The following is an 83,779-nucleotide window of genomic DNA, read 5'->3' as shown; positions in this document are numbered from 1 at the left end:
CTTCCCATCCCGAACAGGACCGTGAAACGACTTTGCGCCGATGATAGTGCTGCAACCAGTGTGAAAGTAGGTTATCGTCAGGCTAGTTATAAAGAGAAAGCCCCGGCTGCGTTTGCAGTCGGGGCTTTTTTCGTTGCTATCTCTTTACTGGTTCATGCGCTGGGTGTGCGTCCACTTGTGGTCAGAGGCTTGTACCGCCGAGGCGTAGGTGCGCGAAGTCTGGCCTTCGCCGGGCCAGGGATTCATGATGTAGACGTAATTCACGCCATTGATGGTTTCATAGCCGCGCCCCACCATGATGTGGCCGCCGCCGCTGGTCCAGCCATAGCGGATCACGAAGGGCCGGTTGGCATTGATGTCCGACACCACCGAGTTCCAGGACGAAGCGACGCTATAGGCTGTGTTTTGCACGCCCCAGTTTTTGAGAATGTTTTGCACGCTGCCGTTCGAGCCGTACATGCTGTTGGGCTGATTGGCCGGGCTGTTCCAGTTGAAGTTGCTGTTGCCGCAAGCATAGTTCAGGCCGAAAGCCCAGTTAACGATCTGGCACTGGCTCGGTGTTTTTCCATAGAAATTCAGTATCGCCTTGCTGGTGCCCGACCAGCACCATTGGCTGTGCTCCTGCGTCACCAGCGGCACATTCAGGGTTTTCCATTGGGCGAAGGCGGCGGGCAAGGCCAGGGCCAAGCTGGCGCCGACGATCAGGCGGCTTAAAGAGTTTTTCATCGCAGTCCCTTTCCCTTAGTTATTGGCATCCATGTTTTTCTTCACGGCGGCTTGCAGCGGGCCGAGCAGCTCACTGCCATCGAGCAGGCCGTCGTCTTTGCCGCTACGCTGAAGCAGCAGGGATTGGCGTGCGGAATAGAGTGGGGCGAAACGGCTGCCACCTTCCTTGTTATTCACTTCCAATAAGTCGGATTGGGCCTGGTAAATTCGGATAAAGCGGATATTCGAGCGGTCGGCATTGCCATAAATACCGGCCGAGGTTTCCAGATCTTGGGCCAGCACGGCGCCGCCATAAGCCACGGTTTCCCATTTGCCGTTGATTTGTTCCAGCGTCGCCAGACCCACGACTCTTTCATTGATATTGATCAGGAAGCGCCAGATGCCGGTCGGCCTGGCCATGCTGTGAATATCGCCGCGTCCTGCGAGAAGCTCTTTGGGATCCACGGTATAGATCTGAAAACCATGTCCGATGCGGGCGTCTTTTAAATCCTGCACATCACTGATCGCCAGAGGGAAACCGTCGGGCAGGGTGCCGGATTTATGCTGGATATTATGCTGCACGTAAGCGGCAAGATCGCGCTCGGCGGCGCTGATACTTGCTTTGGATTGAGCCAGAAGCGGGGTGCTGGAAAAGGCAAGGGCAAGCCCCACGACAATTCCAGTCAAACGTGTTTTATTTGGGACAGTATGGTCAAAATTTATTCGCATGGCAGACAACTCCTTATCAGATAGGACGTCAGCATTAAATTTCGCATATGCCTGTTATTAATTTCTTAAATCTGAAATCAATCGGCTGAACGATTCTACGCGCAAGCCGCAGCCTGGCAAGTAGCGCACTCAAGTATGGGATGCCGCGTTGCGGCCTTGCCACGTCTGGCTTGCCGCCCAGGTCACATGCTGAAAGTTGATATGAGCAAGCTAGTTTCTAGCGTGTTGAGGGGCCGATGAGGAAAGGGAGGACTAATTTACTTTAATTATGGAAGTAATAATATTTACTTTGAGCCGTGATGGTTGTCACAAAATTTTTTCTGCCCCGGTTTTACTCTTTCCCTGGATTTTGACCAATGGTTTCTTTTGAGAGGGGGAACTGATGAAAGCATATAGTTTATTAGGACTGGCTATTCTGTCCTTAATTTCGGCCTGTGGCGGCAGTAGTAGCGGTGGCTCCGGCGCACCGGCGGCGAGCCTGCCGACGGGACCGGTAACGCCACCGCCTGCCACTCCGGTCCTGGCCGATAGCGATTATTATGACCAGGTGCAGCAGGTTCACCTGGCATACTTGGGCGCGGCAGCCGATCCGGTGACGCTGAATTTCTGGGCCGGTAAAAATAAGGCAGCAAAACTGCCGATTAAAATTTCCGACCTGGCGATTGCATATAATACCAATGCGAATGCCAAGGCTTATATCGACGCCCTGGCAAATTCGAAAGAGTCGCAGGAGATTTATCGTGGCAGCAATGAAGTCTTCCTGAATATCCTGTTTAAGACGATATTCAGCCGCGCTCCCTCCGCTACGGAAAAAACACAATGGCTGAATCAGCTCGATAGCGGAAAATTGACGCGCCAGCAGGCGCCAGTTCTGATTCTGGGAAATGCGCCAGCCTCCGATGCGATCTTGTTGAAAAACAAACTCGTGACTTCGCGCGAATTCAGCGCCGCCATCAATACGACGGAATTGAAAGCCCTGTTCACTTCGGCGCCGGATGCGCAAGCCGTTTCCCGTACCTTGCTCGCCGCCATCCCGGCAGTGCCTGCCGATAACGAACTGTTGCCGTCGGTCGCGAAAGCCGCCGTTAAACGGTTTGCACAGGATGCCGACCCGACCACAGTCCCGCTGCCGGCTGGAACCATCCGCGGCTATAGCGGCTATCTCTTCCGCCGTTCGGCCGCCATCATGTGTTCGACCATCCAGGGCCAGTCCCGTGTCGCCGATTTCCAGCCCTTGCTCAATGGCCAGCGCAAAATGAAGGCCAGCGATCTGGCCTTGCAGGAATTCCAATACCACCATACCGATTGCAGCGATTCGGCAGGCATCTGGCGGATTTCCTTCGACGCCGCCGGCAATGCCACCGTGACCGGCAGCGGCGTGAAGCTGAACTATACGGCCGCCGAGATGACCGGCGCCCTGAACGGCACCCCGATCGAGGATGCCGTGAATAAGAAGAAAATCAGCTTTAGCGCGTATGGCTTGCCTGCAAGCTTCAACAGCACCAACACCGTGCTGGTACAAAAAGTGGTCGTGGCCGGTACGCCCGGCGAAAGCGTGACGGCCTTCTCGCAGCCTTGAACCGGGAAACACCAGCTCCGGCGCCGCGAATGCACCGGAGTTGGTAGCCGGGCGCGTAGCCACCGTATAATGTTTGCTCCATAACAAGGAGTAGCATGAACGAGCGACATGCACGGGACGTGGTATTGGTGCGCGCCATCGAAACGGCTGACCAGCAGCGCGAAATCCTCAGTGAGGACGACCGCAGCTATGCCAGCCGGGCGGCGCGCGAACTGGCGCAATGGCAGGCGGCCGAAAACAAGTCGGCCGCCACCCAGGAGCATTTTCTGCAGCAGCGCGCCGAACAGATCATCAAGAAACTGGGACAGCGCACGCCGGCCTTTGCCGCCTTCGTCCGCCGCCGCCCCGGCCTGCATACCCTGGCCTACACCTTGCCCTTGCTGGCCCTCCTGCTGGGCGCGGGGCTGGACCGCATCACCGATCCCCACCACGCCGACCTGCTGTCGGCGCCCTTATTGTTTATCATTTTCTGGAACCTGGCGGTGTATCTCGGCATGCTGGTCTGGCTCTGCTGGCCGAAGCGGGGCGTGAACCGCTGGCGCGCCGCCTGGATACAGCGCCTGGGCGTGGGCCGCAATGCGCTGTCGCGCAAGCTGCCGCATGCAATGTCTTCCGCGCTGTTCGCCTTCATGGGCGAATGGTCGCAGCTGAGCGCAAGGCTGAACGGCGCGCGCCTGGCCTGCGTCATCCATCTGAGCGCCGCCGCTTTCGCCCTGGGGGCGGCGCTTTCCCTGTATGCGCGCGGCCTGCTGGTGCAGTATGCGGCCGGCTGGGAAAGCACTTTCCTGAGCGCGGAGCAGGTGCATGGTCTGCTGAGCATCCTGTTCGCGCCGGCCATCCTCGTTTTCCATCTGCCCGGTTTCACCTTGGCCGATGTGCAAAGCCTGCACTTCCCACAGACCCAGACCGCGGCGGGCGCCGCGCTGTGGGTGCATCTGTATGCGGCCACCTTGCTGCTGTTGGCGGTGGCGCCGCGCCTGGTGCTGGCGATGCTGGCGGGCCTGCGGGCGCGCTGGCTGGCGCGCCGCTTCCCGCTCGATCTGGACCAGCCCTATTTCCGCAAACTGGGCGAGGCGACTGGCCAGCCGGCCGGCGTGCTGCGTGTGCTGCCTTTCAGCTTCACCGTGGACGAGGCGCGCAGCAAGGGTTTGCAGGCGGTGGCTGCCAGTCTGCTGGGCGAGAAGGCGCGGGTGCAATTGGCGCCGGCCATCGCGTATGGCGACGAGTTGCGCGATGCGTTCAAGAGCGTGGACTGGGGTAACAAGGAGGTCAGCCTGACGGCGGCCCTGTTCAATCTGGCCGCGACGCCGGAACGCGAAAGCCATGGCGCCTTCCTCTCCCAGATGATTGCGGCGGCGGCGCCACGTGGCGTGGCGGTACTGGTGGACGAATCGGGTTTCGTCGCGCGCAACGCCGATGCGGCGCGACTGTCGGAGCGGGTGGAGTTGTGGCGCCAGTTCTGCCTCTATCACGGCGTTGAGGCAACCATGGTCAATCTTCTGCAGCCGGAGCTGCGCGCGTTGGAGCAGGGCGCCGGCCTGCCGCTATCGGGGGGCTTATGAGCGAGAGCGGAATGCAGATCCAACTTGCCCTGATCTCGCATACGAATAACGGCAAGACCACGTTGGCGCGCACCCTGATCGGCAGCGATGTGGGCGAGGTGCGCGATGCGGCCCACGTGACGGTGCTGTCGGAAGCGCATACGCTGCTCAATAATGCCGAAGGCGACGCCCTGCTGTTGTGGGACACGCCCGGTTTCGGCGATTCGGCGCGGTTGCTGAAGCGGCTCGCCTCGTCCGGCAATCCGATCGGTTGGTTCCTGCGCGAGGTGCTGGACCGCTACCGCGACCGTCCTTTCTGGCTTAGCCAGCAAGCCTTGCGCGCCGCGCGCGATGCGGCCGACGTGGTGCTGTATTTGGTGAATTCGTCGGAAGCGCCGAAGGATGCCGGCTATCTGCCGCCGGAGATGAAGATATTGGAGTGGCTGGGCAAGCCGGTGCTGGTGCTGCTCAACCAGATGGGGCCACCGCGCCCGCAGCACGAGGAACAGGCCGAGCTGGCGCGTTGGAAGCAGTATCTGCAGCAGTTCGCCGTGGTGCGCGAAGTGCTGCCGCTGGACGCCTTCGCCCGCTGTTGGGTGCATGAGCGCGTGTTCTACGACGCGGTGCGCGCCTTGCTACCGGCCTCCAAGCAGCTGGCGTATCAGCGCCTGTTCGCCGCATGGGAAAAAAATAATGCCCAGCGCTTCGCGCAATCGCTCTCGCTCTTGGCGCAGCAATTGCTGGATGCCACGCGCGACCGCCAACTGGTCGAGGTGGAGCAGCGTTCGGTGCTGGGCGCCGCGCTCAAGCTGGTCGGCGTGGGCAAGGGCGAGGACCGCAAGCGCCAGGAGCGCGCGATGAACACCTTGGTGGCGCGCTTGAACCTGGGCATAGGCCAGACCACGGTCGGGTTGCTGACGCTGCACAAGCTCGATGCCAGCGAAGCGCCCAAGATCAATGCCCGCGTCAGCGAGAATTTCGTGGTGCGCGCGCCGGTCGAGAAGGCGCAGGCGGCACTGCTGGGCGCCATCGTCTCGGGCGCGGCGACGGGGCTGTCGGCCGATCTGGCGGCGGGTGGGCTGACGCTGGGAACGGGCGCCTTGCTGGGCGGCGTGATCGGCGCGCTGACCTTCGCTGGCGTGGCCTGGGGTTTCAATGCCAGCACCGACCGGCGCCAGTCTTCGATCGCGCTGTCGGACGAGTTCCTGCGCACCTTGCTGGTTTCGAATGTGCTGCGCTATCTGGCCGTGGCGCACTTCGGCCGCGGGCGCGGCAACTTCGTCGAGAGCGAAGCGCCCGCCTTCTGGCAGGATGAGGTGGAGCAGGCGGTGGCGCTGCGCGAGGACACGCTGCAAGGTCTGTGGAAGGCATTGCGCGAGCAGGAGGAGGCCGATATCGCGCCGGTGCGCGAACTGGTGGCGCAGGTGGTGGTGCAGACCTTACAGCGCCTGTATCCAGGCCACGCGCTGCCCGATGCGGGGCAGCACGGCGCCTGATTACGCCGTTCCGCCTCAGGCGCCGAAGCCGCCGTCGATGGTCAGGTTGGCGCCGGTGACAAAAGCCGCTTCCGGGCGGGCCAGATAAGCCACCATGCCCGCCACTTCATCGGGATGCCCATGGCGCGGCAGGGCCATGATGGCGTGCATGGCCTTGGCGAAATCGCCGTTGTCCGGATTCATCTCCGTATTCACGGGACCAGGCTGCACATTGTTGACGGTGATGCCGCGTGGCCCCAGGTCGCGCGCCAGGCCTTGCACCAGACCAGTCAGCGCCGCCTTGCTCATGGCGTACACGCTCATGCCGGGGAAGGGGACGCGGTCGGCGTTCACGCTGCCGATATTGATGACGCGGCCGCCGTCGCCCATATGCGCCGCTGCTGCCTTGATGGCGGCGAATACCGCGCGCACATTCACGTTCACGGTGCGGTCGAAATCCTCCAGCGAGAAATCAGCCAGCGCGCCCGGGATGAAGACGCCGGCATTGTTGACCAGGATGTCGAGGCGGCCGAACTGCCCGGCGAGATCGTCGATCGCGGCCTTGACCATCTGGACGTCGGCGGCGTCGGCCTGGATGGGCAGGACGCGGCCGCCCGCCGCTTCCACCTCGGCCGCCAGCGCGTCGGCCGCGCCGCGCGAATTGTGGTAGGTGAAGGCGACGGTGGCGCCGTCCGCGGCCAGGCGGCGCACGATGGCGGCGCCGATGCCGCGCGAACCGCCGGTAACGAAAGCGATTTTGCCGTTCAGGCTAACTGTGGTCTGGTTCATGATTGGCTTCCTTCAAAATGGTTGGGATGAGGCCAGTATCGGTCATACATTCCAATATGAGTAGCCGGTAATCTGGCTAATCTATTTCAACCAAAGGTATAAAATAGAGGGATGGAACCCCTTAACCATCTCGACTCCTTTGTGCAGAGTGCCGAAGGCGGCAGCTTCTCGGTGGCGGCGCGCCGCCTCGGCCTGACGCCGGCGGCGGTCAGCAAGAATGTGGCGCGGTTGGAGGCTGCACTGGGCCTGCGGCTGTTCCAGCGCAGCACGCGCAGCCTGACCCTGACCGAGGGCGGCGAGCGCCTGCTGCGCCAGATCAGCGCTCCGCTACAGCAGTTGCAGGACGCGATGGCCGACGTGGCGCAGGACGACGGCCAGCCATCGGGTACGCTGAAAGTCGGCGTGGCGCTGGCGTTCGGCCGCATGTATCTGCTGCCGCTGCTGGCCGAATTCGTGCAGCGCTATCCCGGCATCATGCCGGACTGGCACTTCGACAACCGCCCGGTCGACCTGATCGGCGGCGGCTTCGACGTGGCGATCGGCGGCGGCATCGATCTGACGCCCGGCGTGATCGCGCGCGAGCTGGCACCGGTGCATATCGTGGCAACGGCCGCGCCGCGCTATATGGCCGGGCGGCCCATGCCGCGCCATCCGGCGGACCTGGCGGCGCTGGACGGCATCGCGCGCCGCTCGGCCGGCAGCGGACGTTTGCGCAACTGGACGCTGCGCAATGCCAAGGGCGAAGAGGGCGTGGCCGAGCACCGCGCCAGCGCCATCTTCGACGATCCGGAAGCGATGGCGCACGCCGCCGCGCTGGGCATGGGCCTGGCCCTGCTGCCGTCGCCCCATGCCACGCCCTACCTGGAGCGCGGCGAATTGATACGCCTGCTGCCGGGATGGTCGGCGCGTACCGGGCCGCTCTCGATCTATTACTCCAGCAAGAAGCTGTTGCCGGCCAAGACGCGGCTCTTTGTTGATTTCATCGTCGAGCGCTTCCGCGAACCGGCATTCGCGCGCCGCATCAGCGGCATGTGAGCAGGGGCGAAAAAAAAGCGCAGACCTTTGCAGGCTGCGCCTTCTTATGCCGCAGTCCGATCAGGCCGCGACTTCTTCCTTCGGCGGCAGGGCGATCTGGTTGTCCACGCTGAACTGGTAATCCTTGAAGATATGTTCAGCCGTCGGCAGCTGGTACTCGCCGTTGGCCAGCTTGTGCGTGGTGTCCTTCAGGCGGTAGGTGTAGTGGCCGCAAGTCCAGCAGTTGAAGTTGCGCATATGGGTGCACAGGCAGGTCTTGTCCATCACCTTGATGCCCTTGTCGGTGCCGCCATTCGCCACCACTTCGCGGTTATACGAATTGATGTAGGCGCAGCTGCCGGTGGCGTCCAGCAGATAGCCGTAGGATTCGCAGCCGGGACGGATGCCGGCGCCGATGGCCGGGGTCTGGCGCAGCATGCGCATTGGATAGCCGGTCGGCGAAACGCCGTTGACGATGATGTCTTCCTCGGTGGCCTTGATGTATTCCTGCTTGACCTTGTCCGGCAGGCCGCATTCCTTGGCGATGGTGAAGCGGGTCGCCACCTGCACGCCGGCCGCGCCCATTTCCAGGAAGGACACGGCATCGCTGCCGGTGAACACGCCGCCCGCCGCGATGACGGGGACGCTCAGCTCTTCCTTCTTCAGGTAAGCGAGGATTTCGGCGACGATGGTGTGCAGGTCATAATCCTTCCAGTCCTCCAGGCCGAAGCCGAGGTGGCCGCCGGCCAGCGGACCTTCCACGATCACGAAGTCGGGCAGGCGATCGAGCTTGGCGTTCTTGCGCAGGAAGATCTGCAGCGCGCGCACCGAAGACACGATGATGCCCAGTTTCGCTTCGCGGAAGCGCGGATGGTCGGCCATCAGCGCGAAGGAGCCGAAGTGCAGGCCGGCCGACAGGGTGATGCCGTCGATGCCCGCGTCCAGCGCCGCGTTGAGACGGGTGCGCAGGGTTTCCTTCGGCCCGTTCATGGTCAGCTTTTCCATGCAGTTCACGAAGATCAGGCCCGGGCCTTTTTTCGCTTCCATGGTTTTGCCGATATGCAGACGCTGCGCCTCGGCCAGGCGGCCCAGGTCGAACTGCACTACCGCCTTGTCCATATTGTTGATGTTGAACTTGTACAGCTTGGTCTTTTCCTTGACGAAGCTGGTATCGAAGCGGCGGTCGGACACGTCCTCCACCATCGCATCGGAAATATGGCCGATGCCGCCCAGGCGGGCAGCTTCGAGCGCCAGTTCAGACGTGGAGATATCCACGCCCATCCCGCCGATCATGATTGGCACATATTCTTTATCGCCAAACTTGAGGCGGAAGTCGTCAACACGTTTCATTTCTATCCTTGGACTACGTGGTTAGTGCAGGCGCGTCTCCACGCGCCGGAGGGGAAGGGGATCAGTCGCGGAAGTTGTTGAACTCCAGCGGCGTATCCGCCACTTCCTTGCGCAGCAGGGCCATGGCCGCTTGCAGATCGTCGCGCTTGGCGCCGGTCACGCGTACCGATTCGCCCTGGATGCTGGCCTGGACTTTCATCTTGCTGTCCTTGATGATGCGGGTGATTTTCTTGGCGGTTTCGGTTTCGATGCCGTTTTTCACCTTGATTACCTGCTTGACCTTGTCGCCGCCGATCTTCTCGATCTTGCCCTCGTCGAGGAAGCGCACATCGACCTTGCGCTTGGCCAGCTTGTTGGTCAGCACGTCGCGTACCTGGCTGAGTTGGAAATCGGAATCGGCGAAGGCGGTCAGGTCGTGTTCTTTTTGCTCCACGCGCGCATCGCTGCCCTTGAAGTCGAAACGGGTGCTGATTTCTTTATTGGACTGATCGACCGCATTGCGGACTTCGATCATATCGGCTTCAGAGACTACGTCAAACGATGGCATGATGCATTTCCTTGTAATTATGGCGGCGGCGCGTAACAGTTGAAATAGAGGGCGCCACCCAAAAGATGCGACATTTTAACGGACAAAGAGGCGAACGCTCGGTCGTTTTTACCCCTTTCCTACTATAATCGATCAAAATAACCGGCTTGTTATGCAATCACATATTTCCCTTCAGCATCAATTTTCCCTCAAGCATCTAAACACCTTTGGCATCGACGCCAGGGCGCAGCACTATCTGCGCGTGACGGACGAGGGACAGTTGCGCGCCGTGCTGGCCGATCCGGCCCTGGCCGCCTTGCCGCGCCTGGTGCTGGGCGGCGGCAGCAATCTGCTGCTGACCGGCGACTTCCCCGGCCTGGTGCTGCATATCGCGCTCGAAGGCAAGGAGGTGCTGTCCAGCGATGGACAGCACCATTATGTGCGGGCCGCAGCCGGCGAGAACTGGCACGCCTTCGTGCAATGGACGCTGGCGCAAGGCCTGGGCGGGCTGGAAAACCTGTCGCTGATTCCCGGCACGGTAGGCGCGGCGCCTATCCAGAATATCGGGGCGTACGGCGCTGAAACCAAGGATGTTTTCCATAGTCTGCGCGCCTTTGATACAACCAGCGGCGAGATCGTGACCCTGGATAGCGCGGCCTGCCGCTTCGCCTACCGCGACAGCATCTTCAAGATGGCCGAGGGCAAACAGCTGATTATCCTTGAAGTAAGCTTTGCTTTGCCTAAAGCCTGGCAGCCCAATCTGCGCTACGCCGAGCTGGCGACGGCCGTGCAGCAGCAAGGTTGGACGGCGCCCACGCCGCAGCAGGTGGCCGATACTGTGATCGCCATCCGCCGCCGCAAGCTGCCCGACCCGGCCGAGATCGGCAATGCCGGCAGCTTCTTCAAAAATCCCCTGGTGCCGGGCGAGCAGTGCGCGCGCCTGCTGGCGCAATTCCCCGAGTTGGTGCACCACCGCCAGGCCGATGGCAGCGAAAAGCTGGCGGCCGGCTGGCTGATCGACCAGTGCGGCTGGAAGGGCAAGTCGCTGGGCCGCGCCGGGGTCTATCCCAAGCAGGCGCTGGTGCTGGTGAACAATGGCGGCGCCACCGGCGCCGAGGTGCAGGCGCTGGCGGCCGCCATCCAGGCCGACGTGCAGGCGCGCTATGGCGTGCGGCTGGAGCCGGAGCCGGTCTTCGTCTGAGCGGCGCGATTTCCCGCGCCGCCTGTACCGAGTTGCCCTATTTGCGGCGGAAGGCAAGTTTCCCAATAATGAAGGCGACTGGAAGCCCTATAAATAACCAATCAGCCGAACCGCCTGTTGGCGAGCGCAGATTTAGCCACCAAAACCAGCCCAGTAAGAAAAAGGCAATGTAGAGGCATGCTTGTAGGGGGCGTCGGCCGGAGTTGTCCTTGAGGATAAGGATGAGTCCGGCAATTTGTAGGATGCCGCCAAGGGCGAAGAAATATAATATCGCCGGATTTCCGCTCGCATACGCAAGTGATGGGTACACTAAAGCGAGCGAGGGAAGAACGTATCTGTATCTCATAGGGTTCCTGTGGCGTTGCCAGGCGTGCATCCATCGCATCCAAAGCTGAATAGATCACCGCTCGGCAGCTTACCATCATTGAACCACCTCCATGCTTCTTGTGTTGCCCGGAATAGGGCGCTGCCTTGCCCAGGATTCATTAACTCCTTACTCACGTGATCGGCCAACTCCGACTTGGTTTCTCGTCCAGTCCACAATTGGAAGCCGCTATGGCTTGGTGAAGTCGAGTCTTGAATAGCATGTAAGGCGAGCCCGAATTCATATAAAGCATCTGTTCTGCTGGGAGCATTCCATGCACGCTCAAACTGAGCTCGTACAAATACCGTTGCTTCAATCTTGGCTTCCGCAGTAGATTGCCCTTCGCGTCGCATGGCATGACGATGAGTTGAGGCAGGTGTTTGATATTGAGGTGAGTCAGCGGCAACATGTGCTCTGGCTAGGGTATCAATGTCTGCTTGGGATAAATATTTACCTATCATTAAATAAGTTGCTCGTTGATGTACGTAAAAGCCCGATTGGGATGCCCATGCGACATTTGGTATTGGTGGAAGTTCGGGGAGCGGAATCGGATCCGGTGAAGGCACCTTGCCGGGGACAATGACGACATCGATTGGTCCGGGATTGTCGGGCTCACGCTCCGGGTCCGGATAGGGGTAGGGGAGGTCAGGGGTTTGTGCATCGCAGTTGCCCTGCAGCCAATCTGATTTACTGCAGTTGATGTGCGTGCTGCTCATTCTTGCAGTCAAATTGGCGCGCCCTACACTGCTGACATCATTTTTCCGAGCATCTTCTTCCAAGACTTGGGCCGCAGCATTTAAGGCCAGTATGAATTGTTTTCCAAAGCTCAGTTCTGCCTCTATCGCCTCAGCCCCCGACTTTTTCTTATGGCCAAAAAACAGCATGCCATCAATAGACTCTATTTCATACTCAGAGACATTTTTAGGGACGGCAATTCGTCTGCAAGCGGTGGTCAGCGAGTTGTTGCCAAAGAGGCATAACGCAAAACCTTTGCTGCTAACCGCTATCCAAGTTGTGTTGGACATTCGCGTAAATTTTCCAACGATTACTTGCTTAATCGAGCCTAATTCCGCCGGCATTTCGGTTTCTTCACAAGCGCGACTCGGTGTTTTCTCTTGGCAAATTTTCACATTTAGCCCCGACTGCCAAAAGACATGGCGTTGAATCCCCTTCTGAGCAAAGGTGGGCATACTCATGCTGAATAAGATTATGGCGCATAGCCAGATTGTTAATTTTTTATGCAAGAAAGCTCTCCTGAAAAACCAATGATCATTTGTGAAAGGTGATATTTTGAAAATTCACATTTCAAGCTATTAATGCTTTCAAATATCTGGCGGCCGGGAGAAAATGGTTGCTTGCAATTAAAGAAAACATAAGATTGCATTTATATAAAAATATTTTTGGATTGTCAATATTTTTGGCGTAAATAATTGCCCCTTGGGTAATATCTTGATTTGCTTTTGAAAGTCCATGTGCTAGCATCGTTTTGACAAAAAATAAGGATGGGCGATGAAAAAGACGATGGCACCTCCGAGCGTCCGGCAAGGTGCGCTTGTATGGTTGGCAGGTGTTCTGGCTGGCTTGTTTTTCTTCACCAGCCTGATCGGCTTTGCGGCGCTGCGGACCGATGGCTATGCCCATGGTCGCAAGGCGGTCAGCGAGCTGGGGGCGCTGGGCGCGCCGTCCGCCTGGGCCTTTAATCTGCTGGGCTTTATCGTGCCCGGGCTGCTGCTGACCTGGTTTGCCTTGGCCTTGATGCGCCTGGCGCGCCGGCGCACCGGCCCCATGCTGTTGATGGGATCGGGCTTGATGCTGGCGGCCGCCGGCATCTTTCCGCTCGACCCGGAGGATTATGCTTCGGCCCTGACCATCGCCCATGCCGTCGGCGCCATGGGCTCTGGCCTGCTGTGGGCGCTGGCCTTATGCTGGCTGGGACCGCTGTTCTCGCGCCAGCTGGGCTGGACGTTCTGGGGCCGGCTCACGCCCTGTTTCCTTGCTTTTGTGCTGCTGAATATCGGCTGGCAAGCGGCCTTCCGCGCCGGCGCCGATCTGCTGCCCGGCTGGGGCCAGCGCATCGGCTTTGCCGGCTACTTCCTGTGGTTTGCCGTGACCGCCATCCTGCTGTGGCGCCAGCGCTTTAAGCTGGCGTAAGGCTGGCGGCGTCGAGCGCGCAGTTGCGGCCGCTGCGTTTGGCGGCGTACAGGGCGCGGTCGGCCTGGGCGATCAGCTCGGCCGGGCCGTGTTCGGGCGTCGGCACCATGGTGGCAACGCCGACCGACATGGTGACCACGCCCAGCGGCTGGGCGCCCGGATTGGCCATGCCCAGGCCTTGCAGGTGGGCGATGCAGGCTTGCGCCACGGTCAGCGCGCCGGCGGCGTCGGTATCGGGCAGGATGATGGCGAATTCTTCGCCGCCATAGCGCGCCGCCAGATCGGCCGCGCGTTTCAGGTGGGCGGTCAACACGGCCGCCGTCTTCTTCAGGCACAGGTCGCCGGCCGGGTGGCCGAAGCTGTCGTTATAGCATTTGAAAAAATCCACATCGCACAGCAGCAGCGCCAGCGGCTGGCGCTCACGCTGGGCGCGCTGCCACTCTATTTGCAGCACTTCGTCGAAGCGGCGCCGGTTGGCGATGCCGGTCAGGGAATCGAGGGCGGCCAGCTTTTGCAGCGCGATATTGGCGTCGGCCAGGCGCTGCTGGCTTTCGCGCAGGAAGCGGAAGGCTTCGTCGCGCTGCAGGCGGTTGATGTGGGCCGCCGAGTGGTAGCGCACGCGCGCCAGCACTTCCAGGCGGTCGGGCAGCTTGACCATATAGTCATTGGCGCCCATGGCGAAGCTGTGCGCCTTGAGCTTGGGGTCTTCATGCGAGGACAGCACGATGACGGGGATGTGGCGCAGGATGTCGTGGGCGCGGTAGCGGCGGATCAGGTCGAAGCCGTCGACCTCGGGCAGCACCAGATCCTGCAGGATGACGGTCGGCTGCAGCAGCAGCGCCGTGTCGAAGGCTTGCTGCGGATCGGTCACATGGTGGAACTCGATATCGGGGTGGTCGCTGAGCATGCGGCGCACGGCTTCAACGATGATGAGCTGGTCGTCCACCAGCAGGACGCGGACCTTGAAGGCGGTGACTGCCGGCTCTTGCTCTTGCTCCGCCGCGGCGGTGAAAACATCGGACATCGTATTCTCTTCGATTCAACGTGGATGTTGCCGCGCCGGCTTGTTTTACGCTCCATGGTTGCCATTGCCGACTGTGCTGCGCAGGAAAGGGCCGATCTTTCCTAGAGGCAAAATCAACTGGGCCGCGCCCAGTTCGGCCGCCGCGCGCGGCATGCCGTACACGGCGCTGCTGGCCTGGTCCTGGGCAACCGTGTGCATGCCGGCCCGGCGCATAGCCAGCAAGCCTTCGGCGCCATCGCGCCCCATGCCTGTGAGCAATACTCCGAAGGCGGTGCCGCGCCAGTGGCGGGCGATGCACTGGAAAAACACGTCGACCGAGGGGCGGTAAGCGTAGTCCTTTGGATTAGCATCGTAAACCAATCGTAGCTTTTCATCCAGTAGTAAGTGGTCGTTGCTTTTTGCGATAAGAACCGTGCCGGAGAGTAATTCGTCGCGCTGTTCGATGGAGCGCACCGGCATCGCCAGCTGCTCGCCCAGCCACTTGGAAAAATTGTCGGCGAAGTTCTCGTCGATGTGCTGCACCACCACGACGGCGCAGCCGCGCGGCGCGCGCCAACCGGCCAGGATTTGCGCGATGGCCGCCGGGCCGCCGGTGGAGGCGCCGATCGCCACCAAGGTGTGGATGGCTTCCTCGGGGCGCTCGGCCGGCGCCGTGGCGCCGCGCGGCTGCATGGCCTGGCTGCCGCCGCTGTGGCGCACCAGCTTTTCGATGGTGTGGATCTTGGCCAGCAGGGCGGCCGCGCCATCCTGCTGGCCCTGCAGCATGGGGGTGGCGGTGACGTCGAGCGCGCCGGCGCCGAGCGCGCGGAAGACCTGGTTCACATTGTCCTGCGGCCGGCCGGTGACGATCAGGATGGCGCAGGGGCATTCGTCCATGATGCGGCGCGTCGCCTCCACCCCGTCCAGCTCGGGCATATTCAGGTCCATCAGGATCAGGTCGGGGCGCTTGTCGTGGCACATGCGCAGCGCTTCGCCGCCGGTGCGCGCGATCCACAGCACCTGGTGCTCGGCGGTGGCGGCGATCACGCGCCGCAGCGCTTCGGCGGCCATGGGCACATCGTTGGCGATGGCGATTTTCATGAACTGGCTTCTCCGATCAGGTCGGCAACGGCATCGAGCAGGGTCTCGTCGTGGAAACTGCCCTTGGTCAGATAATAGTCGGCACCGGCGGCCAGGCCGCGCGCCCGGTCTTCCGGCCTGTCCTTGTAGGATACAACCATCACCGGCAGCTTGTGCAGGTGCAGGTCGCGCTTGATCAGGGCCACCAGTTCGATGCCATCCATGCGCGGCATATCGATGTCGGTCACCACCAGATCGTATTCACCGCTGCGCACCATATTCCAGCCGTCGATGCCGTCGATGGCGACGTCCACCTGGTAGCCGCGGCCCAGCAGCAGCTTGCGCTCCATCTCGCGCACGGTGAGCGAATCGTCCACCACCAGCACGCGCTTGAGCTTGCGGCGCGCGCCCTGGCTGCCGCGCAGCATCTGGTGCAGCGCGCCTTCATGCAGCAGCTTGTCGATGGACACCAGCAGGTCGGCCACGTCCAGGATCAGCACCGGTTCGCCGTTGTCGAGCAGGGCGGCGGCGTAGATGTCGCGCATCTTGCCGAACACCGCTTCCAGGCTTTGCACCGCCAAGCTTTGTTCGCCGCGGATAGTATCCATCACCAGGGCGTAGCGGCGCGCACCGTTGCCGATCACCACCACCGGCAGCTCGGCCTGGGCGTCGTTATGCTCGCCCAGTTCCAGCACCTGGGCCGCCGGCACCAGGCCCAGATGCTCGCCCTCGTGCTCGAAGAACTGCTTGTTCTCCAGCACATGGATGGCGTTCTGCGGCACGCGCAGCACGCGCTCGACCTTGACGATGGGGATGGCGTAGGCCTCGCCTGCGATCTCCACCACCAGGGCGCGCACCATGGACTGGGTCAGCGGCAGCGTGATCGAGGTGCGGAAACCCTTGCCCGGTTCGGACTCGATTTTCACCGTGCCGTTTTGCTGGCGGATGGTGTCGTGCACGATGTCCAGGCCGACGCCGCGGCCGGAAATCTCGGTGGTGCTTTCCTTCAGGCTGAAGGCGGGCAGGAAGAGAAATTCCATCAGCTCGGCCGCCGACATGGCCTGCGCCATCTGCTCCGGCGCCATCTTGCGCTGGATGACGGTGCGGCGGATTTTCTCGACATCGACGCCACGCCCATCGTCGCTGATTTCAATGTTCAGCATGCCGGCGCGGTGGCGCGCTTCCAGCACCACGCTGCCGACGGCGGGCTTGCCGGCGGCGCTGCGCTGCTCGGGCGTTTCCATGCCGTGGTCGACGGCGTTGCGCAGCATGTGGTTGAGCGGGCTTTCCATATGCGCCAGGATGTCGCGGTCGACCAGGGTGTCTTCGCCACGGATGTCGAGCCGCACATCCTTGCCCAGATTGCGCGCCAGGTCGCGCACCATGCGCGGGAAGTGCTGCACGCCGTCGCGGAAGGGGCGCATGCGCAGCATCAGCACCTCGTCCACCATATTCTTCGAGGTGGCCAGCAGGCGGCGCTCGTAGGCTTCGATCTCGGCGATATGCTCGAGCATGAATTGGCGCAGCGGCTGGCTGCGCTGCTGGGCCAGCACGGATTTTTCCTTGAGCGAGGCATCCTCGCCCTGGGCGATGGCGTCATGCAGCGCATCGAGCGCGCCGAACAGGCTGGCCTGGTGGCGCTTGAAGCGCTGCATATTCTGAATGAAGGGGTGCATCTGGTGGGCGCCGATGCGCGACTCGCTGGCCAGCGACAGCAGGCGGTCGTAGTTCTGCGCCGTCTTCAGCGGCGCCAATTGGCGCGGCGGCGCGCCTGGTGCCGGGGCCGGGTTGTCGCTGTCGCCGTCGCCGCTGGGGGCCGCCACCGGCGCTTGCGCGCTTGGCGTTGCGGCGGGCGGCGCTGCGCTGACCGGCGCCGGCGTCGGTACTGGCACGGGCGCTGGCGCCGGTGCGGGGGCTGGGCGTACCGGCTCGGGCAGGAAGGCGATGCCGCGGATGCGGGTCTGGGTCTGGTCCAGCTGGGCGCCGTTGGCGGCCAGCCAGGCCGGCACGCCTTCGCCGTCGAGCTGCGAGCATTGCAGAATCAGATCGACGCCGGCCAGCAGCACGTCGACGCGGTTCGGCGTGAGCTGCAGCTTGCCATGCTGAGCGGCGACGAAGGCGTCTTCCATGCCGTGCGCCAGCTGCACCACCATATCCAGCCCGACGATGGCGGCCGCGCCCTTGATCGAATGGGCGGCGCGCATCATCGCTTCCAGCGCGCCGGCATCGGCCGGGCGGCGCTCCAGCGCCAGCAGGCCGTCAGTCAGGATCTGGGTCTGGCTTTGCGCCTCCATGCGGAACAGATCCTGCATGGAGAACTGGCTGAGGTCTTCCGGCTGGCTCATCGCAGGGTTCTCGCAAGCTGGTGGGCCAGCAGGCCGGCGTCCAGACAGCCGATCTGCATCTCGCGCAGCGGCAGCACGCCCGCCAGATAGCGCGTCAAGCCCTTGTTGATGGTGGCAGCCGGCGCCAGCATGTCTTCGCTGCGATAGCGTTCGATGCCGTGCAGCTCGGCCACGGGCAGGGCATAGGTTTCGTTCTCCATGCGTACCAGCAGCAGGCGCGGGAAGATATGGTGGCCGCTGCGTTCCAGGGTATCGCGCTCGTCGATGCCCATCAGGGCCGCCAGCGAGACGCAGGGATAGAGCTTGCCGCCGACATTGACGATGCCCGCCAGGCCATGCGCCGCGCGGTGCGGCAGGCGGTGCGGCTGGGCCTGCGGCGCCACCTGGAGGAACAGCGGCGTGGGCAGGGACAGCCACTCGACGCCGATGCGGAAGACCACGCAGGAGGCGTCATGGCGCATGCCCTCCTGCGCCGGCCGGCGGAAGTATTCGGCCCATTCGCGCCGGTAGTCCGGCGGCAGTGGACGCTGCAGATTATGCTGGGCCGCGCCGGCATACACCGGGCAGTTGCGGCAGTGGATGGCCTGCTGCAACCGGGCGCAGCTATGGTCGCCCGCCACGCCTATGCGGTTCCAGCAATCGTCCAGCTCTTGGGCTTGCGCAGTTGTCATGCTCTTCTCTTATCGGGGCAGCTGGCGCTGGTAGACGCGCGCCGCGCGCGCCTTCAGCGTGGCGGCGGCGCTGGGGTCGCCACCTTGTTCGGTCAATAGGGCCAGATGGCACAAGGCTTCGTAATGGTCGGGCTGCAGATAGAGGCAGCGTTTCAGCAGCGCCTCGGCCTGTTCCGGCTGCCGGCCGATCTCGCTCAACAGCCCAAGGATGAAATAGGCTTCGGCCGAATCGGGCGCGTACTCGAGCCAGCGGCGGCACGCGGCGGCGGCGTCGTCGACGCGGCCCTGGTCGGCCAGGCGGCGCGCCTCGGCCAGCGCGTCGGCGGCGGCCGGCGTGGGTGGTGGCGCCGCGGTCGCCACTGCGGTCGCCGCCGCCACCGGCTGCGCGCGCGTGGCGCGCGGCATCGGCGCAGGCGGTCGCAAGGCTGGCGCGGCGGGCAAGGGCGCGACGGGCGCCAGGCTTTGCCGCATCAGGCGCGCCACGTCCGAGCTGCGGCGTGTGGGCGTGCCGCGCGCCGGGATGGCGGCGCCGTCGCAGGGCGGCGCCTGGCGCCGCTCCGGGAACCAGGCCGGCTTGCCGCCGGCGGCGGCCGGGCTGCTGTCATCCTTGCGCAGGGCGAAGGCTTGGCGGTGCGGCAGCGGCGTGAAGCCGTTGTGCACGAAGTTGGGCAGCTCGGCATAGCCGGACAGCAGGATGCCATTGTCGGCCAGCATGGTGGCGATGCGCCCAATCGCCGCGCGCGTCGTGGGCTTGTCGAAATAGATCAGCAGATTACGGCAAAAGATCACGTCATAGCAGCCCTGCCAGCGCGTGGCGTCGAGCGTCAGCAGATTGGCCTGGCGGAAGCGCACCTGGTGCTGGATCTCCGCCTTGATCTGGTAACGCTCGCCGCCGAGCGGCGTGAAATAGCGCTCGCGGAAGGACAGGTCGCTGTTGCGGAAGGCGTTGCGGCCATACACGCCGCGCTGGGCGCGCGCGATGCAGGCCGGACTCAGGTCGCAGGCGTCGATGCTGTAGGCCGACGGTGCCAGCTTGGCGTCGGCCAGCGCCATCGCCATCGAATACGGTTCTTCGCCGCCGGCGCAGGGCAGGGACAGGATGCGCACCGGCCGGCCCATGCGCGCGCTATCGGCGGCGCGCAGCTGCACATGCTGGACCGCCGCGACAAAGGCTTGCGGATCGCGGAACAGCCAGGACTCCGGCACCACCACCAGCTCCACCAGCGCCGTCAGCTCTTCCGGCGCGATATCGCGCAGATAGGCTTTGCGGTCGCGGCAGCCGGTCAGCGCCATGCGCTGCTGCACCGCCTCGTCCACCACGGCGCGCGACAGATTCATGCCGGTGGCCTGGCGCAGCAGCTCGGTGGCTTTCATGATGGCTGGTCCTCGGGCCGGAACAGCAGCGCGCGCAAGGAGGGCGGCAGCAGCTCCTCCAGCCGCACCAGTTGTACGATGCCGGCCGCGTCGCCGGCCACCGCGCCGAGAAAGGGCGCGGCCGCCACGCCGCTGGGATTGAGCGCCGCCGTATCCACTTCCTGCACGCCTTGCACTTTCTCGGCCAGCAGGCCCAGCGCATGCAGCGCGCCTTCCGGCGTGTGGTAATCGACCAGCAGGATGCGGGTGTCGACCTGCTGCGCCGCCGGCGCGCCGCCGCTGATGCGGCACAGGTCGATCACGGGCACGCTGGCGCCGTGCAGGTTCATCAGGCCGGCCACGGCGTCCGGCGCCAGCGGCAGCGCCTTCAATTCCATCAGCGGCAGCACGCGCCGCACGAGCGCCAGCGGTAGACCGTAGCGGTCGGCGCCGATATGGAAGACCAGCACTTTCATCGGCGGTTCCGCTCAGCCGGCGGTGGCGAAAGTGGTGACGCTGGCTTGCAGGTCGGTAGCGGCGTACTGCAACTGGTGTACCGCTTCGCTGGTGGACTTCAGCGATTCCACCGTCTGCTGGGTGGCGTCGTTCAGCTGCATCATGGTTTCGGTGATCTGCTGCGCCCCCACGGCCTGCGACTGCATGCCTTGCAGGACGGCGTCGAATTGCGGCGCCAGTTTCTGCACCTGGTCCATCACGCCGGACAGTTGTTCGACCACCTGGCGCACCTCGCCCACGCTGCGGCGGATCTCTTCGGAGAATTTGTCCATCCCCATCACGCTGGCCGAAACGGCCGACTGCATCTCCTTGAGCATCTGTTCGATATCCCAGGTGGAAACCGAGGTCTGGTCGGCCAGGCGGCGGATTTCGGTGGCCACCACCGAGAAGCCGCGGCCCGCCTCGCCCGCCTTTTCCGCTTCGATGGCGGCATTCAGCGAGAGGATATTGGTCTGGTCGGCCACTTTCGTGATGGTGGTCAGCACGCTGTTGATATTGCTGGCCTTTTCCGACAGGGCGGCCAGCTTGGCGTTGATCGAGTCGGTGGCCGCCACCATGGTGTGCATGGTCTGGTCCATGCGGCGCAGATTGCCCTGCGCTTCGGCGGTGGCGCTGGTGGTGTAGTCGGCGACGGCGGTGGCGTCTTCCATGGTCTTCAGCAGCTGGCTGGTGTTGCTGGAAATTTCCTTGGTGGTGGCCAGGATCTCCACGCTGGTCTGGGCCTGCTCCACGCCCATCGCTTCCTGCTCCTTGGCCGAGGCGGCGATCTCGGTGGCCGAGGTGGTGACCTGGATGCCGGCCTTCTGCACATTATTGATCAGCAGGCGCAGATTATCGAACATGCGGCCCATGCCGCCGCCCAACTGGCCGATAGCGTCTTCGCCGCCGATGGCGACATTGCCGGTCAGGTCGCCGACGGCCGCCTTGTTGATGGCCACCAGCAGGGTATCGACCTTGGACTTGAGCAGGTCGGTTGCGGCTCTTTCCTTTTCCTGGCTGGTCTGGATGAATTGCGCCATCTGGTTGAAGGCATTCCCCACCTGGCCCAGTTCATCGCCGGTGTTGACGGTGGCGCGCGCGTTCTGGTCGCCGGCCGTAATGCGACCCACGGCCCAGGTCAGATTCGCCAGCGGCGCCAGGATAGCCTTGGACAGCAGGATCACCACCAGCAGCGACAGCGTGACGCAGACGGCGCCGCCGACGGTCAGCACCATCAGCATGTTTTCCTGCTGGCGCTGGCTGACCTGGGTGCGCTGAGCCAGCAGGCGGTCTTCCTCGGCCGCCGCTTCGTCGAGCAGGCGGCGCCCCTCCAGCACCGCGTTGGCGGCGTCGCGCAATTCCCTGGATTGGCCCATCTGGTCGGCGGCGCCGGCGGTGTTGCCGAGCGAGCGGCGTTTGTCGATCTGGGCGCGCATCAGGGTGTCGGCCCAGGTGGTGAGCACGGCTTCGGCCTTCTTGAAGCGCTCGTTCTGTTCATGATTGTCGGCGGTGAGCTTGACCAATTGGCGCAGATCGCGCTTCATTTCGGCGATCTTGTCCTTGTCGCCGCCGCTCAGCGCGGCTTCGTTGCCGGTCAAGAGATAACCGCGCACCTCGACCTGGATGCTCAGGATGGCGTTGTTGACGGTGTCGATATCATGCAGCACTTCCATCGTGTGCTTGTCCCAGTTATTTGCCTCGGCCAGGCTCTGGAAGCGGTTGTAGGCCAGCAGCAGCAGGATGATCAGGACCGCGAGAATGGTGCCGAAGCCGAAATAGAGTTTGTGCTTGATGCTCAGATTTTTAATCATTTTTTCTCCTGGGCGGGGACCGGGCATATGGCTGGAAATGTACCATTTTGAAGCTGGCAGCGCGAGCGGTGCGTATGACGGACGCAAAAAAGCCGCCCGTAGGCGGCTTGGCGTGGAGCGCTGACCTGCTTACTGGCCGCGCTTCTGGCGCGCGTTGGCGGCGATGCGCATGCGCAGCGCGTTCAGCTTGATGAAGCCACCGGCGTCGGCCTGGTTGTAGGCGCCGCCGTCCTCGTCGAAGGTGGCGATGGTCTGGTCGAACAGCGAGTCGGTTTTCGAATCGCGCGAGACGACGATCACATTGCCCTTGTACAGCTTGACGCGCACCCAGCCGTTCACGGTCTGCTGCGTGTGGTCGATCAGGGTTTGCAGCGCGACGCGTTCCGGCGCCCACCAGTAGCCGTTGTAAATCAGCGAAGCGTAGCGCGGCATCAGGTCATCCTTCAGGTGGGCCACTTCGCGGTCCAGGGTGATCGATTCGATGGCGCGGTGCGCTTTCAGCATGATAGTGCCGCCCGGCGTTTCATAGCAGCCGCGCGACTTCATGCCGACGTAGCGGTTTTCCACCAGGTCCAGACGGCCGATGCCGTGCTTGCCGCCCAGGCGGTTCAATTCCGTCAGTACTTCGGCGGCGCTCATGCGCTTGCCGTTCAGGGCGACGATATCGCCTTGTTCGTATTCGATATCGAGGTACTCGGCCTGGTCGGGCGCCGCCTCCGGGCTCACGGTCCAGCGCCACATCGATTCCTCGGCTTCCGCGCTCGGGTTTTCCAGGTGGCGGCCTTCAAACGAGATATGCAGCAGGTTGGCGTCCATCGAGTACGGCGCGCCGCCGTTCTTGTGTTTCATGTCGATGGCGATGCCGGCGTCTTCCGCGTACTTCAGCAGCTTTTCGCGCGACAGCAGATCCCACTCGCGCCATGGCGCGATCACTTTCACGCCCGGCTTCAGTGCGTAGGCGCCCAGTTCGAAACGCACCTGGTCGTTGCCCTTGCCGGTGGCGCCGTGCGAGATGGCGTCGGCGCCGGTGGCGTTGGCGATCTCAATCAGGCGCTTGGCGATCAGCGGACGGGCGATCGAGGTGCCCAGCAGGTATTCGCCTTCGTACACGGTATTGGCGCGGAACATGGGGAAGACGAAGTCGCGCACGAACTCTTCGCGCACGTCGTCGATGAAGATGTTCTCAGGCTTGATGCCGAACTTCAGCGCCTTGGCGCGCGCCGGTTCCAGTTCTTCGCCCTGGCCCAGGTCGGCCGTGAAGGTAACGATTTCACATTGGTAGTTATCCTGCAGCCATTTCAGGATAACGGAGGTGTCCAGGCCGCCGGAATAGGCGAGGACTACTTTTTTAATGTCGCTCATGCTCGTTCTCGTTTCAGGTTGGGTATAGGGGAGTGCGCTTACTGATTAGCGATGCGGCCCAGCAGCAGGTACTCGATCAGCGCCTTCTGGATGTGCAGGCGGTTTTCCGCCTCGTCCCACACCACCGATTGCGGGCCGTCGATCACTTCGGCCGCCACTTCCTCGCCGCGGTGGGCGGGCAGGCAGTGCATGAACAGGGCGTCGGGCGCGGCGCGCTGCATCTTGGCCGCATCGACCATGAAGCCGTCGAAGGCTTTCAGGCGGGCCGCGTTTTCGGCCTCGTAACCCATGCTGGTCCAGACGTCGGTGTTGACCAGGTGAGCGCCGGCGCAGGCGTCGGAAGGATTGTCGAAGAAGGTGTAGCGCTTGGTCCGCACCTGCGACAGGTCCATATCGTAGCCTTTTGGCGTCGACACGTTCAGGTGGAAGCCGAACACTTCGGCCGCCTGCAGCCAGGAGTACAGCATATTATTGGCGTCGCCCACCCAGGCCACGGTCTTGCCCGTGATCGGGCCGCGGTGCTCGTAGTAGGTGAAGATGTCGGCGAACACCTGGCAGGGGTGGTGCTCGTTGGTCAGGCCATTGATCACCGGCACGCGCGAATTGGCGGCGAAACGCTCGATGATCTCCTGGCCGAAGGTGCGCACCATGATGATGTCGCACATGCGGGACATCACCTGGCCGGCGTCTTCCACCGGTTCGCCGCGACCGAGCTGGCTGTCGCGCGTGTTCAGGTAGATGGCGGCGCCGCCCAACTGGTGCATGCCGGCCTCGAAGGACAGGCGGGTACGGGTCGAATTCTTTTCAAACACCATCACCAGGGTACGGTCGATCAGCGGGTGGTAGATCTCGTAGTTCTTGAACTTACGCTTGATCACATGGGCGCGCTCGATCACGTATTCATATTCTTCCAACGTGAAATCGGAAAACTGGAGGTAGTGTTTGATCGGTTTTTTCGTAGACATGGTGGCAATTTTTGATGCGTGGCCGAGGACCGCAGGGCGCCGTCCGGCCAGCCTTGAAAAAATCATTATACGGGTTTTCTTTGGCGCACGGCCAGACGCGGCGTGGATAATATGGCGGGTGTGAGAATTGCTGGATCAGTAGATGGACGCCGCGCGCTCCGGGTCGTGCTCGGGCGCCGTCAGCGGCAGGTCCAGCGTGAAGATGGTGCCGGCGCTGCTGCTGTTTACCGAGATCTGCCCGCCCAGCAGCGAGCTGACGATGTTATAGCTGATCGACAGTCCCAGGCCGCTGCCGCCCTGACCGAGCTTGGTGGTGAAGAAGGGATCGAAAATGCGGCCCAGGTGTTCGGGCGCGATGCCGTCGCCGTCGTCGCTGAAGCAGATCTGCACCCGCCCCTCCACCGGCGTGCTCGCTTCCAGGCGCATGCGGCCGTTCTCGCGGCCCTCGAAGGCGTGCAGCAGGGCGTTGTTGATCAAGTTGGTGATGACCTGGCCGAAGGGGCCGGGATAGCTGTCCAGCGCCAGCAGCTGCGGCACCTCGAAGGCGATGCTGTGGTTGGAGGCGCGGATGCGGTTCATCATGGTCGCCACGATTTCATGCGTGACCTGGTGCAGGTTGAAGTGGCGGCGCTGCTCGGTGGTGCGGTCCACCGCCACCTGCTTGAAGCTGTTCACCAGATCGGCCGCGCTGTGCAGGCCGCGCATCACCAGCTCGGACGCCTTGCGCGCGTCGGCGATATAGGCTGCCAGCTCGGAGCGGCGCAGGCCGGGGCCGTTCAGCGCCACTTCCAGGTCGGCCGTCTTGTGCTCCAGGGTGCTGGCGATCAGCAGGCTGTTGCCGATCGGCGTATTCAGCTCGTGCGCCACGCCCGCCATCAGGGAACCCAGGGCCGCCAGCTTTTCCTGCGACACCAGCTGGCTTTGCGCATCCTTCAACTGGCGGTAGGCGTGGGCGTTGTCCAGCGCGATGGCGCCATAGGCGCACAGGGTGCGGAAGATCAGCCGTTCGCGCTCGCCGTAGGCGTTGGCGTGCATGGCCTGCACCGTCATCACGCCGAGCACGCGTTCGCCCGCCAGCAGCGGCACGAACAGGGCGCTGACGCTGACTTGCGTGCCGGGCGTGACGGCCGCCACCGGATGCTGCAGGTGGGCCGTGTTCTCCAGGTAGATTTCGCGCCGCTCCAGCAGGCAGCGCACCGAATAGGCGGTCGGATGGTCGAGCGGCAGCGAGTTCTCGGGCAGGGGCAGGCCATCCTCCACGCCGAAGGCGCGGCTCAGGCGCGCGCCGTCCGGATCGCACAGATAGATGACGAAGGTATTGGCCGCGAGCAGGGCGTGCACATGGCGGTTCAGCACGCGGAACACGGCGCCCGCGTCCAGGTGGGTGGTCACTTCCTGGCCGATGGCCGACAGGCGCTCCAGCGTGGCGCTGGTCTGCTGCAGCACTTCGGCGCGGCGCGCCTCGGAGGCGGCCAGCTCGCGGTGGTGGTGGCCCTCGGCGCGCGCGTGCTCGGTCTGGTGGTGCACCTGCATGGCGATGGCGCGGTTGGTGGCTTCCTGGCTGTGGGTGCGCTCGCGCGCGGCGCTGGCGGCCAGCGCCATCTCGTAAGCCTGCTCGTAATGGGCGGCGCGCGCGTATTCGTGGGCCAGGGCTTCGTACAGGTCGCCCGGCACGATATAGCCGTCCACCGTGGCGGCCACGTGCAAGGCCTGGTGCAGATAGTGCAGCGGCGGATTGAGCGCCGTCATGCCTTGCGGCGGCGGCAGCGCATGCTGGCTGTGGATCAGCGCCAGTACGCGCAGCGCGGCGATGTGGTGGTGGGCATTGCCTTTGTCGGCCGCCAGGTGCACCGCGTCCAACGCCGTCTCCAGCGCTTCCTGGGCGCGGCCCAGGCAGGACAGGGCGTGCGCCTGGCCGCGCCGCGCCACGCTGAGGAAGTCGGGCTGGTTCAGCGCTTCGGCCCGGCCCTGCAGGCGCAGGAAGGCGTCCAGCGCCGAGGAGTGCTGGCTGCGGTCGAGCGAGAGGTCGCCCAGGTACTGCAAGGCGATGGCATAGCTGCGCGCGCCGGACACCGGGGCCAGGATCACCAGCGCCTCGCGCAGCAGCTCGTCGGCGGCGTCCATGCGGCCCAGGCGGCGCATGGTGTCGGCCGTGTGCATCAGGCAGGCGCCGATGCTGCGCGGCCAGCCGGTGGGGCGCGCCAGGTCGAGCGCGCACTGCATCCATTCCAGCGCCGAGTGGTGGTCGTTGAGGATGCAGAAGTCTTCGCCGATATTGGTGGCGGCGATGATGGCGGCGCGCAGCTGGCCGGTTTCCAGCGCCGATTCGTAGCAGTGGATGTAGTGGCTGGCGGCGGCGCCGAAATCATTGGCCTGGCTGGCGCTCAGGCCCATATAGTCGCTGATCCAGGTGGCGGCGGCCAGCGACAGGCGCTCGGTCTTGCGCGCGAAGTGGACGCCCCAGCGCGCCGCCGCGGCGCGCGGATCGTGCAGCACGGCCCAGCGCGCGCTGGCGCCTTCGGCCACGGCCAGCCTTTCCTGGTCGCCGGCGCCGCGCGCGACTTCCGCGCACAGCGCCAATTCCTCGTCACAGCGCCGGTGCTCGCCGCGGTCGACGGCAATCCAGGCTTGCAGCCAATGGGCATCGCCGCGGCCGGCAGGATCGTCGAGGGCTTGCGCCGCCGCCAGCGCCTGGGCCGCCAGCGTGGCGGCTTCGTCCAAGCGGCCTTGCAGCCAGCGTGCCTCGCCCTGCACCAGGTGCAGGCGGGCGCTGATCAAGCTACAGGCATCGGCATCGAGACGGGTTTGCGGCAGCAGGGCCAGGGCTTCGGCGGCGAAGGATTCGGCGCGCGCGCTGTCGCGCTGTCGCAGATGCCAGGCCAGCGGCAGCAGCACCGGCAGACGGGCGACGCCGCGCAAGGGCAAGAGGGCCAGCTCCCATTGCGCCACATCGTCATCGACAGCAAACATCTCCATCGTCATTCCCGTTAGTGCCGGCTTTGCAAGCCAATGCAAAGCATTGTAAGGCAGTAGGCAGCGGCTGTGCGGGGGAATGACATCAATAAAGCGTTTGTGCGGATTCGTGTAGCAGCTGGCCGTACAAGGTATGGCGCATGCGCGCGATTTTGCCTTCTTCGACGGCGGCCAGCACGCTGCATTGCGGTTCGCTCAGGTGGCGGCAGTTGTAGAACTTGCAATGTCCGAGGTGGGGCACGAAGTCGCGGAACGCCCGTTCCAGCATGCCTTCGCTCAGGTGGTACAGGCCGAATTCCTGGAAGCCGGGCGAGTCGATCACGCAGCCGCCATCGGCCAGGTGGTACAGGCGGGTGAAGGTGGTGGTGTGCTTGCCGGTGTCGAGCGCCTCGCTGATTTCGCGCGTGGCGATATCGGCGTCCGGCACCAATAGATTAATCAGCGAAGACTTGCCCATGCCGGACTGGCCGATCAGGATGGAGGACTGGCCGGCCAGCAGCGGCGCCAGCTTGGCCACCGTGGCTTCCGGCTCGGCGCGCGCCGACACCTCGTGCAGCGGATAGCCCATGGCCGTGTACACCTGCAGCCGTTCGCGCGCGCGCGGCAGCGACTCGGTGACGTCGGTCTTGTTCAGGATCAGGTGCGCGGTGATGCCGGCCGCTTCGGCCGCCACCAGGGAGCGCGACACCAGATCGTCGGAAAAACTCGGCTCGGTGGCGACCACGATGAACAGTTGCGTCAAGTTCGCCGCCAGCAGTTTGGACTTGTACTGGTCCGAGCGGTAGAGCAGGGTCTTGCGCTCTTCGATGGCATCGATCACCGCCTGGTTGGGCGAGGTCAGGGTCAGGCGCACGCTGTCGCCCACCGCCACATTGGTCTTCTTGCCGCGCGTGACGCATTGCAGGCGCGCGCCCTCCGACTCGGCCAGATAGTGGCGGCCGTGGGCGGCGATGATGGTGCCGAGGCGAATCGTCTTGCTCATGCCTGCACCGCCTTGTGCAGCAGGGCGTCGACGCGGGCGGCGCAAATGAAATCGTTGAGCGAGAGGCCGCCCACCGAATGCGTGTCATAGCGCACGGCGCAGCTCTTGTAGCCGACCGTCAGCTCGGGATGGTGGTCCTGGCCGTGGGCGATGAAGGCCAGCGCGTTCGCAAAAGCCATGGTTTCGTAATAGTTGGCGAAGTCGAAGGTCTTGGCGAGCTTGCCCTGTTCGATGTTCCAGCCGTCCAGCAAGGCCGCCAGGCGCGCCGCTTCGGGCGAGGCCAGGGCTTGCGTGGCGTGGGCGCAGTCCAGGGCGCGCAGCGCGCCCGCGTCGAGGATGGCCGCGCTCATGGCGCCACCGCCAGGTTCAGTTGGCGAATGCGCACGCTGGCTGGCGGATGCGAATCGTAGAAGGCCGAGTGCAGCGGGTCCGGGGTCAGGGTCGAGGCATTGTCCTCATACATCTTGACCAGGGCCGACACCAGATCGCGCGCATCGGTGTGATGGGCGGCGAAGGCGTCGGCCTCGAATTCATGCTTGCGCGAGCTGAGCGAAGTCAAAGGACCGAACAGGAAGGTGAACACGGGCAGGGTCAGCATGAACAGGATCAGGGCCATGCCGTCATTGCTCTGGCCCGGCACGATCAGCGGCGCCACACCCAGGCCGGTGAAGAACCATACCTGGTTTTTCAGGAAGCCGAGCAGGGCCAGGAAGGCCAGCGACACGGCGAACATCATGGCGATGCGCTTGATGATGTGTTTCAGCTTGAAGTGGCCCAGCTCATGGGCCAGCACCGCCTCGATCTCCTGCGGCGCCAGGCGCGAGAGCAGGGTGTCGAAGAAGACGATGCGCTTATTGGCGCCGAAGCCGGAGAAGTAAGCGTTGCCGTGGGCGCTGCGCTTGGAACCGTCCATCACGAACAAGCCTTTGGAGGCGAAGCCCACGCGCTGCATCAAGCCTTCGATGCGCGACTTCAGCGATTCGTCGGCCAGCGGCGTGAATTTATTGAACAGGGGCGCGATCACGGTCGGGAACAGCACCATCATCAGGAGCTGGAAGCCGCTCCACACGAACCAGGCATACAGCCACCACAATTCGCCGCTTTTCTCCATCAGCGTCAGCACCACCCACACCAGCGGCAGGCCGATCGCCGCGCCGACCACGGTATTGGTCAGCAGATCCTTGAGGAAGAGGGCTTTGCTCATCTTGTTGAAGCCGAAATCCTGTTCCAGATTGAACTGGCGGTAGTAGTCGAAAGGCAGTTCCAACAGGCCGGAGAGCAAGGCGAAGGCGACGATCAGGCCGAGCTGGTAGCCCATGCCGCCGCCGCTCAGTTTATACACCTCGACCGACAGCCACTGCAGGCCGCCCAGCAGCGTAAAGCCGATCAGGATGGCGGTATTCACCAGCATGGTCAGCATGCCGAACTTGGTCTTGGCCACCGTGTAATCGGCCGCTTTCTGGTGCGCCGCGAGCGGGATTTTTTCCGCGAATTCGGCCGGCACGGCGGCGCGGTGCGACAGTACATGGCGGATATGGCGCGAGGCGAGCCAGAAGCGCACCAGCAAGGTCAGCGCCAGGAAGGAAACAAACAAAATCGAAAACGCGTGTGAATACATTCTATGCCTGTGAGAAAATGGCGGATTGTTTAGGCCATGCCGAGAGAGAATTATGTCACAAGAGAACCAAGTCACCGCAACCGCCGCCGCGCCCCGTCCAAATGAAATGAACCTGGTCTGGGTCGATATGGAGATGACCGGCCTGGAGCCGGACACCGATCGCATTATCGAAGTGGCAATGGTTGTCACCGACATGCACCTGAACGTGCTGGCCGAAGGCCCGGTCCTGGCGATCCACCAGTCCGACGCCACGCTGGACGCCATGGATTCCTGGAACAAGGGCACGCACGGCCGCTCCGGCCTGATCGACCGCGTCAAAGCCTCCACCATCAGCGAAGCCCAGGCCGAAGCCGAGTTCATCGCCTTCATGAAGCAATGGGTACCGCAGGGTAAATCGCCGATGTGCGGCAACACCATCGGCCAGGACCGCCGCTTCATGGTGCGCTACATGCCCAAGCTCGAAGCCTTCTTCCACTATCGCAACGTCGACGTCTCCACGCTCAAAGAGCTGGGCCGCCGCTGGAAGCCCGAAGTCGTCTCCAGCTTCAAAAAAGCGCAAAAGCACACCGCGCTGGCCGACATCCTCGAATCCATCGAAGAGCTCAAGCACTACCGCGAGCACTTCATCAAGCTGTAAAACTCCCCAGCGCGTTTGCGCCAAATCAAAAAATGTCCACCCTGGTGTCAGGCACCAAGGTAGGACATTTACTGATTTAGATCAAAGAATGTCCACCTCTGGTGCCTGACACCAGGGTGGACATTTTTTGTGCTAGATCAAAGGGGTGGCGGGGTCAGGCTTCGGCGCCGTGGCACTTCTTGTATTTTTTGCCGCTGCCGCAAGGGCAGTCGTCGTTGCGGCCGACTTTAGGGTCTTCGCGCTTGACGGTGCTCACGCCAGCCTTGCGGCGCGGTACCCAGAATTTGTGGATGGTGGGCAGATTGGCTTCCAGATCCAGGGCCAGTTTGTGGGCCTTGTGCGGATCTTCGACCAGCGGCAGTTCTTCTTCCTTGATTTCGTCGGCGCCCAGCAGGTAGATCGGCTGCATCAGATCGGCGATGTCGGAGTCCCAGATCTCGTCCCAGGAGCCGGAACGCAACTCCATGCCTTCCCAGAAGCCCCAGCACCAGGCTTCGGCGTCGATCAGGGTCTGGCCTTCGTGCTCGTGCTCGACGAACAGCGGTTCGAATTCTTTCGGCGCGACTTCGAACGTGACCAGCACTTCGTTCATGAAGCGCATGATCAGGTTGACGATGCGCTCTTCTTCCTTGCCGTTCTTGAATTTAGGCGCTTGCTGGCCGTCTTCGCCCCACACGCGCGGCAGCCATTCGGCCGGCATGATGGTTTCCGGGCCGATGGCGATGGCCGTCAGGTAGCCGTGCAGATGGTCCATGGTCATGGAGTCTTCCGGGCTGCGGTCGCTCAGCAGGAACTGGTCGAGTTCGTCGAATTCTTTTTCGCTCAGGGGCTGGTCGAGTTGCATGGTTTTTGCTCAGTATTTTGATGGAAGGCGCTAGTATACGCTGTCGCCGCCCCCTTTCCCACCTTTACAATGGCGGCATGATGAATTCCCCTGCCTCCCACCTCTCAAGCGGCCCTTCTGTGGATATCAAGCAAGTAAATATCGAAACGCCTTATGCCGACCTGACCCCTGAATGCCTGTTCAGCGCGATAGAAAGCCTGGGGATCGCTTGCGATGGCCGCCTCCATCAATTGAACAGCTTCGAAAACCGCGTGTATCAGGTCTGGAGCGAGGACGGCAAGCAATACGTGGTCAAGTTTTATCGGCCCGGGCGCTGGAGCGATGCCGCCATCCTGGAAGAACACCTGTTTTCTCTTGATTTGGCCGGGGACGAGATCCCGGTTGTGCCGCCTTTGTGCTTCAATGACCGCACCTTGCACCATTTTGAAGGACACCGGTTTGCCGTCTTCATGAAACGTGGTGGCAGGGCGCCGGAGTTGGATCGGGAAGGCACGCTTGAGTGGATGGGGCGTTTCCTCGGACGCATTCACGCCGTAGGCGCGAGCGGCGTCTACCAGGCGCGCCCCGCTCTCGATATTCGGAGTTTCGGTTTCGAGTCGCGCCAATTCCTTGTGGATGGCAATTGGCTGCCGGAAGAATTGCGCACCGCCTGGATCAGCGTTGCGGACCAGGCGCTGGACGCCGCCGCTGAGGCGTATCAACGCGCCGGCGATGTGCAATTGCTGCGGCTTCATGGCGACTGCCATGCCGGGAACGTTTTGTGGACCGATGACGGCCCCCATTTTGTCGACTTTGACGATAGCCGCTCGGGTCCGGCCATACAGGATCTGTGGATGCTGTTGTCGGGCGACGAGGCCGATGCGCGCAAGCAGCTCGCGGCCATCCTGCGTGGCTATGAGACGTTTCGCGAATTCGATGACCGGGAACTGTATTTGATCGAAGCATTGCGCACCCTGCGTTTGCTTCACTACAGCGCCTGGATTGCGCGTCGTTGGCAGGACCCCGCATTTCCCGTCGCATTTCCTTGGTTTGGTACTGTGCGATACTGGCAAGACCGCATTCTTGAGCTCCGGGAGCAAACCGCCAAAATGCAGGAGTCGCCGCTTCGTCCGGCGTGGTCCTGAATGTAGTCTGGCGATGGCAAAGTGCGTATTTTGTATCTGAGTAAGAGTGATTCTGGGCGCTAGTTGGAAGGCGCGGTTCTGATCTGAATGTCTATCACGATAAATCTATGATAAAAAAATACATCTTCGTAGCCCTGTTTTCCATCTTGATTCCAGTGTTTGGATCTGCTGCGGAAAATGCAAAGAAGCCGGAAGCGGTCGCAACTGAAATTGATGAGCTGCTGACGCCCGAAATTGGCGGAATCAAGCAATTCGTGCAAATCAAAACCAACGATGCGCGCAAGCCGGTGCTGCTGTTCCTGTCTGGCGGTCCGGGAAGTTCCATGATGGGCGGGGCGGATGCTTTTACGACTATCCTGAAAGATAAATTCACGATTGTGCAGTGGGATCAGCGGGATGCCGGGAAAACGTTGAAGTTGAATCCGTCGCCAACCCAGCCCTCGGTTGAACAGATGGAAGGCGATACGGTTCAGGTCATCGAGTTCCTGATAAAACGACTCAATCAAAAGAAAATTTACCTGTTGGGAAGCTCGTGGGGGAATGTCCTGGGTTTCCACGTTGTTAGAAACCGTCCGGAATTGCTGCATGCCTATTTCGCGTCAAATCCCGTGGTCAGCCAATTGGCGAGCGAAAAGGAATTGCTTGGGATTTTGAAAGCCCATTTCCAGGAAAATCCGCTTGCCCGCAAGGAATTGGCTAGCGTGAACATTCCCTTTAAAACCGATGAGGATCTGTTCTATCTAAGAAAATGGCTTTTCTATAAAGACGGGAAGAAATCCGTGACGAGCGACGATTTCCGGAATGGTTTTCTGCGCTGGTCCAAGACCTGGTCGCCGGTATGGAATGAAGTGATGAACATCGATTTGCCAAGGACGTTGAAGACGGTGGACTGTCCTATCTATTTCTTTGTTGGCAAAAACGACATTCAAACATCCACCGACATCACGAAAGAATATTTCACGAAATTGAAGGCGCCCAAGAAGGATTTGTTCTTGTTTGGCAGTTCCGGGCATCAGATCCACCATGATGAACCGGAAAAATTTCAAAATACAATAGTCCAGATATTGGATAGCAATACGGCTGTGAATTAAGGCATTAAGGCTCGCTGGCGGCGGACCGGTGGCGTCTGCGAACTGCGCTTGCGGGCGAGCCGCCGCTCTGGTTCGAAAGGGGGAATAGGCGGGGAAATCCGCCTTTCCTTGGCGTCTGGCCGGGGTGTTTTCTCTCTGATAATGGCAAAACCGAATACCCATATCAAGCGAGAACCCCATGCAAGTACAACTGGCCCCAGCTTTCGACGCCGCTCCCCACGTGGACGAGCCGCATGATGTGGTAAGTTCCAGCGCTGCCAACGACGAGGCCCGCCCGGCCCGCGCCGAGGCGGAAATGAAGGCCATCCAGCAAGCCATTGCCCGCGTCGAAGCGGAAGCGAAAGCCGCCTGCGCCGCCGAAAGCCGCGCCCACGCCGAGAGCCGCGCCCGCGCCTTGGCCGAGGACCGCGCCGCCATCGACGCCGCCGCCGCCGCCGTGGCCTTGCAGAATGCCCAGGCGGCCGAAGAGGCGATCAGCGCCAACCGCGAGCGTCTGGAAAGCCTGCGCGCCGCCGCCCAGGCCAGCGTGGCCCGGCTGGAAGCGGTGAAACAGGAAACCGCCGAACTGCGCGCCCGCGTCGAAGCCGACACCCAGGTGCGCCTGGCCGCCGAGCAGCGCGCCAAGGCCGAGGAGGGCAGCCGCCGCGCCGCCGCCGACCAGGTCGCGGCCGAAGCCGAGCTGGCCGCGCAAGCCGCGCGCGCCGCCGAAGAATTGATGGTGCAGACCGAGCAGGCCCGCATGCAGGCCGCCGAACGCATGGCCGCCGTCCAGGCCGCCAAGGATGAGGTCGTGGGCATTGCCAGCGCCGACGCGCGCATGGCCACCTTGGCGCGCGAACGCGAACGCCAGGCCCACGCCGCGCGCCAGACCGCCCAGCAACTGGCCGAGGCCGAGGCCGAGGCGCTGGAAGCGATGCGCCAGCGCGAACGCGCCGACCAGATCGCCCAGGAATCGACCTTCAAGCGCGCCGCCGCCGAAGTGCGCGCCGCCGAAGAGGCGCGCGCCCTGGCCCACCTGGAGCAGGAGCGCGAAGCGATCGCCCTGGCCAAGGCTGAATCCGACCGCAGCGCCGCGATGTCCCTGCATCTGCGCCTGCAAACCGAAAAAGAAATCCGCGACGCCGCCCAGCACCGCGAGCGCATGGAAGCGATGGCCGTCGCCAGCGCCCAGGCCCGGCGCGACGCCGACGCCCGCATCATCGCCGCCACCGAGGCGCGCATCGAGGCCGACCGCCAGTTGACGGCCGTCTCCCTGGCCCGCGTCGAAGCCGAGCAGCAAGCCGAATTCGAAGTCCACGCCAAGGTCGAAGCCGAGGCCGAAGCCCTGGAGCAGGCCAAGCTGCGCCAACTGGCCGAGCAGGCCGCCGCTGAAGCGGCGCGCGCCGACGGCGAAGAGCAGCAGCGCGCCACCCAGCAAGCCAATGAACGCGCCGCCCTGGCGCGCGCCGCCGCCGAGCTGGCCGCGTCGTGCAATGCCGCCGAGGCCGCCGAACTGGCCTCCTTGACGGCAGAGGTGGACGCCGCGCAGCAAGCCGACGCCCTGGCGCGCGAACGCGCCGGCCAGGCCGCCGCGCTGGTGCAAGCCGAGCAGGAACGCGCCGCCGCCGAACAGCAAGCGATCGCCGCGCTCAAAGAGCGTCTGGCCGAGGAAGAACGCAGCACGGCCGCCGCCGCCGCGCGCGCCGCCGCCGAAGCCGAGCAGGCCGAAGCCCTGCGCCAGCAGCGCGCCGCCGAGCAGCGTCTGCAACTGGCCGCCGAAGCGGAAGCCGCCTCGCTGCGTCTGATGGCCGAACAGACCGACCTCGAAGCCGCGCAGAAGGAAGCCGCGGCCCAGGCTGTCGCCGCCCAAGCCCGCCTGGCCGTCGAACTGGGCGAAGTACACAAGGAGCGCAGCCGCGCCGAGCAGGACAAAGCCGCCGCCGCCCAAGCCTTGCTGCAAGCCGAACAGGAATTCATCGCCACCGAGCGCCACTCGCTGGCCCTGATCGAACAGAAACTGGCGCAGCAGCATAGCGTCAACGCCGCCGAAGTCCTGGCCGGCCAAGCCATCGAAGGCCGCCTCAAAGCCGAACGCGGCGCCGCCATCGCCGCCGAGGCGCGTGCCCAGGCCGAACAGGCCGCCGCCGACGCCGCCCGCGAGCGCGAGCACGCCGAACAAGCCGCCAACCAGGCGGCCCAGGAAAAAGCCGCCGAACAGCAAGCGCTGCTGGAAACCGCCCAAGCCCACGCCGCCATGCAGCGCAAGCTGGCCGACACCACCAAGGCCATGACGGCCGCCAAGCGCCAGCTGCTGGCACTGGAAAGCCGCCGCCAGCAAGCGGCCCACAGCGCCCTGCAAGCGCTGCAGGCGAAAGTCGAAGCCGAAGAAGGCGTGCTGAAAGTCACCGAGGCGAGCGTGGTCGACGCCAGCGAAGCCGCCGCCCGCGCCCAAGCCGAGCGCGAGCAAAGCGAAACCCTGGCGCGCGACGTCATCGGCCGCCTCAAAGAGACCGCCGGCTCCGTCTGGCGCGGCCGCTAAGCCTTTGCGAAATATCAAACAATGTCCCACCCTGGTGTCAGGCACCACGGTGGGACATTTGCTGATTTAGATCAAAGAATGTCCTACTCCAGTGCCTGACACCAGGGTGGGACATTTGCTGATTTAGATCAAACCGCGGCAGGCCGCGGTTTTTTTATTGGATTTGCAGGCGTTCGACGAAGTATTCGGTTTCGCCGAAGCAGGAGGTGGGGACGCCTTTGTGTTGCTCGTAGGAGAGCAAGACGCGCTTGCCGGTGGCGGCCATCAGCTGGCGCGCGACCTCGTCGTCGCGCACGCTGAATTCGAATTTCTCGGGGATGGCGCCGGGCATCGAGGTCAGCAGGATTTCGCCTTCCCAGGTCTTGCAGATCCAGCCCCGTTTCGAGAATTTTTGCAGATAACCCGCTCTTTCGCCTTCGGAATAGGCGTAGTTCAGCGTGATCAGCGCGTAGGCCCAGAAGACGAGGGCGGCAACAACGATCAGGCCCAGCAGGACCAGGATGAGGCGGGAGGGACGGGTCATAGTGTCTGCAAGTAGTGGCAATATTGGGATCTTATCATTGCGGCTCAGCCCTGGGCCGCCGCCAGCCGCCGGTATTTCACCGAGGACCAGAGCGAGACCGCGATGAAGGCGACGCCGGACAGGCCGGTGAACCATTCGGGAATGTGGAATTTGACGCTGGCAAGCATGATCAGGGCCAGAATGCCGATCGCATAGTGGGCGCCGTGCTCCAGGTAGACGAATTCGTCGAGCGTGCCCTTGTGCACCAGGTAGACGGTGAGCGAGCGCACATACATGGCGCCGATGGCCAGGCCGAGCATGATGATCACCACGTCGCTGGTGATGGCGAAAGCGCCGATCACGCCGTCGAAGCTGAAGGAGGCGTCCAGCACTTCCAGATACAGGAAGCCGCCGATGCTGCCGCGCTGCACGGCCTTGCCGACGTCGGCGCCGCCTTCCTCTTCGAGCAAGCCGCTGAGCCAGCCGACCCCGACATAGATGGCGATGCCGACCACGCCGGCGTACAGCACGCTGTAGCGCTGGGCTTCGGGCACCAGCTCGGTGCAGCCGAAGACGGCCAGCAGGGCCAGCAGCACGGCCAGGCTTTCCGTGCCGTGCGCGCCGGCTTTTTCCTCCAGCCAGACAATCCAATGGGTTTCTTTTTCCTCGTCGAACAGGAAGTTGAGGAAGACCAAGAGCAGGAAGGCGCCGCCAAAGGCCGACACTTCGGCGTGCACGCCCATCAGGTGGCGCGAGTATTCCTGCGGCGTGGTGGTGGCCATATTCCACACGTCGACCAGGCCGAGGCCGGTGGCGACGGCGACGATGGCCAGCGGGAACAGCAAGCGCATGCCGAACACGGCCACCAGGATGCCGACCGTCAGGAACAGTTTCTGCCAGAACGCGTTCCAGTCGCGCAGCACGGAAGCGTTGACCACCGCATTGTCAAATGAGAGCGAGACTTCCATCACGCCCAGCACGCCCGTGATCCACAGCGCTGTGACCATGCCGCCCAGGCCGCCATGGCTGTAGCCCCACCAGCCGGCCAGCGCCATCAGCACGATGGTGAAAAGAATTGAAATGCGGAAATGTTTCATCGTCCTGCTACCCCGTATGGTTTTTTATAGTGTGCGGATTTTATAACAGCCGCTTCCGCCCGGTCCGTGCGTTCTGCCATAATGTTGAATTGCCTAAAAGGATTTCTTGCAATGGATCTCGCCTATCTTCTGACCCCCGTAATGACCTGGACCGTGGTGGGTCCCATCAAATTCCTGATCAATAGCGCGCGCGCGCGGCGCTGGGCCTTCAATCTGGTCGGCAATGGCGGCTTCCCCAGCAACCATAGCGCCGTCGTCTCCAGCATGGCCACCCTGATCGCGCTGCGCGAGGGCATCGGCCATCCGGCTTTCGGCGTGGCCGTGACCCTGTGCTTCATCGTCATCATCGACGCCAACAGCCTGCGCCAGCACGTCGGCCGCCAAGCCGCCGCCATCAACCGCCTGGCCAAGGACGACACCGGCCACCAGGGCTTGCGCGAGCGCATGGGCCATACCGTGGCCGAAATCCTGGGCGGGCTGGCCACCGGCATCGCCATGGGCCACCTGATCCACGCGCTGTTCGCCCGCGGCTGAGCGCGGCAACGTTTGCACCAGACCGGGGCATTACCCCGGTCTTGATCTACGGGAAAAGTACATTTCTGTACTAATTTCTCTGCCGTTCAGGACTGCTTACCGTTTATCCACGTTTTTCGCAGTCCAGCCACAAAAACTGTCACTCCATACGCATCTTGATTGACGGTCCCAGAGGGGTCGGAGATACTTTGCGCCTCGTAGTTTGGGTCAAAATATTAATAAAACGTAATCGTCCAACTTCTCGGAGATATTCTATGTTGCGCACTTCCTTAATAGCTCTCGCCGTCGCCACAGCTCTTGCCGCTTGCGGCAAGGCGGACAAGGCGCCGGAAAAAGCCGGCGCCGGCGCGTCGGCCCAGGCCAATGCCGAGAAAGGGGGCGACAAGAAGGCGGCGGCGGGACCGTTGCTGATCTCCTCGGAAGACTTGGTGACGGTGGAATCGAACGCGCTGGCGTCCGGCCCCGTGATCACCGGCTCCATCCAGCCCGAGCGCAAGGCCGACCTGCGCGCCGAAGTGGGCGCCGTGGTGGTGCAGGTGCTGAAAGAAAATGGCGAGGCGGTCAGGAAGGGCGACTTGCTGGTGCGCCTGGACGATACCTCGCTGCGCGACAGCCTGAATTCGGCGAATGAGGCGGTGCGCGCCCAAACCCAGGCCATGGAGCAGGCTGAGCGCATGCTGAGCCGCCAGAAAACCCTGCGCGCTTCCGGCATGGCGTCGGCCCAGGCCCTGGAAGACGCCGAAGTGCGGCGCAATAACGCGCTGAGCGACCTGGCGGCGGCCAAGGCCAAGTCGGTCTCGGCCAACCAGCAGCTGTCGCGCACCCTGGTGCGCGCGCCGTTCGACGGCATCGTCAGCGAGCGCAAGGTGTCGAACGGCGACACGGCCCAGATCGGCAAGGAATTGGTCAAAGTGGTCGATCCGGCCTCGATGCGCTTCGAAGGCCTGGTGTCGGCCGACAAGATCGGCGTGGTCAAGGTGGGCCAGCCGGCGCTGTTCCGCATCAATGGGTATCCGGGCCAGCAGTTCAACGGCAAGGTCAAGCGCGTCGATCCGGCCGCCAACCCGGTCACGCGCCAGGTCGAGGTGCTGGTCGAGTTCGCCGGCAGCAATCTGCCGCGCGTGGCCGGCCTGTATGCCGAAGGCCGCATCGAAGCGGAAACTACGGCGGCCCTGATGGTGCCGGAAACGGCCCTGGTGCGCCAGGGCGACAGCTCCTATGCCTGGCGCGTCAAGGACAAGACCTTGAGCAAGGTCAGCCTGGCGATCGGCACGCGCGATGCGCGCAGCGGCCTGTGGCAGGTGCAGAGCGGCCTGGCCGCCGGCGACATGGTGCTGCGCGCGCCGGCCTCGAGCTTCAAGGAAGGGCAGAAGATCGAGCTGGCCGCGCCCAAGGCCGTCGCTTCCGCCGCCGTGACCCCGGCCGCCGTCAGCAAAGGAAACTAAACCATGTTCCTGTCCAATTTCAGTATCAAGCGGCCCGTCGCCATGATCGTGCTGATCCTGGCGATGATGTGCATGGGCTTGCTCGCGCTGAGCAAGCTGCGCGTCAACCAGAATCCGGACGTGGAAGTGCCGGTGATCATCGTCAGCATCCCGTACCCGGGCGCCTCGCCCGAGACGGTGGAGCGCGAGATCGTGAACCGCCTGGAAAAATCGCTGCAAAGCATTACCGGCGTGACCGAGGTGAACAGCCAGGCCAATGAAGGCAGCGCGCGCATCGAGATGCAGTTCAACTTCACCAAGAACTTGATCGAGGCGTCCGACGAGATCCGCAATTCGATCGCGTCGGTGCGCTACAAGCTGCCGCTCGAGATGCGCGAGCCGATCCTGCAGCGCTTCGACCCCTCGGCCCAGCCCGTGATGCAGTTGTCGATCTCCTCGCGCACCCAGTCGCATGCGGCGATTTCGCGCCTGGCCGAAGACCAGCTGGCCGACCGCTTCCGCGCCCTCGACGGCGTGGCCGTGGTCAATGTCAACGGTTCGCTGCGGCGCGAGCTGTCGGTGCTGCTGCGCGCCGAGAAGTTGCGCGAGTTCAATGTCTCGGTGGCCGAAGTGACCAATGCCCTGCGCCTGCAAAACACCAATGCGCCGGTGGGCAAGGTGCGCGGCAGCCTGGAAGAGAAAAGCATCCGCCTGGTGGGCCGCATCGAGCGGCCCGAAGAATTCCAGGACGTGGTGGTCAAGCGCCGCGGCGACGAAGTGATCCGCCTGGGCCAATTGGCCACGATCGAGGACGGTTTTGCCGAAATCAATAATCTGAGCCTGCGCAGCGGCAAGTCGAATGTCGGCCTTTCCATCATCCGCTCGCGCGACGCCTCCACCGTCAGCGTGGCCAAGGCCACGCGCAAGCTGGTCGAGGAAATCAATAAGGAGTTGCCTGATGGCACCTCCATGGAAGTGACCCAGGATGGCGGCAAGGATGCGCAAAGCAGCCTGAACAACGTGATCGAGGCCCTGGTCTTCGGCGCCGTGCTGACCATTTTCGTGGTCTACGCCTTCCTCAATTCCTGGCGCTCGACCCTGATCACGGCGCTGTCGCTGCCGACGTCGGTGATCGCGGCCTTTATCGCGGTCTGGCTGTGCGGCTTCACCTTGAACTTCATGACCCTGCTCGGCCTGTCGCTGGCGATCGGCGTGCTGATCGACGACGCCATCGTGGTGCGCGAAAACATCGTGCGCCATATGCAGCTGGGTTCGGACCGCCGCAAGGCGGCGCTGGAAGGCACGGCCGAAATCGGCCTGGCCGTGGCGGCGACCACCTTCTCCATCATGGCCGTGTTCATTCCCGTGGCCTTCATGCCCGGCATCTCGGGCGAATGGTTCCGTCCGTTCGCGCTGACCGTGACCTGCTCGGTGGCCGTGTCGCTGTTCATCTCCTTCACGCTCGACCCGATGCTGTCGGCCTTCTGGGGCGACCCGCCGGACCACCATACGGCGCCGAAAAAAGGCATCGGCAAGGTGCTGGACAAGTTCAACCACTGGTTCGACCGCCAGGCCGACCGCTACGGCCATGTGATCGCCTGGGCGCTGCACCACCGTAAATGGATGGGCGCCATCGCGCTGGCCAGCTTCATCGCCGCGCTGGCGCTGCAGGCCACCGTGGGCGGTTCGAGCTTCCTGCCGAAGTCCGACTTCGGCACCCTGGCCATCGAGGTGCGCACGCCGTCCTCGAGCAGCCTGGAATACAGCCGCCTGAAGCTGGACAAGGCGGCCCAGATGGCCCATACCCTGCCGGAAACCAAGGCCACCAGCACCTATGTCAACCTGAGCGGCGGCCGCATCTATGTCGACATCGGCAAGAAGCATGAGCGCAAGCGCTCGGCCACCGAGGTGGCGATCGAGCTGCGCCAGAAAATGGCCCAGCTGGTCGGCGGCGAATTCGTGGTGCTCGACGACCTGTCCAATAATGCGCGCAAGCCGGTGCAGATCGAATTCACCGGTCCCGATTCGCGTAAGCTGATCCAGATCACCAACGATTTCATGGCCAAGCTGCGCCAGGTGCCGGGCGCGGTCGACGTCGGCTTGTCCGAGCTTGACCCGAAAGACGAGATGCAGATCGAACTGAACCGCGGTCTGGCGAACTCCATGGGCATTTCCGCCGGCGACGCTGCGCAATCGCTGCGCGTCGCCTTTGCCGGCATCGAGGTGGGCGACTGGGTCGACCCGACCGGCGAGACGCGCGACGTGGCGGTGCGCCTGCATCCGGACGACCGCACCAGCGCCGAGAACATCGAGCGCCTGCCGATCGGCGTGACCGGCACCAACCAGATGGTGCCGCTGGACCAGATCGCCACCGTGACCATGGGCAAGGGCCCGGCCACCATCCGTCACAAGAATGGCAAGCGCTCGATTTCGGTCTCGGCCAACGTCGAAGGCCGCTCTTCGGGCGAAGTGACGGCCGAAGCCATGAAACTGGCCAAGGCCATGGACTTCCCGCCCGGCTATGGCCTGGACCTGGGCGGCGCCGGCAAGGACCAGCAGGAAGTGTTCACCCAGATGTTCATCGCCCTGATCTCGGGCATCGGCCTGATGTACCTGATCCTGGTGATGCAGTTCGGCTCGTTCACGGCGCCGGGCGCGGTGATGCTGTCGCTGCCGCTGTCCCTGATCGGCGTGGTGCTGGCCCTGATCCTGACGGGCGGCACGCTGAATCTGATGAGCTTTATCGGCATCATCATGCTGATGGGCCTGGTGGCCAAGAATGCCATCTTGCTGCTCGACGCGGCGCGCAAGCGCGAGGAAGAGGGCTTTAACCGCGAGGATGCGCTGATGTATGCGGGCCGCATGCGCCTGCGCCCGATCCTGATGACGACCTTCGCCCTGATCGCCGGCATGCTGCCGGTGGCCATCGGCCTGGGCGAGGGCGGCGAGTTCTACCGTCCGTTGGCGATCGCCATCATCGGCGGCACGATCACCTCGACCATCCTGACCCTGCTGGTGGTGCCGACCTTCTACGACAGCATCGAGATCGCGCGCGACCGCATGGCGGCCAAGTTCCAGCGCCGCCTGGCGCGCTGGCCGGCCATCGTGGCCTTCCTGCTGACCTTGGTCGAAGCGCTGCTGACCCTGGTTTTCGTGCGCCTGCTGTTCCGCGCCTTGCGCGCCCTGTTCCTGCTGATCGGCGGACGCCGCGCGCCGCGCAAGGCTAGCGCATAAGAAGTTACTGGGTAGCAAGCTTGCAACAAAAGGGACTGCGGTCCCTTTTGTTTTTTGGCTGCCTAACTTTTTTGCACGTACGTTCTTATTTTATGGTGTATGCTCGCGGTTCGCGGCGGCTTTCCTGCCGTCGGCGATCCGACATACCCGTGAAAATAGTGAGACTTAATACATATGAATAAGAACACTCTGTCCCTGATCATCGCGGCTGCCCTGGCTGCCGCCTCCCTGAATGCGGCCGCATCCGGCTACCGTTTCGGTTCCCAGAGCGTCGGCGCCCAAGGCACGGCCGATGCCAATGGCGCGGAAGCGGCCGACGCGTCCACCCTCTTTTCCAATGCTGCGGGTCTGAGCCGCCTGCAAGGCACGCAGGCGACCGGCGGCCTGACCGTCGTCGTCCCGCACTCGACGTTCGCCGACAGCGGCTCCAAGCGCTTCACCGGCACCTCGACCGGCGGCCTGCAGACCCAGGGCGACTACGCGCCGAACGCCGTGGCCGCGCCCTCGTTCTACCTGAGCCACCAGCTGAACCAGCAATGGACCGTCGGCATGGGCATGTTCGTGCCTTACGGCACCAAAATCGATTACGACAACAACTGGTCCGGCCGCTACGCGCTGACCAATATCAAGCTCGAATCGATCACCCTGAACCCATCGGCTTCGTTCAAGCTCAATGAGCAGCACGCCTTCGGCTTCGGCATCAGCGCCGAGTTCATGAAAGCCAAGCTGGGCCAGGGCGTGGACGTGCCCGGTTCGGTGCAAGCCCTGGTCGCCAGCGGCGCCAGCGGCGCGATGGCCCAGCAGATCGCTGCCCTGGGCGGCAATCCGGCCGCGCTGCGCACCGCGCAAGATGGCCACGCCACCATGAACGGCAAGGATTGGGGCTTCGGCTTCAATGTGGGCTATCTGTTCAGCCTGGACAAGGACACCCGTTTCGGTATCGCTTACCGCTCTTCCATCTCGCACAAGCTGAAAGGCGGCGCGACCTGGGACTTCTCCAGCGTGACGGCCGATCCGGTCGTCAACAAGGTGCTGCAAGCGGCTTCGCGCAAGAAAAACTCGCCCGCCCTGGTTGAGCTGCGCACGCCGGAAACCCTGTCCGTCAACGCCTTCCACCAGTTCAACGACAAGTGGGCCGGCATGGCTGACGTGACTTGGACCCGCCACTCGCGTCTGAAAGACTTGAACATCCAGTTCGTCGACACCGGCGAAGGCGATGAGGTGATCCGCCAGAACTGGAAAAACACCTGGCGCGTGTCGCTGGGCGCGAACTACAAGTTCGACGACAAGCTGACCCTGCGCGGCGGCATCGCCCACGACCAGGCGCCGGTGCGCAGCGACGAGCTGCGCCACGCCGCCCTGCCGGACAGCGACCGCAACCAGCTGTCCCTGGGCTTGAACTACAAGCTGACGCCAAAATCGTCGATCGACCTGGCTTACAGCTACCTGGCCTTCAAGGATGGTAACACCAACTACCGCAACAACTGCAGCCCGCTGATGCACAACTGCACCGGCAACGGCGAACTGACCAAAGGTACTTACCAGACCCACCTGCAACTGCTGGGCGTGGCGTACAACCACCAGTTCTAAGCGAACGCCTGCGCGCTTTGGCCCAGGCCAAGGCGCAGCGCGCAACAGCCGGCATCCTCCCGCGGGAGGCGCCGGCTTTTTTTATGCCGCGGCCAAGGGGCGGTGCTTAGTAGCGTGGCGGTTTTTTGTCGTCGCGCGGCGGCGTGGCCGGCATGGTGCCGGAGCTGCCGGACGTTCCTGATGTGCCGGAGGTGCCCGAGTTGCCCGAGGTTCCGGAACTGCCGGAGGTGCCAGAACTGCCGGAAGTGCCCGAGGAGCCAGAACTGCCCGAGGTGCCTGAACTGCCGCCGCTGCCGGACGTGCCGGAGCTGCCCGGTGTGCCGCTGCTGCCGGTGGGGGGCGTGGTGCTGCTGCCGCCGGACGATGGCGTGGTATCGGGGGTGCCGGTGCCGGGCTGGGACGTATTGTCCGGCGCGGTAGGCGAACTGGGCGAAGCGGGCGAGGTGGCCGTGCCGGTGCCGCCGGTATCGGGTGTGGTGCCGCCCGTGGTGCCGCTCGGCGTGGTGGCCGGGCTGCCCGCGGTCGGGCCGCTGGTGGTGTCGACGTCGCGGTTTTTGCAGGCGCTGAGCAAGCCGCCTGCCAGTACGGCTGCCAGCGCCGCGGCCAGGGCGCCGCGCCAATAGGGGAGGGTGGATTTCAACGGTGCCATGATAAGTCCTTTCGAAGAGTCGCTACGGTAAAGATGGGCCGCCGCGCGGGCGGCTGCTTGCACGCCGCTTTAGTCCGGCGCGAGACTGCGCAGCAGGGCGGGGATTTCGGCGGCGATTTCGCGCGCCAGGTAGCCGAGCGTGCCGGCCCGCAAGGCCAACTGCTCGCCCGCCGCCGCATGCAGGGCAACGCCCCAGGCGGCCGCCTGGGCCAGCGTCGCGCCGCGCGCCGCCAGTCCGGCGATCAGACCGGCCAGCACATCGCCCGAGCCGGAGCTGGCCAGACCGGTATTGCCGCCGCGATGGCGCCACAGTTCGCCGCCGGGGGCGGCCAGCACCGTGGTCGCGCCTTTCAGCGCCAGCACGGCATTCCAGCGTGCCGCCGCGCGGGTGGCGGCGGCATACGGATCCTGCACAATTGCTTCCTTGGCCGCGCCGCTGAGGCGGGCCAGTTCCCCCGCGTGCGGCGTCAACAGCACCGGCGTGGCGAAGCGGAAGTGTTCCCAGTCCACGGGATCGGCCAGCAGATGCGGCTCGCCGCGCGGATGGACCACGGCCATGGCGGTGGCGTCGAGGATCACGCGGCAGTGGCTGAAACGCGGCAGCAGGGCATGCACCAGCTCGGCCGTGGCGGCTTCGTCCTGCATGCCGGGGCCGAGCAGCAAGGCATCGGCCTGGCCGGCCAGCTCGCTAATGCGGCGCGCGCCCTCCAGCGCGAAGCCGCCGTTCGCGGTCTCCGCTAGGCCCAGCACGCGCGCCTCGGGCAGCAGCAGCGCCAGTTGCGGCGCCACGCTGGCCGCGGTCGCTACGCTGAGCTTGCCCGCGCCGGCGCGCAAGGCGGCCGTGGCGGCCAGCAGCGCCGCGCCCGGGATCTCGCGCGAACCGGCCACCACCAGCACATGGCCGCGCACCTCCTTGTCGCTGTCGGGCTGCGGCTGCGGCAGCGGCCAGGCGCGCAGCGCCGCCGTATCGAGCTCGACGGTGTCGGCCGGTGCGGCGGCGGGCGTGGGCGGTGGGCGGTCCATGGCGCGGCCTCAGGACTTGGGCGCGGCCGGCACGTCCGGCGTGGCGGTGATGGGCGTGCCGCGCGCTTCCAGCGGCGCCAGGAAATTCACCAGGTCCAGCTCCAGCTTGCCCTGCTTGCCCAAGGCCGGATTGAAGCGGTAAGAGGTGACGCCGCAGTTCGGCACATCGGCGGCGCGGTCGGTGGCCAGGATGCTGGCCTCGTCCTGGCGCTCGAGCAGGTAGCGCAAGCACATGACGATGACCTGGTGGCCGACGATGAGCACGCGTTCGCGCCGGTATTCGCGGGTGACGGTGTCGAGCACGCTGCGCAGGCGCAGGATCACATCGCACCAGCTTTCGCCGCCCGGTGGCCGGAAATAAAACTTGCCCACGTGGCGGCGCTGCGCGTGCAGCTCGGGATATTTCTCGGCGATGCCCAGCGGCGTCAGCCGGTCGAGGATGCCGAACTCCTTTTCACGCAGGCGTTCGTCGGCGTTTACGGCCAGCAGCTCGCCGCGCGGCAAATGTTCGAGGATGGCTTCGGCCGTGGCGCGCGCCCGCAGATAGGGCGAGAACAGCAGCACCGTCGGTTGCGCGTCTTCCGGCAGGGCGCCGAACCACAGGCCCAGCGCCTGCGCCTGCTGCTGGCCCAGCGTGGACAGCGGCACGTCCATATCGCGCTCGGCGATATCGATCAGCAAGCCGGACGCGGCTTCGGCGGCGTCGCGCGCCACATTGCCGGCGCTCTGGCCGTGCCGGACCACCCAGAGCTGTTGCGGCCATTTCTGTTCCATCGCGATCCTTTATGGTGGGACGTCGAAGGAATGCTAGCCGAATTCTGCAAATTGTCGGCGCGGCAAAGCGGCCTGCCATCCGGCAGATCAGGCGGCGGCCGGCAACCAGATATCGAAACGGGTGGCGCCGTCGGGGGCGACGGCCAGGCGGTAGGGGAAGCCGTGCCGCGTCAGCACCTCGCGCACGAAGAGCAGGCCGATGCCCTGGCCTTCCTTCTTGGTGCTGAAGAAGGGCGCGAACAGCTGGCCCGGCGGCACCAGGCCCAGGCGGCCGCCTGAATCGGCGATGCTGAGGCGGGCGCCGCCGCCTTCGCGCCGCAGCGCCAGGCGCACATAGCCGCTGGCCTGGCCGCTGTCGCGCATGGATTCTTCCACCGCCTCCATGGCATTCTTGACGATGTTGAGCAGCGCCTGTTCCAGCAACTGGCTGTCGAGCGGCAGCGCGGCGATCTCCTCGCACACCTCCCAGCCGAGCGCGATGCCGCGGCTGCGGCAGGGTTCGCGGTACAGCCACAGGATGTCCTCGGCGATCGCCTGCAGCGAGGCCGGGCGCAGTTCCGGCGCCGGCATCTTGACGATGCGGGTGAAGCGTTCGATGAATTCGCCCAGGCGCGCATTGCGCCGCTTCACGGCATTGATCGCCGTGCCGAAGTCTTCGCCGTCGCGCTCGGTCAGCTGGCTGCGGTAATAGAGCAGGGAATCGAGCACGGAACCGGTGGCGGCGACGGTGTTGTTGACTTCATGGCCCAGCACGCGCACCAGTTTTTCATAGGTGGCGCGTTCCGAGTTTTCCAGTTCCTCGGTCAGCTCGTCGATCAGCAGGAAATGGCGGGCGAAACCGCGGTCGAAGAACTGGCCGCGCTGGCCGCGGTAGCGCCGCCCGTCCGGATCGCTGAACAGGCGGCTTTCGCCGGCCGGCAACGCATCGAGCGCGGCCAGCAGCGCCAGGCTGCGCGCCTGCGCCGCGCTGCCCGCTTCGCCCAGGCAGCGCGCTTCGCCGGTCAGCCAGGCGCGCAGCGGCTTGCCGGGCGCCGCGTCGAGTGCCAGCAGGCTCTGGGCGCAGGCGTTCATCAGGCTGATCTTGCCGTCGAAATCGAGCACGATGACGGCGCTTGGTGTCGCTTCGAGTAGGCGGTCGAGAAAGCCTTGCTGCTCGCCCAGCTTGAGGCGCTCCTGGTGCAGGCTGCTGAGCAGGCTGTTGAACAGCGCCGCCAGTTCCTGCAGTTCGCTGCCGCTGCCCGGCAGCAGGCGCGCCGCGTAGTTCTGCTCCTGCAGCAAGTCGCGGAAGCGGGCCGTATAGCCCAGCGGCTCCAGCGCGCGCCGGCTCAGGCCGATGCCGAGCACCAGGCTGGCCAGGATCAGCGCCTCGGCGCCGAGAAAGAAGAGCGGCCGTTCGCGCAGCAGCAGTACGGCCAGGCCGAACAGCAATGCATGCAGCACGATCAGGTAGAGCGAGAAACGCCGGCCCAGGCTGGCCAGATTGCCGCGCAGGCTCATGCGTCTTCCTGGGCGGCCGCGCCCAGCCCGTGGCGTTCCAGGCGGCGGTACAGCGCGGTGCGGCTCAGGCCCAGGGTCTTGGCCACGCGCGAGATATTGCCCTGGTGCTGGTCGAGCGCCTTGGCGATCATTTGCCGTTCGACCTGCTCCAGCGTCATGCCATCGGTGCCCAGGCCGCGCGCGCCGGCCGCCTCGTCGTGCTGGCCGGCGGCGAGGAAGTCGGCCAGGCCCAGTTGCGGCCGGCCCGCCAGCAGCATGGTGCGTTCCAGCGTCTGGCGCAACTGGCGGATATTGCCGGGCCAGGGCTGGGCCGCCAGCCAGTCCAGCGCCGCCGGCGCCAGTTGGGCATCGGGCAAGCCGTAGCTGGCCGCCAGTTCGGCCGTGATATGGCGCACCAGCAGTGGAATATCGCTGCGCCGTTCGCGCAGCGGCGGCAGGCGGATGGTGATCAGGTTCAGGCGGTAATACAGATCTTCGCGGAATTCGCCGGTCGCGACCAGCTCGGCCAGCTCGCGGTTGGTGGCCGACACCACGCGCACGTCGGCCTGCTCGCTGCGGCTGGCGCCCACCGGCAGATAGCGCTGGTCCTGCAGCACGCGCAGCAGCTTGACCTGGTCGGCGCGGTTCAATTCGCCGATCTCGTCGAGGAAGAGGGTGCTGCCGTGGGCGGCGGCGATATGGCCTTTGCGCTCGCTGCGCGCGTCGGTGAACGCGCCTTTCACATGGCCGAACATCTCGCTCTCGAACAGGGTGGAGGTGATGGCCCCCATATTGATCTTGACCGGCGCCAGCGCGGCGCGCGGGCTGTTGCGGTGGATGGCGTCGGCCACCAGTTCCTTGCCGCAGCCGCTTTCGCCCAGGATCAGCACCGGCGCGCGCGTGGCCGCCACCTGGGCGATGGTGCCCAGCACGCGCAGCAGCTTGGGATGCTCGCCGACGAGGGCGCGGAAATCGTATTTGCCGTCGAGTTCCTGGCGCGAGGGACAGGCTTGCGCCGCCGGCGCGGCCAGCGCCAGCGTCGAGCGCACCAGTTCGGCCAACTGGGTATTGTCCCAGGGCTTGGTGAAGAAGTTGGCGGCGCCGGCCTGCATGCCTTTCACCGCCAGCGCGATCGAACCCCAGGCCGTCATCAGCAGCACGGGCAGGCCGGGCCAGTCCTGGCGGATGCGCGCCAGCAGTTCCAGGCCCTCGGCGCCGCTGGTCTGCAGCGAGAAATTCATATCCTGCAGCACCAACTCGAAGGGCTCGCGCGCCAGCAGTTCCAGCGCCTGGAGCGGATCGTCGCAGCCCTGCGGTTCGAAACCGGCTTGCTTGAGCAGCAGTTGCAGCGACACCAGCACGGCGCTGTCGTCATCGATAATCAGAATGCGGGGCTTGCGCGGAGAATCCATCGATCTTCTTCTATCCTTGCTGGTTTATTCGTAATGCAGGGCCGCCGCCGGATGCAGGCGGCTGGCGCGCCAGCCCGGGTAGAGCGAGCACAGCAAGGATAGCAGATAGATAAGCAGCATCGATAGCCCCGCCGCCGCCAGGAACACCTGCCAGTTCAGGCTTTCGCCCAGCGCGCCGGTGAGCGGCAGCTGCACCAGCAAGGCCAGGCCGGCCAGCATGGCGAGCGAGGACAGCAGCAATTGCTCGGCCATGATCTGGCGGTAGATAGCGGCCGCGCTGGCGCCCAAGGCGCGGCGCAGGCCGATCTCGGGGATGCGCTGGCTGGTGTTCTGCCACAGCACGCCGAACAGACCGAAGGCCACCATCGCCAGCAGGAAGGCGCCAACCACGCTCAAGATGGCGAGCGGGATCATGGAACTGCGCAGCCGGTCCTCGCGCATTTCGCCGAGCGGCTTGATTTCATAGTGCCAGTCATTGCGCAACAGTTTCAATTGGCGTTCCAGGCGCGCTTCGAAAGCGCGCTCGGTGCCGGGGCGTACTTTGAGCAGCACGGTTTCCGGGCCATCCTTGTCGCTCAGGGGCGAGAAACGCTTCAATACATAGTTGACCGGTGCCATGAACTCGCCATGGCTGCGAAAGTCCTCGACCACGCCCACCACGCGGAACGATTTTTCCTCGGCCTTATTCGGGTTGACTTCGACATACAGCTGGCCCAGGGCCGAACGTCCCGGAAACAGATTGTGCGCCATGCGCCGGTTGATCAGCACCGGCGTCATGGCGGCGCCATCGTCCGCAGCCGAAAAGCCGCGGCCTTCCACCAGCTTGACGCCGGCCAGCGCGGCCAGGTCGTCGCTGACCAGCTGGAGATGGCTGTTCTGGGCGCGGCTGCCATCCGGCAGGGCCACCGTGCCGCTCATGCGGGCCGTACGGTAGGGCGAGAAGGTGAGGAAGGCCAGTTGCTCCACTTCGGGCAGGCTCTGCAGGCTGCCGCGCAATTGCGTGTAGATGCCGCTGGCCGGATCGATCGGCGCATTGTCGGACGGCCGGAGCGTCACCGACCACAACGCACGGTGGTCGAAGCCCAGCGGCAGATGGTAGAGCTGGTAGTTGCGCGCGGCAAAGGCGGCGATGGCGAAGACGATGAGAAAGGCGAGCAGAATCTCGGCGCTCAGCATCAGGTTGCGGCTCTTGCGTTTCCAGATCAGTTTGAGCAGATGGCGCAGCATCAGAGGGCTCCTTTCAAAGCGTGGACAGGGTCGAGGCGCGACATTTTCCAGGCTGGCAGCACGCCGGAGAGCACGCCGAAGACCAGGGTAATCAGCAAGCCCCAGCCGAACACGGCCAGGTTGAGGCTGACGCGCAGATAGGGAACCAGTCCCGATAGTTCCAGCCAGTGCAGGGCCAGCGCGGCGCCGCCCAGCGCCAGCAGGCCGCCGGCCAGGCACAGCAGAATATTTTCCAGCACCAGCTGGGCCGCCAGTTGGGCGCTGCTGGCGCCGAAGGCCTTGCGCACGCCGATCTCGGCGCTGCGCTCCTGGATCCGGCCCATATTCAGGTTGACCAGATTCAAGGCCGGCAGCAGCATGAACAGCAGCATCAGTCCGCCTAAGCCGGTCAGCAGGAGATTGCCGCCGCCATCGTCGCCTTCGCGCTGCAGCAGCGTGCGGGCATACAGGTCGGGCTTGCTGTCGGCCCACATCTGCGCCTTGGCCCATTCGCGCGGATCGTCGAAGCTCACTTCGCTGGCAATCTGTTTCACTTCCCGGCGGATGCGCGGCAGATCGTCGACGCTGCGCGCCAGCAGCAGCGCCGAAAAATTGCCCCACATTTGCTCGCGGTACTGGGTGGAAGGGTAGGTCGTGACCGGCACCCAGATATCGGACAGGGCGTTCAGGTGCATGGCGTCTTCCACCACGCCGATCACCGCGAAGCTCTGGCCCGCGCTGCTGAATTTGCGGCCCAGCGGCGCCTCGCCGCCGAACAGTTGGCGTGCGGTGGACTGGTTGATGACGGCGACAAAGCGGCCTTGCTCCACATCGTCGGCCGTAAACAAGCGGCCGGCCAGCAGGCGGAAATTCATGATGCGCCAGTAGTCGGCGTCGGCATGGCGCAGCATCAGTTCGCTGCGCTGCGCGCCCTGGTACACCGACACGCGCTCCGGCATGGTGACCGCCGCGACCGCTTCCACGCCGGGCACCTTCTTCAGGTATTTGTCGATCAGCTTGAACCCGGGCGGCGAGGTGCGCACGCGCTGCTCGGTCGCATCGCTGCCGCGCAGCTCGATCACTTGCAGCATGCGCTCGCTCTTGCCTTCCACGCCGCGCGGATAAAAAGCTTCCTGCGCCAGGGCCGTGACCACCAGCAGCACCACCAGGGTCAGCACGATGCACAGCAGGTTGATGGCGGTGAACAGCTTGCGCCGCATAAAGACCTTGTACGCGGTCAGCAGATAATTTCTCAGCATGGCGTCCCCTTAGGCGACCAGCTGGCCGTCGAACACGCGCACGATGCGGTTCACGCGGCGCGCTTCCTGCTCGTCGTGGGTGACCATGACGATGGTCGTGCCTTCGCGGTTGAGCTTGAGCAGGATGTCCATCACTTCCTCGCCCATCTTGCTGTCCAGATTGCCGGTCGGTTCGTCGGCCAGCAGGACCTGGGGCCGGCCGACGATGGCGCGCGCAATGGCCACGCGCTGCTGCTGGCCGCCCGAGAGCTGGTTCGGATAATGGTCCATGCGTGCGCCCAGGCCCACGCGTTCCAACGCCTCGCGCGCCAGCGCGCGCCGCTCGGCCGCCGAACCGCTGCGGTAGAGCAGGGGCAGTTCCACATTGTCGATCACGCGCAGGTCGTTAATCAGGTGGAAGCTCTGGAAGATGAAGCCGAAGGTCAGGTTGCGCAGGCGCGCCACATCGCGGTCGCGGTAGGAGTTGACCGGCTTGCCGCCGATATGGATGCTGCCCTGGCCGGGCCGGTCGAGCAGGCCGATCAGGTTGAGCAGGGTGCTCTTGCCGCAGCCGCTAGGTCCCATGATGCAGACGAATTCGGACTGCCGCACATGCAGGTCGATATCCTTCAAGGCCAGGGTCTGCACCTTGTCGGTCTGGTAGGTCTTGCTGATTTTTTCCAGTCGTATCATTTCGTTTTCCTTGGATTTAATTGGTGACACGGAAGCTTGCGTATTCCTTGTAGCGGCTGATGTCGGAGACGATCAGGCGCTCGCCGGCCTGGGCGCCGGTGCTGATCTCCACGGCCTTGCCATCGCTGGCGCCGATCTCGACTTCGGTCTTGCGCGCCACGCCGTCGCGAACGAGGAAGACGGCCTGGCGCCCCTTGCCGTTGATGGCGGGACCGCGTTGCGCCACCAGCACGCCGTCGCGGCGGCTGGCGACGATATTGACGTCCACCCGCAGCTTGTTGCGCAGCAGTTGGTGCCGGGGCTGGTCGAGCGTCACCAGCAGCTTGACGGTGCCGTTCTGGATTTCCGGCAGGATGGTCTGCACCTGGCCGGCCAGCAGCAGATTGCCTTGCTCGACCTGCACCTTTTGACCCGGAGCCACGCTGCGCGCGTGGTAATCGGAGAGTGAGGCTTCGACGCGGTAATTGTGCAGGTCCGAAACCTTGGCCACCAGTTGGCCAACGCCGACCGCCGCGCCTTCCTCCTGCGCCAGCCAGGTCAGCATGCCGTCGAACGGGGCGCGCACCTGGGTCTGGGCCAGCAGTTGCTCCTGCTGCGCCAGCTGCTTGCCGAGGATGTTCTTTTGCAGCTGGGCGCCTTCGATGCTGCTGCGCGTGCTGCGTTTGCTGTCCTCGATCTGCTCGCGGTGCTGGCGCAGCTGGATCTCGATGCGCTGCACGTTCAGTTCCGCGGTCAGCATATCTTCGGCCGAGATGCCTCCGGCCTTGCGCAGCATCTGCGAACGCTGCAGCTTGGCGCGCGCGCTTTGCAGGTCGAGTTCCAGCAATTCGATGGCGCTGGTGAGCTGCTTGCGCTTCTGTTCCAGCTCCAGGCTCAAGGCCAGCACGCGGTTTTCCTGCTGCGCCAGTTGTTCCTTCAGACGCTCGGCCTCCAGCTTGACCAGGCGGCTGTCCAGTTCCAGCAGCAGCTCGCCGGTTTTCACCTGCTGGCCGGCGCGCGCATGGACTTTGGCGACCCGGCTCTGCACGGGGCTGGGCAGCAATTCCTCATGCACCGGAATCACCAGACCGGACGCGTTGATGGTGTCGGCGATGCTGCCGCGCTTGATCTCGGCGATAAGCAGGTCGGCGGCCGGCACGCTGGGCGTGACGGCGCGGTTGATGGCCCACACGGCAGCGCAGGCCAGCGCCAGCGCGGCGCCGCCGCCAAGCAGCAGCAGGCGCTTGCGGCGCTGCACGGTGGAAGGGGAGATGGCAAAGTCCATGATCTCGAAGTCGGTTGCAATACAGCCTATATTGCAAGCTCCGTGCCAGCTTTGCCGAAATCGCGTAAAGCCTGCCGTTGCAGGCTTTACGGGAAGCGGGCAAGAAAAAGGCCGCTGCGGGCAATGCCCGTCAGCGGCCAGGGGTGTCCGTTTCCGGGCAGTTTCAGGCGGCCAGCGTTTCGCTGTCGTTGCCGGTATCGTCGTCGCGGTTGAAGACGGCCAGGTCGGTTTCGCCCAGCACGCGGCTGGTGATGGTGCCGGCCGTGATGGAGCCGCTCACATTCAGCGCCGTGCGGCCCATATCGATCAGCGGCTCGATCGAAATCAGCAGGCCGGCCAGCGCCACCGGCAGGTCGAGCGAGGACAGCACGATCAGCGCGGCAAAGGTGGCGCCGCCGCCCACGCCGGCCACGCCGACCGAGCCGACCATGATGATGGCCAGCAGCGGCAGCAGGAAGCCGATGGTGAACGGATCGATGCCGACGGTGGGCGCGATCATCACCGCCAGCATGGCCGGATAGATGCCGGCGCAGCCGTTCTGGCCGATGGTGGCGCCGAAGGAGGCGGCGAAGTTGGCGATGCCTTCCGGCGTGCCCAGGCGCCGGGTCTGGGTCTGCACGCTCATCGGAATCGAACCGGCGCTGGTGCGCGAGGTGAAGGCGAACACCAGCACCGGGAAGATCTTTTTCACGAAGCGCAGCGGATTCAGGCCGCTGGCCGAGATCAGGCCCAGATGCACGCCGAACATCAGGATCAGCGCACAGTAGGAGGCCAGCACGAAGCCGATCAGGTTCAGGATGTCGGCATAACTGGACGTGGCGACCACCTGCGCCATCAGCGCGAACACGCCATAGGGCGTCAGGCGCAGCACGATCGTCACCAGGCGCATGACGATGGTGTGCGCCACATGGATGAAGCGCTCGAAGGCGGCGAATTCGTCCGGCTTTTTCTGCGCGATGCCGGTGGCGGCGATGCCGATGAAGATGGAGAAGATGACCACCGCGATGGTGGAAGTCTTGCGCCCGCCCGTCATGTCGAGGAAAGGATTGGCCGGCAGGAAGCTGATGATCATGCTCGGCAGCGAGATCGCCTGGGCGTCGGGCAGCTTGCCTTGCAGGTAGGCGCCGCGCGCCACTTCGGCCGCGCTCGAAGTCAGGCCGGCGGCGGAGAGGCCGAACAGCTTGGCCATCAGGATGCCGATGGCGGCCGCCACCACGGTAGTCAGCATCAGGATGCCGATGGTGAGGGCGCTGATCTTACCCAGCGAGCTGGCGTTCTTGAGCTTGAGGATGGCGCCGATGATGGACACCATAATCAGCGGCATGACGATCATCTGCAGCAGCTTCACGTAGCCGGTGCCGACGATGTCCAGATACTGTCCGGTGCTGGCGAGAATCGGATTGGCCGCGCCGTACACGGCTTGCAGGCCGGCGCCGAGCACGACGCCCAGGCCGAGGGCGCTGAACACGCGTACCGTGAAGGTGGCGTGGCGCGCCTGCTGGCGGTAGAGGAAGGCCAGGATGGCGACAGCCACCGCCAGGTTGAGGATCACTTGAATAGCCATGGGCACCTTGATTCAGGTTTGCGGAAAGGGTGATTCTATAGTGAATCGGCGGCGGGCGTCTGCCCTGGATCCATCCTTTTTCCGTCTTTTTGCCGCTAACTACCGGCTATTCTCGCTGAGCGCATTAGCTTATGCGCTCACCACCATACGCACGATGGAAATCAGGGTGGCGACCAGCACGGCGACCCCGATCAGGCCGGCGCCGATCACATACAGGGGATTCAGCGCCTCAACGTCCTTGTCGAAGTCGCGCTTGCGGCGCAGGCCGATAAAGGACCAGGCCACGGCAATCATGGTTTCGCCGAAACCGCGCTTGGTGGGAATGGACATGGGGATCTCCTTACAGATTGCTGTGACGATCGCATTTTCTCTTGCTTTCAGGGAAATAAACAGACGCAGAAAGCCGCCAAATCGACCAGATCAGATGAAACCCTCTAAGCCGGGCGGATTTGATCTAGATCAATCTTCATGTGTGAGCAAAGTTGTTACTATGAATCAAGATTTTTGATAGGAGGTAGGTATGAACAAGAACATCAAAGCGTATCTGGTCGGCAGTGGCATCGGTTCCCTGGCTGCGGCGGCCTTCATGATCCGCGACGCCGGCATCCCGGGCAAGAACATCACCATTTTCGAAGAGCTGCCCGTGCCGGGCGGCAGCCTGGATGGCGGCGGCAATGCCGAAGAAGGCTACCGCCTGCGCGGCGGCCGCATGCTCACCACCGATAACTACGAGTGCACATGGGATCTGTTCAAAACCATTCCATCCATCGACCACGCCGGCAAAACCGTGTTCGAGGAAACTCTGGAATTCAACCAGAAGAACCAGTCGCATTCGCGCGCCCGCCTGGTGGACCGCAACCGCTTCAAGCTGTGCGTCGAATCCATGGGCTTCTCGATGAACGACCGCCTGGAACTGCTGCGCCTGACCGAGGCCGATGAGGAAGCCCTGGGCGCCAGCGCCATCACCGACTGGCTGTCGCCGGAATTTTTCGAGACCAAGTTCTGGTATATGTGGGCCACCACCTTCGCCTTCCAGCCATGGCATAGCGCCGTCGAATTCCGCCGTTACCTGCACCGCTTCATGCTGGAGTTCTCGCGCATCGAAACCCTGGCCGGCGTGAAGCGCACCGTGTTCAACCAGTACGATTCCTTCGTGCGTCCGCTATGGCACTGGCTGTCCGACCAGGGCGTGCAGGTGCAGCTGCAATCGCGCGTCACCGACCTGGATATCGTGCAGCAGGACGGCAAGCATGTGGTCACCGGCATCCGCTACCTGCGCGGCGGCGCCGAAGCCACGCTGGCCGTGGGGCCGGACGATCTGGTCTTCGTGCAGAACGCCTCGATGACCGATGCGTCGAGCTTTGGCAGCATGTGCCATGCGCCGGCCAAGCTGACCAAGCGCGATAGCGGCGGCTGGGACTTGTGGGAAAAATTGGCGGAAGGCCGTCCCGAATTCGGCAATCCGGCCGCGTTCAACTCCAGCATTCCGGAAGCATGGTGGGAATCCTTCACCGTGACGCTGAAGGACAGCAAATTCTTCGACGCCATGGAACGCTTTACCGGCAACCGCGCCGGCACCGGCGGCCTGGTGACCTTCAAGGATTCCAACTGGTTCATGTCGGTGGTGCTGGCCTACCAGCCGCACTTCCGCAACCAGCCGCAAGGCGTGAAGGTGTTCTGGGGCTATGGCTTGCATCCCGACCGCGTCGGCAACTTCGTCGCCAAGCCGATGGCCGAGTGCAGCGGCGAAGAGATCCTGCGCGAGCTGTGCGGCCACCTGAACTTCGACTACGACGAGCTGATGGCGGCGGCAAACTGCATCCCATGCCGCATGCCTTACATCACCAGCATGTTCATGCCGCGCGCCCATGCCGACCGTCCGCTGCCGGTGCCGAAGAATTCGCAGAACCTGGCGTTCGTCAGCCAGTTCGTGGAAGTGCCGGAGGACGTGGTGTTCACCGTCGAGTATTCAGTGCGCGCGGCGCAGATGGCCGTGTATGAGCTGCTGAACGTGGAGCGCGAAGTGCCGCCCATCCAGCGCCACGACGATTCGGTGAAAGTGAAGATCGACGCCTTGATCAAGGCCTTCAAGTAAGCGGGGAAGGGCGCCTGCAGCCGCAGGCGCCTTGCGTGCAGTCCGCCGTTTCAGGCGGAATCGCTGTCTTCGGACAGCATGGCGCGCAGCAGCTGCTGCGCCGGGTCTTGCAGCGCGATCAGGTGCAGCAGTTCCAGCAGTTTCAACTCCAGCAGCGCATCGTTGCTGCAGGCATTGCGGTACACATACTCCTGTGCATCCATATAGCGGCGGATCTGTTCTCCCGCATACAGGATGCGCTTGCCGTCGTCGCTCGGCGGCGGATTATCCGTCGCCACATCGCTCAGGCATTTCTCCACCAGTTGGCGGTCGATAAAGAGCAGCATTGCATCGAAGCTGGCGTGCGCGGTAACGCGGTGGCTGACGTTGTAGGTCCCCGGCGACAGGAAGACCATCTGCCCTTCATCGACCACATAGTGCAGGCCCGCGCTGTCGCTGATGAATTGCTGGCCCTGGGCCACATACATGATCAGCGGCGTGCCGATATGGATCGCCTTATTATCCAGATTGTGCTTGAGCGTCTTGCGTAGTATGCAGGAATGCTCGCCCGCCAGGATGGGCGCCACCCCCTCCATTGCATAGAGTTCCGCCTGTGTCGCCTTGAGTGTCACGTCGCTTTCCTCCCTTGGTCTGAAAGCGGCCAACTATACACCCGGCTTCAAGGGCGAAAACACGCACTTTGTAACCGTGCGCGAGGTGGCTTTGCGGCTTTAATCAATACTCAAATTAACTTCGGTGCTTTTGCCGTTTACGTTCAGTTTGCCCTGGCTGATGACGATGGAGGAACGCAGCACGCCTTCATCCATGCGCGCCCAGCCTTCACCTACGATCTTCGTCATGGCGGCCTGGTAGCAGTTCTGTTGCTGCTGCCAGCGCTCCATGGCTGTGCCTTTGATGTTCGGCACGGTATGCACGAAAGCCTGGCACATGGCGCGCGGAATGCCGGCCGGCACGCTGATTTCGATGCGGCCGTCCACTTTTTTCAAGATCTGCTGTATCGACGCCAGATCCTTCTCGCTGGCATCGCGCAAGCCGAAATGGCCCGTCATGCGGGCGCGGAAGTTCTTGTAGCTCAGGCTGAAATCGTCCAGCACGACACGGCTGCCGTGGCGCGCGGCGGAACGCGCCATGGCCATCAGCACGTTGCCGCGCTTGGCGTTGAACGCTTCGATGCTGGTGAAGGCGTTGCTCAGGAAGGCGGCGTCCTTTTCGACCTTGTGCATTTCGGCCAGGTCGAATTTTTCAAAGCGCACGCCGAGGTGCACATCCTCGATGCGCTGGCCGAAAACTTCGACCGAGGCCAGACGGGTATCGGATTGCGAATCGGCCAGCTTGCCGCGCGTGGTGGTGCGTACATTTTGCTGGATGGCGCCGAATTTCAGCTCCAGCGTCGCCAGGGAAAAATAGACCGAGGGAATATCCACCCGCGCATTGCCGAACCACAGTTCGTCCGCGCCGCGCGGACCCGTCGTGCGGATTTCGCGTGGCGCGATGATCAGTTGCGTATTGTCCTGCGCCGACATGGACAGGGTGGGCACGGTAATGACTTTTTCCTTTGCCGGCGCTGGCGCGGCGAAGGCTTGCGGTGCCAGCGCCGCCAGCAGGAAGGTGTTGCGAAGAAGTGCGTGTTTCATGGTTCTCTCTTGATTCTCTGTCGCTTATACAGCGCCGGCCAGTGCGGCGTTGGCGCTTTGCGGATTGAGCTTGCGGCAGACCTGCAGTTGCAGCTCGGTGTCGAGCTGTTCGCAGCGGGCGCGCAGAATGGCCAGTTCGATCAGGTCGGGCGCGCTGAACAGGTCTTTCAACACTTGGCGATACCAGCCTTCGGCCACGGGCGCGCCGGTCAGTTCGCGCGCGCGCAGGTCAATGTGCTCGGCCATGCTGTTTTTGCATTCCAGCGGATCGATGGCGATGCCGAAGTGCTTGTCCATGATTTCGCGCACCTGCTCGCTCTCGGCGCGCGCGAATTTTTTGCCCAGCTTGAAGCTGGCGATGAAGCCTGCGGCCGACAACAGCAGCACGGCGGCGCTGATCACGCCGATGCCGTCCAGCGCGGCGAACACGCCCATGATGAAGAGCAGTGGCATCCACACGCGCAGATACGCGCACAGCACCGAGCGCCAGTGGATCTTGCGCAGATCGTAGCCGGTGTCGTTCTCGCTATTGATGTAGAAGCTTTGCGTCGGGAACAGCGGCAGATACCAGAAATGGCCGAAGCGGGTTTTGACCGCCATTTTGCCGACCTTTTCGACCGCGCCGTAGTTACGTTTTCCCCAGATAAGCAGCATAAAAACCCTTGATTGCAAAATTGATTAATATGCAATCATACCATAGAATTTCCATGGGGAAATTTTATGGATTTTAGTACGGGCTTTGCGGGTCGCTGCTCAACAGCGAGTAACTGAGCAGCGAAATGTATTTGCCATGCTTGATTTCGCAGTCGCGTTGCACGCCTTCCATGGTGAAGTTGAGCGCATCGAGCAGCTTGCGCGAGGCCGTGTTATCGACCTCCACCACGGCGCTGATACGGTGCAGGCCCAGCTCCGAGAAGGCGTGGCGCAGGAAGCCGGCTAGCGCCTCGCGCATATAGCCATGCCCCCAGAATTGCGGCAGCAGCCAGTAACCCAGTTCGGCGCTATGGTGCTGGCGCAGCAGCGAGCTGACGCCGACCGCGCCGAGGAAGGCGCCGCCGGACAAGGCCTCCAGCGCCATCCACTGGCCGCTATCGTTGTCGCGCAGTGACTTGAACCAGGCCATCTGCGCCTGGCATTCCTGCAGGGTGGCGTAAGACACGCCGTAGTGACGGATGACATCGGGATGGGACAGACCGGCAAACACATGGCCGATATCGTCGTCCGTGAAATCCCGCAAGCGCAGGGTTTTCAGTTCGATCATTTTTCTGGGGGAGGAAAAAAACTGCTGGCAGTGTAGCAGACGCACGCTTGGCTTGCCGTCATGAAGCTGTCATCTGGCATCCCTAGAATGCCGTTATCAAAAACACAGCAAGGGATGCAATAATGATGAAGCAAGAGAAGATCGTAGGGTTCCAACTGAAAAACGCCAGCCTGTGCGCGGCCCTGCTGGCCCTGAGCGCCTGCGGCGGCAGCGACAGCATTAACCCGGTCAAGCTGAATACCCTGGACGGCAAGCCCGCCATGGTCGTGGCCCACCGTGGTGCCAGCGGCTATATTCCGGAAGAGACGGTGGAGGCCTATGCCAAAGCCATCGAGATGGGCGCCGACGCCATCGAGCCGGACGTCATCAGCACCAAGGACGGCGTGCTGATCGCCCGCCACGATCCGAATCTGGCGTACAGCACCGACGTCGCCTCCCATCCTGAATTCGCGGCGCGCAAGCGCACCGTGAATGTCGATGGCGAGGTGCAGGAAGGCTGGTTCGCCAGCGACTTCACGCTGGCCGAGATCAAAACCCTGGGCGGCACCTCCACCGACGCCGAACGTCCGCAGCAGTTCAACGGCAAGTACAAGATCGCGACGATCCAGGAAATCGTCGACATGATCAAGAAGAGCGGCCGCACCATCACCATCTACCCTGAGACCAAGAATCCGACCTTCCACCGCCAGCTTGGCCTGCCGCTGGAAGACAAGCTGCTGGCGCTGCTCTCCGCCGCCGGCTGGAACGATGCCAGCGCGCCGGTCTTCATCCAGTCCTTCGAACCGGGCAGCCTGAAATACATCCGTAGCAAAGGCTCGAAACTGAAGCTGGTGCAGCTGATCGACGCCGATGACGTCGACCTGAAAACCGGCACGCTGACGTTCGCCGCGCCGTATGACCGTCCCTACGACTGGGCACTGGCCGGCGACAAGCGCCTGTTCAGCGCCATGGTCACGCCGGCCGGCCTGGCCGAGATCAAATCCTATGCCGACGGTATCGGCCCATGGAAGCGCTACATCGTCAGCGTCAAAGGCACGGTCGGAACGGACGGCAAGGTGGCGGACGTGAACGGCGACGGCAAGGTGAACGAGGCCGACGCTGTGACCCTGCCGGCCACCACCCTGGTCAGCGACGCCCACAAGGCGGGCCTGTTCGTCCACCCCTATACCTTCCGCAACGAGAAGCGCCGCCTGGCCAGCGACTACAAGGGCGATCCGAAAGCCGAATACAAGCACTTCTATGCCCTGGGCGTGGACGGCCTGTTCTCGGATTTCGCCGACACCGCCTTGCAGGCGCGCAGCGACTACTTCAAGGAAATCGGCTACAACAACTAAGCCGCAGCCTTATGCCGCGTCCTCAGGCTCTTCATCGTCGAGCCAGAGCACGCGGCCGTTGCCGCTTTCGTTGAGGCGGCCCTGCAAGGCGAGGGCGTCGGCGGCGGGCAGGCTGAAAGCCAGGGTCACGCTGTCGCCATGGCTGACGTCGAGCAGGCTGGCCTGGGCCAGCTCCAGCTCGCGCCGCAGCATGCCCTCCATCGCGTAAGGCACCACGCAGCGCAGCTGGCGCAGTTTGACGATGGCGACTTTCTCCGCCTGCAGCAAGGCTTGCGCCACGCTGTCGGTATAGGCGCGCACCAAACCACCCGCGCCGAGCTTGACGCCGCCGAAGTAGCGCACCACCGTCGCCAGCACGCCTTCCAGGTCCTGGTGGCGCAGCACATCGAGCATGGGGCGGCCAGCGGTGCCGCTTGGCTCGCCGTCATCCACCGCCGCCGACTGTCCGCCGGCGAGCAAGGCCCAGCACACATGGGCCGCGCCCGGATGCTGGGCGCGCAAGCCTGCCACCACCGCCTGCGCGGCGGCGCGGTCGCTCATAGGCTGGACGCAGGCGATGAAACGGCTTTTCTTGATCAGCAGCTCGTGGTGGACGGCTGCGCTTATTGTTTGAGGCATTGCTGTTGCGGTTTATGGTTCCGGAATTTCGCGCATAGCATACCACCTCGCGTCAACGGTCTGCCGTGCGCCTGCTAGCCCAGCAGCCCATGCTGGTGTGCATAGACATGCAGACGCCGTTCCAGGTCGGGCGCCAGGCGGCTGAATTCCGCATTCAGCGCGTTCAGGCGCATGGCGCTGCGCGCCTCGTTTTCGGCGAATAGCGGCCGGCGGTAAAGGCGCTCGCGGCGTACCGCTTCATTGGGCAGGCTGGGGCCGAACAGCAGCTTGCGCGCGTCGAGCAGCAGGCGCAGCGCGCGCGTGGCGCCCATGGCCATCAAGCCGTCCTGCGCCAGCTTGTAATGATCGGCGGCGGCGCCGCCGAAATAGTGCTGCATACCGCCGCGCAGCACCGCCCCCAGCAGCGTGCTGGATGCGTAATAAAGCTGCTGCGGATGATTCAAGCCTTCGATGCCGGTCGCGTCCTGCCGTACCTGGTACAGCAGCGCCGCCCACATCTGCGCCTGCGGATTGGCGGCGATGGCGTGGCCGCGGGTACGGCCATGGCGGCGCGCCTCGATGCTGGCGCGATAGCCGCCTTTGCAGGGCATGCACAGGCCGCCCGTGCGCTCGGCGGTCGAGCCCAGAATCAGGGCGCCGCAAATGCGGCAGGGAAGGCGCTCGTTCATCGTGGCGGCCGGTGTTCCGCGCGGTCACGCATTGTCAGTGCTGCGGGTTACAGGCTTGCCCATGTCTCAGTCTTAGCAGTTTGACGAGGTTAATCAGCCTGGAAAAGATCTGCGTGAATTTCTGCTGAACCTCAAGGTTGCCGGCCCATGCAAAAGCGGCTGGCAGGGCTTCGTAATGAGCGAGTTCGGAGGTGCTCGGTAGCAAGGCCTTGAAATTGAGCAGGTATTGCGTCTTCACGCAGGCGAACTTACTGAAGTGCTCGTGCCCGGTTTTGCGCCATAGAATGCTGGACAAGCCGATGTCCACCAGGACCAGGGCTGCATAGATGCCAGATGCTTCGCGCTTGAGCTGCATTTTGCGGATGGCCGCTGGGGACGGCAGCCCCTGGTAAGGTGGCGTATCGTCGTTGTAGTCTAATCCCGGATAGATTTCGAGCCGCTGATCGAGGTTGGGCAGCCCTGCGATTGCCAGCAGCGCTGGCAACTGCTGCAAAGCGTCGGTGACGGTGGCGGCAAAATCCGCATCCATCGTTTCCGGGTATGCCAGCATGTCCAGTGCCTGCTCAAGCTGAAGTAAGGACAGCTCTGCCATCATTTCCACCTGCTTCGCGATGTTGCAGTAGCTTTTGTATTCATATTCCTTGATGCCCGCGTTCATGCGCAGAATGGCAAGCTGTGTCTGCTGGCTTTGCGCCAGCAAATCAGGCAGGTCATCTATCCAGGGCGGTAGACCAGCTTCATTGGCGATTTTGGCCAGGACAGCGCATGCCTCTGCGGACAAAGGCGCTTCTATAACGTCCTGCGTCACGTCGTGCCACGGCTCTTCCTGACAGGCGTGGAAGAGGTCAATGGGAAGCGTCCTTTGATCCTTGAGTCGGCTGAACGGAACTGCGGCCCGGCGGTAGGCATAGGCGATCAGGCGTGAGCAAAACTGCGTCGTGTCGCCATCTTTCTCGGCTCCGAAAAAGGTGCTGAAACGGTAAAGCTTGGAATAGTAGCTTTTCGCGGCGCGGGTAATAGCGTGGATCGCGACAGGAGACAAGCGCGGGTTGCGATAGACGGCAAAGCTGTCGGCTTCGTCCTGTCCGAACTTCAATGCGTCGCTGGCGACTTCATAAACCACGCTGTGGCCGTCAGCGTGGATGACCAGGCCGTCGCCCATGCCCAGCATGACATGTGAATGCCCGGAGCTGGGGATTTCAGCGCGGGCGGAACCGCCGCCCCGTATCGACGCCAGTACGCGCTGCCCATTGATATTGACATAGCGCTTCAGATTCCCGTGCAGCTTGGCCGGATTGCTTCGTACCAAAACAATGTCGCCCGCTTCGATCGATAGATTCCTGAAAATCGGAGGCCCCGTCCGGTTCTCATCGGCCATGATATCCCCCTAAAGGTGATTAAGTGGATTACAGCTTACGGCGCTTGGCTGGGGAAAGCACCAAGCCGCAATGCAAGTTGTCGCGCGATTGCACCATTTGGTCATTCCCGGATTACCTTGTATGCAAATTGTGTTTCCGCTAAGATCCGCCAGTTTCGAAATGAAGCACCTTCTCTGGAAAGGCAATGGAAATACTTTGAAATATCTCTTCTCGATACTGGCGATATTGGCTTCCGCGAACGTGTGTGCAGCGGAATGGCAGCCCTCCGCTGGACATGTGCAATTGCCGATCTGGCCGGGCGCGATCCCCAACGCGCAAGCTGCTCCTGGCCCTGAAAATGAAACGGCCCTGCAGGAAGAGCGGCTCATTGCTGGTCGGCCGTGGCTGGGAGTGAAAAATGTCATCCGGCCCACGATGACAATTTATCCGCCAACTGGCGTCAATACCGGTGCTGCGGTGCTGGTTTTTCCCGGCGGCGGTTATCGCATGCTGGCCATCGATCTTGAGGGCACGGAGGTTTGCGACTGGCTCACATCAATCGGCGTTACCTGCGTGCTTTTGAAATATCGCGTCCCCGGTTCGGGCCCGCATTGGGATATGGAGCGGAATATGCGCGTTATTCCGAAGGTGCATACGGCCTTGCAAGATGCGCAGCGAGCCATGGGCCTGCTGCGCCACCGCGCGGCCGAATGGAATATCGATCCGAACAAGATCGGGGTGCTTGGGTTTTCGGCAGGCGGCCACCTGGTTGCGGCAATCAGCACCCACCCCAAGCGTATTTACCAGCCTGTCGATAAGGCGGACAATGAAAGCTGTCGTCCCGACTTTGCCGTGTCCCTGTATCCCGGGCATATGTCGGCAAACTATAGGCAAGACCTTTCGCGGCTGAACCCACGCATTCGCGTCACCAGCCAAACGCCGCCGACCTTCCTGCTGCATGCGCAAAACGATCCCATCGATCCGGTGGAGTTTTCCCTGCTTTATTATGCGGCGCTGAGAAAAGCGGACGTGCCGGTCGAGATGCACTTGTTTGCTGAAGGCGGGCACGCATTTGGACTGCGTCCAACCAAGCAGGCGATCACCAAGTGGCCGCTGCTGGTAGAGACGTGGCTGCGCACGCTTGGGGCTATTCCGGAGAAATAAGTAGAGCGGGACTTCATAAGTCCCGCGCCGAGGATGGCGCAAACAAAAAGGCTTACGCGCCGAAGCGGGTAAGCCTTTTTGGTGCTGCTGTATTCGTGGTAGGCCGTGCGGGATTCGAACCTGCGACCAACGGATTAAAAGTCCGCTGCTCTACCAGCTGAGCTAACGACCCGAAGGACCGGCATTGTACAAGATCCCTGGCCGAAGTCAAGCAGCAGCGCGGCAGCGGTCCCCGCGAATGCTCTAAGATGGCGCATGGAAGAAAAATGCTGCCCCCTTTGCGGCCGGCCTCTGGGCGCCTTCAATATCGACCGCCACCACCTGATCCCCAAAACCTTCAAGGGCAAGGAACAGTTCGAGGTCCACAAGATCTGCCATCGCAAGATCCACTCGGTGCTGACCGAGCGCGAACTGCTGCGCACCTACCATACCTAGGAAGCGCTGCGCGCTCATCCGGAAATCCAGGCCTTTATCGCCTGGGTGGCGCGCAAGCCGCCCGAGTTTTATGTGCGCACCGAAACCTCCAACGCCAAGCGGCGCTAGCCGGTGAACATTGGTGAATTTATGCAGCCGCGCGCGAACTAGAATGAGTCTGGGAAAGGCTTGTTCGAAGGAGGGCGATCATGGGACTATCCAATGGCTATGGCGTGGTGATCGGGCAGAAGACCAAGTACTACCGCGACCCGCCCGACAACTACGGCCGCTACTATCACGGCAACCTGAACATCCAGACCCCGGCCGGTGAATATCATTGCGCAATCGATGTCGATCCCAAGGCCATGCCCGACGGCATACAGTGGCGCGTGGTGCGGCTGCGCGCCGCCGATTTCGCACCGATCAAGGCCTTGGCCGATGGCTGGCACGGTCTGCCGTCGAATGCCGTTTCCGGGGCGCTCGACTATATCCGGGCGCAGGCGCTGCATCCGCCGTTTCTGATCTGGTATGTGGTGTACAGCGGCTGGCTGGCCAAGCTGCTCAACTTCCTGCGCTGGAATCCGCCGTGGAAGAGCGGCACCGGCATCCAGGCGCTGACCGATCTGGAGGCGGTGATCGGGCAGGGCGTGCGCTTTTATATGTTCGGCGAACCGTTCAACAAGGGGCTGGGCGTGCACAATATCCACCAGAACCAGGGCGACCCGGTCGGCAGCGGCCACGATGCCGAAAACGCCATCTGGCAGGACGGCGCCACCATCATTGAAACCGCCAGCGGCGAATTCATCGGCTTCCTGAATAAATTCAAAACCCAGGCCTTCGCCACCGATAACCTCGGCCACCCGCGCTGGGTGTTCTGGCCATGGCATAAGGTGAAGCTACATTACACCTGAGTGGCCAGTGTTTAGGGATAATGTTGACGCGTATGGATAACCGTTACTATCTCTATGGCTGTTGTGGTAACGCTATAGACGATAAGGTAATTCGGATGCACGACCAGTTCGCGCGTGCCAGCAACTCGGCCGAGGCGGTATAAATAGGGATGGTATGGAAGCTGAGTGACGATCCGATCTATGTCGCCATATAGATTCGCAGCGGCTTGCGGATTGCGCTGCGCAATATACTCAAGAATGGTGCTAAGGTCGGCAAGCGCCTCAGGGCGCCAGAGGATCGGAAGCACGGGTACGTTGTTTCTCGTCGATCAGTTCCCTCAGCTTCGCCATTGCCAGATCATGGGGAATCAATGGACGCTGGTCGGCCAGTGAGGTTTGAACCTTTTCCCGGTACCATCGATCATAGGCATCCGCCTCTTCTTGCGTGGCGAACTCCGATTCGATAGGCGATAGGTTTGTGCTCATAATTCGTTCATTATACGCCCGCTTATGGCGTCACTGGTTTTGGAAGGTTCCTTCCTGCCGCGCCGGATCAGCCAGAAAACCGGCAGGCTGGCGGCGCCCAGCACCAGTGACCAGATGAAGGCTTCGCGGCCCATGCCGTACAGTGCCCAGACCGAGAAGATGCAGGTCATGGCGGCGCTGAATAGCAGCAGCACCGGCAAGGCGGCCTTGGCGCGCAAGGCGCCGCGCTTCCATAGCTTGAAGATGGCCACGCCGCCGACCAGATACAGCGGCATGCTGGCCGCCGTCACCACCATGGTGAGGAAAGCGAAGCCTTCGGCCAGCGAGCGGCTGTAGTTCATCACCACCATGGTGCTGGCCAGCACGCCGATCAGCAGCAGCGACCAGAAGGGCGCGCCATGCCGGTTGGGTCTTTTCAGCAGGGCGGGAAACATGCCGTGCGTGGCGAAAGAGGCGGTGACTTCGCCCGCCAGCATGGTCCAGCCATTGAGCGCACCCAGGCCGCTGATGATGACGGCAATCGCCAGCCAGCGCCCCGTGCCTGGCTGCCAGAAGCGGTTGAACAGATCGGCGTAAGGCGCGTTCGATTGCGCCAGCTCCGCCTGCGGCAACAGCAGCAGCGGCACGGTGCAGACGGAGACGTACACCACGGCCGCGATCAGCGTGCCGGCGATGGTGGCGCGCGGGATGGTGGTTTCGGGATCGACGACCTTGGTCGCGGGCAGGGTGGCGCACTCCACGCCCAGCATGGCGAACAGGGCGATGGTGCCTGCCGCCGCGGTGGCGTCCAGCGTGAGCGGAGTGGAGGGCAGGTGCGCGCCATAGGCCGAGCTGTCGGTGAACAGCACCCAGCCGCCCAGCAACACCACCGCGCCCATGGGCAGCAGCTTGAGCGCGGCTGACGCCAACTGCACCCGTCCCGACAGACGCGCGCCGCTCAGACTGACCAGCACGAAGAACCAGATCACGGCCAGCGCCGTCGCCGGCTGCAGCAGCGGCATGGCGGTAAGAATGGGGAAGAGCGTGCTCAGATAGCCGACGATGCCGATCGCCAGCGCGGCGTTGCTGATCCAGATCGACGCCCAGTAGCACCACATGACGAAGAAGGCGGTGCCGGAACCGAAGCAGCGTTTGGTATAGCCGTAAGGCCCGTCCTCATGCGGCATGGCGCGCGCCAGGTGGGCGAAGACGTGGGCGATGAAGAGGCAGCCGATCACGGTGATGGCCCAGCCGCTGAAGGAGTTCAGGCCATGCGGCGCCAATGCGGCCGGCAGCATGAAAATGCCCATGCCGATCATATTGCCGACGATGAGGGCGGTGCACATCCAGAAGCCCAGCGGCTTGTCGGACTTGGTCGTAGCGGGGACGGGCGAGGCTGGAGCGGTCGGCATGATTTGGCTCTCGGCTTGAAAGACTGTACTGTTGCATAAATTTCAGCAAAAGACAAAACCATATCCGGAGCGCCTCTCCTATAATGCCGCCAATAGCATATGGAGTAAAAACATGACCTACGAAGAATACCTGGATGAAGTGACCACGCTGATCGTGGAAAAATACAATCTGGCCGATGCGGCCGCGATCAAGCTGGTGGTCGCTGCGCAGGACGCCGAATTTTTCGTCAAGCACGACGACGATAAGAAGTTGCGCAATATCGACCAGGCGCATAAGGACGCCAAGACCATTTACGACGCGTCCCTGGGCAAGAAGAAAAAATAACCGCGCCGGGCAGTGGAGTATGATCGTCGCACCATCATTGCGCGCCGAGGACGATCATGCCTGTCTCCCTTACGATTGCGAAGAATGAACAGCTCACGCTGGAGATGCTGTCCAATCTGGTGAACCGCCATGGCTGCATCACCGGCGCGACCGGCACCGGCAAGACGGTCACCCTGCAGAAGATCGCGCAATCGCTGTCCGATATCGGCGTGCCGGTCTTCATGGCCGACGTCAAGGGTGACTTGTCCGGCATCGCCAAAGCGGGCGCGCTGAGCGAGAAGATGGGCCAGCGGCTGCAGGCCTTGCAGCTGGAGGCGCCGCAATGGGCCGGTTGCCCCGTCACCTTCTGGGACGTGTTCGGCCAGCAGGGCCACCCGGTGCGGGCCACCGTCTCCGACCTTGGACCGCTGCTGCTGGCGCGCATGCTGAACCTGAACGATACGCAGGAAGGCGTGCTGCAGCTGGTGTTCCGCATCGCCGACGATAACGGCCTGCTGCTGCTCGACACCAAGGACTTGCGCGCCATGCTGCAGCATGTGGGCGACCATGCGGCCGACTACAAGACCAGCTACGGCAATATCAGCGCCGCCAGCGTCGGCGCCATTCAGCGCGGCCTGATCGCCATCGAGGAGCAGGGCGGCGACCAGTTCTTCGGCGAGCCGATGCTGAACATCGACGACCTGCTGCAAACCGATGCGCAGGGCAAGGGCGTGGTCAACATTCTGTGCGCCGACAAGCTGATGAACGCGCCGCGCATCTATGCCGTTTTTCTGCTGTGGATGCTGTCCGAGCTGTTTGAAAACCTGCCCGAGGTGGGCGATGTGGACAAGCCCAAGCTGGTGTTCTTCTTCGACGAAGCCCACCTGCTGTTTGCCGAGGCGCCCAAGCCCCTGCTGCAAAAGATCGAGCAGGTGGTGCGCTTGATCCGCTCGAAAGGCGTGGGTGTTTTCTTCATCACGCAGAACCCGCTCGACATTCCCGACACGGTGCTGGGCCAGCTCGGCAACCGCGTCCAGCACGCGCTGCGCGCCTATACGCCGCGCGACCAGAAAGCGGTGAAGGCGGCGGCCGAAACCTTCCGCCCCAATTCGGCACTGGATATCGCGCAGGTGATCTCGGAGCTGGGCGTGGGGGAAGCGCTGGTGTCCTTCCTGGACGAGAAGGGCGTGCCGCATGTGGTGCAGCGCGCCTTCATCCTGCCGCCGGCCAGCCAGCTTGGCCCCATCGACGCCGGCGAGCGGCAAGCTGCCATGGCGGCATCGGTGGTGGCTGGCGTATATGAAAAAACGGTAGACCGCGAATCGGCCTATGAAAAGTTGAGCGGCCGCGTCGCCGCCAGCGCCACCGTCCGCACGGCAGATGACAGTCCTGCGACGGCAGTGGAGCGTGACGTGCCTGCAGGCCGAGGCACGCCCGCCGCGCAGCAGGACGGTGCCGCCACCGGCGAAGGCGGCTCCTTGTTCGGCGATGTGCTGGGCGGCCTATTCGGCAAGACTAGCAAGCGCGAGACGGCGGTGCAGGCGCTCGTCAAATCGGCTGCGCGCAGCATCGGCTCCCAGGTCGGCCGCGAAATCATCCGCGGCGTGCTGGGATCGATTTTGAAAAGGTGAAATCAGGCGGCGCGTGCCAACGGCGCCGCCAAGGCCAGTGCTTTCGCTTGCTGGCCCGGCAGGCGGCCGGTGTTGCCGGTCTTGGCCAGGTCGAGCTTGAAGACGGCGACGGCGTGGGTCAGGCCGGCAGCTTGTTCTTCCAGCGAGGCGGCGGCAGCGGCGGCTTCCTCGACCAGGGCGGCGTTCTGCTGCGTCACCTGGTCCATTTCGCAGATGGCCTGGTTGATCTGTTCGATGCCGGCGCTTTGTTCCTCGCTGGCCGTCATGATCTCGCCCATGATGACATTGACGTTGCTGATGCTCTGCAATACCTCGTCCATCGTGCTGCCGGCTTGATCGACCAGTTGCTCGCCCTTGTTCACATGCGCGACCGAGTCGCTGATCAGCGCATTGATTTCCTTGGCGGCGGAGGCTGAGCGCTGCGCCAGATTGCGCACCTCGGCCGCGACGACGGCAAAGCCGCGACCCTGTTCGCCGGCGCGCGCCGCTTCCACCGCCGCGTTCAGCGCCAGGATGTTGGTCTGGAAGGCGATGCCTTCGATGACGCTGATGATGTCCACCACCTTGCGCGAGGAGGCGCTGATGGCGCCCATGGTTTCCACCACCTGGCCGACGGCCGCGCCGCCGCGCGTGGCGGTTTCGGAGGCCGACATCGCGAGTTGATTGCCGCGGCGCGCGTTCTCGACGTTCTGCTGCACGGTGCTGGCCAGTTCCTCCATCGAGGAGACGGTTTCTTCCAGCGAGCTGGCTTGCTGTTCGGTGCGGCTGGAGAGATCCAGATTGCCGTTCGCGATTTCCGACGAGGCCGAGGCGATAGTGTCGGCGCCGCCGCGCACATGACCGACGATGTTGACCAGGCTGTCGTTCATTTCCTTGAGCGCCTGCAGCAGCTGGCCCGTTTCATCGGTGGAGCGCACTTCGATGCGGCTGTCCAGATGGCCGGCGGCCACCCGCTGCGCCACTTGCACCGCCTGCGAAATCGGGCGGGAGATCGAACGCGTAATGGTCCAGGCGATGGCGATGCTCAAGGCGACAGCCAGGGCCGAGAAGCCGAGCATCAAGCTCATATTGCTCTCGTAGGATTGTTCGGCCGTCGTTTCGTCGCGCTGGCTCTTCTCTTTTTGGAGGGCGCGGAAGTCGTCAATGACTTCTTGCCATGTAGAGCTGGCGGGAGCGGCTTTGTACAGCAGGAGCTGAAGCGCGTCTTCGCGGCTGGTTTTGCTCAGGTTCAGGAACTGGTCGTTCAACTGGCGCGCAGCCGCCTGATGTTGCTTGATCTTGGCCACCAGCGCCTGGCCCGCCGCATCCAGCGGCATGGTTTGCAGGGTTTCGAAAGCCGCATTGTATTTTTGGCGCGCCGTATCGATTTTCGCCGCTTCGCGCTTGGCGGTGTCCTCGTCCTGCAGCAGGGCCAGGGTGCGGATCACGCGCGAAACCACGTGGGTGGATTCCGACATGGTCTGCAGCAGTTCCATCTTCTTGATATTGATATCGACGATGTTGTGCAGGGTCTTGTTCGAGTTGCGCATGCCTTGAATACCGCACAACATGACGCCGAGCAGCAGCGCCAGCACGATGATATAGCCGCAACTGATACGGGTGCCGATTTTTAGATTGCCAATTTTCATGAGAACGTTTCCTAGTGTTGTCTTGCGCATGTGTCGGGATGGTGCGACCTGGAATGCCGGCGCGGATGTTGCCAGCTCAGGTAAGTGCCACCGAAACGAAGAGCGAACGCGGCACTATGAAATTCCCGGCGTGGTTTCGGACGAGAAATTAGAATTTCACACAAGAAATGTGGAAATTGGTGAGAATTTTACCGTGAGAACTCTCGCAAAAAACAGCGGAGCGGAAATTTCTTGCGCAATTTATGCGATTTGTTGCAAAAAATATTAGCAGCTAAACCTTTAAGCTGACTTTCCGAAAATATTCCAGGCCATTCCGCGGCCTTTTCGCTGCACCGGACAAATTGCAGCCGGACCTCTTGTGATTTTTCATTTATACTCCAATTGGAGTATATAAGGAGGATAAATGAAGATCGTCAAGATCAAGTCAAAGCTGCCTGACACGGACAAGGTCACAGTGAATCTGGGGTTGGTGGACCTTGCGCAGATGGATCTGCTGGTCGGTGAGGGCTTTTACACCAACCGCACCGACTTCGTCCGCACGGCTATTCGCAACCTTTTGCAGCAGCATGCGGAGGCGATCCGCCAGACCGTGCTGCGCAAGCGTTTTGTGACGGGATTGCAACGCTATTCCCGCGCCGAACTGGAACGCGTCGTGGCGGCTGGCGAACAGCTGGAAATCCATGTGCTCGGCCTGGCCACGGTGGACGACGATGTCACGCCGGAACTGGCGCGTTCGGCCATTGCCTCGATTCAAGTACTTGGCGCGTTTATCGCGTCGCCCGCGGTCAAGGACGCGCTAGCCGACCGCCTTCACACTTAGAGAACGGACAGCATATGAAACCCTTTGAGCAATTTCTCGGGCAGATGATGGAAGCGGCACGCCTGGCCCAGGCGAAAGATCCACAGGCGGCCACCGAAGTGATCCAGAAGGCGCTCAAGGCCGCCGGCCTGCTGCCAGGCCAAGCGGCGCCAGCGGCGGACGATGCCGCGCCGGAGCTGATCGACCTGAACGCGTTGCCCGAGTGGGTGCGCAAGGCGCGCGGCGGGGCTACCGCCGACGGCATGCCGAAACCTGCACGGCGCGCGCGTTGGAATGTGCCGGGACGCAAGCGCAGCCGTGCTCCGGCCCATGACCCGCGCGCGCCCGGCGAATTTACGCAAGGCTCGTTCCAGGCCAGCGCCGGCAGCCGCCATTACAAGCTGTATGTGCCGTCCACGCCGGCCAGCGGACCGCGTCCGCTGATCGTGATGCTGCACGGTTGCACGCAAGACCCCGACGACTTTGCGGCCGGCACCGCCATGAATGCGCTGGCCGAGCAGCATGGCTGTCTGGTGCTCTATCCGGCGCAGGATCGCAGCGCCAACGCCTCGCTGTGCTGGAACTGGTTCGAGACGCCGCACCAGCAGCGCGACGGCGGCGAGCCGTCCCTGATTGCCGGCATGACGCGGGAGGTCATCGAACGCTGGGGGGCGGACCCGCAGCGCGTCTACGTGGCCGGCTTGTCGGCGGGCGGTGCGATGGCCGCGATCATGGGCGCGGCCTATCCCGAGCTGTACGCGGCCGTCGGCGTGCACTCCGGCCTGCCGGTCGGCAAGGCGCGCGACCTGATCACCGGTTTGGCGGCGATGAAGAAGGGGGCGACGGGCAAGGGCAGGGCGGCGGGCAAGTTGCGCCAGCGGGTTCCCGTGATCGTGTTTCATGGTGACCGTGATGAGGTGGTCCATTGCGGTAACGGCGAGGCGGTGCTGGAGCAGTTTCTGCATGCGGCGCCGGCCTCGCGCGACGATGCGCTGCGCCGCACGCAGGAACGCGATGGCGACGTGAGATACACGAAGACGGCCATGCTCGACCGCTCAGGCCGCTCCGTTGCGGAATACTGGGAACTGCATGGGGCGGGCCATGCCTGGTCGGGTGGCAGTCCGGCTGGCTCGTACACGCATCCGGCGGGACCCGATGCGTCCGCCGAAATGTTGCGCTTCTTTCTCGGCCAGACAGGATGACGGAAAGCTGGACCGTAACCATCATTTTGTCACTACTCAATAGAAAGTAGCGCGCGATTGCAATTCAATACAGGAGTGCACACTCACCGGCAGCGCTAGTGCGAACACTGTTGACCTTGCTGATCGGAAACGAAATACTTGCTCTTCCGAACCTTTTTTATGGCAGCGCGACATGGCAACCGTTACCGAAGTGAAAAGCACCACCCCCTCTGGCCTCAACCACATTGACGCGCTGTTGGGCAATTTGCCGAACTGGAATTACCTTACCTCTGGCGGAAATAACCTGTATTACACCTTCTCGGTGGCGGGCGGCCTCGAAACCGGCAACAGCGCGATCCTGAGCGCGCCGCAGGTTTTCAGCGTCGCCCAGCAGGCCGCCACGCGCACTGCATTGAACTATCTGGCGCAAATCACCGGTATCAAGTTCACTGAAACCAATGACACGGGCTTGGCGCAGATCCACATGGCCAACGCCAACATCAATGGCAGCAATACCACCGGGCTGGACAGCTCGCGCTACAGCTACTCCTACGACGGCAACAATAATGTCACCAAGTTCACGGCCGCCACCTACGTCTATCTGGACAACGCCGAATGGGCCGGCATGAACGCCAATCTCACGCCCGGCACGCAAGGCTATGAAACGCTGCTGCACGAGCTGGGCCACGCACTGGGCCTGAAGCACTCCTTCGATGGCGTCATCCGCTTGCCGGCAGCCACGGACAACACCGCCTACACGCTGATGTCCTACACCCATGCCGGCGGCGCGCATGCGACCTTCGGCGAATACGATCTGGCGGCCCTGAAGTGGCTGTATGGCGGCGATGGCCTGGGCGGCGCCCTGGGCGTCAACTCCGTCGGCGGCGGTCGCTACATCACCGGCACCAGCCAGGCCGATACGCTGACCGGCGGCGGCGCCAACGATATGCTGGAAGGCGGCGCGGGCAACGACATTCTGGACGGCGGCGCCGGCATCGACACTGCCTTCTACAGCGGCGCGCGCAGCACCTACAAGGTGACGCAGACCGGCGCTTCGCTGTGGCAGGTGAGTGGCCTGGAAGGCACGGACACCTTGAAAAATATCGAACAACTGCGCTTCAGCGACGGCACCGTTGCCATCGGCAGCAGCACGCCGATCGCGCCTACGCCGCTGGTGGATACCGTCGCGCCGGTTCGTCCGACGCTGGTGTTCACCAAGGATGGTTTGGCCACGGCCAGCGGCAACCATCCCACCTTCAGCGGCGTGGCGGAAGCGGGCGCCAAGGTCGAAATCTTCAACGGCAGCGCCAGCCTGGGTGTAGGCAAGGCGGCGGCCAATGGCAGCTGGAGCATCACGCCCGTGGCGCTAGCCAACGGCAATTACCACGTGACGGCGCGCGCCACCGACGCGGCCGGCAATGTGTCGGAAGCCTCGCTGGCGAAGGACTTTGCGGTATCGAGCGTGCGCAACCTGACCGGCACGGCGGGCGCCGACCGGCTGGTGGCGACCAGCGGCGGCAACTACATCGACGGCGGCGCCGGTACCGACACGGTGGTGTATTCGGGCGCGCGCGCCAACTACTCGGTGGAGAAGACCGCCTACGGCTTCAAGGTGACGGACCTGTTTGGCAATGGCGGCAGCGATCTGCTGGTGCGTGATGAACGCATCCAGTTCAAGGATGTGATCATGACGCTGGATAACACCGGCATTACTGCGCAGGCCAGCAGCGTCAGCAAACTGTCCTTTGACCAGGCGGCGGATGCTGGCGTGAAGCTGGTCGGCGTCCATCACCACGGCAACTGGCATATGCACGACTGGGAATAAACATACCCTGCGCCCTGGCTCGCTTTCGGGTAAGGGCGCGTCTGCGCTGTCCCAGCGCCGGTCATTTATGAATTTCTATGCTGGCATGTTCAGGGCGGATATGGCCTCGGGGCGTGATGATGGCCCCACAGAGTTTGGCGCCGTCCTTGAACTTGGTTTTTGCCGAGAAATTGACCCAGACCCGGCCGAAGCCGCATTTAGCGTCTCCGCGCTTGCGCCACATCTTGCCGTTCGGTAGTTCCGCCCAGGCCGCAAATTTGCCGTTGCAGCTATGGCCTTCAAAAATATCGGCCGCCACGCCGACCTTGTCGACGTACAAGCCCTTGCTGTTACCGAATGCCGAAGTGCAGACCATGGCAAAGTCGCCATCCAGCTGGCTTTGCGTGCATCCTTGCGCGCTGGCTGTGGCTGGCGCGAGCAGCCAGAGGGCGGCGAACGTTGCCATGGCGCTTATGAGCTGCCTTGCGCGTGCAGGCCTCAGTGGCGGGGAGGGGGCAGGCAGCGTTCGCCGTGAACTCGGCCGATCCGACGCCGATAAATGCTGATACACAATCGAGATATCCATTTTGCAGTCCTTTCAAAATGCGCCGGAAAGAACGTCGGGCATGACTTCTCTGGCAGGACTAGAGCTTCTTTCAAGCGCTGAATCCATTGGATAGGTTTTCGGCCACCCGGTGCGCACGATACCATCCGATAAGATCGGCGGCTTCTCACCTCAAGGTCAAGCTCATTGCGCCGGCGATGGGGCGTCGTTGCTGTGGCGGCGGAAAAAGTCCCAAATCAATTCGTTGGCATTGGCTGCCTTGCTGGTGCGGCCGATGGGAAGCCCGATATTGAAGGGATCGGCGCCTGGCCAGGTATGGCCGCCGTCCTTGATGGTTAAGAGCGACACGCGCCTGCCGCCATGGGCATGTTCTACGATGGTGGCTGCAGTCGGGTCGCCCATCGCAGGCTGCAGTTGCCGCGTCTGCGCCGGACTCTGTTCCATGGCATTGACCTTCAGCCAGTAGTCGAGGGTGGCCGGCGCCGACAGGTAGGAACCGGCTTTGCCCTCATACGACACAACGCTGTCGCTGGTTCCTTGCACCAGCATCACGCCGACCGGCAACCGTTGACGATGGTGTTCAATAACCGGCTCTGGCAGGGGAGCGCCAACCGATGCGACAGCGGCGAATTGCTGCGGCATTTCCGCAGCCAGCCGCAGGCTGAAGAAGCCGCCGCGCGACAAACCGGTAGCGTACACGCGGCGCGGATCGATGCGATAGTCGCGCTGCATGGTCGTCAGTATGGCGCGCACAAAGCCGACATCGTCCGTGCCCTCCTTGTAGGACATACCGAAGCCCACGTTCCAGTCGTTCTTGATGCCTTGCGGGTAGACGACGATAAAACCATACCGTTCGGCCGTCCGGTTCATTTGCGTGTACAGCATTTGCTCGGCCGCAGTCATGCCGCCGCCCGCGAAGTTCAGCACAAGGGGGAACTGCCGTTCCGGCGCGGCGGCATAGGCGGCGGGCGTGTAGACGATGTACTTCCGTTTTACATCCTGATGTGTCAGCGATTGAACTTGGGACAGTGCATGCAGAGGTGCCAGCATGAGGGCGAGGCAGAAGACGAATTTTTTCACGGCAGCGCTTTCGAAAAGATGGAAGGCGCAGCGTAACTTTGACGATGTCAAAGGAATGTGAAAGCCTATCTTGGCGCATTCGCCAGCCCTTCGCGCAGGAAGCCATCCCGCCGCGCCATGCGAACCAGGCTAGGGGGCGTGCTGAGGGAGTGCTCGAACTGCGCGATCACTGCTTGCAGTGGCGCGCTGTCGAGGTGTGCCTGCAGGGCGGCGGCATCGGTGTAGCGTTCGAACACCATGATCCGATTCTCGTCTTCAATGGTGGTGAGCACTTCATATTGCAGCGTGCCGGGTTCGGTGCGCGCATGCGCCACCAATTGATCGAGCGCGGCTAGCAGGGAAGTTCGAAATTGCGGGTGGGCGTCAAGCGTGGCAAGCAGGTACATAGAAACTCCTCGGGTGGTTGAGAAACCGAAGTCTATGCAATCGGACGCGATGGAGGATTGTAAAAATGGGACTTTTCGTGCAAGCCAGTGATGATCGTTTGCGGCGTGTTGCCCGTCAGTGCGCGCGTCTCGTGAATAAAGTGCGCCTGGTCAAAATAGCCCATGCGCAAAGCGGCATCGAGTGTTCCCATGCCCGGCTCCAGCGCCAGCATGCGCAGCGTATGGTTGAAGCGGGCGATGCGTACAAATTGTTTTGGACTGAAACCGTAGGCATCCGTGAACTTGCGCCGGAAGTGGCGCTGCGTCCAGCCTGACTGCTCAGCCAAGGCGTCAATGCTGGTGCCGGGCGCGTAGTACAACTGATCGAGCAAGCCATCCAGCGCGCGGCCGGAACGGTCCTCGTGCCGCCCCAACTGCGCAAGGAAGAATTGATCGAGCAAGGCGGCGCGGCTGGCCGGTTCATCCGCCAATCTTAGCTGGTCAGCCAGCCGCTCGGCGCCGCTGCCCCAGATGGCTTGTGCTGGCCACTCCTGGTCGTGCAACTGGGCCGAAGACTGGGAACAGAAATGCCGCAGGCTACCGCTGCGAAAACGCACAGCGGCGAAACCGAGAGCACCATTTTCGCCGATGGCGATGGCGCGCGTGCGCAGGCACAAGAGGACCGCCTGTGGCGCCTCCTTCCCATCCAGAAGAAAGGGCGTACCGTAATGGAAAATGCACTCCGATCCAGTGCCCGGGGGAAGTTGCGGTGGAAGGTGATGCTCGCCTTCCCAGCCCCAGTAACGGTCGATGAAAGGGCGCAGTCGTGCGCTTGGACGAAGATGCCAGCGTTTTGGAAGCATGGCGGTATGCTACACGATTGCAGGAACTTGAACCGGGGCCAAACGAGAGGCAAATCAGATAACAATCTGCGGAGTTGGATTTTTCAATATGCTACGATGTAGCTATGCTGTAACACTCGGAGCGAAGTCATGAGCGAAGCAACCTTTACGTTTCGGGTTGATGAGAACCTTAAAGAGCAATTCGCCAAAGCGGCCAAAGACCGCGACCGTACCGGTGCGCAGCTGCTGCGCGAGTTTATGCGAGACTTTGTGCTGCAGCAGCAAGAAGCGGCTGAACATGAGGCCTTGTTCCGCCGCCAAGTGCAGATCGGCCAGAACTCGGCCAATGCCGGCAATCTCGTACCTAACGCTGAAGTGGAAGCCAAGTTTGCGGCGAAGCGAGAAGCAACGCGGCTGCGCTTGAAGGCAGCCGGAAAGTGACGGCATTGTTTTGGACGCCTGAGGCGATTCAAGACCGCGAAGACATCTACGAGTATATCGAGACCAACAATCCGGCCGCTGCACTTGCTCTCGATGAGCTATTTTCAGAAAAAGCAGGCCTTCTAGTCGATCACGCTGGCCTTGGCAAACCTGGTTCTTGGTGGACGGCGGTGCGGCGATCAAAATGGTATCGGCGATGATCTCTTCGTGCATCATTAAGCCCTTCTCGGCCAAGCGAGCGTTGACGGTATCGAAGATCTGGCGCGTCAGGGGGGGAGCTTCAAGTAGATGACTGAACTTCAGCAAGGTCGTCGCGTCCGAAGCCGGCTCACGGTTCAGGTCAATGCCGACGAAACTGCGGATAGCTTGGATTATCGTAGATCGCGTCTTTAATGCCCTCGTCGGACAGCCTGAAACATTGTTGTGCTACGTACATGCGCAGCATTCACGCCAAGCCAATCGGCGGGCAGCCAGCGCCTGTGGCTTTCGGGTAGAACGGCTCGATGAGCTTGTGCAGCTTGCTCCAGGGCGTAGCCTGATCAATCTCGACAAGGAATCTGTTTCCCCGTATGAGTTTCTGCTTGGCGGCATGCTTTCAAGCGCAATATAGCCCCGCGTTCAGACTAATTCAGGAATCCTTCAGACCTTTTTGAAGGCGCGTTTGATACAAGACTGGTAGCGGCACCGATATCCGGCCGCGCAGACTTTCTCAATCAAGGAGCCTTCATGCGACACGTTTACCGATTCGTCTTCGCCACGCTGCTGATGCTGCAAGCAGCGCTGGCACACGCAGCGCCTGTCACCTACACCATCACCAGCAAGCTGGCCCGCGTCAACCTCAGTATCGAGCACCAAGGTTTTATCCAGCTCAGTGGCACGCTCAAGATCACGCCGGGCAGTTTCGTGTTCGATAACGACGACTGGTCCAAATCATCGGTGCAGGTGACGATGCCGACCCGTACGCTGGATATGGGCGACGCCATGTGGAACCAGCAGCTGCGCGGCGACGAGAGCTGGCAGAAGCTGTTCAAGGCGCCCTACATCTCTTTCCGCAGCACGCGCCTGGAACGCAGCGACGCCACCCATGGCGTGCTGCGCGGCGAGCTGACGCTGGCGGGCGTGACCAAACCGGTGGCGTTGATGGTGCGCTTGAATAAGATCGGCCGCAACCAGGTCAACGAATTGCCTTCCATCGGCTTTACTGCGACCGGCACCATCAAGCGTTCAGAATTCGGATTGGATGCCTATCTGGATCTGGTAGGGGACGAACTGGCCGTGCAGATCCAGATGGAGGCGGCGGTGGGGCCGGACAAGGACGCGCCGCACCAAGCCGGCAGCAGCGCGCAAGGCGTGATGGCTCAGTGAAGCGGCGCCAGCGCCAGCGCCTTGCTGACTTCCACCGCGATGTCCTGCTGGATCTTGAGCTTGTCGTTCCACGCGCGGTCGTACGACTCGGACCAGACCACCAGGCCGTCGCTGGTGCGCATCAGCCGTGCCGTGACGCGCAGCGTGGTGCCCGATTTGCGCACGCTGCCGTCGAGCACAAAGGCCACGTGCAGCGCCTTGCCAATCTCGCCTACCGCACCGCGCTTCTCCTTGTAATAGTAAGACGATGCGGGTGGCGCCACCGCCAGGCCGGGCACCTTACTTAGCTTGTCGATCAGCTCCTCGGTCATGCCATCGGCGAACGGTTCCTCGTTCATGCCGTCTGTGATGTCGAGCAGTGGCAGCACGGCGATGGTGCGTTGGGTCGCCGCAGGCTTGATCGCCAGGACGCCGCCTTGCCAAGCCAGGACAGTCAAAGCCAATATGGCGGCCAGCGCTGCAAACACGGCGCTGCGCCGCCGTGGCTGCGGCATGGCGGTGGATGGCTGCTCCAGCGCGCGGACGGCGGCGCCGTCCGTCGGCGCAGGCGCCAAGTCGCGCGCAGTCGCAGCGGCGACAAGGGCCACTGCTGCGATCAGCCGATAGCCGCGCCGTGGCACGGTGGCGATGTAAGTGGGACGTTTGGAATCGTCACCCAGCTGGCGGCGCAGCGCGGTGACAGCCTGATAGACCGAGTCCGGCGAAACGACCACGTCCGGCCAAACGCGGGCCAGCAACTGTTCCGCGCTGAGCACATCGCCCGGCTGTTCGGCCAGGCAAAGCAGCAGGCGCAGCGTGCGGTCTTCCAGCCGTAGCTGCTTGCCGCCGTCCGTCATCTCTCCCGTGACGGGATCGAGGGTCCAGTTACCGATGCGTAGTGGCGTTGAATGTGGTCGGTCCAAAGGCATGGCACCCTAAGTTGGCATTTAAATAATATGGCGATTATAGCAGCCGCTTGCCTGTGCGCTGACGTCATCCGAGTCTTCAATTCGCGAATCGCCGAAGCTGGCGGGAGGGAAATTACTTTTGTCTCGTGGCGTTCAGGAAGAAACCTTCCCAAAACAGCACGATTTGGTTCCTGTCCCGGAGGTAGATGAAATTTATGCCCACCGGAGATGCGCATTCAATCGCCACTTCCTGCACATAGTCCGGCAGCGGTAGGTGCTTTGGCTCGAAGTTGTATTGCTTGACGAAGTAGGAATAGAAGCGATGCCTCGCCATTTTGAAGGATGCATTCTTGCAATCGGCATCGTCAAAATGGACGTGCTGGGACTCAATGAGCAATGTTTTACCCACCAGCTTAGTCGCGTCTTCGCTCGATAGGGACGTTGTGTCCTGGCTGTCCAGCACCGCCGTGATCTTCCATATGCCGACGAGCTTATGGTCCGCTTGCTGGGCATGCGCTGCCAGGGAAAGCAGGAGTGCAGAAAAGAAGAGTGTAGGCTTCATAAACGCGTCTCCTCAATTCTAGCGGAAGGGCGCGCTTTCTTCCTGCCTGCGTTGGATGAGTCCGCGAGCAACAACTCTTTGGCCGCCTACATTCGTCCGGATGTTACGGGACATATTGTCCGCCGCTTCTTGTAGACGGCCATGGTCAACAAGTGCCAGCGTGCTGGCAGCGCCGTTTGCGCCGGTGTTGAAGGTATAGCTCACCAGGGCATCAAATTGCTCCTGCGTGAGGGCTTGCCGAGTTACCTTGCGCTTGACTGCGCGCTCGGCCTCCCGAAGGGCAGCAGCGAACGAGATTTCCACCTGCGCCGTTGTGAGTGGACGGCGCAGCTCGGCCGCCGTGCATGGTCCCCGATGCACAAGGATGCCAATGCCATAGGTGCAGTTGCCCCGGTTTCCGCCCATATCGTTATAGTAACCTCGTACCCGTTCCCGGCTACGGAGGCGGCGGCGAGCGGCTGCGCTCATGGACAGGCTGGTGTTTGGATTGACAGGGGAGGGAGCGGTAGCCATTGGGGTTCTCCAGTTTTGATTGGGAAGATGGCGCATTGAGTCCTCAATTTATCAGCGCCAGCCAGTGCCGCGCTGATATTTCTCAATGGAAATTCCCATGCTGCTCCTTGTTTCTGAAGATAGGCAGCTGACCTGCAGGGAGAATCCAGATTTGGTGGGGGAACCCTGCACCAGATAGTAGGTGACGCGGAGTTCGAATCCGTGGCTCTGGCTGTGGCAAAGGCTCTCTTGCTTAATTGCTGGAGAAAGCGTGTGGCGCATTGCGAGGCGAACTGTTTCACCTGCCCCAAGGTGGTCCTCTCTGGTCCATTTCCGGTCGCCGTGGCGGTGAGATTGACGGGACACTAGCCGTGTCAACCGGGTAACTGCTTTGGTAGCTGGTGTCGTATTCGGCGCGGCTACTCCGTCAGGCGCAGGCTGTGTCAGGAGTATGCGGTGGTCAAGAAATTTCGGACACAACAATAGGTTCACGCACTGCCATTTTCCGTTCATAGACGGCGGGCGACAGATTGCCCAATGCTGA

78 protein-coding genes, 1 tRNA gene and 2 pseudogenes are annotated in these 83,779 nt (G+C 62.9%); 28 read left to right on the top strand and 53 right to left on the bottom strand.

The features are described from left to right. Positions 1-144 precede the first annotated feature (144 nt). Both FHS03_RS25695 and FHS03_RS25690 read right to left on the bottom strand, forming a co-directional pair. Positions 145-726, bottom strand: a complete 582-nt coding sequence (locus FHS03_RS25695; RefSeq protein WP_183443747.1) for a C39 family peptidase — start codon at positions 724-726, stop codon at positions 145-147. A gap of 15 nt (positions 727-741) precedes the next feature. Continuing rightward, complete coding sequence (locus tag FHS03_RS25690; protein WP_183443746.1) at positions 742-1,434, bottom strand: hypothetical protein; 693 nt, start codon at positions 1,432-1,434, stop codon at positions 742-744. 382 nt (positions 1,435-1,816) lie between these two features. Here FHS03_RS25690 and FHS03_RS28690 point away from each other — a divergent pair. The 4 genes and pseudogenes from FHS03_RS28690 to FHS03_RS25675 all read left to right on the top strand — a co-directional run. Continuing rightward, positions 1,817-2,284: pseudogene (locus FHS03_RS28690) on the top strand (DUF4214 domain-containing protein); the annotation flags it as partial. Between the two features lie 60 nt (positions 2,285-2,344). Continuing rightward, positions 2,345-3,013, top strand: a complete 669-nt coding sequence (locus tag FHS03_RS28330; RefSeq protein ID WP_229426441.1) for a hypothetical protein — start codon at positions 2,345-2,347, stop codon at positions 3,011-3,013. 95 nt (positions 3,014-3,108) lie between these two features. Further along, positions 3,109-4,575: a DUF2868 domain-containing protein gene (locus FHS03_RS25680; RefSeq protein ID WP_183443744.1), complete on the top strand. Its 1,467-nt coding sequence runs from the start codon at positions 3,109-3,111 to the stop codon at positions 4,573-4,575. An 11-nt stretch (positions 4,576-4,586) separates the two neighbouring features. Then, a complete protein-coding gene (locus FHS03_RS25675) occupies positions 4,587-6,050 on the top strand; it encodes a DUF3482 domain-containing protein (RefSeq protein ID WP_371871775.1) in 1,464 nt (487 codons plus the stop codon). Positions 6,051-6,065: 15 nt separating this feature from the next. Here FHS03_RS25675 and FHS03_RS25670 read toward each other — a convergent pair whose 3' ends face one another. Then, positions 6,066-6,818, bottom strand: a complete 753-nt coding sequence (locus FHS03_RS25670) for an SDR family oxidoreductase (RefSeq protein ID WP_183443742.1) — start codon at positions 6,816-6,818, stop codon at positions 6,066-6,068. Between the two features lie 111 nt (positions 6,819-6,929). Here FHS03_RS25670 and FHS03_RS25665 point away from each other — a divergent pair, with 111 nt between their 5' ends. Then, positions 6,930-7,853, top strand: coding sequence for a LysR family transcriptional regulator (locus tag FHS03_RS25665; protein WP_183443741.1), 924 nt, complete (start codon positions 6,930-6,932; stop codon positions 7,851-7,853). A 60-nt stretch (positions 7,854-7,913) separates the two neighbouring features. Here the strand turns inward: FHS03_RS25665 and FHS03_RS25660 are convergent, their stop codons facing one another. Next, positions 7,914-9,182, bottom strand: a complete 1,269-nt coding sequence (locus tag FHS03_RS25660; RefSeq protein WP_183443740.1) for a nitronate monooxygenase — start codon at positions 9,180-9,182, stop codon at positions 7,914-7,916. 61 nt (positions 9,183-9,243) lie between these two features. Beyond that, positions 9,244-9,729 (bottom strand): YajQ family cyclic di-GMP-binding protein, encoded by a 486-nt coding sequence (locus FHS03_RS25655; protein WP_050408821.1) that lies wholly within the window; start codon positions 9,727-9,729, stop codon positions 9,244-9,246. Positions 9,730-9,880: 151 nt separating this feature from the next. Between FHS03_RS25655 and murB the strand changes: the two genes are divergently transcribed. Further along, on the top strand, positions 9,881-10,909 hold the full coding sequence (gene murB, locus FHS03_RS25650; protein ID WP_183443739.1) for a UDP-N-acetylmuramate dehydrogenase: 1,029 nt from the start codon (positions 9,881-9,883) through the stop codon (positions 10,907-10,909). Between the two features lie 342 nt (positions 10,910-11,251). Here murB and FHS03_RS25645 read toward each other — a convergent pair whose 3' ends face one another. Then, positions 11,252-12,517: a hypothetical protein gene (locus FHS03_RS25645; RefSeq protein ID WP_183443738.1), complete on the bottom strand. Its 1,266-nt coding sequence runs from the start codon at positions 12,515-12,517 to the stop codon at positions 11,252-11,254. A gap of 337 nt (positions 12,518-12,854) precedes the next feature. On the opposite strand from FHS03_RS25645, the gene FHS03_RS25640 reads away from it, so the two are divergent. Then, a complete protein-coding gene (locus tag FHS03_RS25640) occupies positions 12,855-13,424 on the top strand; it encodes a DUF998 domain-containing protein (RefSeq protein WP_183443737.1) in 570 nt (189 codons plus the stop codon). Here the strand turns inward: FHS03_RS25640 and FHS03_RS25635 are convergent. The 13 genes from FHS03_RS25635 to FHS03_RS25575 form a co-directional block, all read right to left on the bottom strand. Then, positions 13,411-14,448 carry a diguanylate cyclase gene (locus tag FHS03_RS25635; protein ID WP_183443736.1) on the bottom strand — a complete coding sequence of 346 codons (1,038 nt, stop codon included), beginning with the start codon at positions 14,446-14,448 and terminating at the stop codon, positions 13,411-13,413. The genes FHS03_RS25640 and FHS03_RS25635 overlap by 14 nt on opposite strands. Before the next feature lie 45 nt (positions 14,449-14,493). Further along, the gene (cheB, locus tag FHS03_RS25630; RefSeq protein ID WP_183443735.1) at positions 14,494-15,528 is read right to left on the bottom strand and encodes a chemotaxis-specific protein-glutamate methyltransferase CheB; all 1,035 of its coding nucleotides are present in this window, start codon (positions 15,526-15,528) and stop codon (positions 14,494-14,496) included. After that, complete coding sequence (locus FHS03_RS25625) at positions 15,525-17,852, bottom strand: hybrid sensor histidine kinase/response regulator (RefSeq protein WP_183443734.1); 2,328 nt, start codon at positions 17,850-17,852, stop codon at positions 15,525-15,527. The genes cheB and FHS03_RS25625 overlap by 4 nt, the downstream gene beginning before the upstream one ends. Beyond that, positions 17,849-18,523, bottom strand: coding sequence for a chemotaxis protein CheW (locus tag FHS03_RS25620; protein WP_183443733.1), 675 nt, complete (start codon positions 18,521-18,523; stop codon positions 17,849-17,851). Before FHS03_RS25620 ends, FHS03_RS25625 begins: the two co-directional genes overlap by 4 nt. A 9-nt stretch (positions 18,524-18,532) precedes the next feature. Further along, entirely contained in the window at positions 18,533-19,897 is a 1,365-nt protein-coding gene (locus FHS03_RS25615) for a CheR family methyltransferase (RefSeq protein ID WP_183443732.1), read from the bottom strand. Further along, positions 19,894-20,352, bottom strand: a complete 459-nt coding sequence (locus FHS03_RS25610) for a chemotaxis protein CheW (protein ID WP_183443731.1) — start codon at positions 20,350-20,352, stop codon at positions 19,894-19,896. Before FHS03_RS25610 ends, FHS03_RS25615 begins: the two co-directional genes overlap by 4 nt. 12 nt (positions 20,353-20,364) lie before the next feature. Continuing rightward, on the bottom strand, positions 20,365-22,182 hold the full coding sequence (locus tag FHS03_RS25605) for a methyl-accepting chemotaxis protein (protein WP_183443730.1): 1,818 nt from the start codon (positions 22,180-22,182) through the stop codon (positions 20,365-20,367). A gap of 129 nt (positions 22,183-22,311) precedes the next feature. Continuing rightward, on the bottom strand, positions 22,312-23,544 hold the full coding sequence (locus tag FHS03_RS25600; RefSeq protein ID WP_183443729.1) for an argininosuccinate synthase: 1,233 nt from the start codon (positions 23,542-23,544) through the stop codon (positions 22,312-22,314). A 38-nt stretch (positions 23,545-23,582) separates the two neighbouring features. Then, entirely contained in the window at positions 23,583-24,509 is a 927-nt protein-coding gene (gene argF, locus FHS03_RS25595; RefSeq protein ID WP_183443728.1) for an ornithine carbamoyltransferase, read from the bottom strand. A gap of 135 nt (positions 24,510-24,644) precedes the next feature. Beyond that, a complete protein-coding gene (locus tag FHS03_RS25590; protein WP_183443727.1) occupies positions 24,645-27,485 on the bottom strand; it encodes a sensor histidine kinase in 2,841 nt (946 codons plus the stop codon). An 82-nt stretch (positions 27,486-27,567) separates the two neighbouring features. Next, entirely contained in the window at positions 27,568-28,464 is an 897-nt protein-coding gene (gene rsgA, locus FHS03_RS25585) for a ribosome small subunit-dependent GTPase A (RefSeq protein WP_183443726.1), read from the bottom strand. Beyond that, positions 28,461-28,814, bottom strand: coding sequence for a 4a-hydroxytetrahydrobiopterin dehydratase (locus FHS03_RS25580; RefSeq protein ID WP_183443725.1), 354 nt, complete (start codon positions 28,812-28,814; stop codon positions 28,461-28,463). Before FHS03_RS25580 ends, rsgA begins: the two co-directional genes overlap by 4 nt. Then, positions 28,811-30,082 (bottom strand): M48 family metallopeptidase, encoded by a 1,272-nt coding sequence (locus FHS03_RS25575; RefSeq protein ID WP_183443724.1) that lies wholly within the window; start codon positions 30,080-30,082, stop codon positions 28,811-28,813. Before FHS03_RS25575 ends, FHS03_RS25580 begins: the two co-directional genes overlap by 4 nt. Positions 30,083-30,134: 52 nt before the next feature. Between FHS03_RS25575 and orn the strand changes: the two genes are divergently transcribed. Then, positions 30,135-30,719 (top strand): oligoribonuclease, encoded by a 585-nt coding sequence (gene orn, locus FHS03_RS25570; RefSeq protein ID WP_176349336.1) that lies wholly within the window; start codon positions 30,135-30,137, stop codon positions 30,717-30,719. A 154-nt stretch (positions 30,720-30,873) separates the two neighbouring features. On the opposite strand, the gene FHS03_RS25565 is transcribed toward orn, so the two are convergent. After that, a complete protein-coding gene (locus tag FHS03_RS25565) occupies positions 30,874-31,563 on the bottom strand; it encodes a UPF0149 family protein (RefSeq protein ID WP_183443723.1) in 690 nt (229 codons plus the stop codon). A 77-nt stretch (positions 31,564-31,640) separates the two neighbouring features. Between FHS03_RS25565 and FHS03_RS25560 the strand changes: the two genes are divergently transcribed. The 3 genes from FHS03_RS25560 to FHS03_RS25550 all read left to right on the top strand — a co-directional run bounded on the left by FHS03_RS25560 (position 31,641) and on the right by FHS03_RS25550 (position 36,296). Beyond that, positions 31,641-32,687 (top strand): serine/threonine protein kinase, encoded by a 1,047-nt coding sequence (locus FHS03_RS25560; RefSeq protein WP_229426439.1) that lies wholly within the window; start codon positions 31,641-31,643, stop codon positions 32,685-32,687. A 107-nt stretch (positions 32,688-32,794) separates the two neighbouring features. After that, entirely contained in the window at positions 32,795-33,778 is a 984-nt protein-coding gene (locus FHS03_RS25555; protein ID WP_183443722.1) for an alpha/beta fold hydrolase, read from the top strand. 178 nt (positions 33,779-33,956) lie between these two features. Next, entirely contained in the window at positions 33,957-36,296 is a 2,340-nt protein-coding gene (locus FHS03_RS25550) for a coiled-coil domain-containing protein (RefSeq protein WP_229426437.1), read from the top strand. Between the two features lie 154 nt (positions 36,297-36,450). Here the strand turns inward: FHS03_RS25550 and FHS03_RS25545 are convergent, their stop codons facing one another. Both FHS03_RS25545 and FHS03_RS25540 read right to left on the bottom strand, forming a co-directional pair. Beyond that, positions 36,451-36,819: a DUF8785 domain-containing protein gene (locus FHS03_RS25545; RefSeq protein WP_183443721.1), complete on the bottom strand. Its 369-nt coding sequence runs from the start codon at positions 36,817-36,819 to the stop codon at positions 36,451-36,453. 44 nt (positions 36,820-36,863) lie between these two features. Continuing rightward, positions 36,864-37,895 (bottom strand): DUF475 domain-containing protein, encoded by a 1,032-nt coding sequence (locus FHS03_RS25540; protein ID WP_183443720.1) that lies wholly within the window; start codon positions 37,893-37,895, stop codon positions 36,864-36,866. A 111-nt stretch (positions 37,896-38,006) separates the two neighbouring features. Here FHS03_RS25540 and FHS03_RS25535 point away from each other — a divergent pair, with 111 nt between their 5' ends. The 4 genes from FHS03_RS25535 to FHS03_RS25520 all read left to right on the top strand — a co-directional run bounded on the left by FHS03_RS25535 (position 38,007) and on the right by FHS03_RS25520 (position 44,677). After that, the gene (locus FHS03_RS25535) at positions 38,007-38,429 is read left to right on the top strand and encodes a divergent PAP2 family protein (RefSeq protein ID WP_183443719.1); all 423 of its coding nucleotides are present in this window, start codon (positions 38,007-38,009) and stop codon (positions 38,427-38,429) included. Between the two features lie 254 nt (positions 38,430-38,683). Then, entirely contained in the window at positions 38,684-39,874 is a 1,191-nt protein-coding gene (locus tag FHS03_RS25530) for an efflux RND transporter periplasmic adaptor subunit (RefSeq protein WP_183443718.1), read from the top strand. A gap of 3 nt (positions 39,875-39,877) precedes the next feature. Continuing rightward, a complete protein-coding gene (locus tag FHS03_RS25525; RefSeq protein ID WP_183443717.1) occupies positions 39,878-43,087 on the top strand; it encodes an efflux RND transporter permease subunit in 3,210 nt (1,069 codons plus the stop codon). Between the two features lie 174 nt (positions 43,088-43,261). Continuing rightward, entirely contained in the window at positions 43,262-44,677 is a 1,416-nt protein-coding gene (locus FHS03_RS25520; RefSeq protein WP_183443716.1) for an OmpP1/FadL family transporter, read from the top strand. 106 nt (positions 44,678-44,783) lie between these two features. Here FHS03_RS25520 and FHS03_RS25515 read toward each other — a convergent pair whose 3' ends face one another. From FHS03_RS25515 to FHS03_RS25465, 11 genes are all read right to left on the bottom strand, one after another. Further along, positions 44,784-45,326 (bottom strand): hypothetical protein, encoded by a 543-nt coding sequence (locus FHS03_RS25515; protein WP_183443715.1) that lies wholly within the window; start codon positions 45,324-45,326, stop codon positions 44,784-44,786. A 69-nt stretch (positions 45,327-45,395) separates the two neighbouring features. Beyond that, positions 45,396-46,349 carry an NAD(P)H-hydrate dehydratase gene (locus FHS03_RS25510; protein ID WP_183443714.1) on the bottom strand — a complete coding sequence of 318 codons (954 nt, stop codon included), beginning with the start codon at positions 46,347-46,349 and terminating at the stop codon, positions 45,396-45,398. Between the two features lie 9 nt (positions 46,350-46,358). Further along, on the bottom strand, positions 46,359-47,123 hold the full coding sequence (locus tag FHS03_RS25505; RefSeq protein ID WP_183443713.1) for a histidine phosphatase family protein: 765 nt from the start codon (positions 47,121-47,123) through the stop codon (positions 46,359-46,361). 87 nt (positions 47,124-47,210) lie between these two features. Next, a complete protein-coding gene (locus FHS03_RS25500; protein ID WP_183443712.1) occupies positions 47,211-48,620 on the bottom strand; it encodes a sensor histidine kinase in 1,410 nt (469 codons plus the stop codon). Continuing rightward, a complete protein-coding gene (locus FHS03_RS25495) occupies positions 48,617-50,011 on the bottom strand; it encodes a sigma-54-dependent transcriptional regulator (RefSeq protein WP_183443711.1) in 1,395 nt (464 codons plus the stop codon). The genes FHS03_RS25500 and FHS03_RS25495 overlap by 4 nt, the downstream gene beginning before the upstream one ends. A 24-nt stretch (positions 50,012-50,035) precedes the next feature. Then, on the bottom strand, positions 50,036-51,238 hold the full coding sequence (locus FHS03_RS25490) for an ABC transporter permease (protein ID WP_183443710.1): 1,203 nt from the start codon (positions 51,236-51,238) through the stop codon (positions 50,036-50,038). Further along, the gene (locus tag FHS03_RS25485; protein ID WP_183443709.1) at positions 51,238-52,476 is read right to left on the bottom strand and encodes an ABC transporter permease; all 1,239 of its coding nucleotides are present in this window, start codon (positions 52,474-52,476) and stop codon (positions 51,238-51,240) included. Before FHS03_RS25485 ends, FHS03_RS25490 begins: the two co-directional genes overlap by 1 nt. A 9-nt stretch (positions 52,477-52,485) precedes the next feature. Further along, the gene (locus tag FHS03_RS25480) at positions 52,486-53,148 is read right to left on the bottom strand and encodes an ABC transporter ATP-binding protein (RefSeq protein ID WP_183443708.1); all 663 of its coding nucleotides are present in this window, start codon (positions 53,146-53,148) and stop codon (positions 52,486-52,488) included. Between the two features lie 16 nt (positions 53,149-53,164). Then, positions 53,165-54,412: an efflux RND transporter periplasmic adaptor subunit gene (locus tag FHS03_RS25475; protein ID WP_183443707.1), complete on the bottom strand. Its 1,248-nt coding sequence runs from the start codon at positions 54,410-54,412 to the stop codon at positions 53,165-53,167. 163 nt (positions 54,413-54,575) lie between these two features. Further along, entirely contained in the window at positions 54,576-55,976 is a 1,401-nt protein-coding gene (locus FHS03_RS25470) for an L-cystine transporter (protein WP_183443706.1), read from the bottom strand. Between the two features lie 129 nt (positions 55,977-56,105). Then, on the bottom strand, positions 56,106-56,306 hold the full coding sequence (locus FHS03_RS25465; RefSeq protein ID WP_183443705.1) for a DUF2970 domain-containing protein: 201 nt from the start codon (positions 56,304-56,306) through the stop codon (positions 56,106-56,108). A gap of 190 nt (positions 56,307-56,496) precedes the next feature. Between FHS03_RS25465 and FHS03_RS25460 the strand changes: the two genes are divergently transcribed. After that, complete coding sequence (locus FHS03_RS25460) at positions 56,497-58,071, top strand: oleate hydratase (protein WP_183443704.1); 1,575 nt, start codon at positions 56,497-56,499, stop codon at positions 58,069-58,071. Positions 58,072-58,121: 50 nt separating this feature from the next. Here FHS03_RS25460 and FHS03_RS25455 read toward each other — a convergent pair whose 3' ends face one another. The 4 genes from FHS03_RS25455 to FHS03_RS25440 form a co-directional block, all read right to left on the bottom strand. Continuing rightward, positions 58,122-58,682, bottom strand: coding sequence for a hypothetical protein (locus tag FHS03_RS25455; protein ID WP_183443703.1), 561 nt, complete (start codon positions 58,680-58,682; stop codon positions 58,122-58,124). Between the two features lie 99 nt (positions 58,683-58,781). Then, entirely contained in the window at positions 58,782-59,705 is a 924-nt protein-coding gene (locus FHS03_RS25450) for a DUF945 family protein (RefSeq protein WP_183443702.1), read from the bottom strand. Positions 59,706-59,729: 24 nt separating this feature from the next. Further along, complete coding sequence (locus FHS03_RS25445; protein ID WP_183443701.1) at positions 59,730-60,359, bottom strand: hypothetical protein; 630 nt, start codon at positions 60,357-60,359, stop codon at positions 59,730-59,732. 73 nt (positions 60,360-60,432) lie between these two features. Further along, the gene (locus FHS03_RS25440) at positions 60,433-60,966 is read right to left on the bottom strand and encodes a GNAT family N-acetyltransferase (protein WP_183443700.1); all 534 of its coding nucleotides are present in this window, start codon (positions 60,964-60,966) and stop codon (positions 60,433-60,435) included. A 125-nt stretch (positions 60,967-61,091) separates the two neighbouring features. Here FHS03_RS25440 and FHS03_RS25435 point away from each other — a divergent pair, with 125 nt between their 5' ends. Beyond that, positions 61,092-62,300, top strand: a complete 1,209-nt coding sequence (locus tag FHS03_RS25435; protein WP_183443750.1) for a glycerophosphodiester phosphodiesterase — start codon at positions 61,092-61,094, stop codon at positions 62,298-62,300. 9 nt (positions 62,301-62,309) lie between these two features. Here the strand turns inward: FHS03_RS25435 and FHS03_RS25430 are convergent, their stop codons facing one another. The 3 genes from FHS03_RS25430 to FHS03_RS25420 all read right to left on the bottom strand — a co-directional run bounded on the left by FHS03_RS25430 (position 62,310) and on the right by FHS03_RS25420 (position 64,964). After that, positions 62,310-62,918 (bottom strand): IMPACT family protein, encoded by a 609-nt coding sequence (locus FHS03_RS25430; protein WP_183443699.1) that lies wholly within the window; start codon positions 62,916-62,918, stop codon positions 62,310-62,312. A gap of 74 nt (positions 62,919-62,992) precedes the next feature. Further along, positions 62,993-63,586: a DMP19 family protein gene (locus FHS03_RS25425; protein ID WP_183443698.1), complete on the bottom strand. Its 594-nt coding sequence runs from the start codon at positions 63,584-63,586 to the stop codon at positions 62,993-62,995. A 34-nt stretch (positions 63,587-63,620) separates the two neighbouring features. Continuing rightward, positions 63,621-64,964: a hypothetical protein gene (locus FHS03_RS25420; protein ID WP_183443697.1), complete on the bottom strand. Its 1,344-nt coding sequence runs from the start codon at positions 64,962-64,964 to the stop codon at positions 63,621-63,623. Between the two features lie 121 nt (positions 64,965-65,085). Here FHS03_RS25420 and FHS03_RS25415 point away from each other — a divergent pair, with 121 nt between their 5' ends. Further along, positions 65,086-66,108 carry an alpha/beta hydrolase gene (locus FHS03_RS25415; RefSeq protein ID WP_229426435.1) on the top strand — a complete coding sequence of 341 codons (1,023 nt, stop codon included), beginning with the start codon at positions 65,086-65,088 and terminating at the stop codon, positions 66,106-66,108. Positions 66,109-66,204: 96 nt separating this feature from the next. Here the strand turns inward: FHS03_RS25415 and FHS03_RS25410 are convergent. After that, positions 66,205-66,280, bottom strand: a tRNA-Lys gene (locus FHS03_RS25410). An 83-nt stretch (positions 66,281-66,363) separates the two neighbouring features. On the opposite strand from FHS03_RS25410, the gene FHS03_RS28325 reads away from it, so the two are divergent. Both FHS03_RS28325 and FHS03_RS25400 read left to right on the top strand, forming a co-directional pair. After that, on the top strand, positions 66,364-66,543 hold the full coding sequence (locus FHS03_RS28325) for a hypothetical protein (protein ID WP_229426433.1): 180 nt from the start codon (positions 66,364-66,366) through the stop codon (positions 66,541-66,543). A 188-nt stretch (positions 66,544-66,731) separates the two neighbouring features. Then, entirely contained in the window at positions 66,732-67,433 is a 702-nt protein-coding gene (locus FHS03_RS25400) for a DUF2278 family protein (RefSeq protein WP_183443696.1), read from the top strand. An 11-nt stretch (positions 67,434-67,444) separates the two neighbouring features. On the opposite strand, the gene FHS03_RS25395 is transcribed toward FHS03_RS25400, so the two are convergent. From FHS03_RS25395 to FHS03_RS25385, 3 genes are read right to left on the bottom strand one after another with little or no spacing between them, the layout of a single operon-like run. Continuing rightward, a complete protein-coding gene (locus FHS03_RS25395) occupies positions 67,445-67,720 on the bottom strand; it encodes a type II toxin-antitoxin system RelE/ParE family toxin (RefSeq protein WP_183443695.1) in 276 nt (91 codons plus the stop codon). Then, the gene (gene relB, locus FHS03_RS25390; RefSeq protein ID WP_183443694.1) at positions 67,695-67,898 is read right to left on the bottom strand and encodes a type II toxin-antitoxin system RelB family antitoxin; all 204 of its coding nucleotides are present in this window, start codon (positions 67,896-67,898) and stop codon (positions 67,695-67,697) included. The genes FHS03_RS25395 and relB overlap by 26 nt, the downstream gene beginning before the upstream one ends. Next, positions 67,895-69,289 carry an amino acid permease gene (locus tag FHS03_RS25385; protein ID WP_183443693.1) on the bottom strand — a complete coding sequence of 465 codons (1,395 nt, stop codon included), beginning with the start codon at positions 69,287-69,289 and terminating at the stop codon, positions 67,895-67,897. The genes relB and FHS03_RS25385 overlap by 4 nt, the downstream gene beginning before the upstream one ends. Positions 69,290-69,401: 112 nt before the next feature. On the opposite strand from FHS03_RS25385, the gene FHS03_RS25380 reads away from it, so the two are divergent. Next, positions 69,402-69,614 carry a hypothetical protein gene (locus FHS03_RS25380; protein ID WP_050408774.1) on the top strand — a complete coding sequence of 71 codons (213 nt, stop codon included), beginning with the start codon at positions 69,402-69,404 and terminating at the stop codon, positions 69,612-69,614. Between the two features lie 56 nt (positions 69,615-69,670). Further along, positions 69,671-71,224 (top strand): helicase HerA-like C-terminal domain-containing protein, encoded by a 1,554-nt coding sequence (locus FHS03_RS25375; RefSeq protein WP_183443692.1) that lies wholly within the window; start codon positions 69,671-69,673, stop codon positions 71,222-71,224. 2 nt (positions 71,225-71,226) lie between these two features. Here the strand turns inward: FHS03_RS25375 and FHS03_RS28570 are convergent, their stop codons facing one another. Further along, positions 71,227-72,852, bottom strand: a complete 1,626-nt coding sequence (locus tag FHS03_RS28570; protein ID WP_183443691.1) for a methyl-accepting chemotaxis protein — start codon at positions 72,850-72,852, stop codon at positions 71,227-71,229. Between the two features lie 403 nt (positions 72,853-73,255). Here FHS03_RS28570 and FHS03_RS25365 point away from each other — a divergent pair, with 403 nt between their 5' ends. From FHS03_RS25365 to FHS03_RS25355, 3 genes are all read left to right on the top strand, one after another. Beyond that, positions 73,256-73,672: a ribbon-helix-helix domain-containing protein gene (locus tag FHS03_RS25365; protein ID WP_183443690.1), complete on the top strand. Its 417-nt coding sequence runs from the start codon at positions 73,256-73,258 to the stop codon at positions 73,670-73,672. Between the two features lie 14 nt (positions 73,673-73,686). After that, positions 73,687-74,853 (top strand): extracellular catalytic domain type 1 short-chain-length polyhydroxyalkanoate depolymerase, encoded by a 1,167-nt coding sequence (locus tag FHS03_RS25360; protein WP_183443689.1) that lies wholly within the window; start codon positions 73,687-73,689, stop codon positions 74,851-74,853. A gap of 172 nt (positions 74,854-75,025) precedes the next feature. Beyond that, complete coding sequence (locus FHS03_RS25355) at positions 75,026-76,657, top strand: Ig-like domain-containing protein (RefSeq protein WP_183443688.1); 1,632 nt, start codon at positions 75,026-75,028, stop codon at positions 76,655-76,657. Between the two features lie 61 nt (positions 76,658-76,718). On the opposite strand, the gene FHS03_RS25350 is transcribed toward FHS03_RS25355, so the two are convergent. The 4 genes from FHS03_RS25350 to FHS03_RS25335 all read right to left on the bottom strand — a co-directional run bounded on the left by FHS03_RS25350 (position 76,719) and on the right by FHS03_RS25335 (position 79,509). After that, entirely contained in the window at positions 76,719-77,102 is a 384-nt protein-coding gene (locus tag FHS03_RS25350; protein ID WP_183443687.1) for a hypothetical protein, read from the bottom strand. Between the two features lie 282 nt (positions 77,103-77,384). Further along, on the bottom strand, positions 77,385-78,281 hold the full coding sequence (locus FHS03_RS25345; protein ID WP_371871774.1) for an extracellular catalytic domain type 1 short-chain-length polyhydroxyalkanoate depolymerase: 897 nt from the start codon (positions 78,279-78,281) through the stop codon (positions 77,385-77,387). Positions 78,282-78,346: 65 nt separating this feature from the next. Next, the gene (locus tag FHS03_RS25340; protein WP_183443686.1) at positions 78,347-78,667 is read right to left on the bottom strand and encodes a putative quinol monooxygenase; all 321 of its coding nucleotides are present in this window, start codon (positions 78,665-78,667) and stop codon (positions 78,347-78,349) included. A gap of 32 nt (positions 78,668-78,699) precedes the next feature. Beyond that, on the bottom strand, positions 78,700-79,509 hold the full coding sequence (locus FHS03_RS25335; RefSeq protein ID WP_183443685.1) for a helix-turn-helix domain-containing protein: 810 nt from the start codon (positions 79,507-79,509) through the stop codon (positions 78,700-78,702). 129 nt (positions 79,510-79,638) lie between these two features. Here FHS03_RS25335 and FHS03_RS25330 point away from each other — a divergent pair, with 129 nt between their 5' ends. Both FHS03_RS25330 and FHS03_RS25325 read left to right on the top strand, forming a co-directional pair. Further along, positions 79,639-79,929 (top strand): CopG family ribbon-helix-helix protein, encoded by a 291-nt coding sequence (locus FHS03_RS25330; protein WP_183443684.1) that lies wholly within the window; start codon positions 79,639-79,641, stop codon positions 79,927-79,929. Further along, on the top strand, positions 79,926-80,129 hold the full coding sequence (locus FHS03_RS25325) for a type II toxin-antitoxin system RelE/ParE family toxin (RefSeq protein ID WP_183443683.1): 204 nt from the start codon (positions 79,926-79,928) through the stop codon (positions 80,127-80,129). Before FHS03_RS25330 ends, FHS03_RS25325 begins: the two co-directional genes overlap by 4 nt. On the opposite strand, the pseudogene FHS03_RS25320 reads toward FHS03_RS25325, so the two are convergent. Then, positions 80,059-80,500: pseudogene (locus FHS03_RS25320) on the bottom strand (transposase); the annotation flags it as partial. The gene FHS03_RS25325 and the pseudogene FHS03_RS25320 sit on opposite strands and share 71 nt — an antisense overlap. A 155-nt stretch (positions 80,501-80,655) precedes the next feature. Here FHS03_RS25320 and FHS03_RS25315 point away from each other — a divergent pair. Then, positions 80,656-81,294, top strand: coding sequence for a YceI family protein (locus FHS03_RS25315; protein ID WP_183443682.1), 639 nt, complete (start codon positions 80,656-80,658; stop codon positions 81,292-81,294). Here the strand turns inward: FHS03_RS25315 and FHS03_RS25310 are convergent. From FHS03_RS25310 to FHS03_RS25300, 3 genes are all read right to left on the bottom strand, one after another. Next, entirely contained in the window at positions 81,288-82,196 is a 909-nt protein-coding gene (locus FHS03_RS25310) for a winged helix-turn-helix domain-containing protein (protein ID WP_229426431.1), read from the bottom strand. The genes FHS03_RS25315 and FHS03_RS25310 overlap by 7 nt on opposite strands. A 118-nt stretch (positions 82,197-82,314) precedes the next feature. Continuing rightward, entirely contained in the window at positions 82,315-82,743 is a 429-nt protein-coding gene (locus FHS03_RS25305) for a hypothetical protein (RefSeq protein ID WP_183443680.1), read from the bottom strand. An 18-nt stretch (positions 82,744-82,761) separates the two neighbouring features. Next, positions 82,762-83,256 (bottom strand): glycoside hydrolase family protein, encoded by a 495-nt coding sequence (locus FHS03_RS25300; RefSeq protein ID WP_183443679.1) that lies wholly within the window; start codon positions 83,254-83,256, stop codon positions 82,762-82,764. Positions 83,257-83,779: the final 523 nt, after the last annotated feature.

Source organism: Pseudoduganella violacea, assembly GCF_014191875.1.
Taxonomy (GTDB): Bacteria; Pseudomonadota; Gammaproteobacteria; order Burkholderiales; family Burkholderiaceae_D; genus Rugamonas; species Rugamonas violacea_A.
Note: the sequence above shows the minus strand (reverse complement) of the source record. Positions and strands in the feature narration are given on the sequence as shown.

What these genes read in the sequence shown, in the direction of transcription:
- FHS03_RS25695 (WP_183443747.1), bottom strand. Translation starts at nt 726, where the DNA reads ATGAAAAACTCTTTAAGCCGCCTGATCGTCGGCGCCAGCTTGGCCCTG.
- FHS03_RS25690 (WP_183443746.1), bottom strand. Translation starts at nt 1,434, where the DNA reads ATGCGAATAAATTTTGACCATACTGTCCCAAATAAAACACGTTTGACT.
- FHS03_RS25680 (WP_183443744.1), top strand. Translation starts at nt 3,109, where the DNA reads ATGAACGAGCGACATGCACGGGACGTGGTATTGGTGCGCGCCATCGAA.
- FHS03_RS25675 (WP_371871775.1), top strand. Translation starts at nt 4,587, where the DNA reads ATGCAGATCCAACTTGCCCTGATCTCGCATACGAATAACGGCAAGACC.
- FHS03_RS25670 (WP_183443742.1), bottom strand. Translation starts at nt 6,818, where the DNA reads ATGAACCAGACCACAGTTAGCCTGAACGGCAAAATCGCTTTCGTTACC.
- FHS03_RS25665 (WP_183443741.1), top strand. Translation starts at nt 6,930, where the DNA reads ATGGAACCCCTTAACCATCTCGACTCCTTTGTGCAGAGTGCCGAAGGC.
- FHS03_RS25660 (WP_183443740.1), bottom strand. Translation starts at nt 9,182, where the DNA reads ATGAAACGTGTTGACGACTTCCGCCTCAAGTTTGGCGATAAAGAATAT.
- FHS03_RS25655 (WP_050408821.1), bottom strand. Translation starts at nt 9,729, where the DNA reads ATGCCATCGTTTGACGTAGTCTCTGAAGCCGATATGATCGAAGTCCGC.
- murB (WP_183443739.1), top strand. Translation starts at nt 9,881, where the DNA reads ATGCAATCACATATTTCCCTTCAGCATCAATTTTCCCTCAAGCATCTA.
- FHS03_RS25635 (WP_183443736.1), bottom strand. Translation starts at nt 14,448, where the DNA reads ATGTCCGATGTTTTCACCGCCGCGGCGGAGCAAGAGCAAGAGCCGGCA.
- cheB (WP_183443735.1), bottom strand. Translation starts at nt 15,528, where the DNA reads ATGAAAATCGCCATCGCCAACGATGTGCCCATGGCCGCCGAAGCGCTG.
- FHS03_RS25625 (WP_183443734.1), bottom strand. Translation starts at nt 17,852, where the DNA reads ATGAGCCAGCCGGAAGACCTCAGCCAGTTCTCCATGCAGGATCTGTTC.
- FHS03_RS25620 (WP_183443733.1), bottom strand. Translation starts at nt 18,523, where the DNA reads ATGACAACTGCGCAAGCCCAAGAGCTGGACGATTGCTGGAACCGCATA.
- FHS03_RS25615 (WP_183443732.1), bottom strand. Translation starts at nt 19,897, where the DNA reads ATGAAAGCCACCGAGCTGCTGCGCCAGGCCACCGGCATGAATCTGTCG.
- FHS03_RS25610 (WP_183443731.1), bottom strand. Translation starts at nt 20,352, where the DNA reads ATGAAAGTGCTGGTCTTCCATATCGGCGCCGACCGCTACGGTCTACCG.
- FHS03_RS25605 (WP_183443730.1), bottom strand. Translation starts at nt 22,182, where the DNA reads ATGATTAAAAATCTGAGCATCAAGCACAAACTCTATTTCGGCTTCGGC.
- FHS03_RS25600 (WP_183443729.1), bottom strand. Translation starts at nt 23,544, where the DNA reads ATGAGCGACATTAAAAAAGTAGTCCTCGCCTATTCCGGCGGCCTGGAC.
- argF (WP_183443728.1), bottom strand. Translation starts at nt 24,509, where the DNA reads ATGTCTACGAAAAAACCGATCAAACACTACCTCCAGTTTTCCGATTTC.
- FHS03_RS25590 (WP_183443727.1), bottom strand. Translation starts at nt 27,485, where the DNA reads ATGGAGATGTTTGCTGTCGATGACGATGTGGCGCAATGGGAGCTGGCC.
- rsgA (WP_183443726.1), bottom strand. Translation starts at nt 28,464, where the DNA reads ATGAGCAAGACGATTCGCCTCGGCACCATCATCGCCGCCCACGGCCGC.
- FHS03_RS25580 (WP_183443725.1), bottom strand. Translation starts at nt 28,814, where the DNA reads ATGAGCGCGGCCATCCTCGACGCGGGCGCGCTGCGCGCCCTGGACTGC.
- FHS03_RS25575 (WP_183443724.1), bottom strand. Translation starts at nt 30,082, where the DNA reads ATGTATTCACACGCGTTTTCGATTTTGTTTGTTTCCTTCCTGGCGCTG.
- orn (WP_176349336.1), top strand. Translation starts at nt 30,135, where the DNA reads ATGTCACAAGAGAACCAAGTCACCGCAACCGCCGCCGCGCCCCGTCCA.
- FHS03_RS25565 (WP_183443723.1), bottom strand. Translation starts at nt 31,563, where the DNA reads ATGCAACTCGACCAGCCCCTGAGCGAAAAAGAATTCGACGAACTCGAC.
- FHS03_RS25560 (WP_229426439.1), top strand. Translation starts at nt 31,641, where the DNA reads ATGATGAATTCCCCTGCCTCCCACCTCTCAAGCGGCCCTTCTGTGGAT.
- FHS03_RS25555 (WP_183443722.1), top strand. Translation starts at nt 32,795, where the DNA reads ATGATAAAAAAATACATCTTCGTAGCCCTGTTTTCCATCTTGATTCCA.
- FHS03_RS25550 (WP_229426437.1), top strand. Translation starts at nt 33,957, where the DNA reads ATGCAAGTACAACTGGCCCCAGCTTTCGACGCCGCTCCCCACGTGGAC.
- FHS03_RS25545 (WP_183443721.1), bottom strand. Translation starts at nt 36,819, where the DNA reads ATGACCCGTCCCTCCCGCCTCATCCTGGTCCTGCTGGGCCTGATCGTT.
- FHS03_RS25540 (WP_183443720.1), bottom strand. Translation starts at nt 37,895, where the DNA reads ATGAAACATTTCCGCATTTCAATTCTTTTCACCATCGTGCTGATGGCG.
- FHS03_RS25535 (WP_183443719.1), top strand. Translation starts at nt 38,007, where the DNA reads ATGGATCTCGCCTATCTTCTGACCCCCGTAATGACCTGGACCGTGGTG.
- FHS03_RS25530 (WP_183443718.1), top strand. Translation starts at nt 38,684, where the DNA reads ATGTTGCGCACTTCCTTAATAGCTCTCGCCGTCGCCACAGCTCTTGCC.
- FHS03_RS25525 (WP_183443717.1), top strand. Translation starts at nt 39,878, where the DNA reads ATGTTCCTGTCCAATTTCAGTATCAAGCGGCCCGTCGCCATGATCGTG.
- FHS03_RS25520 (WP_183443716.1), top strand. Translation starts at nt 43,262, where the DNA reads ATGAATAAGAACACTCTGTCCCTGATCATCGCGGCTGCCCTGGCTGCC.
- FHS03_RS25515 (WP_183443715.1), bottom strand. Translation starts at nt 45,326, where the DNA reads ATGGCACCGTTGAAATCCACCCTCCCCTATTGGCGCGGCGCCCTGGCC.
- FHS03_RS25510 (WP_183443714.1), bottom strand. Translation starts at nt 46,349, where the DNA reads ATGGACCGCCCACCGCCCACGCCCGCCGCCGCACCGGCCGACACCGTC.
- FHS03_RS25505 (WP_183443713.1), bottom strand. Translation starts at nt 47,123, where the DNA reads ATGGAACAGAAATGGCCGCAACAGCTCTGGGTGGTCCGGCACGGCCAG.
- FHS03_RS25500 (WP_183443712.1), bottom strand. Translation starts at nt 48,620, where the DNA reads ATGAGCCTGCGCGGCAATCTGGCCAGCCTGGGCCGGCGTTTCTCGCTC.
- FHS03_RS25495 (WP_183443711.1), bottom strand. Translation starts at nt 50,011, where the DNA reads ATGGATTCTCCGCGCAAGCCCCGCATTCTGATTATCGATGACGACAGC.
- FHS03_RS25490 (WP_183443710.1), bottom strand. Translation starts at nt 51,238, where the DNA reads ATGCTGCGCCATCTGCTCAAACTGATCTGGAAACGCAAGAGCCGCAAC.
- FHS03_RS25485 (WP_183443709.1), bottom strand. Translation starts at nt 52,476, where the DNA reads ATGCTGAGAAATTATCTGCTGACCGCGTACAAGGTCTTTATGCGGCGC.
- FHS03_RS25480 (WP_183443708.1), bottom strand. Translation starts at nt 53,148, where the DNA reads ATGATACGACTGGAAAAAATCAGCAAGACCTACCAGACCGACAAGGTG.
- FHS03_RS25475 (WP_183443707.1), bottom strand. Translation starts at nt 54,412, where the DNA reads ATGGACTTTGCCATCTCCCCTTCCACCGTGCAGCGCCGCAAGCGCCTG.
- FHS03_RS25470 (WP_183443706.1), bottom strand. Translation starts at nt 55,976, where the DNA reads ATGGCTATTCAAGTGATCCTCAACCTGGCGGTGGCTGTCGCCATCCTG.
- FHS03_RS25465 (WP_183443705.1), bottom strand. Translation starts at nt 56,306, where the DNA reads ATGTCCATTCCCACCAAGCGCGGTTTCGGCGAAACCATGATTGCCGTG.
- FHS03_RS25460 (WP_183443704.1), top strand. Translation starts at nt 56,497, where the DNA reads ATGAACAAGAACATCAAAGCGTATCTGGTCGGCAGTGGCATCGGTTCC.
- FHS03_RS25450 (WP_183443702.1), bottom strand. Translation starts at nt 59,705, where the DNA reads ATGAAACACGCACTTCTTCGCAACACCTTCCTGCTGGCGGCGCTGGCA.
- FHS03_RS25445 (WP_183443701.1), bottom strand. Translation starts at nt 60,359, where the DNA reads ATGCTGCTTATCTGGGGAAAACGTAACTACGGCGCGGTCGAAAAGGTC.
- FHS03_RS25440 (WP_183443700.1), bottom strand. Translation starts at nt 60,966, where the DNA reads ATGATCGAACTGAAAACCCTGCGCTTGCGGGATTTCACGGACGACGAT.
- FHS03_RS25435 (WP_183443750.1), top strand. Translation starts at nt 61,092, where the DNA reads ATGAAGCAAGAGAAGATCGTAGGGTTCCAACTGAAAAACGCCAGCCTG.
- FHS03_RS25430 (WP_183443699.1), bottom strand. Translation starts at nt 62,918, where the DNA reads ATGCCTCAAACAATAAGCGCAGCCGTCCACCACGAGCTGCTGATCAAG.
- FHS03_RS25425 (WP_183443698.1), bottom strand. Translation starts at nt 63,586, where the DNA reads ATGAACGAGCGCCTTCCCTGCCGCATTTGCGGCGCCCTGATTCTGGGC.
- FHS03_RS25420 (WP_183443697.1), bottom strand. Translation starts at nt 64,964, where the DNA reads ATGGCCGATGAGAACCGGACGGGGCCTCCGATTTTCAGGAATCTATCG.
- FHS03_RS25415 (WP_229426435.1), top strand. Translation starts at nt 65,086, where the DNA reads ATGCAAATTGTGTTTCCGCTAAGATCCGCCAGTTTCGAAATGAAGCAC.
- FHS03_RS28325 (WP_229426433.1), top strand. Translation starts at nt 66,364, where the DNA reads ATGGAAGAAAAATGCTGCCCCCTTTGCGGCCGGCCTCTGGGCGCCTTC.
- FHS03_RS25400 (WP_183443696.1), top strand. Translation starts at nt 66,732, where the DNA reads ATGGGACTATCCAATGGCTATGGCGTGGTGATCGGGCAGAAGACCAAG.
- relB (WP_183443694.1), bottom strand. Translation starts at nt 67,898, where the DNA reads ATGAGCACAAACCTATCGCCTATCGAATCGGAGTTCGCCACGCAAGAA.
- FHS03_RS25385 (WP_183443693.1), bottom strand. Translation starts at nt 69,289, where the DNA reads ATGCCGACCGCTCCAGCCTCGCCCGTCCCCGCTACGACCAAGTCCGAC.
- FHS03_RS25380 (WP_050408774.1), top strand. Translation starts at nt 69,402, where the DNA reads ATGACCTACGAAGAATACCTGGATGAAGTGACCACGCTGATCGTGGAA.
- FHS03_RS25375 (WP_183443692.1), top strand. Translation starts at nt 69,671, where the DNA reads ATGCCTGTCTCCCTTACGATTGCGAAGAATGAACAGCTCACGCTGGAG.
- FHS03_RS28570 (WP_183443691.1), bottom strand. Translation starts at nt 72,852, where the DNA reads ATGAAAATTGGCAATCTAAAAATCGGCACCCGTATCAGTTGCGGCTAT.
- FHS03_RS25365 (WP_183443690.1), top strand. Translation starts at nt 73,256, where the DNA reads ATGAAGATCGTCAAGATCAAGTCAAAGCTGCCTGACACGGACAAGGTC.
- FHS03_RS25360 (WP_183443689.1), top strand. Translation starts at nt 73,687, where the DNA reads ATGAAACCCTTTGAGCAATTTCTCGGGCAGATGATGGAAGCGGCACGC.
- FHS03_RS25355 (WP_183443688.1), top strand. Translation starts at nt 75,026, where the DNA reads ATGGCAACCGTTACCGAAGTGAAAAGCACCACCCCCTCTGGCCTCAAC.
- FHS03_RS25350 (WP_183443687.1), bottom strand. Translation starts at nt 77,102, where the DNA reads ATGGCAACGTTCGCCGCCCTCTGGCTGCTCGCGCCAGCCACAGCCAGC.
- FHS03_RS25340 (WP_183443686.1), bottom strand. Translation starts at nt 78,667, where the DNA reads ATGTACCTGCTTGCCACGCTTGACGCCCACCCGCAATTTCGAACTTCC.
- FHS03_RS25335 (WP_183443685.1), bottom strand. Translation starts at nt 79,509, where the DNA reads ATGCTTCCAAAACGCTGGCATCTTCGTCCAAGCGCACGACTGCGCCCT.
- FHS03_RS25330 (WP_183443684.1), top strand. Translation starts at nt 79,639, where the DNA reads ATGAGCGAAGCAACCTTTACGTTTCGGGTTGATGAGAACCTTAAAGAG.
- FHS03_RS25315 (WP_183443682.1), top strand. Translation starts at nt 80,656, where the DNA reads ATGCGACACGTTTACCGATTCGTCTTCGCCACGCTGCTGATGCTGCAA.
- FHS03_RS25305 (WP_183443680.1), bottom strand. Translation starts at nt 82,743, where the DNA reads ATGAAGCCTACACTCTTCTTTTCTGCACTCCTGCTTTCCCTGGCAGCG.
- FHS03_RS25300 (WP_183443679.1), bottom strand. Translation starts at nt 83,256, where the DNA reads ATGGCTACCGCTCCCTCCCCTGTCAATCCAAACACCAGCCTGTCCATG.